Here is a 113,543-nt window from a genome sequence, read left to right as displayed (position 1 = left end):
GGCGTTGCATGATGCCCAGCACCTGATCCGCCTGGCTCGGCAGCTCGCCTTTGATGTTCTGCAGCAATTGCAGCCCGGTGCGCAAAGGTGCGAGCGGATTGCGCAACTCGTGCGCGAGCGTGGCCAGGAAGTCGTCCTTCTGACGATCGGCAAGCTTGAGCGCCTCGCGCGTGCGTACATAGTCGGTAATGTCGACACAAGCGCCGGTCATTGTCTTCGCGCGGCCCGTCGGGTCCAGGAAGGTCCGGCCACGATCATACAGCCAGTGCACCGAACCATCCGGGTACACCACCCGGAACTCCATCTCGAAATCGTCACCGTCATCGCGGCAGCGTTCGCAGCGGCGGATAACCTCGGCGCGGTCGTCCTGATGAACCAGCGCGATGAATTGGTCGAGGCTACGCACCGCCTCCCCGGGGCGCAGTCCGAACAGGCGGTCAAGCGCGCCATCCCAGGTGAGCCGGTTGTCCTGGATGTCCCAGTGGAAGGTGCCGGTGCGGCTGGCTTCCAGGGCCATCTCCATCGCCAGTTCGGTGGTCTTGCGGCTGGTGATGTCCATAGCCGTGCCGTTAGCGCGCACACAGCGGCCGGCGTCGTCGAATAGTCCGCGTCCCTTGGCCGCAATCCAGCGAACCCGGCCGTCGTCGCGTCCCACCGTACGGTACTCGACGTTGTAAAGCTCGCGCCGCTGCGGATCGCACGCCGCCGCGAATGCGCGGGCCACTGTCGCCCGATCGTCCGGATGCAGGCCCGCGAAGAAGTCGTCCAGCGAAAGCGCTTCATCGGTCGTGATGCCGAACATGGTTCGCAGCCCTGGTTGCCAGATCAGGCTGCCCTCGGGCACGTTCACGTCCCAGAACGCGATCTCGGAAGCGTCCGTGGCCAGGCGCAGGCGTTCTTCGCTCTCGGCCAGGGCCTGCTGCGCCGCGCTCGCGGCACGTGCGTTGTCCGCGAGCATTACTGTCGAGGTGGTTTCGATCGCTGCGCAGAAGATGCCCGCGACCTGCCCGTCGTCATCCAGCAAGGGCGTGTAGGTGAAGCTGAAATAGTGTGGTCCGGGCGTCTTGCGGCTGGCCAAGCGGAACAGCTTGTTCTCGAATGACAGCGACTCGCCGCGCATGACGGCCTCGTTCAACGGCCCTAGTTCGTCCCAGATCTCGCCCCAGACGTCGGCCATCGAATGGCCGAGCGCATCGGGATGTTTGTCGCCAAGGATCGGGATGTAGTCGTCGTTATAGAGCGAGATGCAGCGTGGCCCCCAGCCGATGTACATAGGCTGCTGCGCGCGCAGGATCAGGCTCACGGCCGTCTTCAGGGACAGAGGCCAAGATCCCGGTGCGCCAAGCGGCGTCGTCGACCAGTCGTGGCAACGGATCAGTGCGCCCATAGCGCCACCACCGCGCAAGTGCGGCTGGTCTGGGGGGTCGATCATTGGTATGGCTCAATATATCAGCGGCGCAGAAGCGATTCGCACAGCTTGCTTGGGTTAAGTCTACATTTTTAGAGGCGAAGGATAAGACTCTACCCGGTCGCTCGCTGCCTGCGGGACAGTGTCTTCCCGAATAGTTGCTCAGTTCCAGTGGCTAGCCAACTAAAGAATTGTAAGTTAGGCAGCCCATGCATCTCAAGACTGCACCGGCTACAGGGATATTGTACTTATTGACAAAAAAGTGTGGAAGAAATCACGCCGGCCGCTCCCATGGAAACTCGGCTGGCAAACCTGCTTGCCTTGCCCAGCCGTTGCACGCAAGACCATACTTTTTCAGTCTACTGACAAAGTGCGATGATGTCTATCGGGTAATATGCTTGAACCACTTAAGAGGTGTGAAGCTGCTGCCAATGTAGCCATTTTAGAAAGCTTGCTCATCTATCCGGTACGGCTCATCAAGTGGGAATAGAGCACCGTCACCAAGGGTGCTCCAAGTGCCAGCACAAACACCCCGAGCACCTTATCCCCCCGCTCCAGCCCGAACGCGGCAACCAGCATCCCCAGCCCGCTCGCCACGAAAATCCAGCGCCCGGCCTTGCGCGATTTGTCGAGCGCCCCAATCGCGATATAGAGCATGCCCAGCGCAAGGGCAATATAGTTGCTGGTATCGACCTCACGTCCCAGCGCATGAATCGCAATGACCGCCTGGATCGCAAGCTGGACGAAAAGCAGGCGCGAAAACACGGTACGCCGGACCCGCGCCGGCGGAACGGAATCTCCCGACGATGAAAAGCCCTGCGGCGAGACGGACATCAAGAACCACACCACACAGGCGACGATCGGAATAATCAAGAGGCCGGCCCACTCCCCGACCCAGGCATCCGGCCTGCCATCCGAACCCCAATGAATCACGACCTGCCCGCCGGCAGGCAATTCGTGAATCGCCCAGAGTGCAATGCCGAACATGGCGGCAATGAGAATCGCATTCAGGGCAGCGGCGAAAAGCTTGTTCAATTTTTCCCTTGCAATCAGTTAGCGCCTCCAGAATACCAGTTCCTACCCCGCACGCATTAAAAGCTGAGACTGGATTTCAAACCGATCACGAAGGCATTGCTGTTGCGCGTCGTGCCGCCCGGATGCACGATGTACTGAAGATTGGGACGCACAATCACCGAGGGCAGCGGCACCCAGGAGTAATACAGCTCGCCCACGTATTCGTAGCCACCGCCCGCGACGGTGTCCTGGCCGGTGCGGGCATTGTTCTGGCGCGTGAAATCGGCGAAGCGCCCATTGTTGTGGGTGGCACCCACGGCGAAGCCGATCGAGTCCTGGGCGCGGCTCTCGAACGGGCCCTTGTACTGCACGCCCAGCGTGAGCTGGTGGTCCAGTTGGGCCGTGTCGTGGTCGGCCTGCGTGAAATTCAGGAACAGCGTCGCGCCGCTACCCTTGGCCGTTCCGGTCACCTTCTGCTGCAGGCTCAGGTAGGCACCGTACTGGCCGTTGCGCTCGAGGGGTTCCAGTCCCGTCAGGCCGCGCGGGTTGTGGTTGCGGTCGAAGAACAGGTCCTTGCCGTCCGAAGTGTTGTACCAGGCGCCCAGCTTGTAGGAACCGGGCAGGCCCTGCCAGTTCGGCTGCCAGCCGAGCTCCAGCGGGATCAGGGCGCCGGTGGTGCCGCTCGGGTTGTTCGGCTTCCAGCCGTTGTGGCGCGCGTATTCGTCGTCCACGTACTTCGGATTGACCTGGTAGACGCCCAGCTGCGCGTAGCTGTCCGCGGACGGGTGGTATTTGATGCGCGCGGCCCATTGGCTGGTCGGCCAGTTGACCCAGTAGTTGCCGACCAGGTTGCCCGGCTGGGCGCTGCAGAAAGTCAGGTTCTGGAAGTCGCAGGAAAAGCTGAAGAAATCCTCGCTGAGGGTCATGCGCCCGAACTTGAGTTCCAGGCGGTCGTCGAGCAGCTTCTGGTTCAGCCACAACTGCGTCAGGTGCCAGGTCTGGCCGCGTCCATAGACTTCCTGGATCAGCAAGTTGTTGCCGATGTGTGCGTCCGCGCCGAGATTGCGGCCATTACGGTCGGTCATGGTGAACTGGAAGCTGCCGCCGCGCCAGCCCCAGCGCTTGTCGAGGTCGACGGTGGTGCCGAATTCCCACTGGTCGGTGTCGCGCGTCAGGTGTTCGGTGCCGCCGCTGAAGTTGTGGGCCAGCTGGTTGCCGTAGCCGAGATTGAACACCACGCCGCGGTCGGCCAGCTGCTTGCGCAGGCCGCCCCAGTCGCCGGTCAGGGTGGGGCTGGTCGTGAGGTCGCCGGCATGGGCCATGGCCTGGCCCAGCAAGGCCGCCGCGGCAAGGACGCCGGGCCGGACCAGAGAGCGCCGGGAACGGAAAAGCCTGTCGAGCGTCGCCATGTGATTCCCCCTGCATTGACACCTTGGAGTCGTATCGAGGCGATGGAGTTCGCCTAGGGCAGCGCATAGGCGATCACATAATCGCCCAGTCTGGTGCCGAAGGATCCGTGGCCACCCGCGGCGATCACGACGTACTGTTTGCCGTTGGCGGAATAAGTCATCGGCGTGGCCTGGGCGCCTGCCGGCAGGCGGGCCTGCCAGAGCTGCCTGCCGGTGTTCACGTCGAAGGCGCGCAGATAGTTGTCCGCGGTCGCGCCGATGAAGGCGAGGCCGCCGGCCGTCACGATCGGGCCGCCCAGCATCGGCATGCCCATCTTGAAGGGCAGCGGCACCGGCGAGCTGTCGCGCACCGTACCGATGCGCTTCTTCCACACGATCCTGTTGGTCTTCAGGTCGATCGCGGAGATATACCCCCAGGCCGGCTGCTTGCACGGCAGGCCGATCGGCGAGAGGAAAGGATTCAGGGTCACGCCGTAGGGCACGCCGTATTGCGTCTGCAGGCCCTGTTCCGAGCCGCCGCCCTTTACGCCGGGTACCGGTTCCACCGGATTGTTCGGGCCGCGCGGCACCAGGCGCGAGACGAAAGGCAGCGCCATCGGATTGGCGATGGCGATCTGGCGATCGGTGTCGACGGCGATGCCGCCCCATTCGAACATGCCGAGGTTGCCGGGGAAGACGAGCGTGCCCTGCAACGAGGGCGGCGTGAAGGTGCCTTCGTAGCGCAGCCGGTGGAAGATCACGCGGCACACGAGCTGGTCGTACATGGTCGCGCCCCACATGTCGGCATCGGTGAGCAGCTTCGACGGGCGGAAAGTGAGTTCGGAGAAGGGCTGGGTCGGCGAGACACGGTCGCCGGGCGCCGCGCCCTGCGGCACCGGCCTTTCGGGCGCGGGCACGACCAGCGCGCCGCTGCGGCGGTCGAGCACGAACAGGTTGCCCGTCTTCGTTGGCGCGTACACGACCGGAATGGTCTTGCCGTCCTTGCCGGTGATGTCGGCCAGCGTCGGCTGCGACGGCAGGTCCATGTCCCACAAGTCGTGGTGCACGGTCTGGTAGAACCAGGCCAGCTTGCCCGTCGACGCGTGCAGCGCCAGCAGGCCGGACGCATGGCGCTCCTGGTCGGGCGTGCGCTTGCCGCCCCAGATATCCGGTGTCGATACGCCCATCGGCAGGTAGACGATGTCGAGTTGCGGGTCGTAGGCGGCCGGCGCCCACGAGTTCGGCGAATTCCATACGTAGTGCTCGCCGGGGCCCGGAATCCTGTTCGGATCGGGCGCACCGGGATCGAAGGCCCACAGCAGCTCGCCGGTCCTGACGTCGAAGCCGCGGATCACGCCGGACGGTTCGCGCGTGGAGTAGTTGTCCTCGACCGCTCCCGCCACCACGATCACCTTGCCCGTGACGACCGGCGGCGAAGTCGGCTCGTACATGTTCCTGGCCTGGTTCGTCACCGGCATGCCGTGCTGGAGGTCGAGGTCGCCCTTGTCGGCGAAGTCGGCGCAGCGCTCGCCGGTGAGCGCGTCGAGGGCGTAGAGGTGGCCGTCATTCACCGGCAGGAAGATGCGGCGCGTGCAGGCCGGGGCCGGGCCGCTAGCTGTGCTGGCAGCCAAAGCGGCGCCCTGCGCCAGGTCGACATGGGACACGCCGCGGCAGGTCACGTGCTGGAAGCTCGGGTCGGTCCGCAGACCCGGATCGAACTTCCACTTCAGCGCGCCGGTCTTCGCATCGAGGGCGAACAGTTTCTGGTGCGGCGAGCACAGATACAGCAGGTCGCCGATCTTTACCGGCGTGACTTCGTCGGTGATCTCGACGGGATCGTTCGGCCCCTTCATGTCGCCGGTGCGGAAGGTCCAGGCCACCTGCAGCTTCCTGACGTTGTCCGGCGTGATCTGCCGCAGCGGCGAGTAGCGCGTGCCCGCCTGCGTGCGGCCATAGGCGGGCCAGTCGGCCGGATCGCCGGCGCCGGCGCCGGCATTCACGTTGGCGTTCGCCGCTTGCGGTCCGGCGGCAGCGGCGAAGCGGCCGTCGACGGTCTGCGGATCGTTGAAGGCTGCGTAGACCAGCACGCCCGCCCAGATCACCAGCGCCGCAAGCAGCGAGGCGCTGTCGAACCTGGGCGGCGCCACCGGACGCAGGCTCACCAGCAGCAGCCAGACGCCGAAGACGACCAGCACGCCCGAGCGCGGCGCGAGCGCCCAGAAATCGGGCCCCGATTCCCACAGCGACCAGGCCGCCGTGCAGACCAGCACCAGGGCATAGAGCGCGAGCGCGCCGGGGCGGCGGCGGAACAGCAGCCATGCCACGCCGAGCAGCACGATGCCGGTGATGAGGTAATACGCCGATCCGCCCAGCGACAGCAGCCAGGCGCCGCCGATCAGCAGATACAGCCCTGTCAGCACGGTGAACAGGAGGCTGACGAAGCCGGTGAATCCCAGCGGCCTTGCTTGTTCTATGGACATGATGATCTACCGCTTGCACCGATGTAGACAGGGTCAGATTACACGTCACCGGAGAATCGGAGCGCACCAAACCATTCCGGCAAAACGAAAGCCAAAAATCCATCTCAGCCATAAACGAAACATATATTTGGTTTTTTATCTGATTATCGGCATGAAAATTATGTTTTTGTTGACGATACTTTCTTTTATTCGTAAATTACCTAGGCAATCGTAATAAAAAAGAAAGAATATTAATTAATATCTTTCGTTTTATGACAATCACATAAGGAGATGCAATGGAACGCAGGATCAAGTATTTGAATGCTGCCGCCTTCGCCGCCGCCGTGGCCCTGGCGCCTCTGCCGGCGGCGGCCACCGACGCCGTGGTCGCCCTCGCCGGCAACGCCTTCGTCACCAGCGCGGCGCCGAACGCCGCCGAAGTCATTACCAGCAATGGACTCGGCAACTGGACCAGCGCCGGCACCGTCACCAGCACGTACTTCCGCGTGGCCGCATCCCCCAACTGTTCGCGCAACTGTCCGGCGGCGGTGACGGTGTCGCTCAATGCGCGCCTGGCCGGCAGCACGCGCAGCACCGTCCGCGTCAGCATCAACGGCACGCCCTTCGACGTCACCTTGACGGGCAACGTCACCAAAAATTACCCGGTCGGCACCGTGATCGTCCCCGCCGGTTACGTGAAGGTGGACCTGCAGGGCGTGAGCAAGGATGGCGGCTATTTCGGCGACGTGTCCTCGATCGGCGTGTCGACCGAGGCGACGCTGAACTACGCGAACGATCCGGCCAACTACTACTGGTCGCGGCGCGGTCCTTCGGTGCACCTCGGCTTCACGGTCCCGGCGCAGACCGAGTACTTCTACAACGAGGTCACGGTCCCGCAGGGGCAGGACAAGATCGGCTCCTACTTCATGGCCAACGGCTTCACCGGCGGCTACTTCGGCATGCAGGTGAAGTCGCCGAGCGAGCGCTGGATGCTGTTCTCGGTCTGGGATGCCGACAACGGCGCCAGGACCACTCTTGTCGGCAAGGGCGCCGGCGTGGTCGACAACGGCTTCGGCGGCGAAGGCACCGGCGGCCAGTCCTACCTGCGCTTCAACTGGATCGCCGGGAATACCTATCGCTTCATCACCCGCGCCCGGCCCGACGGCGCCGGCGGCACCGATTACTCGGCCTGGTTCTTCGCTCCGGAAACCGGCGCCTGGAAGTACATCGCCACCTGGAAGCGGCCGGGAACCTCCAGCTACCTGACCGGCGTCTACTCCTTCCTCGAGAACTTCATCGACACCAACGGCTATATGGAGCGCTCGGCCGACTACGGCAACCAGTGGGCGCGCTCGAACACCGGCAGCTGGACCGAAATCACCACCGCCCGCTTCACCGGCGACGCCACCGCGGCCAACGCCCAGCGCATGGACTATGCCGGCGGCCGGCGCGGCAGCAGCTTCTACCTGCGCAACGGCGGCTTCTTCAGCAACTATGTGCCGATCAACCAGAACTTCACCCGCCCGGCCACCGGCACCCCGCCCGCCGTCGACCTCAACGCCCTGCCGCTGCAGTGAGCGCAAACCATCAGGAGTCCATCATGTTCAAACGATCGCCGCGTACAGTTCTCCTTGCCGCCCTTCTCGCCTCCCTTGGTTTTGCCGGCACCGCCCAGGCCAACATCATCGAAGGCTTCGACGACATCGCCAGCCTGGCCGCCAGGGGCTTCATCCTGCGCAATGCCAGCGCACCAGTCGGCAGCAACGGCTTCTTCCAAGGGAACAGCCGCGTCTTCGGCGCCCAGGACGGCGCACCGGGCGCCTACCTCGGCGCCAACTACCAGAGCGCGGCCGCCAGCGGCGGCATCGACGACTGGCTGATCAGCCCGGAGTTCTCGACCAGCGCCGGCGGCACCATCTCCTTCTATGTGCGGGCGGCGGCGGACCAGGGCTACACCGACCTGTTCCAGTACGGCCTGAGCACGGGCGGCACCGGCGCCGCCGATTTCGTCCTCGGCAGCCTGGACGCCGCGCCGACCGGCGACTGGACCCGCGTCAGCCTGGACTTCGCCGGCACCGGCACGCCGGGCAGCGTCGGCCGCTTCGCGATCCGCTACACCGGTCCGGCGGACACGGCCAACTACATCGGCATCGACACGCTCTCGCTGCTGCTGCCGGAACCGGCCAGCCTGGCGCTGCTGGGACTCGGACTGGCCGGCCTCGGCGCCAGCCGCCGCGGGATCAGGCGCGCGGCCCGCTGACGGCAGCGTCGTCGATGAAACGGCTGGGCGCGATGCCCAGCGCCCGCCGGAACATCGCCGAGAACGCGCTCTGGCTTTCATAGCCCATGCGCGCGGCGACTTCGCCCAGCGGCAGGCCGCGGACCATCAGTTCGATCGAGCGTTCCAGCCGCAGTTGCTGGCGCCAGGCGCCGAAGCCGAGGTTCATCTCGTCGCGGAACAGGCGCGCCAGCGTGCGGGCGCTGGCGCCCACCTGTCCGGCCCAGTCTTCCAGGGTCCGGTGCGAGGCCGGATCGGCGGCCAGCGCCTGGCATAAGGCCTGCAGGCGACGGTCGCGCGGCATGCGCAGGCCGAGCGACAATGCCGGCGCCCTTCCCACTTCCACCAGCAGCAGCTCTGTCAGCAGGTGCCGCCGCCCGTCATTGACAGGATCCGCCGCCAGCAAGGCTTCGAACAACGCCCGCGTGAGCGCCGAAATCTCGATCACCGCGCAGGCGTCGATGGCGCGCGGCGCCGCCTCCGGCGCCACGTAGATGGTGCGCAGCTCGACCTCGCCCAGCATGGTCACCTCGTGCTCGACGTCCGGTGGAATCCACACCGCGCGCAACGGCGGCACGATCCACATCATCTCCTGCGCTTCCACCTGGATGCTGCCCCGGAAGGGATAGGCGATCTGCGCCCAGGCGTGGCGGTGCTTCGGCACCCGCAGGCCGGGCGCGGGGCGGCGCAGGTTGACCGTCACCGGCTCCGCAATGGAGGGGACGCGGCGCGGGTCGGGGTCGAAATCGAGGGTTGTCAGCATTGCGACAATTCTTGTCCGCCTGTCGAAATCCTGTCAAGGCGCCGCTGCCTAGAATGGCGGCTGCTTGTTCCAACAGGAGACCATTCGATGAGCACTCACACTACCCTCCGCCGCATCACCGTGCCGCAGATCCGCGCCATGAAGGGACCTGGACGCATCGTCTCCCTGACTGCCTACACGAGTTTGATGGCGAAGCTGATGGATGATTATGTCGACCTGATCGTGGTCGGCGACTCGACCGGCATGGTGGCCTACGGGATGGAGTCGACCCTGCAGGTCGGCCTCGACATGATGATAGCCCACGGCAAGGCGGTGGTACGCGGTGCCGCGCGCGCCTGCGTGGTGGTCGACATGCCCTTCGCCACCTATCAGGAATCGCCGCGGCAGGCCTACCGGAACGCAGCCCGGGTGCTGGCCGACACCGGCGCCCAGGCGGTCAAGATGGAGGGCGGCGAAGAGCTTCTCGAGACCGTGGATTTCCTGGTACGGCGCGGGATTCCGGTGATGCCGCACATCGGCCTGCTGCCCCAGCACGTGCAGGCGATGGGCGGCTTTCGCTACCAGGCCCGCACGCCGGAAGAGATCGACGCGCTGGTGCGGCTGGCGCGCGGCCTGGAGCGGCAAGGCGCCTTCTGCCTGCTGATCGAAGGCACCAGCGAGGCGGCGGCGCGCACCGTCACCGGGGCGGTGGCGATCCCGACCCTCGGCATCGGCGCCTCACCCAGCTGCGACGGCCAGGTACTGGTCACCGAAGACATGCTCGGCCTGTTCTCCGACTACCGGCCGCGCTTCGTCAAGCAGTATGCCGCGCTGGCCGACAATATGCGGGAGGCCTTCGGAAAGTACCGCGACGAAGTCCGCGACGGTACTTTCCCCAGCCTCGATCACTGCTTCGCGGCGGCCGGCGCCCCGGCTCAGAAGAACTTGTAAGCGGCCGACACCGAGAACTGGCGGCCGAACAGGTTCTGGCTGTGGTTATAGCCTTCCCAGCCGTTCGGATCGTAGTATGGGCGCTTGTCCAGCAGGTTCTTGACGTTCAGCCCCACCTCCAGGTTCTTCACCGGCTTCCAGTTGAAGCCCAGGTTGACCGTGGTGTACGAGGGCGCGCCGTCGCAGGAGCTCTCCGGCAGCGCAATCCCACCCGAGGTGCACTTCTCCGGCGCGTTGTCGGTGTCGTAGGGACCGTAGGCCCACTTGGTGCGGCCGGTGAAGTTGACGAACAGGCTGGTCACGAAGTTGCGGTAGCTCCAGTCGGCGTTGACGGTCGCACGCAGGCGCGGCGAATCGTAGTAGCCGACGTAGTTGCCCGAGAAGCCGCTGCCGTCGTCGTAGTTATAGGTCTCGCGGCGGCGGATGGTCGCCGCCACGCCCGTGTTCAGCTTGCCCCAGGCGCCCAGCGAGAAGCGGGTGCGCGCATCGATGTCGAAGCCGTCCACCAGCGTGCGGCCGCGGTTCAGGTAGGAGTTGATCAGGCCGCCCAGGTTGCCCACCGAGTAGCCCGGCACGCCGCCGGCGCAGGCCGCCGCATTCGCCGCGTTGGCGCACATGCCGCGTACCGCCGCCATGTTGGCGCGGTCGGCGTCGGTGAGATCGTTGCGGATCGCCTGGCTGGTGCCTTGCAGCGCCGGGCCGTACTGGTCGACCAGGTCGGTGAACAGCTGGTTGAAGTCCTGGCGCACGATCTCGTTGCGGCGGTTGACGATCCAGTAGTCGATCGAGATGCTGACGTCGCGGGCCGGCTGCAGCACCACGCCCAAGGTACCGATCTTGGCCTTCTCCGGCTGCAGGTTCGGATTCGGCGGCGTCAGGCCGCCCACCGTGGTCGAGCAGTTCGAGTTCAGCAGAGTCTTGCCGAGATCGACGTCGGTCGGCGTCACCGATTTCATCAGCAGGCGCGCCATCGCATTGGTCTCGTCGCAGCGCACGGTGTCGCGGATGCCGCCGACCTGGGCGAACACGCCGCCCTCGCCCGATTCCGCCAGGTTGGGCGCGCGGAAGCCTTCCGAATAGGTGCCGCGCACCAGCAGCTCGGGACGGGCGCGCCACTGCACGCCGATCTTCGGCGCCAGGTTGGCGGCAAAGTGCGGGTACTTGTCCAGGCGCGCCGCCGCGTTCAGTTCCAGCTTGTCGGTCAGCGGCACCACCACTTCGCCGAACACGGCGCCGATGGTGCGCTTGCCGTCGAACCAGGAACCGCCCTGCTGGGTGATCAGGCCGTTGACGGCATCCGGATTGCCCGGGGTCTCGAAGCTCTCGCGCATCAGGCTGGTGCCGACGGCGGCGCGCACCTCGCGCTCGCCGATCTTCGCGATCGTACCCTCGATCTTGGCGTCCCAGGTAATCAAACGGGTCCAGGACTGGATGTCGAAGGTCGGGAAGGCTTCGCGCAGCAGGGCCGCATTGGCTTCGCTGATCTCGCCGAACTTGTAGGCCGGATTGTCGGCGATGTAGGGACGCTTGGTGACCGGATCGATGGTGGTCGGGCCGAAGGCCTTCTCGAAGCCCTTGGTGTTGATGTTGGTGGTCTGGTACAGGGTCGAGTGGCTGCCGGCGACCGCCAGCGCGGTCTCGAAGTCCCAGTCGCCGAACACGGTGCCGCGCAGGCCGGCCAGCGCGCGGTAGCTGTCGTCGATATTCGTCTGGCCGAAGTGGCCGGGCGCATCCTGCAGGATGTAGTTCAGGCCGGCGGCGCCGCCCATCTTGGCGGCCATGTCCGGATCCAGCCTGCCCTTCAGGTAGACGTTGTTCGGTCCCAGGTAGGGATTGACGAAGGTGTTCAGCGTGGTGCCGGTATTGCGCGCGAACCAGTTGCTGGTGCTGCCGCTGTTGAAGGTGCGCGGGCCGTTCTCGCCGCGCATGCGGATATGGGTGTAGGCGCCTTCGGCGAAGCCTTCCAGGCTGTCGCTGATGCGCAGGCGGCCGGCCAGGTAGCCTGTGGCGCGCTTGGACAACGGGCCGGTGTCCAGCGCATATGGCAGGTTGTTCCAGATGCAGCGGGTGCCCGATGCTTCGACGATCGAGGACGGGCAGCCGTTCACCGCGCGTTGGGTGCGGGCATTGTTCTTCAAAGGGTCGAACACGAAGAAGGTACCGGGGTTCATCGTGCCCGGCTCGCTGCCGGTACCGATGCGGAAGTTCGGGATGAAGTTCGGGTTGTTGACGTAGAAGTACTCGGGGCGCTTGTCGTAGGTGTCGGCCAGGGCGATGCGGTCGCGCTGGTAGAGGTTCAGCGAGCCGTAGACGTTGTAGCCGTCGTTGCCCAGGTCGCCCTTGCCGAACAGGATGCTGCCCTGGCGCTCGCCATAGGACGAAACCCGCGACGAGGAATCGTTGCTGCCGCGGACTTCGAGGCCCTGGTAGTTCTTCTTGGTGATCACGTTGATCACGCCGGCCACCGCATCCGAACCGTACACCGCCGAAGCACCGTCGGTCAGCACTTCCATGCGTTCGATCGCCGCGGCGGGAATCGCGTCGATGTTCACGAACATGGTCTGGAAGCCGGCCGGCGCACCGTAGAAGGACAGGCGGCGGCCGTTCAGCAGCACCAGCGTGCCCTGGGCGCCGAGGCCGCGCAGGTTGGCCTGCGAGCCGCCGTCGGAGCCGGTGAACATCGAGCGGAAGTCTTGCTGGGCCGGACGCGCGGCCGGCAGGTTGTCGAGCACCTGCAGCAGCGTGCGGGCGCCCATGTTCTCGATCTCCTTGGCGTCGATCACCTGCACCGGCGAGGCGGTTTCGGCGTTGATGCGCTTCAGGCTCGAACCGGTCACTTCGACCCGCGCCATCTTCCCTTCCTGGCGCGTGTCGTCGGACTTCGCCGGCTTGTCCGCCTTGACCGCCTGGTCTTCCGCCTGGCCGGCAGCGACGGCGCTCGACGCCAGTCCAGCGGCCGCCAGGGCGGCCAATAATGTTTTCAGCTTCATTTTTCTCCTCCTGTGTTTATTGATCTTGTGTGTCAGCTTGTGTGCAGCAGCAGCGCCGATCCGGCCGGCAGCGCGAGTTGGAGCCCGCCGTCCCGCGCCACCGGCGGCATGTTCCGGTAGCGCAGGGTCCAGCCGGCGCCCGGCGCCAGGGCGCCCTCGCCTTCGCCGAAGGCCAGCGCGTAGCGCGCCTCCAGGCCTGGCGCCCGCAGCGGCGCGGCGCGTACGCGGGCGCCCTTCGGCAATCCCGTGAGGCTGAGCAGCCGCGATTCGGTGGCACTCGTATTGATGGCGACGATGCGCACGCCATCCCCGTGCGCGGTCGCGTACACGCGCAGGCCCGGCAGCGGGTCGGCGCGTTCGAGTTCGTAGAAGCGGCCGCCGGCCAGCAGCTGGGCACAAAGCAGGCCGTAGTACAGCGGGCGCGGCGCGAAGCCGGTCTCGAGGTCGCCGCCGATCGGCGAGTAGTTCGATGCCGCCGCCTCGATGCGCGCCAGGACGTCTTCGCCGCGCTTGTCGATCCCGCGGCCGCGGGTGTCGTGGCCTTCCAGCGAGCTCTCGATGCTGCGCCGCGGCCCGCCCTGGAAGCAGATCCCGGTGGCGCCGTTGAACGCCGCCGACAGCGTGAAGTCCAGTCCCCACAGCGCCGAGGCGAAGGCGTTGCTGACGCCGTCGCGCCCGCCGCGGTAATAGGAATTGGTCTCGGTCAGCCAGAAACCCTGCGGGTGGTTGCGCGCCGCCCGGGCCAGCGCGGCGATCTCGCGGTCGACATCGCTGTCGTGCAGCAGGATGTCGGCCAGCGATCCGCGCTCGGCCGCCTCGCGGTAGTAATGGCGGCTGAGCAGTACGGACTCCGGCACCTCGTTCCCGAAGCGCTGCACCCAGTCGGTGTTGGCGCCGCTGTCCGGTCCCGCGATGCCTTCACGGCCGAGCGGCGCGGCCAGGCGGTCCCAGGCCGCCTTGTACTCCTCGTAGCGCTTGAAGTAGTTGTTCGCCTCGTTGCCGACCTGGAGCGCCAGCAGGCGCGGGCCCAGCCGGCTGCGCACCATGCGGGCATGGCGCTCGACCAGGTCCACGCTGCCGGCCCGCATGTTCAGGCCGAACACGACTTTCCAGCCGGTAGCGTCGAGGAAGCCGGCCAGCGCATCGATCGCGTCAAGATTCACGTCGTAATAGGGCTGCACCCGTTCGCGGTCGCGGTACAGCGGGTGCAGCACCGGCAGCGGGCCGTCGAAGCCCGCCGGTTTCGCCAGGTCGCTGGTGTTCCCGCCCAGGCGCAGCACGCCGTGCGGATTCAGGCGCCGGAAGGCGTCGACCAGACCGGTGTTGGCGGCCGCGAAGAAGCGCGGGTCGCGCAGGTTGTCGGTCTCGTAGCTGAGGCCGACGATGGTCTGCGCAACCGTGTTGCCGGTGGCGCGCGCCGGGATGGCGATGCGCGCACCGGCCGCCGTGCCGGCGGCAGAAGCGGCGCTGGAAGCCAGCGGCAGCGCCATGGCGGCCATGCCCTGGATGAAGCTGCGTCGGTCGAGCATGGGATCAGTAGCGGTCGTCGAATGCGAAGATCGGCTTGCGGTCGCGCCAGGCGCCGCGCGTGAAGTCGGGGAAGTCCAGTGTCTGGAAGCCCTGCGCCACCGACTGCTCGGACAGCGGCGTGATCGCGCTCCAGGTGACGGCGTCGTAGATATCGATCGGCATCGGCGCATCCGCCTTCAGCGCTTCGACGAAGGCGTGGATCACGAAGAAGTCCATGCCGCCATGGCCGGCGCCGGCCGCGCGTTCGCCATAGCGGCGCCACAGCGGATGGTCGTACTTGTCCTGCCAGGCCTGGAAGGCATCCCAGCTGTGCGGCTTGCTCACGCCTTCCACGTGCACGCCCTGGTTCAGGTCCATCCACAGGCCTTTGCTGCCCTGCACGCGGAAGCCCAGCGAATACGGGCGCGGCAGCGAGGTGTCGTGCTGCAGCAGGATGGTTTCGCCGTTCTCGGTGGACAGCGTGGTGGTCACCACGTCGCCCAGGCTGAACTTGAGCTTGGTGTTCGGATGGCCGGGCGACTGGCGCTCGATGTAGTCGTGCAGGCCGCGCGCCTTGGTGGCGAAGCTGTTGATGCGGGTGAAGCGGTTGCCGCGGTTGATGTTGGTGTACATCGCGCAGGGGCCGATTCCGTGGCTCGGATACAGGTCGCCGTTGCGGCGCACCGAGTGCAGGGTGCGCCAGCGCGCCTCGGACCAGCCCTTGTCGCCGAACTCGACCCCGCCGCCGACCACGTGGGCCGCATCGCCGCCGTTCAGTTTCACGGCGCGCAGGTCGTGCTGGTAGCCGCCCTGCAGGTGTTCGAGTTCGCCGAACACGCCGGCGCGCACCATCTGCAGCACCGCCATCACGTCGCGCCGGAAGCACACGTTCTCCAGCAGCATGTACGGCGTGCCGGTCTTGAGCTGGGTGTCCAGCACGTCCCAGTGGTCGCGCAGGGTGACGCCGGCCACCACTTCGCAGCCCACCGGCACCTTGGCGCGCATGGCGTCGATCGCCATCGGCGCATGCCATTCCCAGGGCGTGGCGATGATCACGCCGTCGACCTGCTTCGAATCCAGCAGGCGGCGGTAGGCGAACAGGTCGCCGTCTTCGCCGTAGGTGCGCGGACGCGGCTTGCCGGCCTTTTCCACCTGGGCCAGGGCCTGGCCCAGCATCACCGGCTCGATGTCGCACAGGGCGGCGACCTCGACGTCGTCGCGGCGCAGCAGTTCGCGCAGCAGTACCTGGCCGCGCATGCCGGTGCCGATCATGCCGAGGCGCAGGCGTTCTCGGGTGGCGCCGAAGACCGGGCCGGCCAGGCCGGCGGCCAGGGCGGCACCGCCGGCCTGGGCGGTCTTCAGCAGGAAATCGCGTCGATTCATCATTTTGTCTGTCTCCATTCTCAAAAGTTGTATTCGGCACTCACGCGGACCGAGCGCGGCGCGGTGCGGCTGGCCACCTGCAGGTAGCTGCGCGAGATGTCGCCGCTGCCGTCCTCGCGGGTCTCGTTGTAGCGGGTGACGGTCTGGCGGTTGAGGACGTTGAACACGTCCAGCTTCAGGCTCAGGCCCCTGGCGAAGACCGGGTTCCAGGCCGCGTTCAGGTCGAGCTGCATCTGCCACGGCGTGCGTCCGCGGCTGCCGCGCGGCGACGGCTTGCCTTCGCAGAAGAAATAAGCGGCGCCGTAGTCGTCGTCGAAGTGCAGGTTGGCCGGCAGTTCGCCGATGCAGTTGCGCGGCGAGCCCGAGATCAGGGCCAGGTTGCCGCCCAGGGTCAGCTGCGGGGTCGCCTGCACGAAGCCGTAGGCCTTGATCTGGTGGCGGTGGTCGCCCGGCAGGTAGCCGTAGGCGTTGTACATCAGCTCCTTGTGGTCGTCGCTGACGGTCAGCGCCACGTCGCCGCCGCCGATGGTGTCGGTCTGGCCTTCCATATTGCCCTTCAGGCTTGAGAGCGTGTAGGTCAGCTTGCCGTACCAGCCGTCGGCGAACGGGTGCTCGACGAACATGGTCAGCGCCTTGTAGGTGCGCTTCGGCAGCGGATTGCCCCACTCCGCCGCGCTGATGTCGACCCGGCGCAGGCCCTTGCCGTCGGCGAAGTCGATGTACAGGTCGTTGTCGCGGCCCGGATTCATGATCGCGCACTGGAAGCCGCCCCAGTTGCTGGTATCGACACCGTTGCGCGAGGCCCAGGCATCGATCGGACGCTGGTCGCAGGTGTCGTCGTTGGTGTCGTTCAGGCGGCGGTACAGGACGCTGGCGCCGGCCACCAGGCGGCGGCCGAAGGCGCGCTCGAAGCCCAGCGAGACCTCGTCCTGGGACAGCGGCTTGAGGCCGATCGCCGTCACCTCGCGCGCATCGCGGCCCTTGCCGTAGGCATTGTTGGCCGAATACGGATCGCTGATCGCATGCAGGCCAGTCGGCGCGCCGGTGACCGGGTCGACGCCGGTATAGGTGTAGTACTGGCTGGTGCGCAGCAGCGGCGCCGCCATGTTGCTGGACAGGTTGGACGGCACCGGCAGRTGGTAGCGGCCGGCGTTGGCGAACACGCGCAGCGAGCTGTCGCCCATCACGTCCCAGGTGGCGCCGAAGCGCGGCGCGATCATGTTGCGCTGGGAGATGAAGGCTTCGCCGCTGGTCGTGTAGTTGGTGAACTGCTCGCGGCGCAGGCCGAGGTCGAGCAGCACGCGCTCCGTCACCTGCCAGTGGTCCTGCAGGTACTGGGCCGATTGCACGCTGGTCGGACGCGCCAGGTTGGTGTCGAGGTCCTTGCTGACGTAATAGCCCTGCGGGCCGTAGCCGCCGCCCTGGTCGGTGGTCTCGAAGGCGCCGTTCAGCAGGCGGGTCGGGTTGGTGGTCTTGCGGTAGGTCCAGCGGTAGCCGCCGGCCAGCACCGTGCCGACCAGCGAATCGACCTTGATGCGGTCGATACCGCCGCGCAGCGCGTGGGCGCCGAGCTTGTACTCGAGGTCCAGGCGCAGGCCTTTCTGGCTGTCTTCCGAGGCCGGATCGGGCAGGCTGCCGGTCACCTTCTGCGGGTTGTTGTAGACCAGGCCCGGCACCTGGGTCGTGATGCTCGACGAGGTCTGGGCCAGGGTCGGATCGTAGCCGACCGGGATCCGCTGGTGGATCGAGCGGGTGTCGCCGTACAGCGCGGTCGCGGTCAGGTTGTCGCTCAGGTAGCCGGTGTACTTGAGGATGGCGGCATCGGCGCCCGGGGCGGAACCGCCGCCACAGCAGTTGATGGTCTCCGGGTTGACCACGGTGACGGTGGTGCCGCGCTTGAAGCTGTTGTAGTCGAAGCCGGAGTATTGGCTGTTGCCGGTGGTGCGGTCGAACAGGCGGGTGAATTCGATGCGGTGGTCGTCGCTGATGTTCCAATCCAGCTTGGCCAGGTAGCGGTCGGTGACGGTGTGCGCGCTGCTCCAGCCGTTGGTCGCCTTGGCGGCGGCGCTGGAATCGGTGGAGGCGGCCACCGCCTCGCTGTTGCTGACGGTGCGCTCCAGGGCGACGAAGGCGAACAGCTTGTTGCGCAGGATCGGACCGCTGCCGTACAGGCCGGCCACGCGGCTGCTGGTCGTGTTGTCGCGGTTCCAGTACAGCAGCTTGCCGTCGGTGTCCGGATGGGCCCCGGTGTTCGGCCAGTAGATGTTTTCCGGCGCGCCGCGCAGGCGGCCCGGCAGGAATTGCAGCTTGCCGCCGAACTCGAACTTGTTGCCGCCGCTGCGGGTCGTCACGTTGATCACGCCGCCGGTCGAGCGCCCGAACTCGGCGCCGTAGCCGCCCGACAGCACCTGCATGTTGGCGATCGCGCCGAAGGGCAGCTCGGAGGCGCCCACCTGGGTCAGGATGTTCGTCACCGGGAAGCCGTTGACGTAGAAGGCGTTCTCGGACTGGCCGGAGCCCGAGATCGAGGGCGCGTTGCCGTACTGGCTGTTGGTGCCGCGATTCGCGCCCGGGGTCAGCTGCACCACCGAGGCAATGTCGTTCGCCACCGGCAGCGAGCGCAGTTCGCGCGCCGTGAACACCACGCCGTTATTGGTATTCGAGACGTCGATCACCTGGCGCGCCGCGCTCACCACCACGGTCTGGGTGCCGCCGCCGCCGGCGCCGAAGCTCGCTTCCACGCCGGAGCCGACCAGCGCCTCGACTTCGCGGGTCGCCTCCACCGCGCCGCCGCGCAGCACCTTGACCGCATAGCGGCCCGGCGGCATCGAGGTCGCCACGTAGCGTCCCGCCGCGTCCGGGGTCAGGCTGCGCTGGGCGCCGGTGGCGAGGTTCTCGATGACCACCGTGGCGCCGGCGGGCGTGCGCACTTCGCCGAAGATGGTGGTGGTGGCGTTCGACTGGGCCCAGGCCTGGCCGCCGCCGCCGGCGGCGGCGAGCGCGATCAGGATGGCGGCAGCGTGCCGGATGGCGTCGTTGCGCAGGGTAAGACGCTTGGTTTTCATGCACATCTCCTTGGTGAAGGATGCAGGCTCCCCTCCCTGTTCGGGACAGGGGCCTGCGTTTCGTGTTGTGGAGTGAATCAGCGTGGGGTGACGGTGGCGCCTTCGCTGCCCGTCAGCTGGGCGTTGGCCCAGTTGGCGCACACCTGGCCCGGACTCTGGCCCTGCGCGCCGAGGGTCCGCAGGCTCAGCTCACGCAGGCCGCGGATGTCGATTTCGGGCTTGACCACGCCCGGGGCCTTGACCAGGCCGCTGTCGTAGAGCAGCTTGCTGCCGCTCCAGACCTGGAACTGCAGCCCGCCGGCGCTGCGGCAGCTGTCGTCGATGCCGAGGTCGGCGCGCAGCAGGTTCCAGTCGCCGCCCAGGGCGAGGTCGATGCGGCTGCTCGGGCCGACGCCCAGGCCCTTGCGGAAGCGCAGGCCGTTCATGCGCATCTCAGGCGCCTTGCTTGCCGGCCGGTCGCGCGCCACCGTTTTCGGCAGCGGCAGCTCGGACAGGTAGCGCTGGATTTCCGGACGCTCGGCCACGCGGTGTTCGAGCACGTGGAACTCGGACAGCGTGATCGGCGGCACGTCGGCCGGCAGCGCGGCGTCGTAGGCGCGGGCCGGAACCGCACCGCTGGCGGCAGTCACCATCGGATCCAGCGCGCTGGCGCCGTCGCCGTCCGGGTTCTGCACGCTCAGCACGCGGAAGCGCAGCAGGCGGCCGGCGCTGGCCGGGAAGGAAATCGTCTGCATGCCTTCGGCCAGCTTGAGGCGGCCGCGCGCCACCGGGCTGCCCCAGTCGCCGTTGGTGTCGCCGACATAGACCTCGTAGTCGCGCACCTGGCCGCTCTTCCAGTGCTTGTCGTTGCGCGGGGCGAGCTCGATGCCGTCGATCAGGCGGCGCTCGCCGAAGCCCAGCACCCATTCGTGCGGACCGCTGCGCACCGCCTGGCTGCGCACCGTGCGGAACCAGGTATCGGGCTTGCCGTCGAAGGCGCRCTCGATGTTCTGGCCCGGTTCCTCGGCCGGACGGTTGATCACCGTGATCGCATCGGCCGGAATCGCGCGGCCGGTGTCCGGTGCGGCCGGGAAGGCATCGTCGGTGCGGGCGGCCAGCACGCCGCGCACGTCCAGCACCAGCGGCTGGCGGATGTCCTGGGCCGCGGTTTTCACGTGCAGGGTACCGTGCCGGTCGGCGGCGTCGAAATACCAGCCTTCGGCGCTGCTCTCCAGCACAGCGGCGCTCTGCAGGGCCGGCAGCGCGCGGCCGCCCGCCAGCACCGCGGCAGGGGCGTGCGCGGCCAGCATCCGCAGGCCGTAGCCGCGGCGCGCTTCCTGGCCGGCATAGCTGCCGTCGACCGCGCCGGCTTCGAGCTGCAGGTCGGCGCCATTGGCATGCATGCGGATGCGCTGGCGGCTGGATTCGCCGTCGCGGTAGCGGCGGGTATTGCCGTCGTCCTCGTACAGGTCGAACGCGGACTCGCCGTCGGCCGCCGGGTAGACGTCGAAGGTGACGCGGTCCTTCGGCTTCTGGCCGTCGTATAGCGTTTCCGGATACATCGGCAGGATGGCGCCGGCGCGCACGAACACCGGCAGCTTGTCGAGGGTAACCTGCATGTCGAGGTCGCGCCCGGCGGCGCCGGCGGTGGCCTGGCGGCCGTCCCAGTAGTCGTACCACGTGCCCTGCGGCAGGTGGATGCCCTTGCGCCAGCCGCCGCTGGCGGCCTGGCTGCGGTAGACCGGCGCCACCAGCATGTCGCGGCCCAGCAGGAACTGGTATTTATAGCGTTCGCTCAGGGCGGCCGGGTCCTGCGGATAGTCCCACATCAGGCCGCGCACCAGCGGCGCGCCGCTGTCCTCGGCCTCGCGCGCCAGGGTGTACATGTAAGGAGTCAGGCGCAGCTTGAGCTTCAGGTAGCGGCGGTTGATGTCGCGATAGGGTTGGTCGAACCACCATGGATGCTTGCGCTCCGCGGCCGACCAGCCCGACATCCCCATCAGCACCGGCGTGAAGCTCTTCCACTGCAGGTCGCGGGTATAGGTTTCCGGGCTGCCGCCGAAGATCGCGTCGACGTCGCCGCTGGCATAGGCCTGGCCGGACAGGCCGGAGCCGATCAGGGTCGGCACGTGCCAGCGGATGTAGTCCCAGCTCGCGCTCTGGTCGCCGGTCCAGGCGACGGCATAGCGCTGGGTGCCGGCCCAGCCCATCACGGTCCAGATGAAGGGGCGGCTGTCGGAATTGTTCATGATGCCGTCGTAGGCGGCCTTGTTGGCGTCCAGCGAGAACTGGTAGCCCTTGCCGGTCCAGGCGACATCCAGCTTCTGCACGCGGGTGCCGGCCTGGCCGACTTCCCAGGCGATCTTGTCGACGCCGTTCTCGGTCCACAGGCCGGTGCGGAAACCGTAGCCGGCCAGGCCGCGCACGGTCTCGGGCAGCGAGGTATAGCCGCAGCCGTAGCCGTCGTTCGGCAGGATCCAGCCGCCCGGCATGTCGTGCTCGCGGTAGCGCTTGGCCACGCTGCCGATCACGTCCGGGGTCTTGCCGGTCGGGCCGTCGCTCCAGCCCTGCGGCACCGTGCCCGGCTTCTTGACGTTGTCGCCGTCGTTGTAGCAGTCGGCGTCGCCGTATTCCAGCGCCCAGCGCGGCAGCAGGCGCGCGCGGCCGGTCCATTCCGTGTACAGGCCGAGCGCGCCGCGCAGGTCCTTGCCGACGAAGTAATAGGCGTCGAAGCGGCCCTCGGCGTGCTGGAGCACCGCCTGCTCCGGGTTGCGCAGGTCGTAGCTGCCGTCGCTCCAGGTATTGCGCAGCACGCCCCAGCCCTTCGAGCTGAGCAGGAAGGGCGCGGGATTCGGGCGGTCGCCCTCTTCCCAACCGCCCGAGTAGGACACCGCCAGTTCGCGGCCCTTGAATTCATAGCGTCCGTTCTGCTGGCCGCCGCCGAAGAAGTGTTCGCCGGCGTCGCTGGACAGCACCTGCACCGCCTGCTTGGCGCCGATGTCCAGCGGCTGCAGCTCGCGCCACAGCGGCGTCTCTTCGCCGGCGCGGTAGAGCGTGAAGCGCAGCGGCTTGCGGTCGATGCGCAGCGCCAGCGCGGCGGTGCGGATCGTCATGGAAGAAGGCGTTTCCTCGACCGTGTGCGCGACCTCGGCGGCCGGGGTGCCGACCACGATGGTCGCGGCCTTGTCGCCGGGGCCGGCCAGGGCATCGCCCGGACCCGCCCAGATGCGCACGACGTCGGCGCGCGCCAGGCTCACCTGTATATGGGCGCCGGTATCGGTACGCAGGTCCCAGGAGCGGCCGTCGGCGCCGGCCTTGACGCTGCGCAGCTGGCCCAGGGGGGCCGCCTGCGCCGGCATGGCAAGGGTGGCGCAGGCGGCGAGGACGCAGCCGGCGAGGAAACGAAAACGGAAGGGGGTCTTGTTCATATGTGTCTCGAAATTACGTTTTGTTTCGCATAATGTAGAAACAAAAATAAACAAGGTCAACAAAAACCGCGAAAAACACGGAAAAACGCCGCAAAAGTGCATGAAAATGGCGCTCAAACCTTTCGTTTAACCCAAATTTCGTAATTTTGTTTTCGTTTAGTTGGTAATTTGCCACATCATTCGCTTCCGATTGTGGCTGCATTGCGACTATCCGTGCCGATACCGAAGCTAAAGCCTTAAATATCTTTCGAAATATCTTTCGTGTTTGACTTTTCGAAAATAACTATTTATGATTTTTCCACCGAATACTTTCGCAAATATCCAATGACCACTCTTCTCGAACGCGACGCGACCACCTGGCAGGACATCGGCGGCTTATATACTGCCGAAGAAATCGCCCAGCAGCCGGCGGTCTGGCGCGCCCTGTCGGCCAGCCTGCGCGCCCACCAGGATCGCGTCGCCGCCTTCCTCGGTCAGCGCCTGGGCGATCCGCGCCAGCGCGTCATCCTGACCGGGGCCGGCAGCTCGGCCTATGCGGGCCAGATCGTCGCCGACGAGTTGAATGCGCGCTGCGCCGCCCAGGTGCGCGCGATCGCCACCACCAGCCTGCTCACCCATCCGGAGCTCTACCTCGACCCAGGCGCCCCGACCCTGCTGGTGTCCTTCGCCCGCAGCGGCGACAGCCCGGAAAGCCTGGCGGCGGTCGAGCTGGTGCGCGCCACCGTGGCCGATGCCCGCTTCCTGCATATCACCTGCAACCCATCCGGCGCGCTGGCGGTGCGCGGCGCCAACGACGCCGCCGCCTGCGTGCTGCTGATGCCGGCCGCCAGCTGCGACCGCGGCTTCGCGATGACCAGCAGCTTCACCTCCATGCTGCTGGCGGCGCTGTGCGTGCTGAGCGGCGATGCCGATTGCGCGGCACGTCCCGAACGGCTGGCGGATGCGGCGGAACGCGCGCTGGCGCACTGGGCGCCGGCCGCCGCCGCGCTGGCCGCGCATCCGGTCGAGCGCGTGGCCTACCTCGGCAGCGGCCCGCTGGAAGCGCTGGCGCGCGAAGCCGCCCTCAAGCTGCTGGAGCTGACCGGCGGCCGCGTGCTGGGCATGGCCGATACCCCGCTGGGCTTCCGCCACGGCCCGAAGTCGGCGCTGAACGCGGCCTCGCTGGTGGTGCTGTTCTATAGCGGCAAGCCGCTGGCGCGCCGCTACGAAACCGACCTGCTGGACGAACTGCGCCGCGACGGCGTGGCGGCCCGGGTGCTGACGGTGGGCGTGGGCGGCGATTTCGACGCCGATGCGCCCGACTGGACCGACGCCTGGCTGGCCCCGCTGTGGCTGCTGATGGCGCAGCAGTATGCCCTGCACCAGTCGGCCGCCCTCGGCCTGCGCCCCGACAATCCTTTCGCCAGCGGCACCGTCAACCGCGTCGTCCAGGGCGTCACCATCTATGCACATGCGCAGGAAAACGAGCATGACTGATCCCGCTGGCTTCCACGGCATCGACATCGGCGRCACCAAGATCGAGCTGGCGAGCTACGACGCCGGCCTGCGCGAAGTGCACCGCGAACGCATTGCCACCCCGGGCGAAGACATCACCGCCTTTACCGAGGCCGTGTGCGCCCTGGTGCGGCGCGCCGATGCGGCGCTGGGCGCCGAGGCGCCGGTCGGCATCGGCCTGCCCGGCGTCACCGACGGCATCAGCGGCCGCCAGCTCAGCTCCAACGTGCCGGCCCTGAACGGCCGCGAAGTGCGCACCATGCTGCAGGACGCGCTGGCGCGGCCCGTCGTCACCGGCAACGACTGCCAGTGCTTCGCCCTGTCCGAAGCCGACGGCGGCGCCGCCGACGGCCTGCCGAGCATGTTCGGCGTCATCCTCGGCACCGGCGCCGGCGCCGGCTATTGCGTGGGCGGGAGCTTGCTRCGCGGCCGCAACGGCATCGCCGGCGAATGGGGCCACTGGCCGCTGCCGGCCACCCTGGCCGCGCGCTACGGCCTCGACCTCATCCCCTGCCCCTGCGGCCGCACCGCCTGCCTGGAACGCTATGTGTCCGGCCCCGGCATGCAAGGCCTGCACCGCCACCTGGGCGGCGACGGCGCCGAGCCCCTCGCCATCGCCGCGCGCGCCAATGCCGGCGACGAGATCGCCCGGCGCACGCTCGAGGTCCACCTCGACCTGCTGGCCCACGGCCTGGCCTGCGTCGTGCTCGGCCTCGACCCGCATGCGATCGTGCTGGGCGGCGGCCTGTCGAACCTGCCGCACCTCTACCGCGACCTGCCGGAAGCGCTGCGCCGCCACCTGTTCGCCGGCGCCCACCCGCCGCCGGTCCTGCCGCCGCGCTTCGGCGACGCCGGCGGCGTGCGCGGCGCCGCGCTCCTGATCCGTCAACAATTGAAGGACTTCGCGACACCATGAACCAGACCTCCCCCGTCCAGGACATCGTCAAGGCGCACCGGCGCGGCGACGCCGTCGGCCTGTACAGCGTCTGCTGCAGCCACCCGACGGTGCTGGGCGCCGCCATGCGCGTGGCCGCCGACTACGACACCCCGCTGCTGGTCGAAGCGACCTCGAACCAGGTCGACCAGTTCGGCGGCTACACCGGCATGACGCCGGCGATGTTCCGCGAGCACGTGCTGGCGCTGGCGCGCGAGCGCGGCTTCCCGGCCGAGCGGCTGGTGCTGGGCGGCGACCACCTCGGCCCGAACGCCTGGCAGGAACTCGATGCCGCCACCGCGATGGCGCATGCCGAGACCCTGGTGGCCGACTACGCCGCCGCCGGCTTCCACAAGATCCACCTCGACTGCAGCATGCGCTGCGCCGACGATCCCGAACGCCTGCCCGACGAGATCGTGGCGGAGCGCTCGGCGCGCCTGGCCCGCATCGCCGATGCCGCCGCGGCCGCCGCCGGCCATCCGCCGCCGGTGTACGTGATCGGCACCGAAGTACCGATCCCCGGCGGCGAGGCCAGCCTGGTCGACGCCGGCGCCCCGACCACCCCCGAGGCCGCGCGCCGCACCCTGTCCGTGCATTGCCACGCCTTCCTCGACGCCGGCCTGCACGGCGCCTGGCGCCGCGTGATCGCGATGGTGGTGCAGCCGGGCGTCGACTTCGACCACAGCCAGGTGCAGCATTACGCGCCGGCGCCGGCGGCGGCGCTGTCAAGCTTCATCGCCGACCAGCCGGGCCTGGTGTTCGAAGCCCACTCGACCGACTACCAGCGCGAGATCGCGCTGCACCAGATGGTGCGCGACCACTTCGCGATCCTGAAGGTCGGCCCGGCCGCCACCTTCGCCATGCGCGAAGGCCTGCTGGCCCTGTGCGGCATCGAGGACGAACTGGTGCCGGCCGCCGAAGCTTCGCGCCTGATGCAGGTGCTGGACGAAGTCATGCTGGCCAAGCCCGCCCACTGGCGCAAGCACTATCACGGCAGCAGCGAGGAACAGCGCCTGCTGCGCCGCTATGCGCTCAGCGACCGCTGCCGCTACTACTGGGGCGAGCCGCCGGTTGCCGCCGCCGTCGAGCGCCTGTTCGCCAACCTGCGCCGGCGCGCGATTCCGCTGCCCCTGCTCAGCCAGTACCTGCCGGACCAGTACCTTGATGTGCTGCAGGACCGCCTGTCCACCGATCCGCTGGCGCTGGTGGAGCACCGGATCGGCCTCGTGCTGGCCCAGTATGCGCGTGCCTGCAGCCGCAACATGGCGGCAGTCGGCAAGCCCGTCGCTATCTGTTAAGCTCGGCATTTTTCCAACGCCGACGAGCCGAGACCGACACCATGCGAAATACCAGCCAGCGCCGCGAAACGATCCTGCAAATGCTCTCCCGCCAGGGCTCGGTCCAGGTGACCGAACTGGTGGAGCAGCTCGGGGTCTCGGCCGTGACCATCCGCCACGACCTGTCCGCCCTGGGCAGCCAGGGCCTGGTCACGCGCAGCCACGGCGGCGCGGTGCTGACGCGGGTGCCGCCGCCGGAGCAGACCATGCGCCAGAAGGACGCCCTGTACCACGAGCAGAAGGAGCGCATCGGCGCCTTCGCGGCCTCGCTGGTGGAGGCCGGCGACAACATCGTGATCGACTCCGGTTCCACCACCATCTTTTTGGCGCGCAACCTGCTCGACGCCAGCGGCGTCACGGTCGCGACGAACGGCCTGAACATCGCCTGGGAGCTGGCCGACGCGCCCGGCATCGACCTGATCCTGACCGGCGGCCTGCTGCGCAAGCAGTCGCTGTCCTTCCAGGGCAGCCAGGCCGAGGCCTGCCTGCAGGTCTACAACTTCGACAAGCTGTTCCTGGGCGTGGACGGCCTCGACCTGCAGTTCGGCGTCACCACCCATCATGAGGCCGAGGCGAGCCTGAACCGCATGATGGTCGAGCGCGCCAAACGCATCATCGTCCTGACCGACAGTTCCAAGTTCGGCCGGGTCAGCCTGCACCGCATCGCGCAGCTGGACCGGATCCATACCATCATCACCGATGCCGGCATCAGCCCCGAGTACCGCGAAGGGCTGCTCAAGCTGGGCATCGAATTACATATCGCGGAATAGAGAGTGCTCGACGGCAGAATCCTCACCCCCGACGGCTGGATCGCAGGCAGTATCCGATTCGGTCAACGTATCGACAGCATCAGCGAGGATTCGGCCGCCGCCGGCGGACCGTGGATCCTGCCCGGCTTCATCGACCTGCACGTGCACGGCGCCGGCGGCGTCGACATCATGCAGGGCGGCGACGCCGGCGCCACGGTGGCGCGCCACCATGCGCGCCACGGCACCACCTCCCTGCTCGGCACCACCATGACGGCGCGCGAAGCCGCGATCCGCAAGGCCCTGAGCGGCCTGGCCGGCCCGATCGGCGAACGTCCGGTCGGCACCGCGCGCATGCTGGGCGTGCACCTGGAAGGTCCCTTCATCAACCCGGCCCGCCTGGGCGCCCAGCCGCCCGACGTCATGACCGCCAGCCTGGACCTGGTGCGCGCGTTGCACGCGATCGCACCGATCCGCGTGCTGACCCTGGCGCCCGAAATCGACGGCCACCTGGCACTGATCCCGCAGCTGGCGGCGATGGGCATCCGGGTCCAGCTCGGCCACAGCGCCGGCAGCTACGAGGACGGCCTGGCCGCTCTGCAGGCCGGCGCCGCCGGCTTCACCCACCTGTTCAACGGCATGAGCGCCCTGCACCACCGCGAGCCGGGCATGGTGGGCGCCGCCCTCGCCCATGCCGAGTACGCGGAAGTGATCCCCGACCTGCAGCACGTCGGCCCCGGCGCCCTGCACGCGGCGCTGCGCGCGATCCCGCGCCTGTACGGCGTGACCGACGCCACCTCCGCCACCGGCATGCCGGACGGCGAGTATGCGCTCGGCAGCCAGCGCGTGTTCAAGTGCCAGGGCTGCGTGCGGCTCGGCAGCGGGTCGCTGGCCGGCAGCGCCCTGACCATGGACCAGGCCCTGCGCAATTTCGTCGATATCGGCTTGACGATGCACGACGCCAGCAACCGCCTGTCGCGCTTCCCGGCCGACTACCTGGGCGAACACCAACGTGGCCGCCTGGTGCCCGGCGCCTGGGCCGACATCGTCGTCCTCGACGCCGACCTGCAGCCGATGGCCGTCTTCGTCGAAGGCGAAGCCATCGATCTTTCTTAACGGAGCCATGATGTCCGCCATGCTTTCCGCCTCCCCCGCCCGCTCCACCGCCTACCTCCTGTGCATCGCCGGCATGGGCGGCCTGCTGTACGGGATCGACGTCGGCATCATCGCCGGCGCCCTGCCCTACCTGGAATCGACCGCCTCGCTGACCTGGAAGCTCGGCGCCCAGGAACTGAGCTTCATCGTGGCCGCGGTGCTGCTCGGCTCCGTGCTGTCCTCGCTGTTCGCCGGCTTTCTCGCCGACCTGATCGGACGGCGCGCGGCGATGGCGCTGTCCGGCTTCCTGTTCGTCCTCAGCATCCCCGTGATCGCGCTGGCGGACGGCTACGTGCCGCTGCTGCTGGGCCGCCTGCTGCAGGGCGTGAGCGGCGGCCTGATCGGCGTGATCGTGCCGCTCTACCTGGCCGAATGCCTGCACGCGCGCCAGCGCGGACGCGGCGCCGCCCTGTTCCAGCTGCTGCTGACGGTGGGCCTGGTGGCCGCCGCCGTGATCGGGCTGGTGCAGGCGCGCAGCGTGGAGACCGCCTCGCAGGCCGCGGCGGCCCTGCCCGAGCAGCTGCGCGCGGCGGCCGTATTGGCGGCCAAGGACCACGCCTGGCGCGCCATTTTCTGGATGTGCCTGGCGCCCGGCCTCGTCTTCACCGGCGGCTGCCTGCTGCTGGCCGAATCGCCGCGCTGGCTGGCGCGCCGCGGCCGCGACCGCGAAGCCCGCGCCGCCCTGCTGCGCACCCGCACGCCGGCCGAGGCCGAACTCGAACTGGCCGAGATGCGGCGCATTCCGGCCGCCCGCAACGCCGCCGATCCGCTGCTGTCGCGCCGCTACGTCTTCCCCTTCCTGCTGGCCTGCCTGATCCTGGCCTGCACCCAGGCCACCGGCATCAACTCGGTACTGGCCTATGTGGTCAACATCCTCGGCCACGCCGGCCTGCCGGGCGCCACCGCGAACGCCGCCGACGTCATGCTCAAGGTGATCAACGCCCTGATGACGATGCTGGCCGTGTTCCTGGTCGACCGCCTCGGCAGGAAGTCGCTGCTGATGCTGGGCAGCGCCGGCATCGTGATCGCCTCGCTGGCGGCCGGCCTGCTGTTCCACGATACCGAGGCGCAGCAGCGCGACGTAAGCACGGCGGTGGCGGCCATGATCGAAAACGACAGCCTGGCGCTGCGCATGGATGCGCCCACCCTGCAGCGCCTCGGCGCCGCTGCCGGCGCCGGCGCCGGGCCGCAGGTCCTCACGGTCGCCTATGCCTACGGCCCCTTCACCAATGTGCAGACCCTGCGCAGCGACGATCCCGCCCTGCCGCTGCTGCAGGCGCGCCGCGCCGATGCGGTGCAGCCGGACAGCGTGCTGGGCAAGGCCTTCCGCCGCCTCCACCTGAACCCCTTCCCCGATCCGGCCGCGGCGGCCGCCGCGCCGCTGACGATCGAAAGCGCGCGCCTGGGCGCCCTGCCGCCGCCGGAACGCGGCTGGCAGGTGGCGCTGGCGATCGCCGTGTTCGTCGCCAGCTTCGCGGTCGGCCCCGGCGTGTGCGTGTGGCTGGCGCTGTCGGAACTGATGCCGACCCGGATCCGCTCGAACGGCATGAGCATCGCCCTGCTGATCAACCAGTTCGTCTCGACCGCCTTCGCGGCCCTGTTCCTGCCCATCGTCGGCCGCCACGGCTACTCCGCGGTGTTCTTYTTCGGCGCGGCCTGCTCGGTGGTGTATTTCCTGGCCGCCGCCTTCCTCCTGCCCGAGACGCGCGGCAAGACCCTGGAAGAGATCGAGGCTCACTTCGCGGGGGCCAAGGCCGGCTGAACTTGCGCCGGCGGTGTGGAAGGCTGCCCAAAGCCGGCAAAACCCCATAGAATAGGTTGATTCACGGAATCAACCTATTTACTGCCTTCCCAGCCATGCATCCGGACACCCTCTTATTCGCCGCGCCCGCCAGCCTGATCCCGGCCATCGCGGCCGCCATCTTCGGCCTGCTGATCGGCAGCTTCCTGAACGTGGTCGTGCACCGCCTGCCGATCATGCGCCAGCGCGAGATCGACAACTACATCGCGGACAAGGAGGGCAAACCGCTGCCCTTCCCGGAGCGCTACAACCTGATGGTGCCGAGGTCGGCCTGCCCGCATTGCGGCCACCAGATCACGGCGCTGGAAAACATCCCGATCCTCAGCTGGCTGGTCCTGCGCGGCAAGTGCAGCAATTGCAAGGCGCCGATCTCGGCCCGCTACCCGGTCGTCGAGGCGGTCAGCGGCATCCTGTCCGGGCTGCTGGTCTGGCATTTCGGCAGCGGCTGGGTGGGCCTGGCGGCATTGGTCTTCACTTACCTGCTGATCTCGATGACCCTGATCGACGTCGACCACAAGGAACTGCCGGACGACCTCACCTATCCGCTGCTGTGGCTGGGCCTGCTGGTCAACCTGGACGGCAGCTTCGTGCCGCTGCGCGATGCGGTGCTCGGCGCCGTTGCCGGCTACCTATTCCTGTGGGCCGTGGCGCGCGCCTATGAACTGGTGCGCGGACATATCGGCATGGGCGAAGGCGACTTCAAGCTGCTGGCCGGCTTCGGCGCCTGGTTCGGCTGGAAGATGCTGCCGACGATCATCGTGCTGTCCTCCTTCGTCGGCGCCGCCGTCGGCCTGACGATGATCCTGATCGGCCGGAAGAAAAAGGGCGAGTACATCCCGTTCGGCCCCTATCTGGCGGGGGCTGGTATGATCGCGCTCTTCTACGGACCGGAACTGACGCGCCTGGCCATGGGGCTGGCGCAGCCTTGAATGGATAAACAGGATTCCACGCCAGCCGCCCTGCGATTCGCCGTCGGCCTGACCGGCGGCATCGGCTGCGGCAAGACCACGGTCGCCGACCTGTTCGCGGCGCGCGGCGCCTCGGTCATCGACACCGACCAGATCGCCCATTCCCTCACCGCCCCGCACGGCGCGGCCATGCCGGCCCTGGTCGCCGAATTCGGCCCGGAGTTCGCCACGCCCGAGGGCGCGCTGGACCGCGCGAAGATGCGCGCGCTGGTGTTTTCCGATCCCGGCGCGCGGGCCCGCCTGGAAGCCATCCTGCACCCGAGGATACGCGAAGCGACCGCCGCCGCCGCCCTGCTGGCCACCGGCCCCTACGTGATCTTCGTGGTGCCGCTGCTGATCGAATCCGGCACCTGGCGCGAGCGGGTGGCGCGGATCCTGGCCATCGACTGCCCGGAAGAAGTGCAAGTGGCGCGCGTGATGGCGCGTAACGGCCTGGCGGAAGCCCAGGTGCGCGCCATCATGGCTGCCCAGGTCACGCGCGCCCAGCGCCGGCTTGCCGCCGACGACATCATCCTCAACGACGACGGCCTCGGCGCCTTGGAGCCCCAGGTGGAACGCCTGCACGCTTTTTATCTTGACAAAGCGGCAAGATTGGCGGCCGCACCGAACGAGCGTTTGTAATTTTGCCCACGATGGTTCAGAATCACGTGGTCGCGCCAGCCTACGCCGAGAGGAATGCCACTTTGATCGTCTACGAATACCCATTCAACGAGCGGATTCGCACGTTGTTGCGGCTCGAGGACCTGTACGAGAAGTTCAAGTTCTTTGTGAACCAGGAACATCCTCTGCAGCACCATGTCGCTCTCGCGACGATCTTCGACATGCTGGAAGTGGCCGGGCGCGCCGACCTCAAGTCCGACCTGCTGCAGGAACTGGAACGCCAGAAGCAAAGCCTGCTGAGCTACCGCAGCAATCCCGCCGTCGCCACCGAGATGCTCGATGCCGTGCTGGCCGAGCTGGACACGGTCAGCAATGCCCTCGTCACCGCCCAGGGCAAGACCGGCCAGAACATCCGCGACAACGAGTGGCTGATGAGCATCCGCGGCCGCACCGTGATGCCGGGCGGCGCCTGCGAATTCGACCTGCCCTCCTACTACGCCTGGCAGCAGCGCCCCGCCGCGCAGCGCCACGCCGACATCATGGGCTGGTTCGCGCCCCAGGCCCCGCTGTTCGACGCCCTGGCCCTGGTGCTGCGCCTGCTGCGCGACTCCGGCGGCCCGGTCAAGATGATCGCCGTGGCCGGCAGCTACCAGCAGATGCTGCAGGGGAAGGTCTACCAGATGCTGCGCCTCTCGATCGACGACAGCCTGGGCGCGATTCCGGAAATCTCGGCCAATAAATACATGCTGTGGGTGCGCTTCACGAGCCAGGGCGAGAACCTGAAACCCAAGGCGCTCGAAGACGATGTACCATTCGAGCTCACCCTCTGTAACTTCTGAAAACTGTCATGACCGTCGTATCCTGTCCAACCTGCGGCAAGAAGGTCGAATGGAAGCCTGAAAACCAGTTCCGTCCATTCTGCTCCGACCGCTGCAAGCAAATCGACCTCGGCGCCTGGGCCGAGGAAAAGTACACGATCCCTGGCGCCACGCCAGGCGATGCCCAGGACGATCCGCTGGCCGAGTAATGCCGCTCGCAAGCCGGGCTCCCGGCGCCAAAGTGAATCGGCTGCTATAGTCGTTCTTCACTTTTTGTCAGGAGCTCCCGATGCAAAAACGTAAACTGGGAAATCTCGAAGTCYCGGCCCTCGGCCTGGGCTGCATGGGCATGACCCATGCCTACGGGCAGGCGCCGGACCGCCAGGCCATGATCGACCTGCTGCGCACGGCGGTCGAGCGCGGCGTCAGCTTTTTCGATACGGCCGAAGTCTACGGCCCCTTCAACAACGAGGAATTGGTCGGCGAAGCGCTGGCGCCGCTGCGCGGGCAGGTCGTCATCGCCACCAAGTTCGGCTTCGCGCCCGATCCGAACGGCGGTACGCGCTGGTCCGGCCTGGACAGCCGCCCCGAACACATCCGGGAAGTGACCGAGGCTTCGCTCAAGCGTTTGAAGACCGACACCATCGACCTGCTCTACCAGCACCGCGTCGATCCGAACGTGCCGATCGAGGACGTGGCCGGCACCGTCGGCCAGCTGATCAAGGAAGGTAAAGTGAAGCACTTCGGCCTGTCCGAAGCCGGCCCCGACACCATCCGCCGCGCGCATGCGGTGCAGAAGGTGACGGCGCTGCAGAGCGAATACTCGCTGTGGACGCGCGAGCCCGAGCAGGAGATCCTGCCGCTGCTCGAAGAACTCGGCATCGGCTTCGTGCCTTTCAGCCCGCTCGGACGCGGCTTCCTGACCGGGAAGATGGACGAGACCACCCGGTTCGACAGCAACGATTTTCGTAACAGCCTTCCGCGCTTCACGGCCGAGGCGCGCAAGGCCAACCAGGCCCTGGTCGAGCTGCTGGGCCAGGTCGCGCAGCAGAAAGGCGCGACGCCGGCCCAGGTGGCGCTGGCCTGGCTGCTGGCGCAGAAGCCGTGGATCGTGCCGATTCCGGGTACGACCAAACTGCACCGGCTGGACGAGAACCTCGGCGCGATGGCACTCGAACTGACGCCGGAGGAACTCACCGGCATCACGCAGGCGGCCGCCAGCATCCCGATCGAAGGCGCGCGCTATCCGGAGAATCTGGCGCGCCAGGCAAAGGGCTGAGCCGGGCCGAACTGCGTTCAGCCGCGCGCCAGCTCGCGCATGACGCGGTCGTGGACGAAGCCGGGCTCGCTGCGCTCGCGTGGGCCCTCGGCGATCCAGGCCCAGGGCAGCACGTGGATCCCTCCGCGCAGGGCGCCCATCAGGAGCCTGGCTTCCCTGACCGCCCCGCACAGGTAGCAGGCCACGGCGAAGTGGTTCAACGCCAGGTCGGCCACACCGCCGCCCAGATCCAGCAGTTTCTCTTCCAGCGTGGCGGGACCGGCGTCCAGCCAGGCGTACAGCGCCGCCTTGAGCTCGGCCGCGCATTGCGGCGTGCGGATGGTCGCGCGGCCCTTCGCTCCCGTCGCCAGCGCATACTCGCAATACGCCACCGCGACCAGGCAGTGCAGCACCCGGCCCTTCGGACTGCGCCTGGAGACCGCGCGCACGAAGCCGAACATCTCCTTGTGGCTGCCGCACCATTTTTCTGCGGTCGCCATGAAATAGCTGTAGTGCGCGCCCCAGTGCAGGGACGAGCGGGCGATGGCGGCACGGAACAGGGTTTTCAGTTTCTCGTCCTCGCCGTCGCCGGCCACTTCGGCCACGATCAGCCAGGCAAAAGGATCGGCCAGCTTGGCGTCGAGCGCGGCCGCGGCCTGCAGCGGCACCTCGGCTTCCTTCAAGGTCCGGAAGAAGGGTTCCCAGGCGCCGGCATCGACGTCCTCCGCATACTCGCTGCCGCGGATCTTCCATGCGTCGGCTACCAGGTTGGCGCCAAGCAGCAGCTGGGCCATGGCGCAGCGTGGCTGGGCCTGCACCCAGCGCGATGCCGCCGGCACCGCGTTCTCTTCTTCGGCGATGGCGCGCACGAGCAGGTCGCGGCCCTCCTCGCTGGATTTGGCGAGCGCCTGTTCGACTTCATACCAGGCGCCCTGTTCCAGCCTGGCCAGCAGTCGCTGGGCTTGCTGCTTTCCGCGGGATTCGTTGACGACCGCGCGCGGCTTGAGGCCGAGGGTGGCGAGGAGGCTCATGCTTGACTCCGAAGCAATATATTGCTTGGAAGATAAATAAAATGTTTCAAGAAGTCAACATTCACGTCCCTGAGAGGGACAGATCCAGGATGGCTTCCCGGATCAACGCTGCCATCCGTTCGCAGCCTGGCGTCTGGGTTCCGGTTCCCATGAGAAGCGCCAACCGGATATCCGGAAGTTCGGGCACGCCGTCTTCGGCGGTGAGCAAGCGCAATTCCTGCGGCAATCCGAGGCGGGTGCGTACAGTAACGCCAAGCCCGGCGGCGACCGCCGCCCATACGCCGGCCAAACTGGGACTCGTGTACACGATACGCCAGGGAATGCCCGCGCGGTCGAGCGCGTCGATCGCGGCCTTGCGCATCACGCAGGGGGAATCCAGGACGGCCAGGCGCACGGGTTCGCGCCGGACTTCTTCCCCGCCGAGGCCGGGTGCGGCGGGTCCTATCCAGCGCATCGGATAGTCGCCCAGTATCTCCACCTGGGGTAACTGGCTTGCGATATGCCAGGCAAGTGCGAGATCGATCTTGCCGGCCTGGAGCCGGGCGATCAGTTCGGCGTTGCGGGCAATCAGCGTCTCGACCTGCAAGTCCGGATGGCTGCGCATGAAACGGCCGAGGACATTCGACAGCAGGCTTTCGCCAAAGTCTTCCTGAAGGCCGAGCCTGACGACACCCTGGATCTGCATCCCGGACACGGCGGAGCTCGCTTCATCGTTGAGCTCGATGATCCGGCGTGCATAACTCAGCAGCACTTCACCCGCCGGGGTCAGCACCAGGCCGCGCCCGGACCTGCGCAAGAGATCGGCATTCGCCTGCTCTTCCAGCTTCTTCAGCTGCATGCTGATGGCCGAGGTCGAGCGTCCGAGCTTGTCCGCCGCCCGCGAAAAACTGCCGAGATCGATACCTTCGCAAAAGCTGCGCAATGCATCCATATCGAAATTCGTTCGCCGCATTATCGTCCCTATTTATTGAAATATCGCTTCAGATATATTCGATTTTCAAAACCATCTCCTGAAAATATCATGTTCTCCTCAACCATGGAGAAAGCAATGACGTCGACTTTGAAAGGAATGGGAGCCAGCGCATTGGGTGCCGTACCCGCGCTGGCCGAGCTGTCGGACCGTGTCCTGTTCGGCGAAGTCTGGGAACGCGCTGCGCTGGGAAAACGCGACCGCAGCCTGGTAACGGTCGCCTGCCTGATCGCGCTGTGTCGCGACGAGCAACTGCCCTTCCACCTGCAGACTGCGCTCGGCAATGGCGTCACCCGGCAGGAACTGGAAGAAGTGGTCACCCACCTGGCTTTCTATGCGGGATGGCCCGCTGCCGCTACCGCAACGCGCCTGCTGGACGCGCTACCGCCCATGGCTGACTGAGGAAGCTGGCCGATGCCGCCGACTGGTCCTTCGGCAACGGCCTTGTCGCCACTACCTTGATTGGAGCTTCAACATGATCGCAATGCATTACCGCTTGCCACTGCCTGCCGACTACGACATGGCCATCATCGACCGCCGCATCGCGGACAAGGGCCGTTTCACCGATGGGTTTCCGGGGCTGCTGTTCAAGGCCTACCTCAGCGCGCGCAAGGACGGCGCCGGCCGGGACAACGCCTATGCGCCCTTCTATGTCTGGAACACGGTCGAAGGCATGCACGCCTTCCTGAACGGGGCCGGCTTCGCCGCCCTGTCGGCGTCGTTCGGCAGGCCGGCGGTCGAGACCTGGCTGGTCTGGCAGGCACAACTCAGGCCCGGCTTTGCCCAGGCGCGCTTCGCCTCCGTCGCGCGGCAGGCGATCCCGCCCGGCACCGATCTCGAAGCGCTGCGCAAACGCGAAACCAGGCTGGCCATCGACGACGTCGAGGATGGCGGCGCGCTGGCGGCAGTGACCGGCTATGAGCCGGCCACCTGGACTCTGGTGCGCTTCCGGCTCTGGCAGGGCGAGCCGCCAGCCGGCGCCGATTCGTCCCTGCTCGTGTACACGGTCGGCCACGTATCGGAAGGGCATGCCCAGGCCGCCGACATCGAAGCGCCAAATCAGCAATGACACCTTGCGCGACCACGCCGAAAAAGAAGCAGTCCGTTCGAAGCGCATCTTGAGGCACGCGATCCGGAACGACCGGGTGCCGATCCCTGCGCTGGGTCTTGTAACCCGCTTTGCCTACGCCGGGCTGGCCGGGCAAGTGCTTCAGTATTGCAGATCGATGTCCGGACTGCTCTTCATTTTTCGAAGAGYAGTCCGGGACTCATCAGTTGAGTAGGCCCCGCCGCCGGCGTCAACTCTGAGTCTTTCCTTCCAATGTTTCCGCTTTAGGGGTATGCAGCTCCAGTAATTGCTGTTTTTTGTGCGTTTTTTGCCTGGCCGCATTATTTAGCCATTTGTGCATTTTTTCTCCGTATCGAGCTCTTTTTCGACTTTCCGAGCGCATTGCTTGCAAAACGGTCTCATCGACTGTCATCACGATAATTTGATCCGGATTGGAAGCTTGCTTCAACCTGAATTGCACCTGATCGTCCGTGGCGGAGATGAACTCGAAAGCATCGAAGTGGCGTATCACCCAGTTTTTAAGCGAAAACGGGGTAACATTTCTTTCCATTCCGCGTGTAATCAGCCCTGCACCGATCGCTCCACAATATGAGGGAACGAGGTTCTTTACTACACTAAGTATCTGCGCATTATCGAAGAAGGCGACACGCGGCTGGTAATCCATGACTGCAGGCAGAATCCATATTGCGGTGACAGCGGCAACAAGAATCAAGAATCCCCCTGTCAGAAATACAAGAAAAGCGACATCCAGGTTCGGCCTGTTATCGCGCGACTTGTTCATGACGACTGTCGCAATTGACGGGGAAATAGCTGCGAACAGAATCGAAATTCCTATCCCTGGATGAAAGGGCGGCAGGCATAACATCCCGAGCACGGTGACGATCGGTATTGCTCCCGACAGTGCGCCCAAAAATCCCAGTTGGAAAGACTCTTCATCAAAATCCTGGCCTAGAATGGCATCGCAGCAATAGGTTCCGCCGATCACCGCCCCCAGTACCAAAGGTATTACTTCAGCGATATGCCCCCATTGTCTTTGTTCTCCGACCTCCGCAGAGAAAAATGCCGAAGAAACGCAACCCAGAATAATGAGCACTGTTCCAGAAAGAAAATAGACGGCAGGCAAGCTTCCTGGCTTGACCCATCGCTCACGAAAGTAATGAGGGATATACCATACGGCAGCAAACGCGAATAAGAGCGCCACGGCCCAGAAGAGCACATGCTTCTTCCCCGGAGGCGTCATGAAAAATATTAGAGCAGAAATAACCGCCAATATCACCAAGAGAGCAAGCCAGCTCCGGATAATTTTATTCTTCAAGATCATTATTTAAGCGACGGAACAATTAATATGCGTCGGCAGCGATAATGCCTGGACTATAGCCGCGTACGTCCGCTATCGCCCCACCGTCATGCTTTTCTCATTTCACGAAATAACCAGAAACCTTCCAGCTTCCATCCCGCTCCCGCATCGGCACGACGGTCTCGATGGCGTTAGGCCGCTGCTCGAACTGCGTCTCGTACTGGATCAGCACATACTCGCCAGGCGGCGCACCGGGCAGCGAGTTCTTGAATTCCGATGACAAAAGCTTGCGCGACTTGGCCGCGCCGAACGGCTGCCTTGCCTGCTTGAGGGTGTCCGACCAGGCGGGTTTGGAGACGGCGGCCTGGAACGACGATGCGGCCTGGTCCCAGGTAGCGGCGCCATCGCCCGCATCGGCGAGCGCAAGCCAGCGGTCGGCAGCGTCGACCGCGCTTTTCACGGCGTCCGCTTGCTGGGCATGGACCATGGGAACTGCCAGTGCGGCAGCGAGAACGAAAAGCAGAGTACGCCGTTGCATATCAACTCCGGATAGTCGAGAAGATAACAGCGTGCTCTACCTGCGTTGCGATGTCAACCAGACAATAAATGGCCAGGCCGGCTCAAGCCGGATAGCGTACCTGGTCCAGCCACTCCAGCAAGGGAATGGTGGCCGGCAGCAGCGGACTGACGGAGTAGCCGCCCTGCCATGCGAAGGCCTGCCCTTCCAGGCTTTGCGGCTCGCCCGTCCACTCGCGGCTGATGTAGAAATACAAGCGCACGTGGGCGTGCTCGTAGACGTGTTCGACGCAGCACCAGGGTTCGGCGCTGACGACGTGTACGCCCAGCTCCTCGACGAATTCGCGCTGCAGGGCGTGGAAGATGTCCTCGCCCTGCTCGACTTTCCCGCCCGGGAATTCCCAGTAGCCGGCATAGGGCTTGCCTTCCGGACGCTGGCCGAGCAGCACGTCGCCGTTCTCGCGCATCAGGATGCCGACGGCGACGTCGATCGGTTTCTTGCCTGCTTCAGCCATCGGCCTGCCCCAGCTTGCCCGCGTAATCCTTGGCGAACTGCCAGGCCACCCGTCCCGAACGCGAGCCGCGACCCAGCGCCCAGCGCAGGGCATCGGCGCGTGCGGCCTCGATCTGCCCGGGGGTGCAGCCGAAGCTTTGCAGCCAGTGGCCGACGATGTCCAGGTAGTCGTCCTGCTTGAAGGGATAGAAGGACAGCCACAATCCGAAGCGTTCGGACAGCGAGATCTTTTCCTCGACCGTCTCGCCGGGATGCAGGTCGCCGTCGTCGCCATGGCTGTAGCCGGCGTTGTCCGACATTTTTTCCGGCATCAGGTGACGGCGGTTCGAGGTCGCGTAGATCAGCACATTGTCCGACTGCGCCGTGATGCTGCCGTCCAGCGCCACCTTCAGCGCCTTGTAACCGGCTTCGCCCTCCTCGAAACTGAGGTCGTCGCAGAAGATCACGAAACGCTCCGGACGGCCGGCCACGAGGTCGACGATGTCCGGCAGGTCGGCCAGGTCCGCCTTGTCGACTTCGATCAGGCGCAGGCCCTGGCCGGCAAAGCCGTTCAGGCAGGCCTTGATCAGCGACGATTTACCGGTGCCGCGTGCGCCGGTCAGCAGCACGTTGTTGGCCGGGCGCCGCGCGACGAACTGGCGGGTATTCTGTTCGATCTGCTCCTTCTGGCGGCCGACGTGCTGCAGGTCGTCCAGCCGGATGTTCGACGCGTGCAGCACCGGCTGCAGGTACTTCTGGCCGTTGGGGCCGGCGCCGGGCCGCTTGCGCCAGCGGAAGGCGAAGCTGCGCCCCCACTCCGGCTCGCGCGGCACGGCCGGGGGCAGCATCGCTTCCAACCTGGCCAGCAGGTTCTCGGCGCGATGCAGAAACTGGTCGAGCTGGTTCATGAAGAGCGAAACTCAGGAGCGATAGTCGGCGTTGATCGAGACGTAGTCGTGCGACAGGTCGCAGGTCCAGACCGTGGCATTGGCATCGCCGCGACCCAGTTCGACGCGCACCAGGATCTCGGCCTTCTTCATCACGCGCTGGCCGTCTTCTTCCTTGTACTCCGGGTTGCGGCCGCCGGCCTTCGCCACCAGCACGTCGTCCAGGTAGAGATCGAGCTTGGTGGTGTCCAGGTCGTCGACGCCGGCATAGCCGATCGCGGCCAGGATGCGCCCCAGGTTCGGGTCCGAGGCGAAGAAGGCGGTCTTCACCAGCGGCGAGTGGGCGATGGAATAAGCGATCTTGCGGCACTCTTCCATGTCGCGGCCCTGCTCCACCGAAATGGTCATGAACTTGGTCGCGCCTTCGCCGTCGCGGATGATCTGCTGGGCCAGGTGGGTCGAGATGCCGGTGACGGCGTCGCGCAGGGCGATGTAGTCGGGGCTGTCGGTCGAATCGATCACCAGCGAGCCGGTACCCGTCGCCATCAGGATGAAGGAGTCGTTGGTCGAGGTGTCGCCGTCGATGGTGATGCAGTTGAAGGAGCGATCGGCGGCGTAGCGCACCAGTTCGTCCAGCACGGGCTGGGCGACCTTGGCGTCGAAGGCCAGATAGCCCAGCATGGTCGCCATGTTCGGCTTGATCATGCCGGCGCCCTTGCTGATGCCGGTGAGCGTGACGGTGTGGCCGCCGATGGCCGTGGTGACCGAGGCCGCCTTCGGCTGGGTGTCGGTGGTCATGATGGCTTCGGCCGCGTTGAACCAGTTGTCCTGCTTCAGGTTCGCACAAGCGGCCGGCAGCGCGGCGACGATCTTCTGCACCGGCAGCTGTTCCAGGATCACGCCGGTCGAGAACGGCAGCACCTGCTGGGCGTCGATGCCGAGCAGGCGCGCCACTTCGTCGCAGGTGGCGCGGGCAGCAGCCAGGCCGGTCTCGCCGGTGCCGGCGTTGGCGTTGCCGGTGTTGACCACCAGCGCGCGGATCGGCTTGCCGCCATCGGCGACGGCCGCCAGGTTGGCCTTGCTCACCTGGACCGGGGCGGCGCAGAAGCGGTTCTTGGTGAACACGCCGGAGACGGTGGCGCCTTCGGCGAGTTTCATCAGCAGCACGTGTCGTTAATAATTGGAAACATAACAACGATCCGGCCCTCCCGTGAAAACTGTCCTCTCGTCCTCCCTGCTGGCGGCAGCGCTGCTGGCCGTCCCCGCGCTCGCCGCAGACCACCCGACCGTCGCCAAGGCCGCCGCCAGGCCCGCCCCGGGCCCGGTCGCGGACGCCCTGCAGTCCGCCCTGGGCGAGCTGCAGCTGGCCCAGGATCCGCGCCTGCCCCTGCCCGCCCAGCTGGACGGCATCGCGAGCGTGCGCTACACCCCGGAGACCGCTGCCAAGCTGCGCACGGTGTTCGGCAACGAGCAGCCCTTCACGGTCGAACGGCAGACGGCCAGGGCGGGCCGCCTGGCTTACCGGCTCGCGCTGCAGCCGCTGCACTACACGGGCCAGGACAATTCGCGCGTCGACTGGGACGCGGCCCTGCTCGATCTCGACATGGACAAGGCCGGCAAGACCGTCGGCTTCAAGGGCCATTGGACTACCCTGGCCGCCGAGGACCCGAACCTGCGCCTGAGCGCGGAAGGCATCACCGTGTCCGGGCAGCAGTCGCGCAGCCGCGACAAGCTCTGGTTCGGCAACGGCCAGGTGCGCATCGCCAGCGTGCGCGGCGTGGCCAAGCCCGGTGCCTCGATCATGACCATGGACGACGTGCGCGTGGGCTGGCGCAGCGTGGAGCGTCCGAAGTCGGTCGACATGCTGTTCCAGCAGCGGATCGGCGCCATCTCCGCCGCCGGCGAGAAGGTCGAGGACGTGCGCTTCGACATGCGCTTCGTGAACATCGACCGGGCCTCGATGGTGGCGCTGCAGGAGGCCGGCGAGCGCCGCCGCGAGCAGCTGAAGACGATGACGCCCGAGCAGCAGCTGGCGGCCATGAAGCCCTTGTTCCTCGACTTCGGCAAGGCCGCCATCGCGCGCGGCTCGGCCCTCGAGATCGACGAGATCAGCGCGCGCTTCCATGGCAACAAGGCCAGCATCCGCGGCCGCGTCGGCCTGCTCGGGGCGGTCGAGGCCGACCTGCAGGACATGAACACGCTGCTGAAGAAGATCGTGGCGCGCTTCGAGGTGCGGGTGCCGGTCGCGATGGTGCGCGACATCGCCGGCATCGTCGCCGCGCGCCAGGCGGCGCAGCAGGGCACGCCGCCGAATGGCATGAATGCCGCCGGCATGGGCCAGACCATCAGCGACGTCATCGTCGGCAAGCTGGTCGGCGGCGGTTTTGCGCGCGTCGAAAACGATGTGCTGGTCTCCACCATCGAATTCCGCGACGAGAAACTCACCGCCAACGGCAAGCCGGTCGAACTGGCGCCGCGCGTCAAGCCGATGGGTACGCCCCCGGTCGCGACGCAGCGCACCAACCTGCCGCCGAACGCGCTGCAGGCGCGCCGCATCGAGGACAGCTGCCGCCTGCCCGACTTCCCGGACGAGGTGATGGCCCAGGACAAGCAGATCCGCGCCGGCTTCGCCTGGCGCGTCGACGAACAGGGCAAGGTGGAGAACGTGCGCGTGACGGCGCCCAGCGGCTATCCGGGCTGGGACCGGTCGATGACCGAGGTGCTGGGCCAGTGCCGCTACATCCCTGCCCTGCAGGACGGCAAGCCGATCGGGCTGCAGATCGACTGGAACGTGGCGCGCACCGCGGGCGGACCGCGCTCCCCTTCTCCCTCGCCTTGAGTAAGATCCCTCCCACCATGCGGAGACTTCCATGACCGAAACCCAACGCAGCACCTTGAGCGCCTGTTTTTCGCTGGCGATCATCCTGTGCGCCCTGTTCGTGACCCAGCGCTTCGTGCTGCCGCTGCTGTGGGCCGCGATCCTGTGCATCGCCACCTGGCCGCTCTACCGGCGCGCGCTGCGCCTCACCGGCAATCGCGAGATCCTGTCCGCGGCCCTGGTCACGCTGCTCGCCGCGCTGGTCTTCATCACGCCGCTGGCGCTGGGCGTGATCCAGGCCGCGCACCAGGCGCCGGCGCTGGCCCAGCTGGTCGCCAAAACCAATACCGACGGCCTGGCGGCGCCCGAATGGCTGCTGCGGATCCCGATGGCCGGCGACGCCATCTATAACTGGTGGCAGGCCACCCTGGGCCAGCCGCACGGCCTGGCGCACCTGCTGCAGGACGGCTCGGTCGGCCGCATGCAGTCGGCCAGCGAAGTACTCAAGCGGGTCGGCAGCGGCGTCCTGCACCGGCTGATCGACGTCGCCTTCGCCTTCCTCTGCCTGTTCTTCTTCTACAAGGACGGCCATGCGCTGCAGAGCCAGACCCATGCCATCGGCGCCCACCTGATCGGCGCCCAGCGCTGGGCCCTGTATTCGCTGAAGGTGCCGACCGCGGTGCGCGCCACCGTCAACGGCCTGGTGCTGGTCGGCCTGGCCGAGGGCGTCCTGCTGGGCATCGGCTACCAGTTCGCCGGCGTGCCGTCGGCGGTGCTGTGGGCGGCCGCCACCTGCGTGCTGGCGATCATCCCCTTCGGCGCGCCGCTGGCCTTCGGCGCCGTCGCCGCCCTGCTGCTCTACCAGGGCAACGCGAGCGCCGCCGCCGCCATCGTCGCCCTCGGCGTGGTGGTGCTGTTCGTGGCCGACCACTTCGTGCGCCCGACCGTCATCGGCAACGCCACCAAGCTGCCCTTCCTCGCGGTCCTGCTGGGCATCCTCGGCGGGGTCGAGACCCTGGGCCTGATCGGCCTGTTCGTCGGCCCGGTGGTGATGACCCTGTTCGTCACCCTATGGCATGAAGAGAAGCGCTTCCGGCATGCGGGGACGCGGGATGCGGCCGGCTAGGCGGGATCCCGGGACCGCTCAGCCCTCGCTGCCCTTCACCGCGCGCAGTTCGCCGAACGGCGCCGGCGGCATGTGCATCATGAAGAAGCGGTCCACGTCCAGGCGCTCGCGCGCGGCCGCCTGCAGCAGCTCGCTCACCGCCTGCGGGCTGTTATAACCGGACGAGTCCTTCTGGAAGGGATCGCTGCCGTACAGCAGGCGGTGGCCGGGCAGCCAGGCCATCATCTGGCGCTCGGCGACGGCGCCGCGGATCGGATACAGCTCGATGCGGTTGGGTCCCGAGCCGATCACCGTCCTGCCGGCCACCAGGCGCAGGTCGGCCTTGCGCGGGGCCTGCTGCAGCGCGTCCGGATGGCCGGCATGGGAAGCCTCCAGGGTGCGCTTCACGATGGGGCTGGACAGGTCGAGGGCATACACCGGAATGCCGCGCGCGGCATATTCGCGGATGCCTGCCAGGTGCGGCCAGGAATCCGAGGTCGTCACCACGGCCTTGACCGGCTTGCCCGGATAGCGCGCCGCGGCCTCGGCCAGCACCTTGGACGAATAGGCGGACGAGAACGGCGCCTCGATCACGACCAGGCCGTCGCCCTGGTCGACGATGGCGACGTTCCAGACCGATTCGATCAGCAGCACGCCGGGCGCGATCTCGGTCTTCTTCGCGCCCAGCGGCGTCATGGCCGGGTCGCGCGGCGGCTGCTTCGGATCGAAACGCGCCGCCACCGCCTCGGGCACCGTCGTCAGCGCCGGATCGTAGGGCGCGTCCACCTTCAGCGAACGCAGCATCAGGGTGCGGTCGGGCATGCCGTTGACCTGGATGTCCCACTGCATCGGGTAGCGCAGCCCGCTCTTGTCCAGGCGCCAGAAGCCCCAGCTCGTGCGCTGCACCACGTCGCCGAGGTAGGCCGTGTAGCCGCCGCGCGCGGCCGGGCCGGCGTAGTCGAGCGCCGACGGCAGGTGGGTGTACTGGCTGAGATAGAGACGCGCGGGCGCACCGTCGAGCGTGAAGGCCACGACCTGGTGCGGCGCGCCGTGCACGACCTGGTCGGCCTCGCGGTGCGCGTCCTTCGCATCGAGGGCGGTGAGCAGTGCGCGTTCCGGGCTCAGGGCCAGCGCCTCGGCGGCCAGCTGCGGTTCCTGGCTGCCGCCCGGCATCTGGCGCTCGCCCCAGGCCTGCATCGCCACCCCGTTGGCCACCAGCGTCGTCTGCGTGTAGCTGCCGGCTGGCGGCACGCGTACCTGCAGCTGGCGGCGCAGCGCCTGACGCGCGTGGTCGTGCAGTTCGGAGAGCTCGTGGAATTCGACCAGGTAAGGGCCTTCGGGGCGCTCCGACTGCTCCAGCATGTTGCGGTAGCCCGCCGATTCGAAGGCGACTGTCTTCACGCCGCGCAGCAGCGCCTCGCCGCCCTGCGCCGCGAAGGCCTGCTTCAGGATGGCGCTGGCGGCCGGATCGGCGGCGAAGGCGGGAACGGCGGCGGCGATGGCGCAGGCGGCGGCCAGCGCGGTGACGGAGCGGTGTCTCATGGGCTTCCTGTTTTGTTCAGTATGTCGTGCAGCTTAACCCGGCGCCGGTCCGTCCACAACTGAACAAATTTCCATATGTATTTGATTCTTATGGCATTCCGGCGCGGTATCATTCACCGCTTGACCCTCACGCCACGTCAGGCTCCAGGATGGCGCCACGCTGAAGAAAGGAGATGTCCGCATGCTGAAAGTGGGAGAACTCGCCGCGCTTGCCAGGCTGACGGTACGCACGCTGCACCATTACGACAGCATCGGACTGCTCCAGCCTTCCGCGCGTTCCGATGCCGGCTACCGGCTCTACGACCGCAACGACGTGGCGCGCCTGCACCAGATCCAGGCCCTGCGTTCCTTCGGCATGAGCCTGGCCGACATCGGCCTTTACCTGGACAGTCCGGCGGGATCGCCGCTGGCGGTGATCGACCGCCAGCTGGCCACGCTCGACCGGCAGATGCTGGAAGCCGCGCGCATGCGCGAGCAGTTGCAGCGCCTGCGCGCCGAACTCGCAAGCGGCGGCCAGCCGGACCTGTCCACCTGGCTGGACTCACTGGAGCAGATGAGCATGTACGAAAAATACTTCACGCAGGACGAACTGGCCCGCCTTCCGATGTACCACGACGAGGCCATCAAGGCGCAATTCAAGCGCTTGACCGAAGAAGCGGAGGAGCTGATCCGCACGCAGGTAGCGCCGGATTCCGACACCGCCCGGGACTTCGGGCGGCGCTGGCTGGACGCCTTCGGGCGCGGCACCGGCGGCGACGCCGAACTGGCGGCGCGCGTCAACCTGATGGCCGAGCGCGAAAAAGGCTCGGTCAGCATGCCGGAGCACCTCATGCGCTACGTGATGGCGGTGATCGGCGAGCTGAAATACGCGATCTGGTCGCGCTACCTGGAGCCAAGCGTGATCGCGCGCATGCGCGGCCACTGGGCCCGCCGCGGCCACGAATGGGCGCCCCTGATCGGCCAGGTGCGCGAACAGATGCGCCGCGATCCGGATGCCGCGCAGCCGGCTTCCCGGGCGCTGGGGCGCCAGTGGATGGCGCTGTTCCACGATATGGTCGGTACCGACCCGGAGGCGGTGGCGGGTTTCCGCCGTGCGACCGAGGAAGAGCCGATGCTGCGCAAGGGGTCGGGGATCAGCGATGAGGCGGTGATCTGGTTGCGGAAGGGCTTGGCGGCTGGATGATAAAAAAGGCGCCCCGCTGGGCGCCTTTCTTTTTTCCGCAATCCTTCGATTACGCCAGCTTGCCGTGGCAAGCCTTGAACTTCTTGCCGCTGCCGCAAGGGCAAGGATCGTTGCGGCCGACCTTCATGCCCATGTAGGTGGTGGCCGGATCGTCGCTCACCGCGGTGGTGCCGGCGGTGACCGCCTGCGGCGCCATCAGTTCTTCCGGCGCGGCGGTCGGGTCGAAGTCGGCGTGCTGGTAGTTCACGTTCTCCAGGTGCGCCGCGGCCGCCTGCATCGCCGCCTCGGCCGCCTCGACTTCCTCGCGGGTCTGGATGCGGACCGTCATGATGGTGCGGATCACTTCGTTCTTGATCTGGTCCAGCATGGCGCCGAACAGCTCGAAGGCTTCGCGCTTGTATTCCTGCTTCGGGTTCTTCTGGGCGTAGCCGCGCAGGTGGATACCCTGGCGCAGGTGGTCCAGCGCCGCCAGGTGCTCGCGCCAGTGGGTGTCGATATTCTGCAGCATGACGTTGCGCTCGAAGCCGCCGAAGGCTTCCTTGCCGACGATCGCGACCTTGCTATTGTAGGATTCGTCGGCGGCGGCCAGCACGCGCTCGAGGATGTCGTCGTCGTTCAGGTTCGGCTCGTCTTCCAGCATCTGCGCCAGCGGCACCGGCAGCGCCCACTCGTCGTTCAGGACGCGGGTCAGCGACGGGATGTCCCACTGCTCTTCGACCGACTCGGCCGGCACGTAGGTGCGCACCACGTCGGTGAACACGCCCACGCGCAGGCTGGTGATCAGTTCCGACATGTCGGCCGACTCCAGCAGTTCGTTACGCTGGGTGTAGATCACCTTGCGCTGGTCGTTGGCGACGTCGTCGTACTCGAGCAGCTGCTTGCGGATGTCGAAGTTGCGGGCCTCGACCTTGCGCTGGGCCGACTCGATCGAGCGGGTCACGATGCCGGCCTCGATCGGTTCGCCTTCCGGCATCTTGAGGCGGTCCATGATCGCGCGCACGCGGTCGCCGGCGAAGATGCGCAGGAGCGGATCGTCGAGCGACAGGTAGAAGCGCGAGGAGCCCGGATCGCCCTGGCGGCCCGAACGGCCGCGCAGCTGGTTGTCGACGCGGCGGGATTCGTGGCGCTCGGTACCGATGATGTGCAGGCCGCCCTGCGCCACCACGTGGTCGTGCAGCGACTGCCATTCGTCGCGCATCTTTTGCGACTGTTCGGCCTTCTGTTCCGGCGACAGCGACTCGTCGGCCTCGATGAACTGGATCTGCTTCTCGACGTTACCACCGAGGACGATGTCGGTACCGCGGCCCGCCATGTTGGTGGCGATGGTGATCATCTGCGGACGGCCGGCCTGGGCGATGATTTCCGCTTCGCGGGCGTGCTGCTTCGCGTTCAGCACGTTGTGCGGCAGCTTGGCCTGGGTCAGGATCCCGGACAGCAGTTCCGAGTTCTCGATCGAGGTGGTGCCGACCAGCACCGGCTGGCCGCGCTCGTGGCAGTCGCGGATGTCGACCACCATCGCGTTGTACTTTTCCTCGGCCGATTTATACACCTGGTCCTGGCGGTCCTTGCGCTGCGACGGCTTGTTCGGCGGGATCACCACGGTCTCGAGACCGTAGATTTCCTGGAATTCGTAGGCTTCCGTGTCGGCGGTACCGGTCATGCCGGACAGCTTGGTGTACATGCGGAAGTAGTTCTGGAAGGTGATCGAGGCCAGGGTCTGGTTCTCGTTCTGGATGCGCACGCCTTCCTTGGCTTCGACGGCCTGGTGCAGGCCGTCGGACCAGCGGCGGCCCGTCATCAGGCGGCCGGTGAATTCGTCGACGATCACCACTTCGTTGTTCTGCACCACGTAGTGCTGGTCCTTGTGGTACAGGACGTGCGCGCGCAGGGCGGCGTACAGGTGGTGGATCAGGGTGATGTTGGYGGCGTCGTACAGCGAGGCGCCTTCCGGCAGCAGGCCCATCTTGGTCAGGATGGCTTCGGCCTTCTCGTGGCCGGCCTCGGTCAGCAGCACGGTGTGCGCCTTCTCGTCCTTGGTGTAGTCGCCCGGGACTTCGACCGTGCCCTTGCCGTCGGGGGTCTCTTCGCCGATCTGCAGGGTCAGCATCGGCGGGACTTCATTGATCTTGTGGTACAGGTCGGTGTGGTTCTCGGCCTGGCCGGAAATGATCAGCGGCGTACGGGCCTCGTCGATCAGGATCGAGTCCACCTCGTCGACCACGGCGAAGTTCAGGCCGCGCTGCACGCGTTCGCGCGCATCGTAGACCATGTTGTCGCGCAGGTAGTCGAAGCCGTATTCGTTGTTGGTGCCGTAGGTGATGTCGGAACCGTAGGCCTTCTGCTTGCTGTCGTGATCCATCTGCGACAGGTTGATGCCGGTGGTCAGGCCGAGCCAGCCGTACAGGCGGCCCATCTGCTCGGCGTCGCGCTGCGCCAGGTAATCGTTGACGGTCACCACGTGCACGCCCTTGCCGGACAGCGCATTCAGGTAGACCGGCAGGGTTGCCATCAGGGTTTTACCTTCGCCGGTGCCCATCTCGGCGATCTTGCCATAGTGCAGGACCATGCCGCCGATCAGCTGCACGTCGAAGTGGCGCATCTTCATCACACGCTTGGCGGCTTCGCGGCAGACGGCAAACGCTTCCGGCAGGATGTCGTCGAGCGAAGCGCCGCCGGCGATCCGCTCCTTGAATTCGGGGGTCTTGGCCTGGAGTTCGRCATCCGACAGCTTTTCCATCTGCGGCTCGAGCGCATTGATGTCGCGCACGGTTTTTTGGTATTGCTTGAGCAGTCGCTGGTTACGGCTGCCGAAAATCTTGGTCAGGAATGACATGCTGTGTTCTTAAAAAGTACGCCGCGAAAAAGCCATGGATGATATCAAAATAATATCCGCCGACGACCGCCTATGGCAAAAAGCCACCGATTTTATCATGCGATCCGGCCACACTTGGGGATGAACGGGCGCATCACAAGTGCAGGCGGACAAAGAATGTTATCAAATTGCACTCGAAAGCACGTTTACCGTACGTTTCTTTATGAGCACGGCCTGGCTGTGGTATGTTCCGCCCATGCAGTCACCCAAGCCTCCCTATCATATCTACGGCACCAAGGTTCGCCGCACGTCGATCGAGGCGACCGACTTCCTGCGCCGCAACGACCGCATGGCCGCCCTGCTGCCGGCTGCCACCCGCATGGCCAGCCYGCAAAAAGAGGTGCGCCTGATCCTGCCGCCGATGTACGCCAACTGCGAAGCGCTGGCGATCCAGGATGGCGTGCTGACCCTGGCCGTGCCCTCCTCGGCCGTGGCCGCCAAGCTCAAGCAGCAGGCGCCCAAGCTGCAGGCGGCACTGCAGAAGAAGGGCTGGCAGGTGGACTCGGTGCGGATCAAGATCCAGGTGGGACGCGCGCTGCCGGCTGAACCGGAGGGTTTGAAGCCGTCCTCGCTGGAACTGCCGCCGACGGCGGTGCAGGCCTTCGAGGAGCTGGGGGATGCCTTGCCGGAATCGCCGCAGAACGCGCAGTTGATTGCGGCGATCAGGCGGCTGGCGGAGAGGCGCAAGAATAAATAGCGGTCACGAAGACCGTCGTTCCCGCGGAGGCGGGAACCCGAGTTTGCTAGCGTACTGGTGGCTTATAACGGTAGTGGAACGCACCGAACTTGGGTCCCCGCCTGCGCGGGGACGACGTTGTTCGGGGCTTCAGGTTAAAGCCCACTCCCGCTCCATCTGCGCTCCATACGACACCGGCGCCCGCTCCTGCTGGTCGAAGGTGACGATCTCGTAGGCTTCCGGATGCGCCAGCAGTTCGCGCAGCAGCAGGTTGTTCAGGCCGTGGCCGGATTTGTGGGCTTCGTAGCTGGCCAGCAGCGGGTGGCCGACCAGGTAGAGGTCGCCGATCGCGTCGAGGATCTTGTGGCGCACGAACTCGTCTTCGTAGCGCAGGCCGTCGGCGTTCAGGATCCGGTACTCGTCCATCACGATCGCGTTTTCCAGCGAACCGCCGCGGGCCAGACCCATGCCGCGCAGGCTTTCGACGTCCTGCATGAAGCCGAAGGTGCGGGCGCGCGCCACGTCGTGCACGTAGGAGACCTTGCCGAAATCGACCTCGGCGCGCTGCATGGTGCCGTCGACGGCCGGGTGGTTGAATTCGATGAAGAAGTCGAGCCTGAATCCGTCGAAAGGCGTGAGGCGGGCCCACTTCTCGTTGTTGCCGCTGCCCTGGCGCACTTCGACCGGCTCCAGCACGCGGATGAATTTCTTGGCCGAGGCCTGCTCCTGCACGCCGGCCTGCTGCAGCAGGAAGACGAAGGACGAGGCCGAGCCGTCCATGATCGGGATCTCTTCGGCGGTGACGTCGACGTACAGGTTGTCGATGCCGAGGCCGGCGCAGGCCGACATCAGGTGCTCGACGGTCGAGACGCGCGCATTGTCCTTGCTGAGGACCGAGGCCATGCGGGTGTCGCCGACGATTTCCGCGTTCGACGGAAACTCGACCACGGGGTCGAGATCCACGCGGCGGAACACGATGCCGGTGTCGACGGCAGCCGGGCGCAGGGTCAGCTCGACCTTGGTGCCCGAGTGCAGGCCGACGCCTGTCGTGCGCACCAGCTGTTTGATTGTTCTTTGTTTGAGCATCGTTCGATTATATAGGAGGCCCTGTTTCTTCGCCCTGGCCTCCCTCGGCCGGTGGCAGGAACACCACGTTTTCAGGGATGTTCCCCCTCCGCATGGGTGGATTCGTGGCGGATCAGGTACAGGYCGCTGCCGATGATGATTGCCGCACCGATGAGGGTGTATTGATCGGGCAAGGTTTGCCACAACACCCAGTCGATCCCGATGCCGCAAGCCAGGGCCGTGTACTCGAAGGGCGCGACCACCGAGGCTTCGCCATGGCTGAAGGCTTCGGTGATCGCCAGCTGGGCCAGGAAACCGCTGAGCGCCAGGCCGCCCAGCAGCGGCAGGTGGCGCACCTCGACCGGGGTCCAGGAAGGCGCGGCCAGCGCAGTGGCGCCGAGGGCCATCAGCAGCATCAGCCAGAACACCATCTGCTCGCTGCTGTCGCTGCGCGCCAGCACCCGGCCGGTCACCGCCGACACCGCGTAGAACACGGCCGCCAGCAGGATCGCCAGTCCGCCCAGCGTGAGGAAGCCCTCGCCGCTGGGCCGCAGTACCACCAGCACGCCGGCCATGCCGACCGCGATCGCCAGCCAGCGCGCAGCGTTCACRCGCTCCTTCAGCACGAACACGGACAGCGCCGTGATCAGGATCGGGCCGATGAAGAAGATCGTATAGGCCTCCGCCAGCGACAGTCCCCTCACCCCGTAGGCGAACAGGGCCAGCATGAAGATGCCGATCAGCGCGCGCAGCAGGTGCAGCGGCCAGCGGACTTGCAGCATCGTGCGAAAGCCGCCGCGCCATGCCACCCAGGCGCACACCAGCGGCAGCGACGACAGGGAACGCAGGGACGCCACCTGCATCGCCGGGAATTCGGCGGACAGCAGCTTCATGATCGTGTCCATGACCGAGAACATCAGCACCGCCGCCAGCATCGCGCGGATGCTGCGCAGGTTGCCGCTCAATCTGCTGCCTTGCGCCGTGGTGCTCGGATTCACAGGTGCTTCTCCATGAAGACCGACAGCGGGTCGGGCTGATAATCGCCGAAGGGGCCGCAGGGCGCGAAGCCGAAGCGTTCGTACAGGGCGATGGCGTCTGGCTGGTGGATGCCGGTCTCCAGCTTCAGCACGCGCAGGCCGGACATGGCGGCGAACATCGCGATGTGTTCCATCAGCTTGCGGCCGGTGCCGAGGCCGCGCCTGGCTTCGTCGACGAACATGCGCTTGATCTCGCCATAGCCTTCGTCTTCGCCCTCGGCATCGCGCCGGACCAGGGCGGCGCAGCCGCTAGCTGCGCCGTCGACGCCGCGCGCGACCAGGAACAGGACGTCGCCGCGCATCAGCGAGGCGATGTCCATCAGGTGGTTGCTCTCGGATGGATAGAGGGAGGCGCAGTAGGCGTCGAGGCGCGCCAGCATGTCGCGCACTTCCGGCTGGTCGGGGGATTCGGTATTGATGATCATGGTGATAAAAAACGGCGCCGCAGCGCCGTTCGTCAGCGTAGCGGGATGATTAGCCGATCTGTTCCAGCAGCTTCTCGGCCGACGAGACTGCGAAGCCGCCGCCGTTCTCGAGGTTCAGCTGCTTGACCACGCCGTCCTCGACCAGCATCGAGTAGCGCTGGCTGCGCACGCCCAGGCCCTTGGCGCTYAGGTCGAACTCCAGGCCCAGCGCCTTGGTGAAGGTGCCGCTGCCGTCGGCCATCATGCGGACGATGCCGGTGGCTTTCTGGTCGCGGCCCCAGGCGCCCATCACGAAGGCGTCGTTGACCGACACGCACCAGATCTCGTCCACGCCCTTGGCTTTCAGCTGGTCGGCCAGCTGGATGTAGCCCGGCAGGTGCTGGGCCGAGCAGGTCGGGGTATAGGCGCCCGGCAGGCCGAAGATGGCGATGGTCTTGCCCTTCACGAGGTCCGCGACGTTGAAGGTATTCGGGCCGAGCGAGCAGCCTTCGGTTTCGGTTTCGATGAATTCCGACAGGGTCGCTTCCGGCAGGCGGTCGCCGATCTGGATGGTCATATCAGGTACTCCATGTTGTGATTATCAGAACCCGCAAGTATGCCTGATCTGGCGAAATTCGGGGTCAGAGCACTTTATTCCAACCATTCGGGGTCAGAGCACTTTTCTGAACAATGTCCCGCAGATCAGTTTTTATCGGACGCCCTGATGGCTTTTGCTTGGCGGCGGAACGATCGGCCATCGGAAACCGGCCAAGTTATGCGCGACAAAGCAATTGCCCATAAAAGTGCTCTGACCCCGAATTTGTTGGGAAATGTGCTCTGACCCCGAATTTTGGGCAAAACAAAAGGCCAGTACCGCTTGGTCGGTACTGGCCCTTGCATCATGGAGTTTTGGCTTGCTTAGTCGGCTTGCTTGCGCAGGAAGGCCGGGATGTCGTAGGTTTCGACACCGTTGTTCTGCATCGCGCGGACCTGCTCGGAGGCCTGTTCGCGGCGCCACACGGCAGGCTGCTTCATGCCTTCCATGTGGCCGGCGCCGGCGATCGAGCCCATGCCCATGCCGCCAGTGGCCATGGTCGGTGCGCCGGACATGACCGGGGCGCCGTAGGTGCCGGTACGCAGGACCTGCTGCGGCTGCACCAGCGAGATGCTGGCCTTGTTCTTGCCCAGGCCGGTCGCGACCACGGTCACGCGCAGTTCGTCGCCCATGGCGTCGTCGTAGGCGATACCCTGGGCGATGGCGGCGTCCGGAGCGGCGAAGGCGCGCACCGCGGCCATCACTTCCTTGATTTCCTTACCCTTCAGGTTGCGCGACGCGGTGACGTTCACCAGCACGCCCTTGGCGCCCGACAGGTCGATACCGTCCAGCAGCGGCGAAGCCACGGCCTGTTCGGCGGCGATGCGCGCGCGGTCCACGCCCGATGCGGTCGCGGTACCCATCATGGCCTTGCCCTGCTCGCTCATGATGGTCTTGACGTCGTTGAAGTCGACGTTGATGTGGCCCGGCACGTTGATGATCTCGGCGATACCGGCGACGGCGTTGTTCAGCACGTCGTCGGCATGCTTCATCCAGTCCAGCATGCAGTCGTCTTCGTAGATGTCTTCCAGCTTCTCGTTCAGGATCACGATCAGCGAGTCGACGTGCTTGGTCAGTTCTTCCAGGCCGGCTTCGGCCACGTCCATGCACTTCTGGCCTTCGTAGGAGAAGGGCTTGGAAACCACGGCGACGGTCAGGGCGCCCAGGTTCTTGGCCACCTCAGCCACGATCGGGGCGGCGCCGGTGCCGGTGCCGCCGCCCATGCCGGCAGCGATGAAGACCATGTGCGCGCCGCGCAGCGAGTCTTCGATGCGCGCGCGCGACTGCTCGGCCAGCTGGCGGCCGACTTCCGGACGCATGCCTGCGCCCAGGCCGGAATCGCCGATCTGGATGATGTTGTGCGCGCCCGAAGCGGCCAGCGCCTGCGCGTCGGTGTTTGCGGCGATGAACTCCACACCGGAAACACCCTTGTTGATCATGTGCTGCACCGCATTACCACCCGCGCCGCCAACACCGACAACCTTGATGACGGTGCCCAGTGATGCGTTATCGACCATATCAAACTCCATGATGAACTCCTAATCTCTCAAAGTGCCGTTTCCAAGCTCGAACCCTCACAGAAAGGCTGTCAAAACTCGAGATTGGAAACACGCGTCTATTTTAAAAATAATTTACGAACGTTACCAAGCAAAACCGTTACCACTTGTTACGAAAACCGTTAGAAGTTCCCTAAAAACCACTCTTTCATCCGCTGCCATACCGCTTTCACCGATCCATCCTGACGCGTGACGATGTGCCCGCGCAGATACTGCTTCTTCGCCTCCAGCAAAAGACCGAGGACCGTGGCGTAACGCGGGCTGCGCACCACGTCGGCCAACTGGCCGCGATACTCCGGCGTGCCGAGGCGCGCCGGCTTCAGGAAGATGTCTTCGGCCATCTCGATCATGCCCGGCATGATCGAGGAGCCGCCGGTCAGCACGATGCCCGACGACAGCACGCCTTCGTAGCCGGACTCGCGCACCACCTGGTGCACCATCGCGAACAGCTCCTCGACGCGCGGCTCGATCACGGCGGCCAGCGCCTGGCGCGACAGCGAACGCGGACCGCGGTCGCCCAGGCCCGGCACTTCCAGGGTCTCGCCCGGATCGGCCAGCACCTGCTTGGCCACGCCGTAGCGGATCTTGATCTCTTCCGCTTCGCCGGTCGGGGTACGCAGGGCCATCGCGATGTCGCTGGTGATCTGGTCGCCGGCGATCGGGATCACGGCCGTGTGGCGGATCGCGCCGTCGCTGAACACGGCGATGTCGGTGGTGCCGCCGCCGATGTCGATCAGGACCACGCCGAGTTCCTTCTCGTCGTTGGTCAGCACGGAATCGGCGGACGCCATCGGCTGCAGGATCAGGTCGGAGACCTCGAGTCCGCAACGGCGCACGCACTTTACAATATTCTGTACCGCGGACACCGCACCTGTAACAATGTGCACGCGCACTTCCAGGCGGATGCCGCTCATGCCGATCGGCTCGCGCACGTCTTCCTGGTTGTCGACGATGAATTCCTGCGGCACCGTATGCAGCAACTGCTGGTCGGTCGGAATGTTGACCGCCTTCGCCGTCTCGATCACGCGCGCCACGTCGGTCGCGGTGACTTCCTTGTCCTTGATCGCCACCATGCCGCTCGAGTTGAACGAACGGATATGGCTGCCGGCGATGCCCGCATACACGTTGCGGATCTTGCAGTCGGCCATCAGCTCGGCTTCTTCGAGGGCGCGCTGGATCGATTCGACGGTCGCTTCGATGTTGACGACAACGCCCTTCTTCAAACCTTTCGACTCGTGCTGGCCGAGTCCAATTACTTCATGGCGCCCATCGGCCATCACCTCGGCCACCACCGCCACCACCTTCGAGGTGCCGATGTCGAGGCCGACGATCAGGTTCTTTGCGTCTTTTGTCATGTTTGCTGTCGCCTGCTTGATTAAGTTTGCTTTGTTGTTTTGTTGCTTGCTTTTTTCTTTGCCGCCTTGACCGGCTTGGTCGCATCAAGCGGCACGCTCAATGCCGCCGACGACAGCGCCAGCCCGTTCGGATAGCGCATGTCGATCGTGTCGATGCGTCCCTCCTGCAGGCGCGCGGTGAGCTGCGGGTAGATGCTCACCAGGCGCTGCACGCGGGCCTTCATGCCATCCTTGCCCAGCTCGCGGCCGAGCTCCACGCTCATGCCGTTGTCCAGTCGGACGGTCCAGGCGTAGCGCTTCGACAGGCTGAGCGAAGCCGGCACCAGGCGGATCGGCGCGAACAGGCCGCGCAGTTCGGCAAAGCGGGCCAGCACTTCCTTCTCGCTGCCGGGAGGACCATCGAAAGCAGGCAGCTCGTGGTCCTCGTCGGCTTCGGCCAGGTTGGCGGTGAAGACGTCGCCTTTGACGGAGAGCAGGCGTCCGTCCTCGCCCCAGGTACCGAGCGCTTCGTGCTCCTCGACCTGGACGATCAGCTGGTTCGGCCACTCGCGGCGCACGCTGGCCTTGCGGACCCAGGGCACGGCCTCGAAGGTGGCGCGCACCTGTTCCAGGTCGGAAGTGAAGAAATTCCCCTTGATCTTGCCCAGCACGCCATTGCGCACCGTGAGTTCGTTCACGTGCTGCAGGTCCAGGCCGTACATGCTTTCGACACGCACCGCACGCAGGGTGAACATCGGGCGCTGCGACAGCCACCAGACGCCCGACGCGATACAGGCGAGCGCCACCAGCGCGGTAATCGCGCCGGAGGTTGCGTTCAGGGCTCGCGCGTCATGCCACATCTTGTTACGCCTTTTCCTTCTTCTGGCCAATCTTCAGCGACGCCGAGCGCAGGATCTCGACGCACAGGTCTTCATAGCTGGTGCCCTCCGCGCGCGCCGCCATCGGCACCAGCGAGTGCGAGGTCATGCCCGGCGAGGTGTTCACTTCCAGCAGGAAGAACTGCTGGTCGGACTCGCGCAGCAGCACGTCGATGCGGCTCCAGCCTTCGCAGCCGAGGGCGCGGTAGGCCTTCTCGACCTCGCGCTTGATCGCGGCGGTCAGGTCCGCGTCCAGCGGCGCCGGGCAGTAGTACCTGGTGTCGTCCGTGAAGTACTTGTTCTGGTAGTCGTAATTGCCTTCCGGGGCGACGATCTCGATGATCGGCAGCGCGCGGGCGGCGGGACCGCTGCCCAGCAGCGGCACCGAGAATTCGCGGCCTTCGATGAACTGCTCGGCCAGCACCCGCGTGTCGTACTTGCGGGACAGCTCGACGGCGGCCTGCAGCTCTTCCCGACGGGTCACCTTGGTGATGCCGATGCTCGAACCTTCCAGCGGCGCCTTGACGATCAGCGGCAGGCCGAGGTCGGCCACCACCTTGTCCAGATCCGTGTCGTCGTCGATGACGGCGTACTTCGGCGTCGAGACGCCGTTCGCCAGCCAGACGATCTTGGTGGTGATCTTGTCCATGCCGACGCTCGAAGCCATCACGCCGCTGCCGGTATAGGGGATGCCGAGCTGCTCGAGGGCGCCCTGCAGGCTGCCGTCCTCGCCGTAGCGGCCGTGCAGCGCGATGAAGACGCGGTCGAATTTTTCGGCGGCCAGTTCGGCCAGCGAGCGTTCGGCCGGATCGAAGGCATGGGCGTCCACACCCTTCGATTGCAGGGCCTGCAGCACGCCGGTGCCGGACAGGATCGAGATCTCGCGCTCGGCCGAGCGGCCGCCGAACAGGACGGCGACTTTACCGAGTTCCTTGATTTCAGTTTGAGTAAGCGTACTCATAATCAGCTCTTAATTCGCTACCTTTTGAAGCAGTGTTAATTGGTGCGGAACGCCGCCGATCGAGCCGGCGCCCATGGTCAGCACGACGTCGCCGTCGCGCGCCACCTTCAGGATCGTCGCCGGCATGTCGGCGATCGATTCCACGAAAATCGGTTCGATCTGGCTGCCGGCGCGCAGCGCGCGCGCCAGCGCACGGCCGTCGGCCGCCACGATCGGGGTTTCGCCGGCCGCGTACACCTCGGCCAGCAGCAGCACGTCCGGCGCCGCCAGGACCTTGACGAAGTCCTCGAACAGGTCGCGGGTGCGGGTATAGCGGTGCGGCTGGAAGGCCAGCAGCAGGCGGCGCCCCGGATAGGCCGCGCGCGCGGCCGCCAGGGTCACCTGGGCTTCGACCGGATGATGGCCGTAGTCGTCCACCAGGGTGAAGCTGCCGCCGGACTCCAGCGGGATCTCGCCGTAGCGGGTGAAGCGGCGGCCGACGCCGCGGAACTCCGCCAGGCCCTTGGCCGTGGCTTCGTCCGGGACGCCGATCTCGCGCGCGATCGCGATCGCCGAGCAGGCGTTCAGCACATTGTGCATGCCGGGCTGGTTCAGCACGAAGGTGGTGTCCGGATAGCCTTCCTGGCGCACCGTGAAGCGCATGCGGGTGCCGTCGGCGTGGGCGTCCAGCGCGCGTACCTCCGCATCTTCCGAAAAGCCGTAGGTCGTCACCGGCTTGGTCACCTGCGGCAGGATGGCGCGCACGTTGACGTCGTCGATGCACATCATCGCGCGGCCGTAGAACGGCAGGCGGTGGGTGAAGTTCACGAACGCCGCCTTCAGCTTCTCGAAGTCGTGCTCGTAGGTGTCCATGTGGTCGGCGTCGATGTTGGTGATCACCTCGATCATCGGCGACAGGTTCAGGAAGGAGGCGTCGGACTCGTCGGCCTCGGCCACGATATAGTCGCCGGTGCCCAGCTTGGCGTTGGCGCCGGCGCTGTTCAGGCGGCCGCCGATCACGAAGGTCGGATCCATGCCGCCTTCGGCCAGCACCGAAGCCACCAGGCTGGTGGTGGTGGTCTTGCCGTGGGTGCCGGCGATCGCGATGCCTCGCTTCAGGCGCATCAGTTCGCCCAGCATGATGGCGCGCGGCACCACCGGGACCTTGGCGGCGCGTGCGGCCACCACTTCCGGGTTCGCTTCGTTGACGGCAGTCGAGGTGACCACGGCATCGGCGCCGCGCACGTGTTCTTCCGCGTGGCCGATGTGGACCGTCGCGCCCAGTTCAAGCAGGCGCTGGCTGGCGGCGTTCGAGGCCAGGTCCGAACCGGACACCTTGTAGCCGAGGTTCAGCAGCACCTCGGCGATGCCGCTCATGCCGCTGCCGCCGATGCCGACGAAGTGAATGTGTTTGATCTTGTGTTTCATTTGCTGCCTTTGCTCAGTTCTTCCAGCACCTGCGCGATCGCCGCATTGGCGTCGCGCCGGCCGACTGCCTGCGCCGCTTCCGCCATGCGGAGGCAGTCGTCGCGGGAGGTCGTTTGCAGCAGCTTCGCCAGCTGCTGCGGGTTCAGTTCGCCCTGCGGCAAATGGATGGCCGCCTTCTGCCCCGCCATCCAGACCGCGTTGTCGCGCTGGTGGCTGGTGGTGCTGGCGATGAAAGGCACCAGCACGCTGGCGACGCCGGCGGCGGTCAGTTCCGACACCGTGATCGCGCCGGCGCGGCAGATCACCAGGTCGGCATTCGCGTACTCCGCCGCCATGTCGTCGATGAAGTCGACCACATTGGCCTGCACGCCGGCGCTTGCATAGGCCGCGCGCAGGGCGTCGATGTTCTTCTTGCCCGACTGGTGGGTGACGACGGGGCGCAGGCCTTCCGGAATCAGGGCCAGGGCCGCCGGCACGCTGTCGTTCAGGACCTTCGCGCCGAGGCTTCCGCCCACCACCAGGATGTTCAGCGGGCCGCTGCGATTCGCGAAGCGGTGGCCCGGCGACGGCATCTCCAGGATCTCCTTGCGCACCGGGTTGCCGGTGACGACCGCCTTGCCGGCCGCTTTGCCGAAGTCGGCCGGGAAGCCGAACAGCACGCGCTGGGCCATCGGTGTCAGGGTCTTGTTCGACAGCAGCAGCGCGGCGTCGGCATTCACCAGCGCCAGCGGCACGCCGCGCGAACGCGCCAYCATCCCGCCCGGCACGGTCACGTAACCGCCCATGCCCAGCACCACGTCCGGCTTGCGGGCGGCAATGAACCGGCGGCAGGCGGCAAACGCGCCCAGCATCTTGAAGGCGCCGGCGATGGTGTGGCCCAGGCCCTTGCCGCGCAGGCCGGCGAAGTCGATGCTGTCCATCGGGATGCCGTGCTTCGGCACGATGTCCTTCTCCATGCCGTGGGCGGTGCCCAGCCAGCTCACTTCCCAGCCGCGCTCGCGCATCGACTGGGCGATCGCGATGCCGGGGAAGATGTGGCCGCCGGTACCGGCCGCCATGATCATCAGACGCTTGCTYATTTGATCGCTCCCTGGCGGCCGCCGCGCATGCGGACGCGGTTTTCGTAATCGATGCGCAGCAGGATCGCCAGGCCGACGCAGTTGAACATCAGGCCGGAACCGCCGTAGCTCATCAGCGGCAGGGTCAGGCCCTTGGTCGGCAGCAGGCCGAGGTTCACGCCCATATTGATGAAGACCTGCACGCCCAGCCAGATGCCGATGCCCTTCGCGGCCAGGCCGGCGAAGTGCTGCTCCAGCGCGATCGCCTGGCGGCCGATGTCGAACGCGCGTTTCACTAACCAGTAGAACAGGCCGACCACGACCAGCACGCCGGCCAGGCCGAGCTCTTCGCCGATCACGGCCATGATGAAGTCGGTATGCGCTTCCGGCAGGTAGTGCAGCTTCTCGACGCTGCCGCCCAGGCCGACGCCGAACAGCTCGCCGCGGCCGAAGGCGATCAGCGAATGGGTCAGCTGGTAGGCCTTGTCGAGCGCATTGCCCTCTTCCCACGGATTCATGTAGGCGAACATGCGGGCGCGGCGGAAGGGCGAGAGCGCGATGATGGTCGAGAACACCATTACCAGCACGGCGCCGATGCCGCCGAACCAGATCATGTTGAAGCCGCCCAGGAACAGGATGCCCATCGAGATGCAGACGATCACGCCGAAGGCGCCGAGGTCGGGCTCGAGCAGGAGCAGCACACCGACCAGCGCCATCGCGGCGGCCATCGGCATGAAGCCCTTGGTCAGCTTGTGCATGTATTGCTGCTTGCGCACCGTGAAGTCGGCGGCGTACAGCACCGCCACCACCTTCATGATCTCGGACGGCTGGCCGATTCGCAAAGGCAGCCAGCGGCGCGCGCCGTTCACCGAGACGCCGACGCCCGGCACCAGCACGATGGCCAGCATGATCAGGGTGACGACGAACATCAGCGGCGCGAAGCGCTGCCATACCGCCACCGGGATGCGGAAGGCGAACAGGCCGAACAGCAGCGAGACCGCGATGAACATCGCCTGGCGCAGCAGGAAGTAGTTGTTCTTGCCGCCCAGGTAGGCGAACTTGGGCGAATCCGGCAGCGCGATCGAGGCCGAATACACCATCACCATCCCGAACAGCATCAAGAGGACCACGACCCATACCAGCGGCTGGTCGTATTCCATCATGCGCGACGGCCGCGCACGCGCGGCGATCGCCGCATCGTCCGAGGATCCGCCAAACTTGAAGGGAAGCTGGAAGGCCATCAGATGTCCTGCCCCTTCTCGAGCGCGATCTCGCGCACGGTGTCGACGAAGACCTGGGCGCGGTGCGCGTAATTGGTGAACATGTCCAGGCTGGCGCAGGCCGGCGACAGCAGCACCACGTCACCCGGCTTGGCCAGGCCGCCGGCGCGGCGGGTCGCTTCCGGCAGGCCCGGCAGGTCGAAGCACGGCACGCCGCTCGCTTCGATGGCGGCCTTGATCGCCGGCCCATCGCGGCCGATCAGCAGCACTGCCTTCACGTAGCGCGAGCACGGACCGGCCAGCGGTGCGAAGTCCTGGCCCTTGCCGTCGCCGCCGGCGATCAGCAGGATCTGGCGGCCGGTCTCGCCGAAGGTCTGGCCCAGGCCTTCCAGCGCGGCGACGGTGGCGCCGACATTGGTGCCCTTGCTGTCGTCGTAGTACTCGACCTCGTCGATGCTGGCGACCAGTTCGACGCGGTGCGGCTCGCCCCGGTATTCGCGCAGGCCGTGCAGCAACGGCGCCAGCGGCAGTCCGCAGGCGCGGCACAGGGCCAGCGCGGCCAGCGCGTTGGAGGCGTTGTGGATGCCGCGGATGCGCAGGGCGTCGGCCGGCATCAGGCGGTTGATCACCACTTCCTGCGGCTCTTCCGGCTCATTTTTCTTGCGCTTCTTCTCCGGCTCCTCGGCCGGATTCGCATTCGCCAGCCACAGCACGCCGCGCTCGTTCACCAGGCCGAAGCTGCCCGGCGCGTCCGGTTCGCCCGTGCCGAAGGTGGTGACTTGCACATCCGGATTCGTCATGCGCATCACGGTGGCGTCGTCGCGGTTCAGCACGCGGACCGTGTCCTTGCCGAAGATGCGCGCCTTGTCGAAGGCGTAGGCGGTCATGCTGCCGTGCCAGTCCAGGTGGTCCTGGGTCAGGTTCAGGACGGTGGCGGCATCCGGGTTCAGGCTGAAGGTGGTGTGCAGCTGGAAGCTGGACAGTTCCAGGACCCAGGTCTGCGGCAATTCTTCCTTGTCGAGGACTTCGCGCAGCACGTCCAGCGCGGCCGGGCTGATGTTGCCGGCCACGCGGGTGGTGAAGCCGGCGCGGCGGCACAGCAGGCCGGTCAGGCTCGTCACCGTGGTCTTGCCGTTGGTGCCGGTGATGGCGATGACTTTCGGCGCATAGCCGCGGGTGGTCTTCAGGTCGGACAGCGCCTGGGCGAACAGTTCGATCTCGCCCCACACGGGGATATTGCGGGCGGCCGCGCCCGGTGCGATCTCGGCCAGTTCGCGTTCCGGCGCCAGGCCCGGGCTGACGGCGACGAAGTCGACGCCGTCCAGCAGCGCGACGCTAAAGGCGCCGCCGATGAAGTCCGCAGTCGGCACGGCCTGGCGCAGCGCGACCAGGCGCTGCGGCTCGGTACGCGTATCGGCCACGCGCACCTGGGCGCCGCAACGCGCCAGCCATTGCGCCATCGCGAGGCCCGATTCGCCAAGTCCGAGTACCAGTGCGGTTTTGCCTTCGTAGTTCATCGTTCGGTCAACAATTCCCGGTTTAACGCAGTTTGAGGGTCGAGATGCCGATCAGGACCAGGATGATGGTCACGATCCAGAAACGCGCCACGACCTTGGTTTCCTTCCAGCCCTTCTGTTCGAAATGGTGGTGCAGCGGCGCCATCAGGAACACGCGGCGGCCGGCCCCGTAACGCTTCTTGGTGTACTTGAACCAGCTCACCTGGATGATCACCGACAGGGTCTCGGCCACGAACACGCCGCCCATGATGAACAGCACGATTTCCTGGCGCACGATGACGGCGATGGTGCCGAGCGCGCCGCCCAGCGCCAGCGCGCCGACGTCGCCCATGAACATCTGCGCCGGGTGCGCGTTATACCAGAGGAAGGCCAGGCCCGCGCCCGCCATCGCGCCGCAGAAGATCAGCAGTTCGCCGGCGCCCGGGATGTGCGGGATGAACAGGTATTTCGAATAGGTGGCGTTACCGGTCAGGTAGGCGAACAGGCCCAGGGCGCCGCCCACCATCACGGTCGGCATGATGGCCAGGCCATCCAGGCCGTCGGTGAAGTTGACCGCGTTCGAGGCGCCCACGATCACGCAATAGGTCAGCGCGATGAAGCCCCACACGCCCAGCGGATAGCTGATGCTCTTGAAGAAGGGGACGATCAGGTCGGCCTTGGGCGGCAGGTCCATCGAGAAGCCCGACTGCACCCAGGCGAAGAACAGCTGCCACACTTCCCACGGGGTCGCGGCCGAGACCGAGAATGCCAGGTACAGCGAGGACGTGATGCCGATCAGCGACATCCAGAAGTATTTTTCGCCCGAACGCATGCCTTCCGGGTCCTTGTAGACCACCTTGCGGTAGTCGTCGACCCACCCGATCGCGCCGAAGCCGAGCGTAACCACCAGCACCGGCCAGATCAGGCGGTTCGACAGGTCGCACCACAGCAGGGTCGAGACGCCGATGGCGATCAGGATCAGCACGCCGCCCATGGTCGGGGTGCCGTGCTTGGCCAGGTGGGTCTGCGGACCGTAGGTGCGCACCGCCTGGCCGACCTTCATCTCGGTCAGCTTGCGGATCACCGCCGGGCCGCACAGCAGGCCGATGGCGATCGCGGTGATGGTCGCGAACACGGCGCGGAAGGTGATGTAGTTAAAAATCCGCATCGGACCGATATAGTCCTGGAAATATTGTGCGAGCCAGAGAAGCATTTAGTGAGAATCCTTGCCAGTGTTTTGTGATTGAACGAGATGTTGGACCACGCGTTCCATCTTCATGAAGCGCGAGCCCTTCACCAACACAGTTGCGTCGGATTTGCTGCCCAGTTGCTTGTCCAGTGCTGCCAATAAATCGTCGAACTGCTCAAAGTGTTGCGCGCCCGCGCCCGTCATGTGGCGCGCCAATGCGCCGGTGACGAGGACGGACTCGATGCCGCGGCTTGCCGCGTAGGCACCGATCTCTTCATGGAACTGCGGTCCCTGCGTGCCGACTTCGCCCATATCGCCCAGCACCAGGATGCGCGGGGCGGCAGCCCCTGCGAGCACGTCGATGGCGGCGCGCACCGAATCCGGGTTGGCGTTATAGGTGTCGTCGATCACGGTGGCGCCGACCGCGGCCTGCTTGCGCTGCAGGCGGCCGCTGACGGGCGCGAATGCTTCCAGGCCGCGCACGATGGCGTCGACCGGAATGCCGGCGGCCAGTGCGCAGGCGCAGGCGGCCAGGGCGTTGCGGACGTTGTGTTCGCCGGCGGCGGAGAGTTTGATCGTGAACGTTTGCGCGTCACTTCCGGCCACTTGCTCTTGAACGTCATTCCCGCGAAGGCGGGAATCCAGGTTTGCTTGCTCGTCAGCGGCGCCAGACTTGGGTCCCCGCCTGCGCGGGGACGACGTAACTGTGAGGTCAGCACCAAAGCTGTTCGGCGTATACGTGGCGCGAACGTCGCAGCCTTCGGACAGGCCGAAGGTCAGCACCTCATGATCGCCAGCCAGCCCACGCCACAAGCCCGTGTACTCATCATCCCCCGGAAACACGGCCACGCCGGTGTCCGGCAAGGCCGCCAGCACCGAGCCGTTCTCGCGCGCCACCGCTTCCACGGTGTGCATGAATTCCTGGTGCTCGCGCTGGGCGTTGTTGACCAGGGCGACGGTGGGCGCCGCGATGGCGGCCAGGCGGGCGATTTCGCCCGGGTGGTTCATGCCCAGTTCGACCACGGCGGCCTTGTGCGCGCCGGTCAGGCGCATCACGGTCAGCGGCACGCCGATCTCGTTGTTCAGGTTGCCCTGGGTGGCCAGGCGCGCTTCCTCGCCGAAGGCGGCGGCCAGGATGGAGGCGATCATTTCCTTGACCGTGGTCTTGCCGTTGCTGCCGGTGACGCCGATGACCGGGATATCGAACTGGCTGCGCCACGCATTGCCGATGCGGCCCAGGGCCGCCAGCGTGTCCGGCACCACCAGGGCCGGCAGCGGGAAGTTTTCCGGGAGCTTCTCGACCACCACCGCCGCCACATTCCTGGCAGCGACCTGGTCGAGGAAGTCGTGGGCGTCGAAGGTTTCGCCGCGCAGCGCGACGAACAGCGCGCCGGCTTGTACCGTGCGGCTGTCGGTCGACACGCCTTCGAAGGCGGCGTCGCGCGTCATGCGCACTTCAGCCATCGAGGCGGTGAGCGCTTTCTTCAATTCTTCGAGCGTGCCGCGCATTTAACTTACTCTCATCATCGTCAACCGCGCGCTCAGGGCCAGCGCGGCGTGGTCGGCATCGGAAAAAGGAATCTTCCGGCCTTTGATTTCCTGGTAGGGCTCGTGCCCCTTCCCGGCCAGCAGGATCACGTCCGGCTTGCCGGCATGCTTCACCGCCGACAGGATGGCGGCGGCGCGATCCTCGATCGCCTGGTGGGTCGAGCCCGGATGGTGCGGGTCCATGCCGGCGACGATCTGCTCGATGATCGCGCGCGGCTCTTCGCTGCGCGGGTTATCGCTGGTCACCAGCACGTGGTCGGCCATCTGGGCGATCGCGCCCATCTGCGGGCGCTTGCCCGGATCGCGGTCGCCGCCGCAGCCGAACACGCACCACAATTGGCCGCCGCGGTCATGCGCCACCTGGCGCAGCGCAGCCAGCGCCTTTTCCAGCGCGTCCGGAGTGTGCGCGTAGTCGATCACGACCAGCGGTGCATCCGCCCCCCCGATCTGCTGCATGCGGCCCGGGGCCGGGGCCAAGCCTTCGATCACGTCCAGCGCGGCGCGCAGCGGCGCGCCCTTGGCCAGCAGCACGCCCAGCACCGCCAGCGCATTGCTGACGTTGAAGTGGCCCACCAGGCGGGTGCGGGCCAGGGCGCTGCCCGCCGGCGTGTCGACGTGGAACTCGGTGCCGGCCGGACGCGAACGCAGCTGCGAGGCGCGCAGCATGCTCACGCCGTCGATTGCCGGCTGCTCGTCTTCGCCGCGCACGGTGTAGCCGGTGACGGCCACCTGCGGGTGGTTGGCGCGCAGGTGGGCCGCGATGCGGCCGCCCGCCGGGTCGTCCAGGTTCAGCACGGCGTGCTTCAGGCCCGGCCATTCGAACAGCTTCAGCTTGGCCGCTTCGTAGCTGGCCATGTCGCCGTGATAGTCGAGGTGGTCGCGGGTCAGGTTGGTGAACACGGCGACGTCGAAATGCATGCCGGCGGTGCGTTCCTCGACCAGGCCGATCGACGACACCTCGATCGCCAGCGCGCGCGCGCCGGCATCGCGCAGGCCGGCCAGGCGGGTCGCCAGCAGCACCGCGTCGGGCGTAGTGTAGCCGGTGGCGTCGAATTCGGCTTCCAAGCGTGCGCGCACCAGGCCGATGCCCAGGGTGCCGATCACGCCCACGCCTTCGTCGACGCCGCCCAGGCGGGCCAGCGCCTGCGCCGTCCACAGTGCGATCGAGGTCTTGCCGTTGGTGCCGGTCACGCCCACGGTGAACATGCCGGCGTCCGGCTGGCCATAGCAAGCATGGGCGATGGCGCCGGCATTCTTCTTCAGTCCGGGCACCGCCAGATGGGGAATGGCGTCCGACTCGGTCCAGGCGAAATCGCGCGCTTCAAAAACCACCGCGGCCGCGCCCTTCTCGAGCGCCGAGCGGATGTAGTTGCGGCCATCGGCGGCGCCCTCGCCCGGATAGGCGAAGAAGACGTCGCCGCGGCCCACGCGGCGGGAGTCGGAAACGAGACGGCCGCCTGGTGCGGCGGCGCGGATCCATCGGCAGATGTCGTTCAGGTTCGCCATCAATTACTCTCCTCGAGTGGATGTTCGGGGATGATGATGTCCGTGACCGTCGAGTCGGGCGACACGTTCGCCGCCCTCAGCGCATTCGCCGCGAGCGTCGCGAAGGTCGGCGCCGCCACCGCGCCGCCGGTGTGGAAAGGCCCGCTCGGGTCGTCGATCATCACCGCGATCACGAAGCGCGGGTTCGACATCGGCACGATGCCGGCGAAATTGCCGACGTAGTGGGTCTGCGAATAGCGGCCATCGACCACCTTCTGCGCGGTGCCGGTCTTGCCGCCCACGCGGTAGCCCGCCACCTGGGCCTGCGACGCCGTGCCTTCCGGGCTCACCACGGATTCCACCATGACGCGCATCTGGCTCGCGGTCTTGGCCGAGACGATCTGCTGGCCGACCGGCTTCTCGGTCACCTTCTGGAAGGACAGCGGAATGATGTCGCCGTCGCGGGCGAAGACCAGCCAGGCGTGGGCCAGCTGCAGCAGCGACATCGAGATGCCCTGGCCGAAGGACATGTTGRCCTTCGCCACCGTGCGCCAGGATTTGTACGGGCGCACGCGGCCGGCGGCGGCGCCCGGGAAGCCGTAGCGCGGCGCCTGGCCGAAGCCGACCTTGGTGAACATCTCCCACATTTCCTCGGCCGACAGCATCTCCGAGATCTTGGTGGTGCCGATGTTCGACGACTTCTGGATGATGGTGCCGACGTCGATCACGCCGTGCGCATGGGTGTCGCGGATGACGTGGCCGCCGGTGAGATAACGACCGTTGCCGGTATCGAAGGTGCTGCGCGGCGTGATCAGGCCCTTGTCCAGCGCCAGCGCGACCGTGAAGGGTTTCAGGGTCGAACCCGGCTCGAAGGTGTCGGTGATGACGCGGTTGCGCAGCTGCTCGCCGGTCAGGTGGGCGCGGTTGTTCGGATCGTAGGTCGGCCAGTTGGCCAGCGCCAGCACCTCGCCGGTGTGCACGTCCAGCACCACGGCGGCGCCGGCCTTGGCGTGGAATTTCTCGACCGCGTTCTTGATGCTGTTGAAGGCGATGTACTGCAGCTTGCTGTCGACCGACAGGGTCAGGTCCTTGCCGTCGTGCGGCTCGCGCGACATGCCGACGTCTTCGACGATGCGGCCGAGGCGGTCCTTGATCACGCGGCGGCTGCCCGGCTGGCCGGCCAGGGACTTCTGCTGCGCCAGCTCCATCGCTTCCTGGCCCACGTCCTCGACGTTGGTGAAGCCGACCATGTGGGCCATCACCTCGCCCTGCGGGTAGTAGCGCTTGTATTCCTTGCGGGTGTCGAGGCCGTCGATGCCGAGCGCCTCGATCTTGGCGACGACGTCCATCTCGACCTGGCGTTTCAGGTAGACGTAGCTGCGCTCGGAATTCAGCTTCTTCTGCAGCTCCGCTTCCGGCATCTCGAGCAGGCGCGCCAGTTCGCGCACCGTTTGCGGCGAGGCCGGATTGGCCTTGTAATCTTCGGTGAACACCGAGACCGACTTCACCGGCAGCGAAGACGCCAGCACCATGCCGTTGCGGTCGAAGATCTTGCCGCGCGTGGCCGGCAGTTCCTGGGTGCGCATGTAGCGGTTGGCGCCCTGCTCCTGCAGGAATTTATTGTCGGCGATCTGGACCCACAGCGCGCGGCCGGCCAGGGCCGCGAAGGCGGAGAACAGCACGAACAGCACGACGCGCGAGCGCCAGTCGGGCAGGCGCACGGCGAGCACCGGGCTCTTCGAGAATGCCACGCCCTTGGAGGCGGCGACGCGGGAATTGGAGCGGGAATTGCCGGCGCTCGACTTCATTTGCCGCCTTCCGTCAGGTACTGCGTGCGCGCCGGGCTCAGGGGCGCCATGTTCAGGTTGACGCGCGCGATCTGCTCGATGCGCTCGTTCTTGCCGAGGGTGGACTGGTCGAGCTGGAGCTGCGACCAGTCGATGTCGAGCTGGCGCTGCTGGGTCGCCAGTTTTTCGATGTCGTTGACGAGGTGGTTGCGCTGGTAGCGGGCGTTCACGACCGACAGCGCGCAGCCGACCAGCACCGTGGTCAGCACGACGTTGATCTTGCCGATCATGCCGGACCTCCCAGCCGCTCGGCCACGCGCAGCACCGCCGAGCGGGCGCGCGGGTTGGCCTCGACCTCGGGGCCGGACGGCTTGGTCTTCTTGACCAGCTTCATCAAGGGCTGAGGCAGATCGACGGCGCGGATCGGCAGCCGGCGGTCCGGCTGCTCGACCTTGGCCTTCGATGCCAGGAACTGCTTCACCATGCGGTCTTCCAGCGAATGGAAGCTGATGACCGACATGCGCGCCGCGGGCGCGAGCAGCTCGTAGGCAGCGTTCAGACCTGCTTCAAGGTCCTCAAGCTCTTGATTGATGAAAATCCGGACAGCCTGAAAGGTGCGGGTTGCCGGATCCTTGCCTTTCTCCCGGGTTTTGACCGCGTTTGCCACGATTGCGGCAAGCTGTCGTGTGCTTGAAATTGGCTCGACTGCCCGGCGAGCAACAATCGCCTTTGCAATCTGAAAAGCAAACCGTTCTTCCCCATAATCCCGAATCACCTTTTCCAGTTGTCTTTCGTCCACCACGGCCAGCCATTCGGCGGCCGAGATGCCCCGTGTCGTATCCATCCGCATGTCCAGGGGACCGTCGTTGCGGAAGCTGAAACCGCGGCTGGCGTCGTCCACCTGGGGCGACGAGATGCCGAGGTCCAGCAGAATGCCGTCGACCCGGGCGATTCCGCGTGCCGCCAGTGCGTCAACCATCGTCGCAAAGCTGTCGTGCACGATCGTGAAACGCGGGTCAATAATCTGTTCGGCGGTGGCGATCGCCTGCAGGTCCTTGTCGAAGGCGATCAGGCGCCCTTGCGGGGCCAGCTTCGACAGGATCAGCCGGCTGTGACCGCCGCGGCCGAACGTGCCATCTATATAAGTACCGGATGCGCGCTCGCCTTCGAGGTTCAGCGCATCGACTGCTTCGTCAAGCAGCACCGTACGATGCTGCAATTCAGGCACCGGAATAGCGTTCATGGCGGTGCCTTAAAAGGAGAAATTGGAAAGGACATCGGGCATGCCGCCGGCGACGGCTACGGCCTCGTCTGCGGCCAGTTTTACGGCGTCCCAGATCTCGAAATGGGTACCCATCCCGAGCATCATGACTTCCTTCTCCAAGCCAACCGCGCTGCGAAGTTCGGGCGAAATGAGCACCCGGCCCGACGCGTCCAACTCGACATCGCAGGCGTTACCCAGGAAAATGCGTTGCCACGCCCTGGCGGACATCGGCCAGGAGGCGATCTGTTCGCGATGTTCTTCCCAAACCGGGCGCGGGAAGAACAACAGGCAACCATGTGGGTGTTTCGTGAGCGTCATACGGCCTTCACACTGCTGCAACAAGGCGTCACGGTGCTTGGACGGTATTGACATCCGCCCCTTCGCATCGAGATTGATCGCTGACGCGCCCTGAAACACGTATTTACCTAGTTTTGAAGAGTTATCAGTTTGTTAGTTTTAGGCGCCGGGAGATTCTGATTTCTCCCACAAAACTGCACTTTTTGCCACCGTTTCCCACTTTAGAGGAAGCGTTGACTGTGGTCAAGCGAATTCACGTTTGGAAAACATCGAAATTGCCAATGAAACCAAGGACTTAGCGAACTTCGCTGAAGCGACCTCAAGTAAAAATATCGAACAAAATTAGGTACTTAGCTAAGTATCTGCATGTGGCGGCTCACGTATACACATGGGTTTTACGTTTGATCAGTCGCAACTTTTTACTGACGGTAGGTCGCACAAGCGTGCTCGCTCCCTATGCGACATGCATGACACAGTACGGTGGGAAATTGCAGATTGATGCAGAGCGGGTTAGGATAAAGACAAGCGGTCACCCAGCCGTTAGCGGGTGATAGTGAGCAAGTACTGACTCGCAGGTTCAGCCTGCGCCGGAGGATGCCGTGAGTATCACATTAGCCCGGACCCGCACCGTCTACGACCTCCACGAGGTCCAGGGTGCGCTCGACCGCAGCCGCGGACGTTCGCCCGAGCTCGAAGCGTTCTACGAACGCATGCTGGAGACGGGCGCCRAACGTTTCGTCACCACCCCCTCTTCCATCGACGCCCTCGACCCGCTGTTCGAGGAATGCCCCAATTTCGACGAAGTGCTGGACGACCTGGCGCGCTACCTGCGCCTGGCCCATGCAGGCGATAAAGGGTTTAACGTCATGCCGATCCTGCTGCTGGGCGGACCGGGCGTCGGCAAGACCCACTTCGCCAAGCGGCTGGCGAAGGTCATGCAGACCGACTGCGAGCTGATCAGCATGAACGCGCTCTCGGCCGGCTTCGTCATCACCGGCAGTTCGGCCAGCTGGCGTGGCGCCAAGTGCGGCAAGGTGGCCGAGCGCCTGGTGCGCGGACAGTTTGCCAATCCCGTGATCGTGCTGGACGAGGTCGAAAAAGCCTCGGGTTCTTCCCAGTCGGATCCGCTGGCCGCTCTCTATCAGTTGCTGGAGCCGGAAACGGCCTGTGCCTTCCGCGACGAATTCATCGACGTCGACATCGACGCTTCCCAGATCTTCTGGGTGCTGACCGCCAATTCCACCGAAGGCATCCCGCATCCGCTGCTGAACCGCATGGCGGTGTATGAGGTGCCGGCGCCGACGCCGGAACAGGCGGCCGGCATTGCCCAGCGCATGTATGCGGGCCTGCTTCGTGAATTGAATCTCGGCGCCTTCGATCCTCGTCTGGGAGATGTGGTGCTGGACAAGCTGGCGGGGGTGTCGCCGCGCGACCTGCGCAAGACCCTGCTGGATGGACTTGGGTATGCGGTGGCGGATGGGCGGGAGCATGTAGTGGCAAGCGATATCCGGCTCAAGCCTACGCCGGGCAAGGGACGGATCGGGTTCTGATGGTGCAAAAGTTATAATTACACTCTTGCAATAACAAAGACGGCCTCCACTTGCCGGACACCCCATCAAGTGGAGTCACCATGTTCGGCACCGGCCATCCCCAGCCTCCTCACCGCAAGGAGGTCGCCATGCAGATCGTCCGGCAGCAACAGAAAAGCTTCGCCGCTACCGAACTGACCGTCGATCCGCCTTCCGGCAAGGTCGCGCCGCCGCCGGACGCGCCGCCGATCCGCTTCAGCGTCTCCTATACCCTGGCCGAATACATGAGCATCCTGCGCGGGCACGTCGGCTTCATCCTTCGCCACATGCCGGCGCAACAAAGGCGGCGCCAGACCTGGATGCCGCTCGCGATCGGGGTAGTGGCCGGCCTGCTTGCCTGGGCCGCCGGACCCGGCTGGATCGGATACGCGTTGGCGGCGGGCAGCGCGCTGGCTTTGCTGTCGCTGCCCTTCACGCTGGACCTCTGGATCGGGCTCATCGCGCCGCCGGTCTTCCTGCTGAAAAAGCGCCGCATGCCGGTCTGCGAATTCCGCATCGACGGCCACGGCATCGAGCGCAGCTCGCGGCTCGGGACGCTGTCGAAGACCTGGAGTGAGGTGAAGATGGTGCGCCGCTACGAGCGCGGCTACCTGCTGATGTTTGCCAAAGGTGGGATGCCGATTCCCTTCCGCTGTCTGGACCAGCAGCAGCAGGAGCAGCTGCGCGCCTATGCCACCGGGCGCGGCATCGCATGAAGGCTTATTTGTCCTGCGCCTGAACCAGCATGCCCTGCCCCGGCTGCTTCGGCACATGAACCCAGCGCCCGTTTACCTGGCGGAAGTCGAGGGTATCGAAGTAATGGGCGATGCCGCCGCGCTCGATCGTGACCTGGGCCGTGTCGGCGTTCATGCGGGCGCTGGCGAAGCGGCTGTGCGGTTCTCCGTTGCTGCTGACGCAGCCGGCGGCGAAGGGACCGCCGCGGTCGGAGACGTCGGGACCGATCACCAGCCGGATGTCGGAAGGAAGATCGGCCAGCGAGGCGATATCGCCCGGCTGCGGCGCAGCCGCCTGCTGGGCGGAGGCCGCCGGGAGGCCGGCGGCAGCGACAATGGCGAAGATGAGCGGCATGATCGTGGTCCGGTAGCGCATTGCATTTCCTTCGGAAGTCATAGCGAACATTCTACCCCTTGTCTTCCAGTTTTTTGTCTTCGCTTTTCGCCTCTTTCATCGCCTCCGGCTCCAGCAGCTCGGCTTCCTTGTTGAAGCGGATGAACAGCCCCCAGCCCGACAGCAGGATGCCGGCCGCGACCAGCACCGAGGCCGCGTGCGGCAGCAGTTCCGGCTCCTCGTGCAGGGCCTTGAAGGTGCCGACCAGACCCTCGATCGACAGCGCCACCACCACCACGACCATGAAGCGCGACAGGTAGCGGCGCACGCGCGTCGGCGCGCTGATGTGGGCGTCGCGGATGACCTCCTCTTCGGCGATGGTCTGCGAGATCTGCAGCGACACCACCGCGATCGCCAGCAGGCCGATCGCCTCGATCGCACTCTCGGCGCCTTCGGCCAGCTCGGCGCCGACGGCTCTCCAGCCCGTCAGCACGGCCAGCACCATCAGCAGCAGGGAGATGGCGACGAACAGCACGGCCATGACCGCGTGGACGGTGGAAAAGAAGGCTTTCAATGCACAGCTCCCATGGGATTGATCTGTTTCGATTGTGCCCGATCCAACGGCGGCGGCTCGCACTGCAGCTCGGCCATGTAGGCGCGATGCTATGATGAAATTATTTCAACTCATCGCTCCCTGTCATGAACCAGCTGCATACCGGCCGTTTCCTGCTCCGTCCTTTCGCCGCAGCGGACGCATCAAGCTTCGCCGAAGCCGTGCGCGAGTCGATGGCCAGCGTCGGCCAGTGGATGAGCTGGGCCCACGCCGGCTACACGAAAGACGAGGCATTGTCCTGGTTCGACTTCTGCGATGCGTCCCGGGCCGCCGGCAGCGCCCACGAATTCGGCATCTTCCTGGAAGACGGCGTGACCCTCGTCGGCGGCGCCGGCCTGAACCAGTTCAACACCCTGCACGGATTCTGCAACCTGGGCTACTGGGTGCGCGCCTCGCAGCAGCGCCAGGGCGCGGCGCTGGCCGCCGTCCAGGTACTGGCGCGCCATGCCTTCGAAGCCTTGAAACTCTCGCGCGTCGAGATCGTCATCGCGGAGGGCAACCTGCCCAGCCTCGCGGTGGCGCGTAAAGCAGGTGCTGTCCACGAATGCCTGGCGCGCAACCGCCTGCAGCTGCATGGCGGGCCGGTCGCAGCGCACGTTTTTTCGCTGGTGCCCGAACAGGATTAATGCTGCGCGGGCTCGGCCCAGCTCTTCGCATGCGCCACCGCCCGCCCCCAGCGCCCCATCAGCTCCTCGCGGCGCGCGGCCGGCATCTGCGGCTCGAAACGGCGTTCGGCCTGCCACTGCGCCGCGATCTCCTCGCGTGAAGACCAGAAGCCGACCGCCAGCCCGGCCAGGCAGGCCGCGCCCAGCGCCGTGGTCTCGGTGACGCGCGGACGGATCACCGGCACGCCCAGCAGGTCGGCCTGGAACTGCATCAGCATGTCGTTGCGGGCCGCGCCGCCGTCGGCGCGCACTTCGTGCACTGCCAGGGCAGCATCCTTCTGCATCGCCGCCAGCAGCTCGGCGCTCTGGTAGGCGATGGCTTCCACCGCGGCGCGCGCGATGTGGGCGGCCGTGGTCCCGCGCGTCATGCCGACGATGGTGCCGCGCGCGTAGGCGTCCCAGTGCGGGGCGCCGAGGCCGACGAAGGCCGGCACCAGCACCACGCCGCCGCTGTCGGGCACGGACAGTGCCAGGGCTTCGACGTCGGCGGACTGCTTGATGATGCCGAGGCCGTCGCGCAGCCACTGCACGGTGGCACCGCCCATGAAGACGCTGCCCTCCAACAGATAATCCGTGCGGCCGCCGACGGTCCAGCCGACCGTCGACAGCAGGCGGTTGTGCGACACCGGCGGTACATCGCCCGCGTGCATCAGCATGAAGCAGCCGGTGCCATAGGTATTCTTGACCATGCCGCGGCGATGGCAGGCCTGGCCGAAGGTCGCGGCCTGCTGATCGCCGGCGATGCCGGCCAGCAGGATCGCGCGGCCGAACCAGGCTTCGTTCGTCAGCCCGACCTGCTCCGAACTGGACACCACTTCCGGCAGCATCGAGGCCGGCACGCCGAACAGGTCAAGCAGTTCCGGATCCCAGCGCAGGCTGTTGATATTGAAGAGCATGGTGCGCGAGGCGTTGCTCACGTCCGTCACGTGGCGTCCGGTCAGCCTGAAGGCGAGCCAGCTGTCGACGGTGCCGAAGGCCAGTTCGCCGCGCTCGGCGCGGGCACGCGCGCCCGGCACGTGGGTCAATAGCCATTGCAGCTTGGTGGCGGAAAAGTAGGCGTCCAGTTCGAGCCCGGTCTTGCGCTGGATGAGGGGGGCGTGACCGGCCGCGCGCAGGGCGTCGCAGAGTTCGGCCGTGCGCCGGTCCTGCCAGACGATGGCGTGGCACAGCGGCTCGCCGGACCGGCGATCCCACACCACCGTGGTTTCCCGCTGGTTGGCGATGCCGATCGCGGCCACCCGGGAGGCGTCGATGCCGCTCTCCTGCAGCACCTCGCGCGCGCAGGCGAGCTGGCTGTGCCAGATGTCGAGCGGGTCATGCTCGACCCAGCCGGGGCGGGGGAAATGCTGGGGATATTCGTGCTGGGCGGTGGCGGCCACCTGTCCCTGGCGGTCGAACAGGATGGCGCGCGAACTGGTGGTGCCCTGGTCGAGGGCGAGGATGTATTCCATCGTCATGACCGAATTATGTGTAAAGCAGGCCGATAGGCCGGATTCTGTGTAGTGGTCTCCCTTGCGGGACGCCCCTATGACAGCCATTCCTCTAGGCGCCGAATTACTCCGGCGCTCAAGCTTCCTACCCGCACGCTCCGCGAGCAACATCAACGCGTGCCTATTTGGAATTGCTCCAGGTGGAGGTTACCGCGTTTCACCGTAACTTAATACGCTCGTCTCTGTGGCCCTATTCCTCGCCTTATACCGGCTTGCGCCGGCTTTCGACGGACGGCCGTTAACCGTCACCCTGCTCTATGGAGTCCGGACCTTCCTCCCGCCAGCACCTTGCGGTGCCGGCCAGCGGCTGTCTGGCCTGCTTCACGGCTAGCATTGTAACCGCTTGGACTCGACAAGGGAAACCCAGATAGCCGCTGCAAGGCCTTAGTTCATTGCCACCTGGTCGATCTTCAATGTGAACAACTCATCGATCAGCTTAGTGATATTCACGCGAATCGCACCTTCGTTGGCAATGCGGAGGCGCTCTGCCCCGGAAAATGCCGCGCCCATCGATGCCGTGTAAGGAAGTGATACACGGCGATTGAGCACTTCCTTACCGGTTGCCCGCTCGACGAGGGAATATGCAACGGTGGCGGTCACGGTCATGCTAAAGCCGGCCATCGGCTGGTCGACGTTTTCCAGATGCGCGATCAACGTGTATTTGCCCGCTTGCTTGCCTGCGGCGAGCAGACCCGCATCGCGCAGCGAAGCCTCGAGGGCCTGTTCGAATTCGCTGTTACCGACATTCGACACCCACATTGGATTGGTTTCCTTGCCACCTGTGACATCACGCACAGCGATATTCGTGCGCAGGGGCGTCGGCGCAATGCGTTGCTGGGCCGATACGTTGGCGGTCATCTGGTCGATGCGCGCAGGCGCGGCACAGCCGCTCAGGAGACCGGCGAGGACGATGGAAACGAGTACCGGAAGCATTTTTTTCATCATTATTTTCCTGTTTTTAAGCGGATTTAGCGGATGACCCAACGATACCTGGACACCTCTTCAAAATGGCGGCTTGCTGGACAGCGTCATATTCACCGCGCAAGCGCGAATAGTCGGCCTCCTGCTGTTTCGTACCGCCAAGCGCGAACAGGGCCGGCCAGAACAGAATCAGGCCAACGCCTGCAATTGCCTTATCGTTGGACGCTGCCGTATCCAGGCGACCGCCGAGCTGTACGACACGTGCCTGGATACGCTGTGTTTCGCTCGCAAGTTGCTCGCAGTCATAGGACTGAAATTGCATGGGCGAGACGTAGGCGGCGGTAATGTCTTTCGATGCGGTCGCGCAGCCGCCCAAAGCAATGCAAACGGACAGCGTATAGACCCCGAGTTTCTTCATTCCGTTCTCCCCTTCTCTAGTTTTGGTTATTTTCTTTTATTAAAAGTTGCTGCCAAAACACTATAGGTAGCAGGTGTTTTTATGTCAACAAATAAAGATTATTTTTGTTAACCCGACTGGCGAATTTGAAAGTTGACGTCGCCATTTCAAAAGCCATTTTTTGCACAGCTGCATAGAATGCTCCGATACCAAACCAACAAGGATGACGCACCATGACCCACCCCTCCCGCAGCGGCGGCCAGATCCTGGTCGATGCACTCCAGATCCACGGCGTGGACACCGCCTTCGGCGTCCCCGGTGAAAGCTACCTCGACGTGCTCGACGCCCTGCACGATTCGAACATCCGCTTCGTGATCAACCGCCAGGAGGGCGGCGCGGCGTTCATGGCCGAGGCCTACGGCAAGCTGACCGGCAAGCCCGGCATCTGCTTCGTCACCCGCGGCCCCGGCGCGACCAATGCCTCGATCGGCGTGCACACGGCCTTCCAGGATTCGACGCCGCTGATCCTCTTCATCGGCCAGGTCGGCACCGACTTCATGGACCGCGAAGCCTTCCAGGAAATCGACTACCGCCGCATGTACGGCCAGATGGCCAAGTGGGTGGCGCAGATCGACCGCGCCGACCGCATCCCCGAATACATCGCGCGCGCCTTCCAGGTCGCGACCAGCGGCCGTCCGGGCCCAGTGGTGCTGGCGCTGCCGGAAGACATGCTGATCGCGCAGGCGGAAGTGGCGGACACCCGCCGCTACCAGCCGGTGCAGGCCTCGCCTGCAGCAAGCCAGATCGACACCCTGCGCGGCATGCTGAAGGAAGCGAAGAAGCCGCTGCTGCTGCTGGGCGGCGGCACCTGGAACGAACAGGCCTGCGCCGACGTGACCAAGTTTGCCGAGGCGAACGGCCTGCCGGTGGCCTGTGCCTTCCGCTTCCAGGACCTGCTCGACAACGAGCACCCGCACTACGTCGGCGACGTCGGCATCGGCATCAATCCGAAGCTGGCCGCGCGCGTGAAGGAGGCCGACGTCCTGATCGCCTTCGGCCCGCGCCTGGGCGAGATGACGACCAGCGGCTATTCGCTGCTGACGTCGCCGGTGCCGAAGCAGCGCCTGGTGCACATCCACCCGGATCCTCAGGAACTGGGCAGCGTCTACCAGGCCGAGCTGATGATCGCGGGCGGCGCGCCGGAAACCGCGCGCATGCTCGCGGCGATGGAGCCGGTGGATTCGTCCGCCTGGCGCCACACGATCGAGGAGGCCAGGGCCGAGCTGCGCGCCTGGCAGCAGCAGCCGGCTATCTTCCAGGATGGCACGCATTCATCCCGCCCTCCGCTCGATCTCTGGCAGCTGGTACAGGACCTGCAGGTGGCCCTGCCCCACGACACCATCATCACCAACGGCGCCGGCAACTACGCGACCTGGGCACACCGTTTCTGGCGCTACGGCGCGATGCGCACCCAGCTGGCCCCGACCAGCGGCGCGATGGGCTATGGCGTGCCGGCCGGCGTCGCGGCGAAGATCGTCGACCCGCAGCGCACCGTGGTCACCTTTGCCGGCGACGGCGAATTCATGATGACCGGCCAGGAACTGGCGACCGCCGTGCAGTACCGCGCCGGCCTGATCCTGATCGTCTTCAACAACAACATGTTCGGCACCATCCGCATGCACCAGGAGCGCGAGTACCCGGGCCGCGTGTCTGGCACTTATCTGGAGAATCCGGACTTCGCGGCGCTGGCCGAGGCCTACGGCGGCCAGGGGGAAGTCGTCTTGAAAACCGCCGACTTCGCGCCGGCTTTACAGCGCGCGGTGGCGTTCACGAACGAGAAGAAGCTGCCGGCGGTGATCGAGCTGCGTTATGACGGCAATCTGATTACGCCGGGGGCGACGCTGGAGACGATTCGGAAGAATGCCGAGGCGGCCAAGAAATAAGGGCCGTTGGCGTTTTAGGGCGCCGAAACGACGTGCTTAGGCTGGCTAAATCCCAGGGTTGTCCAACCCCAACTCCGCCGGCCAGGGCACCGGCGTATCCAGCGCGCTGCGCGGACCCGAAGGATGGGTCAGGAAAGCAGCCACCAGCGCAATGAATACCCAGACGACGATATTGCGCAGCGAGGCTGCGTTACCGCCGGTAACTTCGTCTCCGGAAATAAGCCGCTTGAGGTACCTGGACAGGATCTTCACGATGAGCCCTTGGGGAAGGATTCTTTTATAGACATTCGCAATCTATATGATTCGCCGCCGTTTTTCCAGCAAACGTATTGATATACGAACTGATGAGCGGCATTCTAGCGACAATATAGATGAGGCGTCGCACATCTGGCGTCCGTATTTCGGGTTAGGCGGGCGGCCGGTATGGAAGAGGCTTTGCCGCAACGCTCTGGTAGAATACCGTGATCGTTGACATGCCCGGAATTATCGGGCATATGCATGCAGTTCCCCTCCCCGACTACATCCATGTTTAGTTTCTTCAAAAAGAAAAAGCCTGAAGCCGAGACGCCTGTCCAGGCCGAGTCCACTGCTGCCGAACCGTCCACGGCCGCCGAAGCGCCTGCGGAAGCGCCCGCCCAGCCGGGCTTCCTGCGCCGCCTGTTCGGCGCCAGCGACGACACCTTCGTTCCCGCACCCGAGACCGCGGCCGAGTCCGAGCCGGAAGAGCCTGCCGCGCGCGAGGCCGAGGTTCCCGATCCCGTCGCCACCCAGATTGCCGAGCAGGCCGCCGTCATGTCGAACGGCTACGAAGGCCAGCTCTTCCCCGAGACCGCCGAGCGTCCGGGCAACGAAGCCGAGAAAAAGAAATCCTGGATGGCGCGCCTGAAGGCCGGCCTGTCCAAGACGTCGAGCAACCTGTCCCTGCTGTTCGTCGGCGCGCGCATCGACGAAGACCTGTACGAAGAGCTGGAATCGGCCCTGCTGATGTCGGACGCCGGCATGGACGCCACCCAGTATCTGCTGGACAACCTGCGCCGCAAGGTCAAGGAAGACAAGCTGCTCGACGCCGCCGCCGTCAAGGCCGCGCTGAAGGAGCTGATGGTCGACCTGCTGCGTCCGCTGGAAAAGCCGCTCGAACTCGGCCGCCACGAGCCGCTGGTGATGATGATCGCCGGCGTCAACGGCGCCGGCAAGACCACCACCATCGGCAAGCTGGCCAAGCACATGCAGCGCTTCGAACAGTCGGTGCTGCTGGCCGCCGGCGACACCTTCCGCGCCGCCGCCCGCGAGCAACTGATGGTCTGGGGCCAGCGCAACAACGTCACCGTGATCTCGCAAGCTTCGGGCGACCCGGCCGCGGTCGCCTTCGACGCGGTGCAGTCGGGCCGCGCGCGCGGCGTCGACGTGGTCATGGTCGACACCGCCGGCCGCCTGCCGACCCAGCTGCACCTGATGGAAGAGCTCAAGAAGATCAAGCGCGTGATCGGCAAGGGCATGGAAGACGCTCCGCACGAAGTCCTGCTGGTCATCGACGGCAACACTGGCCAGAACGCGCTGGCCCAGGTGAAGGCCTTCGACGACGCCCTGAACCTGACCGGCCTGGTAATCACCAAGCTGGACGGCACGGCCAAGGGCGGCATCCTGGCCGCCATCGCGCGCACCCGCCCGGTGCCGGTGTACTTCATCGGCGTGGGCGAAAAGCTGGAGGACCTGCAACCCTTCAGCGCCGACGAGTTCGCCGAGGCGCTGCTGGGGTAAGGCCAGATGATCGAATTCCAGTCCGTCTCCAAAAAATATTCCGCCGACGCACTTGCCCTGAACGATGTTTCGTTCAGCATCGGCAAGGGCGAACTGGTCTACCTCGCCGGCCCGTCCGGCGCCGGCAAGTCGACCCTGCTCAAGATGATCGCCGCCGTCGAGCGTCCGACCAGCGGCAGCGTGGTCGTCAACGGCCAGGACATCGGCAAGCTCAAAAAGGCCGGCGTGCCCTTCCTGCGGCGTAACCTGGGCGTGATCTTCCAGCAGCAGCGCCTGCTGAACGACCGCAGCATCCTCGCCAACACGATGCTGCCGCTGATCGTCACCGGCGCATCGACCGCCCAGGCCGAGCAGCGCGCCCGCGCCGCGCTCGACAAGGTCGGCCTGCTCGACCGCGCCAAGGCGATGCCGCTGGAACTGTCCGGCGGCGAGCAGCAGCGCGTGGCGATCGCCCGCGCCATCGTCAACCGTCCGCAGATCATCCTGGCCGACGAGCCAACCGCGAACCTCGACCGCGCCGCGGCCGACCGCGTGATCGACGCCTTGCGCGCCTTCAATGCCGTCGGCGTGACCTGCATGATCTCGACCCACGACGAACAGATCCTGGACACCGCCGCGCGCGTGATCCGCCTCGAACATGGCCAGCTGGTGGGAGGTACGGCATGAACATCTGGTTCCGCCAACACCGCTTCGCCCTCGGCGCCGCTTTTGCCCAGGTGCGCAAGTCGCCGGGCAGCTTCCTGTTCAACGTGCTGGTGGTGTCGCTGGCGCTGACCCTGCCCTTCGCCGGCCTGACCCTGCTCGACAACGTGCGCCCGATGTCGGAACAGCTCTCGGTCGATCCCGAGATCAGCCTGTTCATGAAGACGGACGCCACCCGCGAACAGGCGCAGGCGCTGGCGCCGCAGCTGCAGCGCATCCTGGCCGGCAGCCACGCGAAGATCAGCTTCACGCCGCGCGAGCAGGCGCTGGACAACCTGAAGGCCAAGAGCGGCCTCGCCGACGTCATCGAGACCTTGGGCGACAATCCCCTGCCCGACAGCTACGTGATGAAGCTGCAAGGTTTTACCAGCAGCGCCGACGCTGCCCGCATCGACGGCATCGCCGATCAGCTGCAGGCGCTGCCGGGCGTGGACTCGGTGCAGGTCGACTCGGCCTGGGTGAAGCGCCTGGCCGCCCTGCTGGGCGTGCTGCGCCTGGTGCTGCTGCTGCTGGCGATCACCCTCGGCGTGGTCGTGATCGCGGTGGTGTTCAACACCATCCGCCTGCAGGTACTGACCCAGCGGGACGAGATCGCCGTCTCCAAGCTGCTGGGCGCGACCGACAACTTCATCCACCGCCCCTTCTACTACACGGGCGCCCTGCTCGGCCTGTGCGCCGGCACGGTGGCGCTGGGTGCGGTGGCGCTGGCCCTGCGTCCGCTGAACGCCTCCATCGCCGAGTTCGCCCGCCTGTACGCATCCGAATTCCAGCTCGTGCCCTTGTCGCCGCTGGGTTTGGCAGGCTTGCTTGCCATCAGCGCCGGACTCGGGCTGGTGGGCGCGATGCTGTCGGTGCAGCGGCATCTGGCGCGCCTGAATTAATTATTCTTTCGCTAACTCGGCCGCTGTTCGCCAGAAAAAACCGCGGCCGAGGCGGGGAATACGCCTACAAACGTAAGTGCGCCACTTCACAGACCCCATATCATGTGGGGCCTAACCTGTCTTCTACCAAGTTCAAATCGTAAGAGCGTCACGTTTGACCTCCGTCAACCGTAGCGCTCTCACCTGCTCGACAGTTGAACCAAAGCCACAAAATCAATTCTTTAGAGCAATACTTTAGCAGGACTTAAGGACGTCGTCGGGGATATGGTGGCGGCTAGCACTCACCTCAAGAGAGTGCTAATATTACGTCAGTACTCAACGGAAGTGGCTCAAGAGCACACCGTTCGCATCCCGTAACAAACCGTAAAATTTGCGCCTTCGGGGCGATTTTGCGGTCAAATTGACGATGCAGCACAGATTATTCTACGAGGGAAAATGACTATGTCCGCACAATCCGCATTGGTTCCCGCTGGCACCCGTGCTCTGGGACTGGGTTTCACTGGCAATCTCGGCAACATCGACGCCTATATCTCGGCCGTCAACCGTCTGCCGATGCTGTCCCACGAGGAAGAGGTCTCGCTGGCAAAGAGCTTGCGGGACAAGAATGACCTGGACGCCGCGCAGAAGCTGGTGATGTCGCACCTGCGCCTGGTGGTCTCGATCGCACGCGGCTACCTCGGCTATGGTCTCCCGCACGCCGACCTGATCCAGGAAGGCAATATCGGCCTGATGAAGGCAGTGAAGCGCTTCGACCCGAACCAGGGCGTGCGCCTGGTGTCGTACGCCATGCACTGGATCAAGGCCGAGATGCACGAATACATCCTGAAGAACTGGCGCCTGGTGAAGGTCGCGACGACCAAGGCCCAGCGCAAGCTGTTCTTCAACCTGCGCAGCAACAAAGTGGGCCTGGATGCCATGTCGCCGCAACAGGTGGCCGACATGGCCCAGATGCTGGGTGTCAAGCGCGAAGAAGTGGTCGAGATGGAAACCCGCCTGTCGGGCCGCGACATCGCGCTGGAAGCGCCGACCGACGACGAAGACGACAAGTTCTCGCCGATCGCCTACCTGTCCTCGGACCAGCAGGAGCCGACCAAGGTGCTGGAAGCCAACGACACGGTGCGCCTGCAGTCGGAAGGCCTGGAAACCGCCCTGGGCAAGCTGGACCCGCGTTCGCGCCGCATCGTGGAAGCGCGCTGGCTGGCCAACGACGACGGCTCGGGCGCCACCCTGCACACGCTGGCCGAAGAGTTCGGCGTGTCGGCCGAACGCATCCGCCAGATCGAAACGGCGGCGCTGAAGAAAATGAAAACGGCGCTGGCGGCTTACGTGTAAGCCATCACCGCGGCAAAGAAAAAGGCACCTTCGGGTGCCTTTTCGTTTTGGGCGCCGCGTTAGCGCACACGCCTGCGCATCGCGGCCAGCATTCCCGCACCCAGGCACAACAAACCCAGCGAGGCCGGCTCGGGCACCTGCGCCGGCGGCGGGTCGAACTGGTGGCTGGACACCGTCGCGTGGAGGAAATTCTGGCCGTAGGCTTCGTTGGGATTCGAGAAGCCCATACCGAGGCCGCTGCGGACATAGCCGGGGACCACGCCCACGCCATTCCCGACGATGCCGTTCAGGTAGTCGGTGGCATCGGTCTTCATGGTGCCGGCCACACGATAAGTACCTTTGGTGAGCACCAGGTCGTTCAGTTCAGTCAGGTACCAGATCGCCGTTCCCTGCGCGCTCGGCACGCGGGTGCTGGCATTGTCGACGGTGACGCTGGCCAGCAGCGTGCCCTGCTCGTTCCACAATCCCACCGTGTGGCTGCCGGTGAGGCCGTCGCCTTCGGCATCCATCCAGCCCAGACCGTCGATGATGATGGCGTCGGTGACCGTGAACGCGGTGCCGGACGTGTAATTGGAAGCGCCGTGGCTGGTGGAGTAGGTGGAAGACTTGCTGGCGTCGATCAGCAGGCTTGCCTGGCTGGCGCCGGACAGCAGGGATGCGGCGCAGAACAGGCCGATACTCAGGGTGCGAAGTGTCATGAAACGTCCAATCAAAAGTGATATTTGAAAGACATCATTGAAACAAATCGCACCCCAAAAAGCTTCCCCCCTGGCAAGGGGGATTTCTGCCGTTTCAGCCCAGCTTTTCCTTGAAGAAGGCGACCGTCCTGCCCCATGCCAGCTTGGCCGCCGCCTCGTCGTAGCGCGGCGTGGTGTCGTTGTTGAAGCCGTGCTCGGCGCCGGCGTAGACGAAGTGCTGGTAGTGCACCTTGTTGGCCTGCAGCGCAGCCTCGTAGGCGGGCCAGCCGGCCAGGATGCGCTCGTCCTTGCCGGCGTCGTGGATCATCAGCGGCGCGCGGATGCGGGCGACGTCGGCGGCTTGCGGCTGCGAGCCGTAGAAGGGCACGGCGGCCGCCAGGTCGGGGATCTGGGTGGCCAGGTAATTCGCAATGCCGCCGCCCCAGCAGAAGCCGACCACGCCGACCTTGCCCGTCCCCTGCGGCAGCGTGGCCAGCGCATGCGCGGCGGCGACGAAATCGGCGCGGGTCCTGGCCTGGTCCAGCTTGGGGAACAGGGCCCGGGCCTTGTCCTCGTCGCCGGGATAGCCGCCCAGCGGGGTCAGCGCGTCCGGGGCGTAGGCGATGAAGCCCTCGAGCGCCAGGCGGCGCGCGATGTCTTCGATGTGCGGGTTCAGGCCGCGGTTTTCGTGCACCACCAGGATCGTCGGCAGCTTGCCCTTGACGTTCGCCGGCATCGCCAGGTAGCCGCGCACCGTGCCGTAGCCCTGCGGCGACGGAAACTCCTGGTAGCTGGTCTTGAGGCGGGCGTCGCCGGCGGCCACCAGCGGCGCCGCGAACGAAGGAGACAGCTGCGCCAGCAGGGTGGTGGCGGTCGCGCCGCCCACCGCATAGCGTCCGGCCCGCGCAAGGAAATCGCGGCGCGACAGGCGGCCGTGCACATAGCCGTCGAAAAGCTTCAGTACTTCGGGGTCGAAATCCGCCGCGGTCAAACGCTTCATGTCCTGTCTCCCTTGTTAAAAAAGCCAGTCTAACGCATTGCATTCTCGTATGCCGCCTGCAGCTCGCCGAACACCGAGCGTTGCGGACGCGGTGCGCCGAGGTGCAGGTGCCGCAGTTCTTCCATGAAGGCTTCCCACAGCGCCGGCCCGCCCTGCTCCAGCAACTCCGCGCGTACCGACAGCTCATGGCTGGCAGCCGTGTGCCGCCGGCCCCAGGCCGCCATCTGCGCCAGCAGGGGGAGCAGCTGGATGGCCGGCTCCGTCAGGCTATAGATGCCTTTCTGCCTGTGCTGGGGGTCCGGCCGCCGCGTCAGCAGGCCGGCGGCCACCAGGCGCTTGAGGCGGTCGGCCAGGATGTTCGACGCGATGCCCTCCTCGCTCTGCGCCAGCAGGTCGCCATACGTACGCCGGTTCCCGAACATGAGGTCGCGGATGACGATCAGGCTCCAGCGGTCGCCCAGCTGTTCGAGCGTCAGGTTGATCGGACAGCCCGACCGGCTTGCCTGTGACATCGCCTTCTCCCACACAATCTGCTTGCAATGTGCAAGATGATAAAGTATCTTTTATCCACTTGCATTTCGCAAGTGGTCTCCCACCCTCACTGATGAAAGCGGTCCAACCATGTCGCTCGCCCTCTACGGTCATCCCTTTTCTTCATACACCCAGAAAGTGCTGATCGCACTGTACGAAAATGCCCTGCCCTTCGAGTTCCGCTGCATCGGGCCGGACACGCCGCAGCATGTGGGCGAATGGCTGCGCCGCTGGCCGCTGCGCAAGTTCCCGCTGCTGGTGGACGGCGAGCGCGACGTGGCCGAGACCAGCATCATCATCGAATACCTGCAGCTGGCCCATCCGGGACCGGTGCGCCTGCTGCCGGCCGATGCGATGGCCGCGCTGGACGTCCGCTTCCTCGACCGCTTCTTCGACCTGCACGTGATGTCGCCGGTCCAGCACGCGGTGGGCGGCGCCCTGAGCGGCGATCCGGACAAGCGCCGCGAAGGCCTGGCGCATGCCGCCGAAAAGCTGGAGTGGGCCTATGCCTGGCTCGACCAGCGGCTCGCCGGCCGGACCTGGGCCGCGGGCGACGGGTTCAGCCTGGCCGACTGCGCCGCCGCGCCCTCGCTGTTCTACGCCGACTGGGTTCACCTCATCTCCGCCGACTACCCGGTGCTGCGCGCCTACCGTTCGCGCCTGCTCGGCCGGCCCTCCTTCGCCCGCGCGGTGGAAGAGGCGCGCCCCTACCGTCCCCTGTTCCCGCTGGGCGCGCCGGACCGCGACTGATCGGTGCGCGCGGTGAGAAAGCGCGCATCTTTCCCATATGGCAATACGGTATCGTGTCGGTTTCCCAGCAAGGAGACGCCGTGGCCATATCCGCAAACCTCAGCGGTTCGATCCGCATCGACGGCACGCCCGCCAACGACACCCTGAAGGGCACGCTGTCCGACGAGGACATCCACGGCGGCGCCGGCGACGATGACCTCATCGGCAACGGCGGCAACGACCTGCTCGACGGCGGCGCCGGCGACGACACGCTGGGCGGCGCCGGCGGCGGCGACCGCCTCGACGGCGGCGCGGGCCTCGACACGGCGGTGTATGCGAGCGCGCGGGACGGCTACACGATCGCGCGCAACGAGGCCGGCATGACCGTCACCGACAAGAGCGGCGCCGAAGGCAGCGACACCCTTGCCGGCATCGAGCGCCTGCTGTTCGCCGACGGCGCGCTGGCCTTCGACACCGACGGCGTCGCCGGCCAGGCCTACCAGTTGTACGCGGCCGCCTTCGACCGCATGCCCGACCTGGCGGGCCTGGGCTACTGGCTCGGCGTGATGGACCGCGGCGCTTCGCTGGTGGACGTGGCGACGGCGTTCACGAAGGACACCGAATTCACGAAGATGTACGGCGCCACCCGCAGTGCCGAGGACTTCCTGACCAAGGTCTACGAGCACATGCTGCACCGGGCGCCGGATCCGGCCGGCTACGCTTACTGGCTGCAGGTGCTGAAGAACGGCGCGACCGAAGGCCAGGTGCTGGCCGGCGTCAGCGAGGGCACGGAACTGCACGCCCTGCTGGTCGGCCGGATGCAGGACGGGATCGCCTACCTGCCCTACGGTGCCTGAGCGGCGCCGCCTACTCCTTGTCCTTGCGCCGCAGCAGGGACAGGATCACGAAGGCGAACACCGCGCTGACCACCGCCGTGGTCTCGCGGCCCATCCCGGCCGCCACCCCGATGGCGGCGGTCAGCCACACGCTGGCGGCCGTGGTCAGGCCCTTGATATCGTTCCGTTCGCGCAGCTTGAGGATGGCGCCGGCGCCGAGGAAGCCGATCCCCGCCGTCACGCCCTGCAGCACCCGCGACAGGTCCTCGGTCCGCATGCCGGCCTGCAGCGGAATCAGGATGAACAGCGCCGAGCCGAGCGCCACCAGCATGTGGGTGCGCTGCCCGGCCGAGGCGCCGACCGACTCGCGCTCGTAGCCGAGCAGGCCGCCGAGTCCCACCGCGACGATCAGGCGCACGACCACGCGGGTGATGTCTTCGGCATTGCCGAGGTCCGAGAATTCCTCCTGTATCGTGCGCCAGCTCTGCTCCCACCACATGCGGTCCTCCCCGAGAAATTCCGCACATGATGCCAGCCGGGCCGTTTCGGCGACGCACGCGGATCAGATCTGGGCCTGGCCACCGTCGACGAAGAGTTCGGCGCCATTGACGAAGGAGGCGTCGTCGGATGCAAGGAACACCGCGGCTTTCGCGATCTCGTCCGGCTCGCCGACGCGGCCCAGCGGGATCTGCGAGGCCATGTAGTCGAGCAGGCCTTGCTGCTGCCGGGCGTCGTCGCCGGCCAGTTCGACCAGGCCGGGGGTGCGGGTGGCGCCCGGGCTGATGGTGTTGATGCGGATGGCGCGGTCCTTCAGGTCGAGGATCCAGTTGCGGGCGAAGGCGCGCACCGCGGCCTTGCTGGCGGCGTAGACGCTGAAGGCCGGAGTCCCGGAGCTGCCGGCGGTGGAGCCGGTCATGATCACCGAGGCGCCTTTCGACAGCAGCGGCAGGGCCTTCTGCACGGTGAACAGGGTGCCCTTCACGTTGCGGCCGAAGGTGTCGTCGAACTGCTCTTCGGTGATCTCGCCGATCGGCAGCATCGAGCCGCCGCCGGCATTCGCGAACAGGACGTCGATGCGGCCGTAGCGTTCGCGGATCTCGTCGTACAGCTTGTCGAGATCGCCCAGCCTGCTGGAATCGACGCGCAGGCCCAAGGCGTCGTGGCCGATGGCGTCCACCGCGGCATCCAGTTCGGCCTGGCGGCGGCCGGTGACGATCACTTGCGCGCCTTCGAGGGCGAAGCGCTTGGCGGTGGCCAGGCCGATGCCGCTGGTGGCGCCAGTGATCAGGGCGATTTTGTTGTCGAGTTTGCGGATCATGATGTTCTCCTTTGCTTGATGGGTCGGTTGGGTCAGTCGATGTGAAGCATGGTACCGATGACCGGGACCATTTAAAATAGCAATAATCACAAACCATCTTTGCATATTTGGAGGTATGTAGATGTCGACCCTGCCCGATTTCGAAGGCCTGGCGATGTTCGCCAAGGTGGCCGAGGAGCGTTCCTTCGCCGGCGCCGCACGCGCCCTGAACGTGTCGGTGGCGACCGTGTCGCGCGCCGTCGCCCGGCTGGAAGAGCGGCTCGGCGCGCGCCTGCTGAACCGCACCTCGCGCCAGCTGGCACTGACCGAGTTCGGCAACATGATCGCGGAGAGCGCCCTCAAGGTGGTACGCGAAGCCGAAGCGGCGGAAGCGGCCGCGCGCGAGACGTCGGCGAGGCCGCGTGGGCTGGTGCGGCTGTCGGTGCCGATGTCCTTCGGCCTGCGCTGGGTGGCGCCGCTGATGCCGGCCTTCTTCAGGGAATATCCGGAAGTCTCGGTCGACCTGCACCTGAGCGACGCCCAGGTCGACCTGGTCGGGCAAGGCTTCGACGCCGCCCTGCGCATCGCCGTGCTGGCCGATTCCTCCCTGGTGGCGCGGCGCCTGAGCCCGGTCGCGCCGCTGGTGGTCGCCTCCCCCGCCTACCTGCGGGAGCACGGCACGCCCGAGCATCCCTCGGACCTGGCCCGGCACGCCTGCCTGGGCTATGCCTACCGCGCGCGCAACGACGTCTGGCGCTTCACCAACGCCGCCGGCGAGGAGGTCAGCATCAGGCCCAACGGCCCGCTCAGGGTGACGAATGCCGACGCCCTGATGCCGACCGTGCTGGACGGCCTGGCGATCGCGGAATTCCCGGAATTCATCTGCGCCGACCAGGTGCGCGACGGCCGCCTGGTGCCGATCCTGAAAGACTGGACCCTGCCGCGCGGTGGACTCTATTTCGTCACACCCTCGGCGCGCACGCGGCCGGCCAAGGTCGAGGCGCTGTCCGAGTTTTTCGTGCGCCACCTGGGCAGGCCGGACTGGCGGATCGTGGACTGGTAGCCTGCGTTTTCAGTGCAGCCTGACCGCGGCCACCGTCACCTCGTCTTTCACTTCGATGGCCGCGTCGTCGAAGCCCGGCGGCCCGAACTTGCCGCGGGCATCCCGGCTGAAACCGTAGTTCTCCTTCGGGATGCCGATCAGGTTGCGGTCCAGTTCAGCATTCTCGTTCTCGTCCTGGTAGGCCAGCACGGCCCAGGTCCCCTTCGGCACGCCGGACACCGCGATCACGTTCTCGCCCTCGCGGGCCGGCATCGATGCGGAATAGGCGCACTGCTTGAGGAAGCGTTCCCTGTCGCAGACGGCAACGTTGATCCTGCCCTTGCCGGCAACGACGGCCGAGACGTGGACTTCGACCGTGGCGGCCGATGCGCAGGCGGCGGCGCCCAGCAGCAGGCAGCCGGACAGCAACTGGATGAATCGGGTCATGCGTTTCCTTTCTTGTATGGTAGGCTGGTTCACATGCTGCTCGATGCCTTCATTCTCATCCTTACCGTGGTCCTGATGGAAGTGTTTTCCATCGTGGCGCACAAGTACGTGATGCACGGCTTCGGCTGGGCATGGCACCGCTCGCACCACGAGCCGCGCAGCGGCTGGTTCGAGAAGAACGACCTGTACGCCGTCGTGTTCGCGGGCGTGGCGATCGCCCTCATTTACGCCGGCGCCACCCTGGGCCACCATCCGCTGGAGTGGATCGGTGCCGGCATGACGGCCTATGGCCTGCTCTACTTCGTGGCCCACGACGGCCTGGTGCACCAGCGCTGGCCTTTCCGCTACGTGCCGCGCAGCGGCTACCTGAAGCGCCTCTACCAGGCCCACCGCATGCATCACGCGGTGTCCGGCAAGGACGGCGCGGTGTCCTTCGGCTTCCTGTATGCGCCGCCGGTCGAGGCCCTCAAACGGCGCTTGCATGCGCTGCACCAGGGGCCGCTTCGGCGGCGCCACCCTGACGCTGCCACAGGCCGGCCGGACGCGTCTGCAGCGCATTCGCGCCCGCCAGACGCGAACTGAGGGCCTGCCCGCCGCCCTCCGCCAGCAGGCGCAATTTGGTCGCCTTCGAGGTGCCCGCGCGCTCATCCCAGGCATGCGCGCCGCGGCGCTTCACCACGATGCCGATCTGCCGGTACACCTTGCGCGCGGTGGCGATCGCCCAGGCCGAACGTAGCGGCAGCGCGGCGATGCCGCCGAGGGCCGAGGCGTAATACGGCTCGGCGTGATCGACCAGGCGCGCGGCCAGCTTCGCCAGCGCCGGACGGTGCCGCGGCAGCGCGAGTTCGTCGCGGGGGATGCCGGCTTCGCGCAGCCACTGGGCCGGCAGGTAACAGCGCCCTATCTCCGCATCCTCGACGATGTCGCGGGCGATGTTCGTCAGCTGGAACGCCAGGCCGAGGTCGCAGGCGCGATCCAGTACGCGCGGCTCGCTCACGCCCATGATCGAGGCCATCATCAGGCCGACCACGCCGGCCACGTGGTAGCAGTAGCGCAGGGTGTCGTCGATGCTCTCGTAGCGCGCGCCCTCGACGTCCATCGCGAAGCCGGCCAGGTGGTCGAAGGCGAAGCGCTGTGGAATATGGTGGCGCAATGCCACTTCCTGGAAGGCGGCGAAGGCCGGGTCGCGCATCGTCTCGCCGGCATAGGCGCGGCGGGTCTGTTCGCGCAGGCCTTCCAGCTTGGCGGCTGCATCCGGCTGTTCGCTCGGCGCCGCATTGAAGCCCAGCTCCTGGCCGTCGACCACGTCGTCGCAATGGCGGCACCAGGCGTACAGCATCAGCACGCTGCGCCGGGTGGCCGGGTCGAACAGCCTGGCGGCGGCGGCAAAGCTCTTCGAGCCGACTTCGATGGTCTGCGTGGCATGGTTGAGCAGCCTGTCGTTCACGCGCGCACTCCTTCCTGCATCTCCTTCAGCATCAGGCCGGCCGTGGCCTTGGCCGAACCGATCACCCCCGGCACCCCGGCGCCGGGATGGGTGCCGGCGCCGACCAGGTAAAGGTTCGCCAGCGCGGCATCGCGGTTGTGCGGACGGAACCAGGCGCTCTGGGTCAGCAGGGGCTCGAGCGAGAACGCCGATCCATGATGGGCGTTGAGCTGGTCGCGGAAATCCAGCGGCGTGAAGATGCGGCTGGTGACGAGCTGGCTGCGCAGGCCCGGCATGTAGCGCCGCTCCAGGTAGTCGAAGATGCGCTCGCGGTACTTCGGCCCCTCCACTTCCCAGTCGATCGGCGCATTGCCGAGGTGGGGCACCGGCGCCAGCACGTAGTGGCTGCCGCAGCCCGGCGGCGCCAGCGAGGGATCGGTCACGCAGGGGGCATGCAGGTAGAGCGAGAAATCCTCGGCCAGGGTATCGCCATGGAAGATGTCCTTGATCAGCTCGCGGTAGCGCGGGCCGAAGCACACCGTGTGGTGGCGCAGCTGGCTGTGGTGATGGTCGAGGCCGAAGTACAGCACGAACAGCGAATTGCTGAAGCGCTTCTTGCGCAAGGCCTCACCCTGGGCCTCCCCGCGCGGATGCCCGCCCAGCAGCTTGGCATAGGTGTGGACCACGTCGGCATTCGAGGCCACCGCATCGGCATCGAACCGGCGGCCATCCTCCAGCCGCACGCCGCGCACGCGTCCGGCGCCGGTCTCGATTTGGGCCACCGCCGCGTTCAGTTCGATGCGCCCGCCGATGTCCTCGAACAGGCGCACCAGGCCGCGCACCAGGGCGCCGGTGCCGCCGCGCGGGAACCACACGCCCCACTCGCGTTCCAGCGCGTGGATCAAGGTGTAGATCGAGGACGTGGCGAAGGGATTGCCGCCCACCAGCAGCGAGTGGAAGGAGAAGGCCTGGCGCAGCTGCTCGTCCTGGATGAAGCGCGACACGATGCCGTACACGCTGCGCCAGGCCTGCAGGCGCGCCAGCTGGGGGCCGGCGGCCACCATGTCGCGGAAGGACAGGAAAGGCACGGCGCCCAGCTTCAGGTAGCCTTCCGCGAACACCGCCTTCGAATAGGCCAGGAAGCGCCGGTAGCCCGCCACGTCTTGCGGGTTGCGCGCGTGGATCTGGCGGTCCAGGGCTTCCTGGTCGTTGGCGTAGTCGAAGTGGCTGCCGTCTTCCCAGCACAGGCGGTAGAACGGCGACACCGGCAGCATCTCGACATAGTGTTCCATGCGCTTGCCGGCCAGCGCGAACAGCTCCTCGATGCAGGAGGGGTCGGTGATGACGGTGGGGCCGGCGTCGAAGGTAAACCCCTGGTCTTCGTACACGTAGGCGCGGCCGCCCGGCTTGTCGCGCTTTTCCAGTAGCGTGGTCTGGATGCCGCGCGCCTGCAGGCGGATGGCCAGGGCCAGGCCGCCGAAGCCGGCGCCGATGACCACCGCGCGGCGCGGTTCGATATTCCGTGCGTTCATTCTGCTCTTCCGATCTGGTGAGGGTAGATCTTGCAGGCCGCAACGAAAGCCTGCTTCAGCGGCACCGGCGGCTTGCCGGACAGGAGACGCGCCTTGTCCTGCAAACTCAGGCGGCCGGCATAGAAATGCTCGATCAGGGAGGCCGGCAGGCGGTAGAAGCGCTGCATCACGCGCCAGCGGTGGTCCGGGCTGCCGGCCAAAAACAGCATGCGGTTGAGCAGCCGGAAGAAGCGCTGGCGCCGCCATTCCGTCTGCGCTTCGTCGCGGATCGCGGCGAACAGGGCCGCCGCGCACAGGTCGCCCAGGCCGGCGATGCGCTCGCTGAGCCGCACCGCATGCGGCAGCGAGTAGCCGGTGGTCGAGTGGAACAGTCCGGCGCGCAGGCCCACGCTGGGCTGGCCGGCCAGGTCGTCCCAATAGGCGTCGAAGTCGCCCGCCAGCACGATCGGCAGCCTGCCCTCTTCCTCGCGCAGCAGTTGCGCGATCCGCCAGCCGCGCGCCCGCGCATAGGCGCCGATGTTGGCGCGCAAGCGTTCGGGTTCCCAGGCGGCGCTGTCGACGTAATGCGTGTCCTCGATCAGCAGGCGCTGCGCATCGAAGGGCAGCACGTAGACGAAGCGGTAGCCACCCTGTTGTCCCACGCTCGCATCCATGATGATGGGCGCGGTCAATCCATGCGGTTCTTCCAGGCGCACTTCCTGGCCGAGGAAGGTCTGCCAGCCCAGCGCGAGGCGCGGGCTGCCGCGCATGCCGCGGCCGTCGATGACAGCGCGCGCTTCCAGCACCTCGCCGTCCTCCAGCCTGACCCGGCTCGGGCCGACACTGGCAATGCGCACGCCCAGGCGCAGGCCTGGGCCGAGGGCCGGCTCGATCGTGCGGGCGAAATCCTCGGAGGCGATACTGGCGTAGCCGCCTTCGAGCGTGCGGCTGAATTCCGGGAACACGACCTCGTGGCGCGGCCAGCGGCGCGAGACCAGCGGCGCGATCCAGGCCTGTTGCGCGGCGTCGAGGTCGCCGTCATGGAAAGACCAGGTGTGGTTGCCGCCCAGGCGTTCGCCCTGCTCCAGCAGCAGGATGCGCAGTTCCGGCCTGTGCCGGGCCAGGCGCCAGGCGATCAGGCCGTTGGCCAGGCCGCCGCCGGCCAGGATCAGGTCCCAAGGCGCGGCGTTCATGCCGGGGCGCCCGCCCGCGCCATCCTGTCCTCGCTGCGGCGCAGGCGCACGGCCGCCTCGACGATGTCGGCGGCGCGCGACGTACCGCCGGCGCGGGCCAGGCTGACCCTTTGCTCGTCGAGGCGGACGCCGAACTGCGGCTCCTCGAACAGGCGCCGCAGCTGGCGGGCGATGGTGGCGGCGCCGGCCAGGCGCGCCGATGCGTGCAGGCCGATCCCGGCGTGTAGGATGCGGGCGGCGGTGCCCGGCTGGTCGAAGGTCACCGGCATTGCCAGCAGTGGGGTGCGCGCCTCGACCGCATCCATCACGGTATTGATGCCGGCATGCGAGACCACCGCGTCGGCGCGCGCCAGCGCTTCCCGCTGCGGCGCGAAGGCACAGACCGCGGTGGCGCCGGCGCGCAGCAGCGCTGCTTCCCTGGCCGCATCGAGGCCGCCGCAATGCGCGACCAGCAGCTGGGCGTCGAGCCGGCGGCACGCCCTGGCGACGCGTTTGAAGATGCCGAATCGATGGCCCTGCAGGGTACCGAGGGAAGCGAACACGAAGGGCCGGCCGCTGTCCAGTTCCGGCAAGGGCGTCGGCGCCGCGGCGCCGGCGTCGCCGGGCGCGCGCAGCGGCCCCACATGGTGGAAATGCGGCGGCAGCGCGCGGCGCGGGAAATCGAAGGCTTCGGTGGTCTGGCTGATCTGCGCCAGCGGCGACAGGCACTCATGCAGGCCATCGCGCGCGGCGATGCCCAGCCGGCGCGACTCGGCCTTGATGACTTTCCGGTGCGGCCCCATCATCCAGTCGTAGACGCGGGTGCTGCCTTCCACCACCTGATGCCCGCGTTCGCTGTAGTCATACGCGAACGGCATCACCGCCAGCGGAATGCCGGGTTCGCGGTTGACCGGCATGGCGCAGGCCACCGAGACGAAAGGCAGGCCGAGCGCTTCGGCCACCATGCCGCCGGCCGCCTCCATCTGGTCGGCGATCACGACGTCGATCTGCAGCGCGTCCAGCGCGGCGGGCAATTCGCGACACAGCATTTGCGTACCGCGCCCCATGTCGAGGATCACCTGGCGCAAGCCCAGCGGACCGCCTGGACTGGCGGCGCGCCGCAAGGAGGCCGCCAGCGAACCGGGTGGATGGGTGACGTGGCCGAGCGAGTGGAAGCCGAGGCGGCGGTTCTTCAGGTAGATGGCCGCGTCCGGCCGCTGCAGGAAAGTCACGCGGTGGCCGCGCCCGACCAGTTCGAGGCCGAGCGCCGCCAGCGCGCTGAAGTGGCTGTAGAACGCCGGTGCGACCACGCCGAAGTGGGCCATGCGCCTTCCCGTCCGCGCTCAGTGGCGCGCCAGGCTCGTCCTGGCGCCGGCCGCATGCGGGTGCGTGCCGGTACCGGGGAAGCGGACGCCTTCGTGGGTCTGCGCGAACAGGCCGGCGACGAAGCGGCGGGTATGGCCCTGCTCGCCCAGCGCCGCGCTCAGGTGGCGCTCGGCGTCGAACAGGTGGCCGTTCAGGCGGCGCCGCGCTTCCTCCTTGCCCAGGGTGTTGATGAGGGTGGCCTTGCCGATGTCCTGGCCGACGTCCTTGCCGGTGACGGCGCTGTCGTTGCCGGGGCCGTCCTGGAAATCGTCGCGGATCTGGAAGGCATGGCCGGCCGCCAGCGCGAAGGCGCGCAGCGAGGCCGCCACGCAGTCGTCGGTCTCGGCGATGATGGCGGCCATGTCGACCGCCACGCCCAGCAGCACGCCGGTCTTGAGCTCATAGGTAGCGGCGATGTCGGCCGCGGTGTGCCGGCGGCCGCGCAGGTCGAGGAACTGGCCCTTCACCAGGCCCTGGTCGCCGATCGTCTCCGACAGCCTGGCGACCAGGCGGGCGCGGATCGCGGCCGGGATCTCGCGCGCCGAGGCGACGATGCCGAAGGCGCGGCTGAGCAGGCCGATGGCGGCCAGGATGGCGACGTCTTCGCCGAACTGCACGTGGATGGTGGGCCTGCCGCGGCGGAGCATGGCATTGTCCATGCACGGCATGTCGTCGAGGATCAGCGAGGCCGCGTGCACCATCTCGACCGCGCAGGCGACGTCGACCAGGGCCTTCGACTCGCAGCCGAGGTCGTGCGCGACCAGCAGCAGCAGCAGCGGCCGCATGCGCTTGCCGGCGCCGAGCGCGCCGGCGCGCATCGCCTGCGTGAGCAGGTCGGCCTGGTCCGGGCTCTGCGCCAGGTGGTGGCCGATGCGTTCTTCCAGCTGCCGGCGCAGCAGCGCGAGTTCGTCAGGCGAGACCCCGTCCAGTTCTTTCATGCCGAGCCCGCCGAACCGCCGTGCCTGTGTCTTCATTCGCACCCCTGCCAGATTTGATGAAATTGAGTTTCATGATACCGGAAACATATTAAAAAATAGCCAACTGAATCCAAGCGTGCGCGACCTCCGCGCAACACGACAGTGCCCTGCCCAGGCTGGCAACTTTGCTATGATTGGCTTTCCGCAAATAACCGGAAGGTCCCGATGAAGTGGCTGAAGTGGCCGACGTATCTCGCTCCGCTCGTTCTCCTTGGCCTGGCAGGCTGCGCCGGCGCGCCGCTCAAGGACGGCACCTATCCGCTACAGCCACACCAGCGCGTGGCCCTGTCCGGCGACACCACCCTCACCTATGACAGCTTCAGCGACAGCCGCTGCCCGGCCAACGCGCGCTGCATCTGGGCCGGCCGGCTGAGCTTCCAGTTCGTGCTGGAAGGCCCGGACGGCCGCGAAGAATTCTCCCTCGGTCCGGACCAGCCGAGCACCACGCCGAAATCGCTTCACGGCGCACGCGTGGCGCTCGATCCGGCCAGCATCCCGCCCGCGCGCAACGCCGCCGCGACGCGCCCGGGCTACGTCATCCCCGTCACGCTCAAGGTAAGCACGCCATGACCACTTCCGCGAAAGCGCTCGCTAGCGCACTGATCCTGTCCATCATCCTCGCGCCGCCGCTGGCGCTGGCCAAGACGCCGGTCGCCACCGGCACCGGGGGCGCGGTCGCCACCATCAGCGAAAAGGCCTCGGCATCGGCGCTCGCCATCCTGAACAAGGGCGGCAACGCGATCGACGCCGCCGTCGCCGCCGCCGCCACGCTGGGCGTGACCGACCCGTTCAGCTGCGGCATCGGCGGCGGCGGCTTCATGGTCATCTACCTGGCCAAGGACAAGCGCGTGATCACCCTCGACCACCGCGAGACCGCGCCCGCCTCCTTCGGCCCGGGCGTGTTCCAGGAAAACGGCAAGCCTGTCGATTTCGAGACGGCGGTCGCCAGCGGCGCCGCGGTCGGCGTGCCGGGCACCGTGCGCGGCTGGCACGAAGCCCTGCAGCGCTACGGCACCATGTCCTTCAAACAGGTGCTGGCGCCGGCCATCGACGTGGCCACCAGGGGCTTTCCCGTCAATGAAACTTTTCATAAATTGACGGCCGAAAATGAAAGAAAATTTCAGCTATTCACGACCACCAGCCGGCTCTACCTGAGGGACGGCAAGGCGGTGCCCACCGGCACCATCCTGAAGAATCCGGACATGGCCAAGGCCTACCGCGAGATCGCCGCGCGCGGCTACAAGGCCTTCTACGAGGGGCCGATGGCGAAGGCGATCGTCGACGCCGTGAACCGCCCGCCGCTGGCCAAGGGCGCCTCCGTACGTCCCGGCACGATGTCGCTGGCCGACCTGGCCAACTACGAGGCGCGCATCCGCCAGCCGATACGCTCGACCTATCGCGGCTACGACGTCTACGGCATGCCGCCGCCCAGCAGCGGCGGGGTCGCGGTGGCCGAGGCCCTCAACATCCTCGAAGGCTACGACCTGAAGGGCATGCCGCGTCCGAACGTCGAGCACCTGTACCTGGAAGCCAGCCGCCTGGTCTTCGCCGACCGCAACGCCTACCTGGCCGACCCGGAATACGTCGACGCCCCGATCGAGGGCATGCTGGCCAAGCAGTTCGCGGCCCAGCGCCGCTCGCTGATCCGTCCCGACAAGGCGGCCGGCGTGGTCCCGGCCGGCGACGCCTTCCTGTACGAGAACGACCAGAGCTTCCCGCTGCGCCCGCAGCAGAAGCTGATCCAGGAAGGCACGCACACGACCCACCTGACGGTGTCGGACAAGGAGGGCAATGTGGTCGCCTACACCTTCACCATCGAATCCTGGGGCGGCAGCGGCATCGTGGTGCCGGGCTACGGCTTCCTGCTGAATAACGAGATGACGGACTTCGATTTCACCGGTCCGGCGCCGAACATCCCGGAAGCCGGCAAGCGCCCGCGCAGCAGCATGGCGCCGACCATCGTCATGAAGGACGGCAAACCGGCCTTCACCATCGGCAGCCCGGGCGGCGCGACCATCATCACCACCGTGCTGCAGACCATGGTCAACCACATCGACCTCGGCATGCCGATGGACCAGGCGATCGACGCGCCGCGCCTGTCGCAGCGCAACGCCAGGGAGACCTCGGTGGAGCCGGGCTTCATCGGCACGCCGCAGGCGAAGGCGCTGGAAAGCTTCGGCCACAAATGGGAAACCAGCCCGCCACCGGAAGAGATCGGCGCGGCGAATGCGATCGTGTTCAATCCGGATGGGACCGTGACGGCGGTGAGCGAAGGCCACCGGCATGGGGTCGGTACGGCGCTGGTGCAGAAGCGCGGGCACTGAAAGGAAAATACATGACAAGCAAACAGGGATGGACGATCGCGCTCGCGCTGTGCGCCGCGTCCGCATCGGCTACCGAAGCCCCCATCCAGAACGTGACCCTGTATCCCGGCAGCGCGACGGTCGAACGCGCCGTCGAGGTGGCGCCGGGCATGACCCAGGTCGAGATCACCGGCCTGCTGGCCAACTTCGATACCGGCACCATGCGCCTGCAGGCCAGTCCCGGCATCCAGGTCGGCCAGGTGCTCACCCGCGACCGCTCCAGCGCCGACAGCCCCAGCCCGCGCCAGGCCGACCTCGAGGCGAAGATCCTGGCCCTGCAGGACCAGATCGCCGCCATTGACGTCGATACCAAGGCATCGCAGACGGCCCAGAACTATCTCGAGCACCTGGGCGGCGGCGGCGAAGGGACGGCCCGCGCGCCGGCCGATCCGAAGACCCTGATGGCCACCGTCGACGCCATCCGCAGGGGCAGCGGCGACGCGCTCGAGCGCGTGCGCAGCGGCGAGATCAAAAAACGCACCCTGGCCAGGCAGCTCGACGCCCTCAAGCGCGAACTCGGCACGGTCCAGGCCGGCACGCGCGCCGGCCGCACCATCACGGTCCACCTGGCGGCCCGGCAGGCGGGCAAGCTGCTGCTGTCCTACCAGGTGAACCGCGCGGGCTGGAAGCCGGCCTACCGCGCCTCGCTGGATTCGAACGCGTCCACGGTCGAGCTGGAGCGGATGGCGACGATCTCGCAGAAGACCGGCGAAGACTGGAGCAAGGTCAAGTTGCGCCTGTCGACCGGGCAGCCGAACCTGTCGGTGCAGGCGCCGAACCCCTCTTCCTGGCTGCTGACTTACCAGCCGCCGGCGCAGCAGGCAGCCGTGTTCTACAGGGCGCCGCCGCCGCCCGCACCGGCGCCGATGGCGCTGGCGCGGGCAAGCGCCGCGGAAGCCGACGATTACGTTGCGCCGGTACTGGAAACCCAGGGCAGCTTCAGCACCGAGTACGAAGTGCCGGCACGGGTCGACCTGGCCGCCGACGGCCGCGAGATCTCGGTGGGCCTGACGAAACAGTCCCTGCAGGTCAGGCAGCGCGTGATGGTGGCGCCGCGCGGCAGCACGACCGCGGTGGTGAGCGCCGAGGCGGCAAGGCCGGACGGTGTGTGGCTGGCCGGCCAGGTACAGCTGCAGCGCGACGGTTCCTACGTCGGCGTGACGCGCTGGGATCCGCAGTCCGGCGAGCGCTTCCAGTTCGGCTTCGGCCCCGATCCGCTGGTGCGGGTCGCGGTCGAGAACCGCAACGAGAAGTCGGGCCAGGCCGGCTTCTTCAAGCGCGACAACCAGCGGCGCATCGACGACAGCTTCACGGTGACGAGCTTCCACCGCCAGCCCATCGACATCCTGGTGCTCGAAGCGACGCCGGTCAGCGAGTCGGACAAGGTGACCGTGAAGGTCGCGCTGAATCCCGAGCCGAGCATCAGGGAGTGGGAGCACCGGCGCGGCCTGGTCGGCTGGGAAAAGACCCTGAAGCCGAACGAGACCGCGCGCTTCGACGTCGACTACGTCATCGACTATCCGCAGGAAGGCTACGTGCAGGGCTTGCGCTAGCCCCGCCGCTTCAGCCGATCCGGCCCGCCGGGAAGGCCGGCGGCGCGGACAACATCATGCGCCAGCCGCGGCGCAGCTGCCAGGCGCCGGCGGTCTTGCGGAGCTGCTGGCTGAACGCGGCCTGGCCCGCGCCCATCGCACCCCGTTTCAGTTCACATGATTAACGCGCACACAGCCAAAAAAGACGGCTCCACGAAGGAGCCGTAAAAGAACCCGGACGCCAAGCCGTCCGGGCCGGGATCGCGCAGACGGAGACAAAATCCGCGCGGGGAACTACTGGAAACGTGTTGCGATTACAGGTGCGGCGTCATCAGCGGCATCAGGTCGTCGAAGGTGCGGCCGCTACCGTTCTCGCCGATCGCGTGCATCTTCCACTCGCCGTTGTGGCGATACAGCTTGGCCATGATCTGGGCCGTGTGCGAGCCCTGCACCGACAGGTCGTAACGCGCGATTTCCTTGCCGCTGTTGGTGTCGAAGATGCGGCAGAACGCGTTCTCGACGGTCGAGAAGTTCTGGCCGGTGAAGCTGTTCACCGTGAACATCAGCGACTTCACCTGCGGCGGTACGCTGCGCAGGTCGACGATGATCTGCTCGTCGTCGCCGTCGCCGGCGCCGGTGCGGTTGTCGCCGGTGTGGACGATGCTGCCGTCACGGCTCTTGAGCTGGCGGAACCAGACCACGTCGACCGGGTGGTTGTTCTCGTCGAACATCACGACCGAGGCGTCGAGGTCGATCGCCTCGCCCTTGCCGCCGCCGAAGCCGAAGAAGCCCTTGCTCTTGGCGACGTCCCAGCCCAGGCCCATCGTCACGCGCGACAGCGCGCCGCCGGCTTCCTTCTCCAGCGAGATCTTCTGCCCTTTTTGCAGGTTGACTGCCATGTCGATACTCCTTTTGTTGAGTGAGTGAGTCCGCTCAGCGCGCCGGTGCCTGCATCCAGGCCTTGAAGGCGGCGCGGTTGCGCGAACAGACGTAAATCTTGCCGCGACCGGAGAAGCGCAGGACGATGCCTTCGCCGCTGGTCTGGCTGTTGATCAGGTTGCCCAGGAAGCCGCCACTGGTACCGGTCGTGATCGAGACTTCGTAGCGCAGGGTGGAATCCCAGGCGACGACGTGCGAGTTGTCGATGATCGCGTCCTTGCCCGGTTCGACCTCCAGCATGCTCATCGAACCGAAGCCCGACACCACCACCTGGCCGCTGCCCTGCGTCTCGGTGACGAAGAAGCCGCCGCTGCCCGCGAACAGGGCGTTGCCCAGGCTCTGGGTGCGCACCTTCAGGTCCACGCCCGAGCTGGCGGCGACGAAGGCGCCGTCGCTGATGATGTACTGGCCGCCCGGGCCGCAGTCGACGATCTGCATCGCGCCCGGCAGGGTCGGCGACAGCAGGCAATCGCCGTCGCCGCGCGCCGCTTCGATGTGCTGCTGGAAGAAGGACTCGCCGTTGGCGAAGGTGCGCATCAGCGCGCTGCCCAGGCCACCGCGCATCTTGCCCTTGAGGTCGAGCGTCGATTCCATCATCACCATCGCGTCGGATTCGCAGTAGATGGTTTCGCCCTGGCGCATGGACACGTGCAGGAAGGGATCGACGTCACCGGTAACAGTAAATTTTGGCATGCTTGGCTTCCTTTTATTGTGGGTGATGACCGCCCCGCCCGCGGACTCGGGAGGGCGGCGGTACTGCGTGCTTAGACAGCCACGCCGTAGTTCTTGGCGAGGGGGCCGAGGCCGCCGTTGAAGCCCTGGCCGACCGCGCGGAACTTCCAGTCCGCGCCGTTACGATACACCTCGCCGAAAATCATGGCCGTCTCGGTCGAGCTGTCCTCGGACAGGTCGTAGCGGGCGATCTCGCTGTTGTTGCCTGCATTGACGCAGCGGACGAAGGCCTTGCCGACCATGCCGAAGTTCTGGCGGCGCGCTTCGCCGTCGTGGATGGTCACGGCCACCACAACCCGATCGACGTCGGCCGGCACCCTGGACAGGTCGATGGTGACGGATTCGTCGTCGCCTTCGCCTTCGCCGGTGCGGTTGTCGCCGGAGTGCACGACCGAGCCGTCGGCCGACTTCAGGTTGTTGTAGAAGATGAAGTCGGCATCCGAGCGCACCTTGCCCGACTGGTTCAGCAGGAACACGACGCCATCCAGGTCGAACGCGGCGCCATCGGTGGCGCGCGTGTCCCAGCCCAGGCCGACCTTCATGCTGACCAGGCCCGGCGCTTCTTTCGACAGGTTGACGTTACCGCCTTTTTGCAGACTGATTGCCATGTTGACTCTCCTTGTAGGGTGGGCTCCCGGAGCCCACCATCGTTGTTGAACACCCTTGGTACTTCATGCCGCGAACTGGTGTTCTGCCGTTCGCCGCACGTTCTTTGCGGGCTGTGTTACTTCACTTCAGCCAATTCCTTGYGGCCCACGCCCATCGCTTCCATACGCTTGCGGTAGCGGATCGAGCTCCACACCGAGGCGCCGATGAAGGCCACGCCAGCCAGGCCGGTCACCAGTTCGGGCACATGGAACTTCATGCTTGCCAGCATGATCAGCGCCAGGATGCCGATCGCGTAGTGGGCGCCGTGCTCCAGGAAGACGAACTGGTCGAGCGTGCCCTTGTCCACCAGGTAGACGGTCAGCGAACGCACGAACATCGCACCGATCGCCAGGCCCAGCATGATGATCACGACGTCGTTGGTGATCGCGAAGGCGCCGATCACGCCGTCGAAGCTGAACGATGCATCCAGCACTTCCAGGTACAGGAAGCCCCCGATACCGCCGCGCTTGACCATGTCGCCGACCTCGCCGCCGCCCTCTTCCGACTTCTCCAGCAGGTTGCTGAGCACGTCGACGCCGACGTAGATCAGGATGCCCCACAGGCCCGACTCCAGCACCACCAGCTTCTGGCCTTCCGCCACGAAGGACAGGCTGGCCATCAGGGCGCCGATCGCCACCATCACCGAGATCGAGGACACCTTGCCGAGCGCGCCGAGTTTCTCTTCGAAGTGGCCCAGCCAGTGGTGTTCCTTCTCGTCGTCGAACAGGAAGTTCAGGAAGACCAGCAGCAGGAACATGCCGCCGAAGGCCGCCACTTCCGCGTGGTGGTTGGTCAGGTGCATCGAGTACTCTTTCGGGTTCTCCAGCGCCATCGTCCACACATCGGCCATGCCGAGGTCGGCCGCCACCGCCACGATCACCAGCGGGAACAGCAGGCGCATGCCGAACACGGCGATGATGATGCCGACGCCCAGGAACAGCTTCTTCCAGAACTCGTCCCAGGTCTTCAGGACGGACGCATTCACCACTGCGTTGTCGAAGGACAGCGAGACTTCCATCACGGCCAGGATCGCGGCGATACCCACCGCGGTCAGCGCCGTCGGCCAGCCGCCATGCGTGTAGCCCCACCATCCGGACGCCGCCAGACAAAGCGCGGTGACAATGAATGACACCCTGAAATGCTTCATGTTGTTCTACCCCTTGGCTTGTATTGTTGTTGACAAGGCGCAGTGTAGAGGGGTGCAACAAAAGGAAAAAGCGAAGATAATGGGAGAATTACTTCGATAAAACCTGAGCACAGGGGCCCATCCATGAAAAACGACCTGAATTTCCGCCACCTGTACTACTTCTGGGTGGTCGCCAAGGAAGGCGGCATCACGCGCGCCGCCGAGCGCCTCGGCCTGGCGGTGCAGACCGTCAGTTCGCAGCTGACCCTGCTGGAGCAATCGATGGGCAAGGCCTTGTTCTCGCAGCAGGGCCGGCGCCTGGTGCTGACCGAGGCCGGCCGCGTGGCGATGAATTATGCGGACCAGATCTTCCTGCTCGGCACCCAGATGCAGGAAGCCGTGAACGAAGCCGACAGTGGCCGCATCCGCCTGTCGGTCGGCATCTCGGATTCGCTGCCCAAGCTGTCCGCCTACCGCATGCTGGAAAGCGCGATGCGCATCGACAAGAAGGTGCGCGTGGTCTGCTACGAAGACCAGTTCGAGGCCCTGCTGGCCAAACTCGCCCTGCACAAGCTGGACGTGGTGCTGACCGACCGCGAAGTGCAGCCGGGCAGCGCATTGAAGGTGTTCAGCCACCAGCTGTTCGAGAGCGAGATGCTGGTGGTGGGCACGCCGGAGCTGGCCGCCAGGTATGGCAAGGATTTCCCGGGGAATCTGAATGGCGCGCCCTTCCTGCTGCCGACGCGTAATAATGCCCTGCGCAGCAAGATCGACGAATGGCTGCTGCAGGTCAATGTGAAACCGGATGTGGTCGGCGAGTTCGAGGACAACGCCCTGCTCAACACCTTCGGACGGCGCGGCCTGGGCCTGTTCTTCGCGCCGGCGGCGCTGGCGGCCGAGATCGAAGAACAGTTCGGCGCGGTGCATGTGGGCGCCGTGCCCGGCGTGCGCGAGCAGTTCTATGTGATTTCGAACGAACGCAAGATCAAGCATCCGGCGGTCGAGGCCATTCTGGCCGCCGCGCAAAAAGCCTTGCCGGCCGCCGCCTGAATCCGGAACTGGGCTGTACAATGCATCGGCTTGCTTCTTGATCAACTTACATTTGTATGGAAAATATTTTATTGGTCGTTCTGGCGTTGCTGCTGGTGGCGCTGAACGGCTTCTTCGTGGCGGCCGAGTTCGGCATCGTCACTCTCCGCAAGACCCGCGTGCGGGCGATCGCGAAAAACGGCGGCCTGCAAGGCCGCATCCTCTACAAGGTCCATAGCCAGCTCGACGCCTACCTGTCGGCCTGCCAGCTCGGCATCACCCTCGCTTCGCTGGGCCTGGGCTGGGTCGGCGAACCCGCTTTTGCCCGCCTGCTGGAACCGGCCTTCGCCATCCTCGGCGTCACCAGCCCGCAAGTGATCCACGGCGTCTCCTTCGTGATCGCCTTCGGCGTGATCTCCTTCCTGCACATCGTGGTCGGCGAGCTGGCGCCGAAGTCGCTGGCGATCCGCCTTCCGGAAGCGGTCGGCCTGTGGAGCGCGATCCCGCTGTACGGCTTCTACTGGGCGATGTACCCGGCGATCTGGGTGCTCAACGCCAGCGCCAACATGGTGCTGCGCGTCGCCGGCCTGTCCGGCGCCGGCAGCCACGAGACGCATTATTCGAACGACGAATTGAAGATGATCCTGCGTACCAACACCAGTACGACGGGAGAAAAGGAAAAGTTCACCCACGACGAACGCCACATCCTGGCGCAGTCGCTGGAATTCGGCGAGCACTCGGTGTCCGACCTGATGCGCCCGATTAACGAGGTCAGCGCCCTCTACGCCAGCCGCTCGCTCGAACAGAACCTCGACACGATGCGCCGCAACCGCTTCTCGCGCTACCCCTGGTTCGACAAGGACGGCGAGGAAGTGCTGGGCGTGATCCACCTGAAGGACCTGTTCTTCGCCGAGCAGGCCGGCAAGGACGTCACCGACCTGACGGAGTACCTGCGCCCCGTCGAGACCTTCTCGGCGCGCACTCCCGCCATCGAACTGTTCCGCCGTTTCCGCACCGGCGCGCCCCACTTCGCCCTGATCGGCGAAAAAGGCAAGCGCCCGGTCGGCTTCATCACGCTGGACAACCTGCTGGGCGCCATCGTCGGCGAGATCCGCGACGAATTCCGCCTCAACGAGAACGACTGGATCCGCCAGGCCGACGGTACCTTCATCGGCAAGGCCAGCCTGCCGATCGTCTCGCTCGAGCGCGTGCTCGGCATCGACATCGACAACGAAGCCATGGGCCTGGACGAGGTGGAATCGGTGGGCGGCCTGCTGATGGCCAAGCTGGGCGACATTCCCAAGCAGGGCCAGCGCATCGAGTTCCCGCGCTTCGACGTGGTGGTCAAGAAGACCAGCGGCCCGCGCATCCTGCTGGTCAAGGTTATCCCGCGCCTGGAGCGGGGTGCGGACGAGGACGAGCTGGACTGAAGCCATGGATGACATACGGCGGTAACACTTGCCCTATAGCATCATCCGACACCGGCTTCGAAAGTTCACCATGTCCCCTGTCATCTATGCAAAGACAGCGAAAGGCAGGAGCGAGGTCGCGCAGCGCTGCCTGGGCCTGAACAGCAGGCAGCGGACCGTGCTGATCATGCTCGACGGCCGCAAGCCCTGCGCTTCCCTCACCGGCCTGATTCCCGCCCGGCAGCTCGACACCATCGTCGGCGAGCTGCTGGCGATGGAGCTGATCGGTCCCTGCACCTCCACATCGGCCGCCGTACCGGCGCCGCAGCCGCCTGTCATGTCCCCCGAGCTGGCGCAGTTGAAGACCGAGATGGTGAAGACGGCCGAAGCCTGTCTCGGCCTGATGGCGGCCGAAGTCGTGCGGCGCATCGAACGGGCCGGCGACCGGCACGAACTGCTGGGCGTGGTCGGACACTGGCATATGGCGCTGCAGGCATCCAGGCAGGGCCGGGACAGCGCCCTGGAACATGTCGAGCGCGTCAGGGCCAGCCTGGCCGGCATGTAGAGGACGCAGTTGCAGGGCTCCCTCGCCGTTCATACCATCGAATATGCGGCCCGTCGCATGACGGACGCCCGGACGTCCGCGCCGGCCTACAGTGGCGTCTCTGATCAAGGGAGACATCGTATGCTGCGACGAATGACCGGCCTGCTGGCCGCCACCCTGCTGTGCGCCGCCGGCGCCTACGCCCAGGAACCGGCGAGGATCTTCGACCCGGGCGCACTCAAGGGCCCGGCCAGGGGCCGGCCGAACGAGGTGATGGTGCTGGGCACGGCCCACCTGTCGGGCCTGAAGGACCCGTTCAGGCCCGCCAGCCTGAAGCTGCTGAACGACAGGCTGGCCGGCTGGAAGCCGCAGATCGTCGCGATCGAGGCGCTGTCCGGCATGCAGTGCGATTACGCGCGCCGCTTCCCGCACCGCTACAAGGACACCGTGGCCGATTACTGCTGGGACCCTGCCCCGGCGCGCGCCTCGACCGGCCTCGACGTCCCGGCAGCGTCCGCCGAAGCCGAGCGGCTGCTGGCACATTGGCCCGCCGCGCCGACGCCGGCGCAGCGCCGCCATCTCGCCGCCGTATTCCTGGCCGGCGGCGAACGCGCCTCGGCGCTGGTACAGTGGCTGCGCCTGCCGGAAGCCGAGCGCCGCGCCGGCGACGGCCTCGATGCGCAACTCGTCGCCCTGCTCGATGAGCTGCGCGCAAAGCGCAACGAGAACACCCTGATCGCGGCGCCGGTGGCGGCCGCGCTGGGCCTGGAGCGCATCGTCGCGATGGACGACCATACCTCGGACGTGATGATCGAGGACGAGAAAGGCTTCGCCGCCGCCATCCGCAAGGCCTGGGACAATCCCGCCTCCGCCCGGCGCAGGAAGATGGACGAGGCTTACCAGCCCAGGCTCGGCGATCCCGAGGGCGTGCTGGCGATGTACCGCTCCCTCAACGATCCCTCCCAGGCCAGGCTGGCCTTCGACGGCGACTTCGGCGCCGCGCTCGAAGAAGCTTCGCCGCAGCAGTTCGGCCGCCACTACGTCGGCTACTGGGAGACCCGCAACCTGCGCATGGCCTCGAACATCCGCGATGCCATCGCGGCGCGGCCGGGCAGCCGCACCCTGGTCATCGTCGGCGCCTCGCACAAGGGCTATCTGGAGGCTTACCTGAACCAGATGCACGACGTGCGGATCGTCGACGCGCTGCAGGTGCTGCGCTAGCGCCCACCGTTCACCGCAAGCCATGCACGGGTCGGCGCATTGCGCTGGACCGCCGGCCCGGCAATGTCCAGCATGGGAGCTTTCCAACTCAGGAGTTCCCATGCGCGCCTTCCTCTTCCCCCTCCTCATCGTCCTGTCCTGCCTGGCCGCGCCGGCACGGGCCGCCGACACCGCCGGCAAGGGCGACCACCAGGCCGACGTCGCGGCGATCCAGAAGATCGTCGAGCAGTTCAAGGCCGCCATCATCGCCCATGACGGCCAGAGCCTCGGCAGCCTGTTCCTGCAGGACCACGACAGCTGGCTGTCGGTCGCCGACGAGCAGACCTGGGCCGCGGTCAAGGCGCGCCACCCGGACGCGCGCAAGGTCGTTCCCGACAGCTGGAAGAAGTTCGCCGAGTTCGTGCAGACTGCGCCCAAGCCGGTCGAGGAACGCTTCTACAACGTGCGCATCGACACCAACGGCGCGGTCGCGTCGGTCTGGTTCGATTTCGACTTCCTGATCGACGGCAAAGTGACCAACCGCGGCAGCGAGAGCTGGCAAATGGTGCGTGCCGAAAACGGCTGGAAGATCAGCTCGATGCTGTTCTCGATGGGCCGTTAAGACGATAGAATTGCACGATTGTCATTAGTCCAGCCGCCGCCCGTGAAAGTCGAAACTCCTTTGCTCGTCCCCGTGCTCGCCGCCCTGCCGGTGTGCGCCTGCATGGCCATCCTCGGGCTGCCGTCCTTCGGCCACGGCTATTCCGCCGCCTTCCGCACGCTGTTCTTCGTCGCCTGCCTGGGATGGCTGGTGCCGCTGGCGCTGCTGCAGCGCGCCTTGTGGCGCCGCGAATGGCGCTGGCTGCCGACGGCGCTGGTACTGCTGGGCGCCAGCTATGCGATGTCGGTCGTGAACGCCCTGCTCGGCCAGCGCCTCGCCATCGGCCTGGGACTGGAGAGCGCCTACCAGTGGCGCCAGCTGTTCTACGGCCTGGACAGCTGCTGGCTGGCCCTGATTGCCTTCTGCGCGGTGCACGCGGTGGCGGTGTACTACCTGTCGCTGCAGCGCGCCGAGCTGCACCTGGCGCAGGCCCGGGCGGCCGCGCGCGACGCCGATCTGCGCGCGCTGCGCCTGCAGGTCAATCCCCACTTCCTGTTCAATTCCCTGAACGCGATCTCCGCGCTGGTCTCGAACCAGTCCAACCGCGAAGCCAACCGCATGCTCGCCTGCGTCTCCGACTTCCTGCGCGCCACGCTGGCCCACGACGGCCGCCACGAGCATTCGCTGGCCGAGGAGCTGGCGCTGCTCGACGCCTATCTGGAAATCGAAAAGGCCCGCCTCGGCGAGCGCCTGTGCCTGACGATGAAGGCCGGGCCGGACCTGCTGGACAGCGCCGTGCCCTACCTGATGCTGCAGCCGCTGGTGGAGAACGCGATCCGCCACGGCATCGCGCCTCTCAGCACGCCCGGCCGCCTCGACGTCCGCGTCGAGCGCGAAGGCGCGCGCCTGCTGGTCGAGGTGCATAACGACGGATGCAAGCCGGCGCAGGCGGGCAGCGGCGGCATCGGCCTGGCGAACGTGGCGCAGCGCCTGCGCCACCTGTACGGCGACGCCCAGCGGGTCGATGCCGGCTGGGGCGAGGACGGCCGTTTCGGCGTGCGCATCGCCCTGCCCCTGCGTGCGGTGGCGGTGGCATGAGCGCGCCGATGCGGGTCGTGATCGTCGACGACGAGCCGCTCGCGCGGCTGGCGGTCAAGGTGCGGCTGGCACGCCGCGGGGAGTTCGAACTGGCCGCGGAATACGGCGACGGCGACAGCGCCGCCGCCGGCATCGCGGCGCTGCGGCCGGACCTGGTGTTCATCGACGTCCAGATGCCCGGCAGGAGCGGCATCGAGGTGCTGGCCTCGCTGCCGCCGCAGCAGCGTCCGATGGCGATCCTGCTGACCGCCTGGGACAGCTTCGCCGTGCAGGCCTTCGACCTGGCGGCCATCGACTACCTGCTGAAACCGGTCGACGACGATCGCCTGGACGAAGCCCTGGACCGCGCCCTGCGCGCCTGGCCCTACCGCCGCCACGAAGCCGCTGCGGCGCCGGCGCAGTGGCTGCGCAGCTTCACGGTCCGCAGCGGCACGCGCACCGTGCTGGTCCCGGCCGGCGACGTCGAACGCATCGAAGCCGACGGCGACTACGCCACCCTGCATGCGGAAGGCAAGAGCTGGCTGGTGCGCGAGCGCCTGCACACCCTGGCCATGCAGCTCGATCCGCGCGTCTTCCAGCGCGTCCACCGCTCGACCATCGTGCGGCTCGACATGATTGCCGAGCTGCGCGCCCTTACCAACCGCGACGCCCTGCTGCGCCTGCGCGACGGCAGCCTGCTGCGCGCCAGCCGCACCTATATGCCGGCGCTCGCGGATGCACTCGATCACTTCAACAAGAAAATCGCCTGATGCACACACCTGCCGGAACACCCCGCCTCGCGGGCCTGGACACCTTGCGCGCGCTCGCCATCGCCATGGTATTGATGTCCCACTACAACGGCTTCGTCGCCCGCGGCTCCATCTTCGGCTTCATCGGTGAAGTCGGCTGGGCCGGCGTCGACCTCTTCTTCGTCCTGAGCGGCTACCTGATCGGCAACCAGCTGCTGGCGCCGGCCGCGCGCGGCGAAAGCGTACAGCTGAAGACCTTCGTCGCGCGCCGCCTGCTGCGCACCCTGCCGAACTACTACGTGGTGCTGGCCGTCTACCTGCTGCTGCCGCACAGCCCGATCTGGGGCAAGACCATGGCGCCGGTCTGGCGCTTCCTCAGCTTCACGCAGAACTTCGGCCTGCGCTACGGCGAGACCTTCACCCACTCATGGTCGCTGTGCATCGAGGAGCAGTTCTACCTGGTGTTGCCGCTGGTGGTGATGGCGCTGGTAGGCACGCGGCGCTCGCCGCGCCTGCTGTGGTGCGCGCTGGTCGCCGCCATCGGTGCCGGCATCGGCACGCGCGGAATCAACTTCCTGAACGGCCAGGAGGCGTTCTCGGCGCCGGCCTACTACTCGAGCTTCGCCCGCTTCGACGAACTGCTGCCCGGCGTGGCCATCGCCATGCTGAAGAATTTCCACCCCGGGCTGTTCGAGCGCCTCCTGAAGCATGGGAACGCCCTGCTGGCGGCCGGCATCGGCATGGCGGCGGCGGTGCTGTACGGCGTGCGCTACGACGCGCCGAACCCGGGCCTGACATCGACCTTCGGCTTTTCGCTGGTGGCCTTCAGCTTCGCCCTGCTGACCTGCGCGGCGCTCAGCCCGCGCTGCATCCTGAACCGCCTGCGCATTCCCGGCGCCGGCAGCCTGGCGCTGTGGTCCTACGCGGTCTACCTGGTGCACAAGCCGGTGTTCATGGCGCTGCGGCCGGTGCTGGAAAGCCGGGGCATCGACCCTGCCGCGCCGCCGACCGTCGCGGCGGTGATGGCGGCCGGGGTGTTCGGCGGCTGGCTCCTGTACCGGCTGGTCGAGACGCCCTTCATGCGGCTGCGGGCGCGCTGGTATCCGGCCCAGGCCTTCAGCGCACCCTTGAACGGCACAAGCCGCACCGCGGACGCGGCCCATCCAGGTGCCGTCACGCGGTAGGCGGGACTGCCTTCAATGCAGGGCTTGTCCGGCCACGCCCTGCCCCTGCCTGGCCGCCAGGACCACGGTATGGCCATGCTCCAGGGCCGGCTGTTCGCGCGCGACGCGCTGGGCCAGGAAGTCGCGCAGCTGCGTATTCTGCAGCAGCTTGCCGATGAGGCGATAGCGCAGGCTGCTGTCGATCAGGCGGGTGGAGGCCATGCCGCGCCGGACAAAATAATGGTAGGCCAGGGTGTGGCTCTGCCAGTCGCGGTGGAAGGCGGCGACCGGCTCGTGCCAGAGCGCCGCCACTTCCAGCCCTTCCCGCTTCGCCAGGCTGACCAGGGCGCGGTCGGTCCAGCGCAGCACGTGGTGGGGCGGCATGTTCAGCGGCGCGTTCGCCGCCAGCGCAAGAAAACTGTCTTCGGCCGGGACGGCCAGGATCAGCATGCCGCCCGGCGCCAGGGACTCGACGCAGGCATGCACGAAGGTGTCCGGACTCGGCACGTGTTCCAGCACCTGGAAGCTGCACACGACGTCGTAGGCGCGCGGATGCTCGGCCGCGTGCTGTTCGACCGATTGCTTGCGGACGTCGAGGCCGGCCTCCCTGGCCTTGCGCACCGCCTCGTCATTGAATTCCAGGCCAACATAGCGCGTCGATGCCGGCAAGAAGGAACGGAAAGCGCCCTTCCCGCAGCCCACTTCGAGCACGCGCTGCTTGTCGCCCACGAATTGGCGGGCATAGTCGTATTCGGGTTTCTCGTCCTGGTAATACCAGTCGAATTTCTGTAATTGCTCGTAGAAGCTGTCGTCGCCGGCGCAGGAGGGAGAAAAGAAAACCAGGTCGCAGGCGTCGCATTTCAATCGCGAAATTTCCGGCGTGGTCTCGACATAGGCGCCGACCTCGATGCCGCGACTGCGGTACAAGCGCGCCAGTTCGGCGGTCGCTATGCTGTCAATAACGCGAACGTCTGGTGCGCCACAACCAGGGCAGTGCTGGTTTTCGATTGCCATCGCAGCCTCCCACAGGAGAATTTCGATGGATATTACATGATCTGAATTTGGCTTCAGTTCTGATTGGATTAGGCGTCGCTTTCCCGCACTTTATGCGATACGCATAGAAAACCTATTGGCGCTGTTTGCATTAAGTGTTGAATCTGCCCAGCGCCGCTCTCAAAAAGGCGTCTGGACTGGTAATGCGCTGGCCATCCAGCGCCCAGCGCCAGCCGAAGTAGTGGTCCAGGTAACGGCTGGCGATGCCGCGGAACGGCAGCAGCCAGGTTCGCATCCGGCTGTGATAGGCGTTGACGTTCTGGATGTGCAGCGCACCGCGCTTTC

General features: G+C 66.4%; 103 protein-coding genes, 1 other RNA gene and 2 pseudogenes (1 of these 106 running past the window's edge). 43 read left to right on the top strand and 63 right to left on the bottom strand.

What is annotated here, in order from left to right:
• The 4 genes from AC1DIX_RS13020 to AC1DIX_RS13005 all read right to left on the bottom strand — a co-directional run.
• Window positions 1–1,303: the 5' portion of a hybrid sensor histidine kinase/response regulator gene (locus AC1DIX_RS13020; RefSeq protein WP_477324770.1), read on the bottom strand. The gene continues 983 nt to the left of window position 1, outside the view; 1,303 of the gene's 2,286 nt are visible here — the first part of the coding sequence; the start codon lies at window positions 1,301–1,303; its stop codon lies off the left edge, out of view.
• 564 nt (window positions 1,304–1,867) lie between these two features.
• Complete coding sequence (locus AC1DIX_RS13015; RefSeq protein ID WP_442122260.1) at window positions 1,868–2,443, bottom strand: DUF1648 domain-containing protein; 576 nt, start codon at window positions 2,441–2,443, stop codon at window positions 1,868–1,870.
• A 56-nt stretch (window positions 2,444–2,499) separates the two neighbouring features.
• A complete protein-coding gene (locus AC1DIX_RS13010) occupies window positions 2,500–3,831 on the bottom strand; it encodes a carbohydrate porin (RefSeq protein ID WP_477324768.1) in 1,332 nt (443 codons plus the stop codon).
• Between the two features lie 53 nt (window positions 3,832–3,884).
• Entirely contained in the window at window positions 3,885–6,290 is a 2,406-nt protein-coding gene (locus AC1DIX_RS13005) for a glucose/quinate/shikimate family membrane-bound PQQ-dependent dehydrogenase (protein WP_477324766.1), read from the bottom strand.
• A gap of 275 nt (window positions 6,291–6,565) precedes the next feature.
• Here AC1DIX_RS13005 and AC1DIX_RS13000 point away from each other — a divergent pair, with 275 nt between their 5' ends.
• Both AC1DIX_RS13000 and AC1DIX_RS12995 read left to right on the top strand, forming a co-directional pair.
• Entirely contained in the window at window positions 6,566–7,846 is a 1,281-nt protein-coding gene (locus AC1DIX_RS13000; protein WP_477324764.1) for a DUF3472 domain-containing protein, read from the top strand.
• A 23-nt stretch (window positions 7,847–7,869) separates the two neighbouring features.
• On the top strand, window positions 7,870–8,529 hold the full coding sequence (locus AC1DIX_RS12995; protein WP_477324762.1) for a choice-of-anchor J domain-containing protein: 660 nt from the start codon (window positions 7,870–7,872) through the stop codon (window positions 8,527–8,529).
• Here the strand turns inward: AC1DIX_RS12995 and AC1DIX_RS12990 are convergent.
• Window positions 8,510–9,310 (bottom strand): AraC family transcriptional regulator, encoded by an 801-nt coding sequence (locus tag AC1DIX_RS12990; RefSeq protein ID WP_477324760.1) that lies wholly within the window; start codon window positions 9,308–9,310, stop codon window positions 8,510–8,512. The two genes, AC1DIX_RS12995 and AC1DIX_RS12990, sit on opposite strands and share 20 nt — an antisense overlap.
• Before the next feature lie 87 nt (window positions 9,311–9,397).
• On the opposite strand from AC1DIX_RS12990, the gene panB reads away from it, so the two are divergent.
• Window positions 9,398–10,240, top strand: a complete 843-nt coding sequence (gene panB, locus AC1DIX_RS12985; protein ID WP_477324758.1) for a 3-methyl-2-oxobutanoate hydroxymethyltransferase — start codon at window positions 9,398–9,400, stop codon at window positions 10,238–10,240.
• Here panB and AC1DIX_RS12980 read toward each other — a convergent pair.
• The 5 genes from AC1DIX_RS12980 to AC1DIX_RS12960 all read right to left on the bottom strand — a co-directional run bounded on the left by AC1DIX_RS12980 (window position 10,225) and on the right by AC1DIX_RS12960 (window position 22,594).
• A complete protein-coding gene (locus tag AC1DIX_RS12980) occupies window positions 10,225–13,230 on the bottom strand; it encodes a TonB-dependent receptor plug domain-containing protein (RefSeq protein ID WP_477324756.1) in 3,006 nt (1,001 codons plus the stop codon). The genes panB and AC1DIX_RS12980 overlap by 16 nt on opposite strands.
• A gap of 32 nt (window positions 13,231–13,262) precedes the next feature.
• Window positions 13,263–14,759 carry a hypothetical protein gene (locus AC1DIX_RS12975; protein ID WP_477324754.1) on the bottom strand — a complete coding sequence of 499 codons (1,497 nt, stop codon included), beginning with the start codon at window positions 14,757–14,759 and terminating at the stop codon, window positions 13,263–13,265.
• A gap of 4 nt (window positions 14,760–14,763) precedes the next feature.
• On the bottom strand, window positions 14,764–16,125 hold the full coding sequence (locus AC1DIX_RS12970) for a Gfo/Idh/MocA family protein (protein WP_477324752.1): 1,362 nt from the start codon (window positions 16,123–16,125) through the stop codon (window positions 14,764–14,766).
• Between the two features lie 17 nt (window positions 16,126–16,142).
• Window positions 16,143–19,187: a TonB-dependent receptor gene (locus AC1DIX_RS12965; protein WP_477324750.1), complete on the bottom strand. Its 3,045-nt coding sequence runs from the start codon at window positions 19,185–19,187 to the stop codon at window positions 16,143–16,145.
• Window positions 19,188–19,264: 77 nt separating this feature from the next.
• Window positions 19,265–22,594, bottom strand: a complete 3,330-nt coding sequence (locus tag AC1DIX_RS12960; RefSeq protein ID WP_477324748.1) for a TIM-barrel domain-containing protein — start codon at window positions 22,592–22,594, stop codon at window positions 19,265–19,267.
• A gap of 324 nt (window positions 22,595–22,918) precedes the next feature.
• Here AC1DIX_RS12960 and AC1DIX_RS12955 point away from each other — a divergent pair, with 324 nt between their 5' ends.
• The 11 genes from AC1DIX_RS12955 to AC1DIX_RS12905 all read left to right on the top strand — a co-directional run bounded on the left by AC1DIX_RS12955 (window position 22,919) and on the right by AC1DIX_RS12905 (window position 33,726).
• Window positions 22,919–24,070: an SIS domain-containing protein gene (locus AC1DIX_RS12955; RefSeq protein ID WP_477324746.1), complete on the top strand. Its 1,152-nt coding sequence runs from the start codon at window positions 22,919–22,921 to the stop codon at window positions 24,068–24,070.
• The gene (locus AC1DIX_RS12950) at window positions 24,063–25,004 is read left to right on the top strand and encodes an ROK family protein (protein ID WP_477324744.1); all 942 of its coding nucleotides are present in this window, start codon (window positions 24,063–24,065) and stop codon (window positions 25,002–25,004) included. The genes AC1DIX_RS12955 and AC1DIX_RS12950 overlap by 8 nt, the downstream gene beginning before the upstream one ends.
• Entirely contained in the window at window positions 25,001–26,320 is a 1,320-nt protein-coding gene (locus AC1DIX_RS12945; protein ID WP_477324742.1) for a D-tagatose-bisphosphate aldolase, class II, non-catalytic subunit, read from the top strand. The genes AC1DIX_RS12950 and AC1DIX_RS12945 overlap by 4 nt, the downstream gene beginning before the upstream one ends.
• Before the next feature lie 41 nt (window positions 26,321–26,361).
• Window positions 26,362–27,129: a transcriptional repressor AgaR gene (agaR, locus tag AC1DIX_RS12940; RefSeq protein ID WP_442122245.1), complete on the top strand. Its 768-nt coding sequence runs from the start codon at window positions 26,362–26,364 to the stop codon at window positions 27,127–27,129.
• Window positions 27,130–27,132: 3 nt separating this feature from the next.
• Complete coding sequence (locus AC1DIX_RS12935; RefSeq protein WP_477324740.1) at window positions 27,133–28,221, top strand: N-acetylglucosamine-6-phosphate deacetylase; 1,089 nt, start codon at window positions 27,133–27,135, stop codon at window positions 28,219–28,221.
• 19 nt (window positions 28,222–28,240) lie between these two features.
• Window positions 28,241–30,022, top strand: a complete 1,782-nt coding sequence (locus tag AC1DIX_RS12930) for an MFS transporter (RefSeq protein ID WP_477324738.1) — start codon at window positions 28,241–28,243, stop codon at window positions 30,020–30,022.
• Between the two features lie 95 nt (window positions 30,023–30,117).
• Window positions 30,118–30,990, top strand: a complete 873-nt coding sequence (locus AC1DIX_RS12925; RefSeq protein WP_442122241.1) for a prepilin peptidase — start codon at window positions 30,118–30,120, stop codon at window positions 30,988–30,990.
• Entirely contained in the window at window positions 30,991–31,650 is a 660-nt protein-coding gene (gene coaE, locus AC1DIX_RS12920; protein ID WP_477324736.1) for a dephospho-CoA kinase, read from the top strand. It abuts the gene before it with no gap.
• Window positions 31,651–31,712: 62 nt separating this feature from the next.
• Entirely contained in the window at window positions 31,713–32,468 is a 756-nt protein-coding gene (zapD, locus tag AC1DIX_RS12915; protein ID WP_442122330.1) for a cell division protein ZapD, read from the top strand.
• 8 nt (window positions 32,469–32,476) lie between these two features.
• Complete coding sequence (gene yacG, locus AC1DIX_RS12910; protein WP_442122239.1) at window positions 32,477–32,656, top strand: DNA gyrase inhibitor YacG; 180 nt, start codon at window positions 32,477–32,479, stop codon at window positions 32,654–32,656.
• Window positions 32,657–32,736: 80 nt separating this feature from the next.
• Complete coding sequence (locus AC1DIX_RS12905) at window positions 32,737–33,726, top strand: aldo/keto reductase (protein ID WP_477324734.1); 990 nt, start codon at window positions 32,737–32,739, stop codon at window positions 33,724–33,726.
• 17 nt (window positions 33,727–33,743) lie between these two features.
• Here AC1DIX_RS12905 and AC1DIX_RS12900 read toward each other — a convergent pair whose 3' ends face one another.
• Together AC1DIX_RS12900 and AC1DIX_RS12895 are read right to left on the bottom strand one after the other, a co-directional pair.
• Entirely contained in the window at window positions 33,744–34,736 is a 993-nt protein-coding gene (locus tag AC1DIX_RS12900) for a hypothetical protein (RefSeq protein ID WP_477324732.1), read from the bottom strand.
• A gap of 61 nt (window positions 34,737–34,797) precedes the next feature.
• Window positions 34,798–35,667, bottom strand: a complete 870-nt coding sequence (locus AC1DIX_RS12895) for a LysR substrate-binding domain-containing protein (RefSeq protein WP_477324730.1) — start codon at window positions 35,665–35,667, stop codon at window positions 34,798–34,800.
• 117 nt (window positions 35,668–35,784) lie between these two features.
• Between AC1DIX_RS12895 and AC1DIX_RS12890 the strand changes: the two genes are divergently transcribed.
• Both AC1DIX_RS12890 and AC1DIX_RS12885 read left to right on the top strand, forming a co-directional pair.
• Window positions 35,785–36,108 carry a carboxymuconolactone decarboxylase family protein gene (locus AC1DIX_RS12890; RefSeq protein WP_442122235.1) on the top strand — a complete coding sequence of 108 codons (324 nt, stop codon included), beginning with the start codon at window positions 35,785–35,787 and terminating at the stop codon, window positions 36,106–36,108.
• Between the two features lie 73 nt (window positions 36,109–36,181).
• The gene (locus AC1DIX_RS12885) at window positions 36,182–36,775 is read left to right on the top strand and encodes a DUF4865 family protein (protein ID WP_477324728.1); all 594 of its coding nucleotides are present in this window, start codon (window positions 36,182–36,184) and stop codon (window positions 36,773–36,775) included.
• A gap of 229 nt (window positions 36,776–37,004) precedes the next feature.
• Here the strand turns inward: AC1DIX_RS12885 and AC1DIX_RS12880 are convergent, their stop codons facing one another.
• The 5 genes and pseudogenes from AC1DIX_RS12880 to argJ all read right to left on the bottom strand — a co-directional run.
• Window positions 37,005–38,090, bottom strand: coding sequence for a hypothetical protein (locus tag AC1DIX_RS12880; RefSeq protein ID WP_477324726.1), 1,086 nt, complete (start codon window positions 38,088–38,090; stop codon window positions 37,005–37,007).
• Between the two features lie 100 nt (window positions 38,091–38,190).
• Window positions 38,191–38,559: a DUF4019 domain-containing protein gene (locus AC1DIX_RS12875; protein WP_477324724.1), complete on the bottom strand. Its 369-nt coding sequence runs from the start codon at window positions 38,557–38,559 to the stop codon at window positions 38,191–38,193.
• Between the two features lie 133 nt (window positions 38,560–38,692).
• Window positions 38,693–39,103 (bottom strand): NUDIX domain-containing protein, encoded by a 411-nt coding sequence (locus AC1DIX_RS12870; protein WP_442122232.1) that lies wholly within the window; start codon window positions 39,101–39,103, stop codon window positions 38,693–38,695.
• A complete protein-coding gene (locus AC1DIX_RS12865; protein ID WP_477324722.1) occupies window positions 39,096–39,989 on the bottom strand; it encodes an ATP-binding protein in 894 nt (297 codons plus the stop codon). The genes AC1DIX_RS12870 and AC1DIX_RS12865 overlap by 8 nt, the downstream gene beginning before the upstream one ends.
• A 12-nt stretch (window positions 39,990–40,001) precedes the next feature.
• Window positions 40,002–41,141 (bottom strand): annotated as a pseudogene (gene argJ, locus AC1DIX_RS12860) (bifunctional glutamate N-acetyltransferase/amino-acid acetyltransferase ArgJ); the annotation flags it as partial.
• A 37-nt stretch (window positions 41,142–41,178) separates the two neighbouring features.
• On the opposite strand from argJ, the gene AC1DIX_RS12855 reads away from it, so the two are divergent.
• Both AC1DIX_RS12855 and AC1DIX_RS12850 read left to right on the top strand, forming a co-directional pair.
• Window positions 41,179–42,807 (top strand): DUF945 family protein, encoded by a 1,629-nt coding sequence (locus tag AC1DIX_RS12855; protein WP_477324720.1) that lies wholly within the window; start codon window positions 41,179–41,181, stop codon window positions 42,805–42,807.
• A gap of 31 nt (window positions 42,808–42,838) precedes the next feature.
• Entirely contained in the window at window positions 42,839–43,912 is a 1,074-nt protein-coding gene (locus tag AC1DIX_RS12850) for an AI-2E family transporter (RefSeq protein WP_477324718.1), read from the top strand.
• A gap of 18 nt (window positions 43,913–43,930) precedes the next feature.
• Here AC1DIX_RS12850 and AC1DIX_RS12845 read toward each other — a convergent pair whose 3' ends face one another.
• Window positions 43,931–45,433 (bottom strand): MBL fold metallo-hydrolase, encoded by a 1,503-nt coding sequence (locus AC1DIX_RS12845; protein ID WP_477324716.1) that lies wholly within the window; start codon window positions 45,431–45,433, stop codon window positions 43,931–43,933.
• A 181-nt stretch (window positions 45,434–45,614) separates the two neighbouring features.
• Between AC1DIX_RS12845 and AC1DIX_RS12840 the strand changes: the two genes are divergently transcribed.
• On the top strand, window positions 45,615–46,616 hold the full coding sequence (locus AC1DIX_RS12840) for a MerR family transcriptional regulator (RefSeq protein ID WP_477324714.1): 1,002 nt from the start codon (window positions 45,615–45,617) through the stop codon (window positions 46,614–46,616).
• Between the two features lie 49 nt (window positions 46,617–46,665).
• Here AC1DIX_RS12840 and secA read toward each other — a convergent pair whose 3' ends face one another.
• Complete coding sequence (secA, locus tag AC1DIX_RS12835) at window positions 46,666–49,449, bottom strand: preprotein translocase subunit SecA (RefSeq protein WP_477324712.1); 2,784 nt, start codon at window positions 49,447–49,449, stop codon at window positions 46,666–46,668.
• A 235-nt stretch (window positions 49,450–49,684) separates the two neighbouring features.
• Here secA and AC1DIX_RS12830 point away from each other — a divergent pair, with 235 nt between their 5' ends.
• Complete coding sequence (locus AC1DIX_RS12830; RefSeq protein ID WP_477324710.1) at window positions 49,685–50,185, top strand: DciA family protein; 501 nt, start codon at window positions 49,685–49,687, stop codon at window positions 50,183–50,185.
• Window positions 50,186–50,314: 129 nt separating this feature from the next.
• Here AC1DIX_RS12830 and lpxC read toward each other — a convergent pair whose 3' ends face one another.
• From lpxC to mraZ, 19 genes are all read right to left on the bottom strand, one after another.
• The gene (gene lpxC / locus AC1DIX_RS12825; RefSeq protein ID WP_442122223.1) at window positions 50,315–51,250 is read right to left on the bottom strand and encodes a UDP-3-O-acyl-N-acetylglucosamine deacetylase; all 936 of its coding nucleotides are present in this window, start codon (window positions 51,248–51,250) and stop codon (window positions 50,315–50,317) included.
• Between the two features lie 71 nt (window positions 51,251–51,321).
• On the bottom strand, window positions 51,322–52,164 hold the full coding sequence (locus AC1DIX_RS12820; protein ID WP_477324927.1) for a DMT family transporter: 843 nt from the start codon (window positions 52,162–52,164) through the stop codon (window positions 51,322–51,324).
• Between the two features lie 59 nt (window positions 52,165–52,223).
• Window positions 52,224–52,691: a GNAT family N-acetyltransferase gene (locus AC1DIX_RS12815; protein ID WP_477324708.1), complete on the bottom strand. Its 468-nt coding sequence runs from the start codon at window positions 52,689–52,691 to the stop codon at window positions 52,224–52,226.
• Window positions 52,692–52,740: 49 nt separating this feature from the next.
• On the bottom strand, window positions 52,741–53,247 hold the full coding sequence (locus AC1DIX_RS12810) for a peroxiredoxin (protein ID WP_442122221.1): 507 nt from the start codon (window positions 53,245–53,247) through the stop codon (window positions 52,741–52,743).
• Window positions 53,248–53,588: 341 nt separating this feature from the next.
• A complete protein-coding gene (ftsZ, locus tag AC1DIX_RS12805; RefSeq protein ID WP_442122220.1) occupies window positions 53,589–54,794 on the bottom strand; it encodes a cell division protein FtsZ in 1,206 nt (401 codons plus the stop codon).
• A gap of 149 nt (window positions 54,795–54,943) precedes the next feature.
• Window positions 54,944–56,176 carry a cell division protein FtsA gene (ftsA, locus tag AC1DIX_RS12800; protein ID WP_052233471.1) on the bottom strand — a complete coding sequence of 411 codons (1,233 nt, stop codon included), beginning with the start codon at window positions 56,174–56,176 and terminating at the stop codon, window positions 54,944–54,946.
• 20 nt (window positions 56,177–56,196) lie between these two features.
• Window positions 56,197–57,015, bottom strand: coding sequence for a cell division protein FtsQ/DivIB (locus AC1DIX_RS12795; RefSeq protein WP_442122219.1), 819 nt, complete (start codon window positions 57,013–57,015; stop codon window positions 56,197–56,199).
• 4 nt (window positions 57,016–57,019) lie between these two features.
• Window positions 57,020–57,994 carry a D-alanine--D-alanine ligase gene (locus tag AC1DIX_RS12790; RefSeq protein WP_477250041.1) on the bottom strand — a complete coding sequence of 325 codons (975 nt, stop codon included), beginning with the start codon at window positions 57,992–57,994 and terminating at the stop codon, window positions 57,020–57,022.
• 9 nt (window positions 57,995–58,003) lie between these two features.
• Window positions 58,004–59,401: a UDP-N-acetylmuramate--L-alanine ligase gene (gene murC, locus AC1DIX_RS12785; protein WP_477324706.1), complete on the bottom strand. Its 1,398-nt coding sequence runs from the start codon at window positions 59,399–59,401 to the stop codon at window positions 58,004–58,006.
• On the bottom strand, window positions 59,398–60,480 hold the full coding sequence (murG, locus tag AC1DIX_RS12780) for an undecaprenyldiphospho-muramoylpentapeptide beta-N-acetylglucosaminyltransferase (RefSeq protein ID WP_477324925.1): 1,083 nt from the start codon (window positions 60,478–60,480) through the stop codon (window positions 59,398–59,400). Before murG ends, murC begins: the two co-directional genes overlap by 4 nt.
• Window positions 60,477–61,700: a putative lipid II flippase FtsW gene (gene ftsW, locus AC1DIX_RS12775; RefSeq protein ID WP_442122215.1), complete on the bottom strand. Its 1,224-nt coding sequence runs from the start codon at window positions 61,698–61,700 to the stop codon at window positions 60,477–60,479. The genes murG and ftsW overlap by 4 nt, the downstream gene beginning before the upstream one ends.
• Window positions 61,700–63,196: a UDP-N-acetylmuramoyl-L-alanine--D-glutamate ligase gene (gene murD / locus AC1DIX_RS12770; RefSeq protein WP_477324704.1), complete on the bottom strand. Its 1,497-nt coding sequence runs from the start codon at window positions 63,194–63,196 to the stop codon at window positions 61,700–61,702. The genes ftsW and murD overlap by 1 nt, the downstream gene beginning before the upstream one ends.
• 22 nt (window positions 63,197–63,218) lie before the next feature.
• Window positions 63,219–64,388, bottom strand: coding sequence for a phospho-N-acetylmuramoyl-pentapeptide-transferase (gene mraY, locus AC1DIX_RS12765; RefSeq protein ID WP_477324702.1), 1,170 nt, complete (start codon window positions 64,386–64,388; stop codon window positions 63,219–63,221).
• A complete protein-coding gene (locus AC1DIX_RS12760; protein WP_477324700.1) occupies window positions 64,389–65,873 on the bottom strand; it encodes a UDP-N-acetylmuramoyl-tripeptide--D-alanyl-D-alanine ligase in 1,485 nt (494 codons plus the stop codon).
• Window positions 65,874–67,418, bottom strand: coding sequence for a UDP-N-acetylmuramoyl-L-alanyl-D-glutamate--2,6-diaminopimelate ligase (locus AC1DIX_RS12755; protein WP_442122211.1), 1,545 nt, complete (start codon window positions 67,416–67,418; stop codon window positions 65,874–65,876).
• Window positions 67,418–69,205, bottom strand: a complete 1,788-nt coding sequence (locus AC1DIX_RS12750) for a peptidoglycan D,D-transpeptidase FtsI family protein (RefSeq protein ID WP_477324698.1) — start codon at window positions 69,203–69,205, stop codon at window positions 67,418–67,420. The genes AC1DIX_RS12755 and AC1DIX_RS12750 overlap by 1 nt, the downstream gene beginning before the upstream one ends.
• Window positions 69,202–69,474 (bottom strand): cell division protein FtsL, encoded by a 273-nt coding sequence (gene ftsL, locus AC1DIX_RS12745; protein WP_442122209.1) that lies wholly within the window; start codon window positions 69,472–69,474, stop codon window positions 69,202–69,204. The genes AC1DIX_RS12750 and ftsL overlap by 4 nt, the downstream gene beginning before the upstream one ends.
• Window positions 69,471–70,427 (bottom strand): 16S rRNA (cytosine(1402)-N(4))-methyltransferase RsmH, encoded by a 957-nt coding sequence (rsmH, locus tag AC1DIX_RS12740; RefSeq protein ID WP_442122208.1) that lies wholly within the window; start codon window positions 70,425–70,427, stop codon window positions 69,471–69,473. Before rsmH ends, ftsL begins: the two co-directional genes overlap by 4 nt.
• Before the next feature lie 9 nt (window positions 70,428–70,436).
• Window positions 70,437–70,865: a division/cell wall cluster transcriptional repressor MraZ gene (gene mraZ / locus AC1DIX_RS12735; RefSeq protein WP_442122207.1), complete on the bottom strand. Its 429-nt coding sequence runs from the start codon at window positions 70,863–70,865 to the stop codon at window positions 70,437–70,439.
• A 479-nt stretch (window positions 70,866–71,344) separates the two neighbouring features.
• Here mraZ and AC1DIX_RS12730 point away from each other — a divergent pair, with 479 nt between their 5' ends.
• Together AC1DIX_RS12730 and AC1DIX_RS12725 are read left to right on the top strand one after the other, a co-directional pair.
• Window positions 71,345–72,295 carry an AAA family ATPase gene (locus AC1DIX_RS12730; protein ID WP_477324696.1) on the top strand — a complete coding sequence of 317 codons (951 nt, stop codon included), beginning with the start codon at window positions 71,345–71,347 and terminating at the stop codon, window positions 72,293–72,295.
• An 80-nt stretch (window positions 72,296–72,375) separates the two neighbouring features.
• A complete protein-coding gene (locus AC1DIX_RS12725) occupies window positions 72,376–73,029 on the top strand; it encodes a YcxB family protein (RefSeq protein WP_477324694.1) in 654 nt (217 codons plus the stop codon).
• 4 nt (window positions 73,030–73,033) lie between these two features.
• On the opposite strand, the gene AC1DIX_RS12720 is transcribed toward AC1DIX_RS12725, so the two are convergent.
• Both AC1DIX_RS12720 and AC1DIX_RS12715 read right to left on the bottom strand, forming a co-directional pair.
• Entirely contained in the window at window positions 73,034–73,423 is a 390-nt protein-coding gene (locus tag AC1DIX_RS12720) for a hypothetical protein (RefSeq protein WP_477324692.1), read from the bottom strand.
• 31 nt (window positions 73,424–73,454) lie between these two features.
• Window positions 73,455–73,922 carry a hypothetical protein gene (locus tag AC1DIX_RS12715; RefSeq protein ID WP_442122328.1) on the bottom strand — a complete coding sequence of 156 codons (468 nt, stop codon included), beginning with the start codon at window positions 73,920–73,922 and terminating at the stop codon, window positions 73,455–73,457.
• Window positions 73,923–74,080: 158 nt separating this feature from the next.
• Between AC1DIX_RS12715 and AC1DIX_RS12710 the strand changes: the two genes are divergently transcribed.
• On the top strand, window positions 74,081–74,620 hold the full coding sequence (locus AC1DIX_RS12710; protein ID WP_477324690.1) for a GNAT family N-acetyltransferase: 540 nt from the start codon (window positions 74,081–74,083) through the stop codon (window positions 74,618–74,620).
• Here AC1DIX_RS12710 and glpK read toward each other — a convergent pair.
• The 4 genes from glpK to AC1DIX_RS12690 all read right to left on the bottom strand — a co-directional run bounded on the left by glpK (window position 74,617) and on the right by AC1DIX_RS12690 (window position 77,488).
• A complete protein-coding gene (gene glpK, locus AC1DIX_RS12705; RefSeq protein ID WP_477324923.1) occupies window positions 74,617–76,110 on the bottom strand; it encodes a glycerol kinase GlpK in 1,494 nt (497 codons plus the stop codon). The genes AC1DIX_RS12710 and glpK overlap by 4 nt on opposite strands.
• A 17-nt stretch (window positions 76,111–76,127) precedes the next feature.
• An RNA gene (rnpB, locus tag AC1DIX_RS12700) (RNase P RNA component class A) lies at window positions 76,128–76,472 on the bottom strand.
• A 61-nt stretch (window positions 76,473–76,533) separates the two neighbouring features.
• Window positions 76,534–77,094: a hypothetical protein gene (locus AC1DIX_RS12695; protein ID WP_477324688.1), complete on the bottom strand. Its 561-nt coding sequence runs from the start codon at window positions 77,092–77,094 to the stop codon at window positions 76,534–76,536.
• A 13-nt stretch (window positions 77,095–77,107) separates the two neighbouring features.
• Entirely contained in the window at window positions 77,108–77,488 is a 381-nt protein-coding gene (locus tag AC1DIX_RS12690; protein WP_477324686.1) for a hypothetical protein, read from the bottom strand.
• A 212-nt stretch (window positions 77,489–77,700) separates the two neighbouring features.
• Between AC1DIX_RS12690 and AC1DIX_RS12685 the strand changes: the two genes are divergently transcribed.
• Window positions 77,701–79,410 carry a thiamine pyrophosphate-binding protein gene (locus AC1DIX_RS12685; protein ID WP_477324684.1) on the top strand — a complete coding sequence of 570 codons (1,710 nt, stop codon included), beginning with the start codon at window positions 77,701–77,703 and terminating at the stop codon, window positions 79,408–79,410.
• 45 nt (window positions 79,411–79,455) lie between these two features.
• Here AC1DIX_RS12685 and AC1DIX_RS12680 read toward each other — a convergent pair whose 3' ends face one another.
• The gene (locus AC1DIX_RS12680; RefSeq protein ID WP_442122198.1) at window positions 79,456–79,662 is read right to left on the bottom strand and encodes a hypothetical protein; all 207 of its coding nucleotides are present in this window, start codon (window positions 79,660–79,662) and stop codon (window positions 79,456–79,458) included.
• A 273-nt stretch (window positions 79,663–79,935) separates the two neighbouring features.
• Here AC1DIX_RS12680 and ftsY point away from each other — a divergent pair, with 273 nt between their 5' ends.
• From ftsY to rpoH, 4 genes are all read left to right on the top strand, one after another.
• Window positions 79,936–81,168, top strand: coding sequence for a signal recognition particle-docking protein FtsY (ftsY, locus tag AC1DIX_RS12675; RefSeq protein WP_477324682.1), 1,233 nt, complete (start codon window positions 79,936–79,938; stop codon window positions 81,166–81,168).
• A gap of 6 nt (window positions 81,169–81,174) precedes the next feature.
• Entirely contained in the window at window positions 81,175–81,834 is a 660-nt protein-coding gene (locus AC1DIX_RS12670; protein WP_477324680.1) for a cell division ATP-binding protein FtsE, read from the top strand.
• A complete protein-coding gene (gene ftsX / locus AC1DIX_RS12665) occupies window positions 81,831–82,751 on the top strand; it encodes a permease-like cell division protein FtsX (protein WP_477324678.1) in 921 nt (306 codons plus the stop codon). Before AC1DIX_RS12670 ends, ftsX begins: the two co-directional genes overlap by 4 nt.
• A 441-nt stretch (window positions 82,752–83,192) precedes the next feature.
• Window positions 83,193–84,083, top strand: a complete 891-nt coding sequence (rpoH, locus tag AC1DIX_RS12660; RefSeq protein WP_442122194.1) for an RNA polymerase sigma factor RpoH — start codon at window positions 83,193–83,195, stop codon at window positions 84,081–84,083.
• A 59-nt stretch (window positions 84,084–84,142) separates the two neighbouring features.
• Here rpoH and AC1DIX_RS12655 read toward each other — a convergent pair whose 3' ends face one another.
• The 3 genes from AC1DIX_RS12655 to AC1DIX_RS12645 all read right to left on the bottom strand — a co-directional run bounded on the left by AC1DIX_RS12655 (window position 84,143) and on the right by AC1DIX_RS12645 (window position 86,272).
• Window positions 84,143–84,781: a DUF4082 domain-containing protein gene (locus AC1DIX_RS12655; protein WP_477324676.1), complete on the bottom strand. Its 639-nt coding sequence runs from the start codon at window positions 84,779–84,781 to the stop codon at window positions 84,143–84,145.
• A 94-nt stretch (window positions 84,782–84,875) separates the two neighbouring features.
• Window positions 84,876–85,760, bottom strand: coding sequence for a dienelactone hydrolase family protein (locus AC1DIX_RS12650; RefSeq protein ID WP_477324674.1), 885 nt, complete (start codon window positions 85,758–85,760; stop codon window positions 84,876–84,878).
• Between the two features lie 29 nt (window positions 85,761–85,789).
• The gene (locus AC1DIX_RS12645; RefSeq protein WP_477250066.1) at window positions 85,790–86,272 is read right to left on the bottom strand and encodes a winged helix-turn-helix transcriptional regulator; all 483 of its coding nucleotides are present in this window, start codon (window positions 86,270–86,272) and stop codon (window positions 85,790–85,792) included.
• A 109-nt stretch (window positions 86,273–86,381) separates the two neighbouring features.
• Between AC1DIX_RS12645 and AC1DIX_RS12640 the strand changes: the two genes are divergently transcribed.
• A complete protein-coding gene (locus AC1DIX_RS12640) occupies window positions 86,382–87,041 on the top strand; it encodes a glutathione S-transferase family protein (RefSeq protein ID WP_477324672.1) in 660 nt (219 codons plus the stop codon).
• A gap of 80 nt (window positions 87,042–87,121) precedes the next feature.
• Window positions 87,122–87,877 (top strand): DUF4214 domain-containing protein, encoded by a 756-nt coding sequence (locus AC1DIX_RS12635; RefSeq protein ID WP_477324670.1) that lies wholly within the window; start codon window positions 87,122–87,124, stop codon window positions 87,875–87,877.
• Between the two features lie 10 nt (window positions 87,878–87,887).
• Here the strand turns inward: AC1DIX_RS12635 and AC1DIX_RS12630 are convergent, their stop codons facing one another.
• Together AC1DIX_RS12630 and AC1DIX_RS12625 are read right to left on the bottom strand one after the other, a co-directional pair.
• Window positions 87,888–88,355: an MgtC/SapB family protein gene (locus AC1DIX_RS12630; RefSeq protein ID WP_442122186.1), complete on the bottom strand. Its 468-nt coding sequence runs from the start codon at window positions 88,353–88,355 to the stop codon at window positions 87,888–87,890.
• A gap of 63 nt (window positions 88,356–88,418) precedes the next feature.
• The gene (locus tag AC1DIX_RS12625) at window positions 88,419–89,174 is read right to left on the bottom strand and encodes an SDR family NAD(P)-dependent oxidoreductase (protein WP_442122185.1); all 756 of its coding nucleotides are present in this window, start codon (window positions 89,172–89,174) and stop codon (window positions 88,419–88,421) included.
• Between the two features lie 121 nt (window positions 89,175–89,295).
• Here AC1DIX_RS12625 and AC1DIX_RS12620 point away from each other — a divergent pair, with 121 nt between their 5' ends.
• Window positions 89,296–90,216, top strand: coding sequence for a LysR family transcriptional regulator (locus AC1DIX_RS12620; protein WP_442122184.1), 921 nt, complete (start codon window positions 89,296–89,298; stop codon window positions 90,214–90,216).
• A 9-nt stretch (window positions 90,217–90,225) separates the two neighbouring features.
• Here the strand turns inward: AC1DIX_RS12620 and AC1DIX_RS12615 are convergent, their stop codons facing one another.
• Window positions 90,226–90,642, bottom strand: coding sequence for a DUF2141 domain-containing protein (locus AC1DIX_RS12615; protein WP_477324668.1), 417 nt, complete (start codon window positions 90,640–90,642; stop codon window positions 90,226–90,228).
• 33 nt (window positions 90,643–90,675) lie between these two features.
• On the opposite strand from AC1DIX_RS12615, the gene AC1DIX_RS12610 reads away from it, so the two are divergent.
• On the top strand, window positions 90,676–91,224 hold the full coding sequence (locus AC1DIX_RS12610) for a sterol desaturase family protein (protein WP_442122182.1): 549 nt from the start codon (window positions 90,676–90,678) through the stop codon (window positions 91,222–91,224).
• Here AC1DIX_RS12610 and crtB read toward each other — a convergent pair.
• Genes crtB through AC1DIX_RS12585 form a run of 5 tightly spaced genes read right to left on the bottom strand, consistent with a single transcriptional unit; the run spans window position 91,109 to window position 97,090 of the window.
• Window positions 91,109–92,089, bottom strand: coding sequence for a 15-cis-phytoene synthase CrtB (gene crtB / locus AC1DIX_RS12605; protein ID WP_477324666.1), 981 nt, complete (start codon window positions 92,087–92,089; stop codon window positions 91,109–91,111). The genes AC1DIX_RS12610 and crtB overlap by 116 nt on opposite strands.
• The gene (locus tag AC1DIX_RS12600) at window positions 92,086–93,600 is read right to left on the bottom strand and encodes a phytoene desaturase (protein ID WP_477324664.1); all 1,515 of its coding nucleotides are present in this window, start codon (window positions 93,598–93,600) and stop codon (window positions 92,086–92,088) included. The genes crtB and AC1DIX_RS12600 overlap by 4 nt, the downstream gene beginning before the upstream one ends.
• The gene (gene crtY, locus AC1DIX_RS12595) at window positions 93,597–94,772 is read right to left on the bottom strand and encodes a lycopene beta-cyclase CrtY (protein ID WP_477324662.1); all 1,176 of its coding nucleotides are present in this window, start codon (window positions 94,770–94,772) and stop codon (window positions 93,597–93,599) included. Before crtY ends, AC1DIX_RS12600 begins: the two co-directional genes overlap by 4 nt.
• Window positions 94,769–96,076, bottom strand: coding sequence for a glycosyltransferase (locus AC1DIX_RS12590; RefSeq protein ID WP_442122178.1), 1,308 nt, complete (start codon window positions 96,074–96,076; stop codon window positions 94,769–94,771). Before AC1DIX_RS12590 ends, crtY begins: the two co-directional genes overlap by 4 nt.
• 18 nt (window positions 96,077–96,094) lie before the next feature.
• A complete protein-coding gene (locus AC1DIX_RS12585; protein WP_442122177.1) occupies window positions 96,095–97,090 on the bottom strand; it encodes a polyprenyl synthetase family protein in 996 nt (331 codons plus the stop codon).
• Between the two features lie 168 nt (window positions 97,091–97,258).
• Here AC1DIX_RS12585 and AC1DIX_RS12580 point away from each other — a divergent pair, with 168 nt between their 5' ends.
• Genes AC1DIX_RS12580 through AC1DIX_RS12570 form a run of 3 tightly spaced genes read left to right on the top strand, consistent with a single transcriptional unit; the run spans window position 97,259 to window position 101,009 of the window.
• Complete coding sequence (locus tag AC1DIX_RS12580) at window positions 97,259–97,663, top strand: hypothetical protein (protein ID WP_477324660.1); 405 nt, start codon at window positions 97,259–97,261, stop codon at window positions 97,661–97,663.
• Window positions 97,660–99,417 carry a gamma-glutamyltransferase gene (gene ggt / locus AC1DIX_RS12575; protein WP_477324658.1) on the top strand — a complete coding sequence of 586 codons (1,758 nt, stop codon included), beginning with the start codon at window positions 97,660–97,662 and terminating at the stop codon, window positions 99,415–99,417. Before AC1DIX_RS12580 ends, ggt begins: the two co-directional genes overlap by 4 nt.
• Before the next feature lie 11 nt (window positions 99,418–99,428).
• Window positions 99,429–101,009, top strand: a complete 1,581-nt coding sequence (locus tag AC1DIX_RS12570; protein ID WP_477324656.1) for a DUF4139 domain-containing protein — start codon at window positions 99,429–99,431, stop codon at window positions 101,007–101,009.
• Window positions 101,010–101,019: 10 nt separating this feature from the next.
• Here the strand turns inward: AC1DIX_RS12570 and AC1DIX_RS12565 are convergent, their stop codons facing one another.
• The 5 genes from AC1DIX_RS12565 to AC1DIX_RS12545 form a co-directional block, all read right to left on the bottom strand.
• The gene (locus AC1DIX_RS12565; RefSeq protein WP_477324654.1) at window positions 101,020–101,145 is read right to left on the bottom strand and encodes a hypothetical protein; all 126 of its coding nucleotides are present in this window, start codon (window positions 101,143–101,145) and stop codon (window positions 101,020–101,022) included.
• 157 nt (window positions 101,146–101,302) lie between these two features.
• Window positions 101,303–101,887, bottom strand: coding sequence for a TerD family protein (locus AC1DIX_RS12560; protein ID WP_442122169.1), 585 nt, complete (start codon window positions 101,885–101,887; stop codon window positions 101,303–101,305).
• Between the two features lie 34 nt (window positions 101,888–101,921).
• Window positions 101,922–102,620: a TIGR00266 family protein gene (locus AC1DIX_RS12555; protein WP_442122168.1), complete on the bottom strand. Its 699-nt coding sequence runs from the start codon at window positions 102,618–102,620 to the stop codon at window positions 101,922–101,924.
• A 71-nt stretch (window positions 102,621–102,691) separates the two neighbouring features.
• Window positions 102,692–103,267, bottom strand: a complete 576-nt coding sequence (locus AC1DIX_RS12550) for a TerD family protein (protein WP_442122167.1) — start codon at window positions 103,265–103,267, stop codon at window positions 102,692–102,694.
• A gap of 116 nt (window positions 103,268–103,383) precedes the next feature.
• Window positions 103,384–104,454: a DUF475 domain-containing protein gene (locus AC1DIX_RS12545; RefSeq protein WP_477324652.1), complete on the bottom strand. Its 1,071-nt coding sequence runs from the start codon at window positions 104,452–104,454 to the stop codon at window positions 103,384–103,386.
• 123 nt (window positions 104,455–104,577) lie between these two features.
• Between AC1DIX_RS12545 and nhaR the strand changes: the two genes are divergently transcribed.
• The 8 genes from nhaR (at window position 104,578) to AC1DIX_RS12505 (ending at window position 112,226) form a co-directional block, all read left to right on the top strand.
• Complete coding sequence (gene nhaR, locus AC1DIX_RS12540) at window positions 104,578–105,483, top strand: transcriptional activator NhaR (protein WP_477324650.1); 906 nt, start codon at window positions 104,578–104,580, stop codon at window positions 105,481–105,483.
• Between the two features lie 56 nt (window positions 105,484–105,539).
• Window positions 105,540–106,892, top strand: coding sequence for a hemolysin family protein (locus tag AC1DIX_RS12535; protein ID WP_442122164.1), 1,353 nt, complete (start codon window positions 105,540–105,542; stop codon window positions 106,890–106,892).
• 70 nt (window positions 106,893–106,962) lie between these two features.
• A complete protein-coding gene (locus tag AC1DIX_RS12530; protein ID WP_477324648.1) occupies window positions 106,963–107,436 on the top strand; it encodes a hypothetical protein in 474 nt (157 codons plus the stop codon).
• 120 nt (window positions 107,437–107,556) lie between these two features.
• Entirely contained in the window at window positions 107,557–108,636 is a 1,080-nt protein-coding gene (locus tag AC1DIX_RS12525; RefSeq protein ID WP_477324646.1) for a DUF5694 domain-containing protein, read from the top strand.
• Between the two features lie 100 nt (window positions 108,637–108,736).
• Complete coding sequence (locus AC1DIX_RS12520) at window positions 108,737–109,237, top strand: nuclear transport factor 2 family protein (protein WP_477324644.1); 501 nt, start codon at window positions 108,737–108,739, stop codon at window positions 109,235–109,237.
• A 42-nt stretch (window positions 109,238–109,279) separates the two neighbouring features.
• Window positions 109,280–110,314 carry a sensor histidine kinase gene (locus AC1DIX_RS12515; protein WP_477324642.1) on the top strand — a complete coding sequence of 345 codons (1,035 nt, stop codon included), beginning with the start codon at window positions 109,280–109,282 and terminating at the stop codon, window positions 110,312–110,314.
• Window positions 110,311–111,063: a LytR/AlgR family response regulator transcription factor gene (locus tag AC1DIX_RS12510; protein ID WP_477324640.1), complete on the top strand. Its 753-nt coding sequence runs from the start codon at window positions 110,311–110,313 to the stop codon at window positions 111,061–111,063. The genes AC1DIX_RS12515 and AC1DIX_RS12510 overlap by 4 nt, the downstream gene beginning before the upstream one ends.
• Complete coding sequence (locus tag AC1DIX_RS12505) at window positions 111,063–112,226, top strand: acyltransferase family protein (protein WP_477324638.1); 1,164 nt, start codon at window positions 111,063–111,065, stop codon at window positions 112,224–112,226. The genes AC1DIX_RS12510 and AC1DIX_RS12505 overlap by 1 nt, the downstream gene beginning before the upstream one ends.
• Before the next feature lie 12 nt (window positions 112,227–112,238).
• On the opposite strand, the gene AC1DIX_RS12500 is transcribed toward AC1DIX_RS12505, so the two are convergent.
• Together AC1DIX_RS12500 and AC1DIX_RS12495 are read right to left on the bottom strand one after the other, a co-directional pair.
• Complete coding sequence (locus AC1DIX_RS12500) at window positions 112,239–113,132, bottom strand: class I SAM-dependent methyltransferase (protein WP_477324636.1); 894 nt, start codon at window positions 113,130–113,132, stop codon at window positions 112,239–112,241.
• Window positions 113,133–113,349: 217 nt separating this feature from the next.
• Window positions 113,350–113,543: pseudogene (locus AC1DIX_RS12495) on the bottom strand (hypothetical protein); the annotation flags it as partial.

It is taken from the genome of Massilia sp. 05N420, assembly GCF_056397205.1.
Note: the sequence above shows the minus strand (reverse complement) of the source record. Positions and strands in the feature narration are given on the sequence as shown.

Coding starts and splice junctions, on each gene's coding strand:
- AC1DIX_RS12565 (WP_477324654.1), bottom strand. CDS start 101,145: ATGGGCGCGGGCCAGGCCGCGTTCAGCCAGCAGCTCCGCAAGACCGCC.
- AC1DIX_RS12645 (WP_477250066.1), bottom strand. CDS start 86,272: ATGTCACAGGCAAGCCGGTCGGGCTGTCCGATCAACCTGACGCTCGAA.
- AC1DIX_RS12600 (WP_477324664.1), bottom strand. CDS start 93,600: ATGAACGCACGGAATATCGAACCGCGCCGCGCGGTGGTCATCGGCGCC.
- AC1DIX_RS12875 (WP_477324724.1), bottom strand. CDS start 38,559: ATGGTCCATGCCCAGCAAGCGGACGCCGTGAAAAGCGCGGTCGACGCT.
- AC1DIX_RS12710 (WP_477324690.1), top strand. CDS start 74,081: ATGAACCAGCTGCATACCGGCCGTTTCCTGCTCCGTCCTTTCGCCGCA.
- AC1DIX_RS12560 (WP_442122169.1), bottom strand. CDS start 101,887: ATGGCAGTCAACCTGCAAAAAGGGCAGAAGATCTCGCTGGAGAAGGAA.
- AC1DIX_RS12615 (WP_477324668.1), bottom strand. CDS start 90,642: ATGACCCGATTCATCCAGTTGCTGTCCGGCTGCCTGCTGCTGGGCGCC.
- AC1DIX_RS12550 (WP_442122167.1), bottom strand. CDS start 103,267: ATGGCAATCAGTCTGCAAAAAGGCGGTAACGTCAACCTGTCGAAAGAA.
- AC1DIX_RS12530 (WP_477324648.1), top strand. CDS start 106,963: ATGTCCCCTGTCATCTATGCAAAGACAGCGAAAGGCAGGAGCGAGGTC.
- ggt (WP_477324658.1), top strand. CDS start 97,660: ATGACCACTTCCGCGAAAGCGCTCGCTAGCGCACTGATCCTGTCCATC.
- AC1DIX_RS12620 (WP_442122184.1), top strand. CDS start 89,296: ATGTCGACCCTGCCCGATTTCGAAGGCCTGGCGATGTTCGCCAAGGTG.
- AC1DIX_RS12715 (WP_442122328.1), bottom strand. CDS start 73,922: ATGGCCGTGCTGTTCGTCGCCATCTCCCTGCTGCTGATGGTGCTGGCC.
- AC1DIX_RS12890 (WP_442122235.1), top strand. CDS start 35,785: ATGACGTCGACTTTGAAAGGAATGGGAGCCAGCGCATTGGGTGCCGTA.
- AC1DIX_RS12865 (WP_477324722.1), bottom strand. CDS start 39,989: ATGAACCAGCTCGACCAGTTTCTGCATCGCGCCGAGAACCTGCTGGCC.
- mraY (WP_477324702.1), bottom strand. CDS start 64,388: ATGCTTCTCTGGCTCGCACAATATTTCCAGGACTATATCGGTCCGATG.
- AC1DIX_RS12630 (WP_442122186.1), bottom strand. CDS start 88,355: ATGTGGTGGGAGCAGAGCTGGCGCACGATACAGGAGGAATTCTCGGAC.
- AC1DIX_RS12725 (WP_477324694.1), top strand. CDS start 72,376: ATGTTCGGCACCGGCCATCCCCAGCCTCCTCACCGCAAGGAGGTCGCC.
- AC1DIX_RS12815 (WP_477324708.1), bottom strand. CDS start 52,691: ATGATCATCAATACCGAATCCCCCGACCAGCCGGAAGTGCGCGACATG.
- panB (WP_477324758.1), top strand. CDS start 9,398: ATGAGCACTCACACTACCCTCCGCCGCATCACCGTGCCGCAGATCCGC.
- AC1DIX_RS12685 (WP_477324684.1), top strand. CDS start 77,701: ATGACCCACCCCTCCCGCAGCGGCGGCCAGATCCTGGTCGATGCACTC.
- agaR (WP_442122245.1), top strand. CDS start 26,362: ATGCGAAATACCAGCCAGCGCCGCGAAACGATCCTGCAAATGCTCTCC.
- AC1DIX_RS12535 (WP_442122164.1), top strand. CDS start 105,540: ATGGAAAATATTTTATTGGTCGTTCTGGCGTTGCTGCTGGTGGCGCTG.
- AC1DIX_RS12970 (WP_477324752.1), bottom strand. CDS start 16,125: ATGATGAATCGACGCGATTTCCTGCTGAAGACCGCCCAGGCCGGCGGT.
- AC1DIX_RS12755 (WP_442122211.1), bottom strand. CDS start 67,418: ATGGCGAACCTGAACGACATCTGCCGATGGATCCGCGCCGCCGCACCA.
- AC1DIX_RS12870 (WP_442122232.1), bottom strand. CDS start 39,103: ATGGCTGAAGCAGGCAAGAAACCGATCGACGTCGCCGTCGGCATCCTG.
- AC1DIX_RS12625 (WP_442122185.1), bottom strand. CDS start 89,174: ATGATCCGCAAACTCGACAACAAAATCGCCCTGATCACTGGCGCCACC.
- AC1DIX_RS12850 (WP_477324718.1), top strand. CDS start 42,839: ATGACCGAAACCCAACGCAGCACCTTGAGCGCCTGTTTTTCGCTGGCG.
- AC1DIX_RS12995 (WP_477324762.1), top strand. CDS start 7,870: ATGTTCAAACGATCGCCGCGTACAGTTCTCCTTGCCGCCCTTCTCGCC.
- ftsZ (WP_442122220.1), bottom strand. CDS start 54,794: ATGGAGTTTGATATGGTCGATAACGCATCACTGGGCACCGTCATCAAG.
- AC1DIX_RS12840 (WP_477324714.1), top strand. CDS start 45,615: ATGCTGAAAGTGGGAGAACTCGCCGCGCTTGCCAGGCTGACGGTACGC.
- AC1DIX_RS12955 (WP_477324746.1), top strand. CDS start 22,919: ATGACCACTCTTCTCGAACGCGACGCGACCACCTGGCAGGACATCGGC.
- AC1DIX_RS12790 (WP_477250041.1), bottom strand. CDS start 57,994: ATGAGTACGCTTACTCAAACTGAAATCAAGGAACTCGGTAAAGTCGCC.
- AC1DIX_RS12760 (WP_477324700.1), bottom strand. CDS start 65,873: ATGCGCGGCACGCTCGAAGAATTGAAGAAAGCGCTCACCGCCTCGATG.
- ftsX (WP_477324678.1), top strand. CDS start 81,831: ATGAACATCTGGTTCCGCCAACACCGCTTCGCCCTCGGCGCCGCTTTT.
- AC1DIX_RS12655 (WP_477324676.1), bottom strand. CDS start 84,781: ATGACACTTCGCACCCTGAGTATCGGCCTGTTCTGCGCCGCATCCCTG.
- AC1DIX_RS12670 (WP_477324680.1), top strand. CDS start 81,175: ATGATCGAATTCCAGTCCGTCTCCAAAAAATATTCCGCCGACGCACTT.
- rpoH (WP_442122194.1), top strand. CDS start 83,193: ATGTCCGCACAATCCGCATTGGTTCCCGCTGGCACCCGTGCTCTGGGA.
- AC1DIX_RS12690 (WP_477324686.1), bottom strand. CDS start 77,488: ATGAAGAAACTCGGGGTCTATACGCTGTCCGTTTGCATTGCTTTGGGC.
- rsmH (WP_442122208.1), bottom strand. CDS start 70,427: ATGAACGCTATTCCGGTGCCTGAATTGCAGCATCGTACGGTGCTGCTT.
- AC1DIX_RS12580 (WP_477324660.1), top strand. CDS start 97,259: ATGAAGTGGCTGAAGTGGCCGACGTATCTCGCTCCGCTCGTTCTCCTT.
- ftsY (WP_477324682.1), top strand. CDS start 79,936: ATGTTTAGTTTCTTCAAAAAGAAAAAGCCTGAAGCCGAGACGCCTGTC.
- yacG (WP_442122239.1), top strand. CDS start 32,477: ATGACCGTCGTATCCTGTCCAACCTGCGGCAAGAAGGTCGAATGGAAG.
- ftsA (WP_052233471.1), bottom strand. CDS start 56,176: ATGACAAAAGACGCAAAGAACCTGATCGTCGGCCTCGACATCGGCACC.
- AC1DIX_RS12980 (WP_477324756.1), bottom strand. CDS start 13,230: ATGAAGCTGAAAACATTATTGGCCGCCCTGGCGGCCGCTGGACTGGCG.
- AC1DIX_RS12585 (WP_442122177.1), bottom strand. CDS start 97,090: ATGAAGACACAGGCACGGCGGTTCGGCGGGCTCGGCATGAAAGAACTG.
- AC1DIX_RS13005 (WP_477324766.1), bottom strand. CDS start 6,290: ATGTCCATAGAACAAGCAAGGCCGCTGGGATTCACCGGCTTCGTCAGC.
- murC (WP_477324706.1), bottom strand. CDS start 59,401: ATGAAACACAAGATCAAACACATTCACTTCGTCGGCATCGGCGGCAGC.
- AC1DIX_RS12650 (WP_477324674.1), bottom strand. CDS start 85,760: ATGAAGCGTTTGACCGCGGCGGATTTCGACCCCGAAGTACTGAAGCTT.
- AC1DIX_RS12990 (WP_477324760.1), bottom strand. CDS start 9,310: ATGCTGACAACCCTCGATTTCGACCCCGACCCGCGCCGCGTCCCCTCC.
- AC1DIX_RS12510 (WP_477324640.1), top strand. CDS start 110,311: ATGAGCGCGCCGATGCGGGTCGTGATCGTCGACGACGAGCCGCTCGCG.
- glpK (WP_477324923.1), bottom strand. CDS start 76,110: ATGGAATACATCCTCGCCCTCGACCAGGGCACCACCAGTTCGCGCGCC.
- coaE (WP_477324736.1), top strand. CDS start 30,991: ATGGATAAACAGGATTCCACGCCAGCCGCCCTGCGATTCGCCGTCGGC.
- AC1DIX_RS12505 (WP_477324638.1), top strand. CDS start 111,063: ATGCACACACCTGCCGGAACACCCCGCCTCGCGGGCCTGGACACCTTG.
- AC1DIX_RS12885 (WP_477324728.1), top strand. CDS start 36,182: ATGATCGCAATGCATTACCGCTTGCCACTGCCTGCCGACTACGACATG.
- ftsL (WP_442122209.1), bottom strand. CDS start 69,474: ATGATCGGCAAGATCAACGTCGTGCTGACCACGGTGCTGGTCGGCTGC.
- crtY (WP_477324662.1), bottom strand. CDS start 94,772: ATGAACGCCGCGCCTTGGGACCTGATCCTGGCCGGCGGCGGCCTGGCC.
- AC1DIX_RS12845 (WP_477324716.1), bottom strand. CDS start 45,433: ATGAGACACCGCTCCGTCACCGCGCTGGCCGCCGCCTGCGCCATCGCC.
- AC1DIX_RS12555 (WP_442122168.1), bottom strand. CDS start 102,620: ATGCCAAAATTTACTGTTACCGGTGACGTCGATCCCTTCCTGCACGTG.
- AC1DIX_RS12945 (WP_477324742.1), top strand. CDS start 25,001: ATGAACCAGACCTCCCCCGTCCAGGACATCGTCAAGGCGCACCGGCGC.
- AC1DIX_RS13000 (WP_477324764.1), top strand. CDS start 6,566: ATGGAACGCAGGATCAAGTATTTGAATGCTGCCGCCTTCGCCGCCGCC.
- lpxC (WP_442122223.1), bottom strand. CDS start 51,250: ATGCTCAAACAAAGAACAATCAAACAGCTGGTGCGCACGACAGGCGTC.
- AC1DIX_RS12720 (WP_477324692.1), bottom strand. CDS start 73,423: ATGCGCTACCGGACCACGATCATGCCGCTCATCTTCGCCATTGTCGCT.
- AC1DIX_RS12525 (WP_477324646.1), top strand. CDS start 107,557: ATGCTGCGACGAATGACCGGCCTGCTGGCCGCCACCCTGCTGTGCGCC.
- AC1DIX_RS12610 (WP_442122182.1), top strand. CDS start 90,676: ATGCTGCTCGATGCCTTCATTCTCATCCTTACCGTGGTCCTGATGGAA.
- AC1DIX_RS13010 (WP_477324768.1), bottom strand. CDS start 3,831: ATGGCGACGCTCGACAGGCTTTTCCGTTCCCGGCGCTCTCTGGTCCGG.
- AC1DIX_RS12590 (WP_442122178.1), bottom strand. CDS start 96,076: ATGGCCCACTTCGGCGTGGTCGCACCGGCGTTCTACAGCCACTTCAGC.
- AC1DIX_RS12795 (WP_442122219.1), bottom strand. CDS start 57,015: ATGTGGCATGACGCGCGAGCCCTGAACGCAACCTCCGGCGCGATTACC.
- AC1DIX_RS12695 (WP_477324688.1), bottom strand. CDS start 77,094: ATGATGAAAAAAATGCTTCCGGTACTCGTTTCCATCGTCCTCGCCGGT.
- AC1DIX_RS12925 (WP_442122241.1), top strand. CDS start 30,118: ATGCATCCGGACACCCTCTTATTCGCCGCGCCCGCCAGCCTGATCCCG.
- AC1DIX_RS12520 (WP_477324644.1), top strand. CDS start 108,737: ATGCGCGCCTTCCTCTTCCCCCTCCTCATCGTCCTGTCCTGCCTGGCC.
- murD (WP_477324704.1), bottom strand. CDS start 63,196: ATGAACTACGAAGGCAAAACCGCACTGGTACTCGGACTTGGCGAATCG.
- AC1DIX_RS12640 (WP_477324672.1), top strand. CDS start 86,382: ATGTCGCTCGCCCTCTACGGTCATCCCTTTTCTTCATACACCCAGAAA.
- AC1DIX_RS12895 (WP_477324730.1), bottom strand. CDS start 35,667: ATGGATGCATTGCGCAGCTTTTGCGAAGGTATCGATCTCGGCAGTTTT.
- AC1DIX_RS12900 (WP_477324732.1), bottom strand. CDS start 34,736: ATGAGCCTCCTCGCCACCCTCGGCCTCAAGCCGCGCGCGGTCGTCAAC.
- nhaR (WP_477324650.1), top strand. CDS start 104,578: ATGAAAAACGACCTGAATTTCCGCCACCTGTACTACTTCTGGGTGGTC.
- AC1DIX_RS12975 (WP_477324754.1), bottom strand. CDS start 14,759: ATGCTCGACCGACGCAGCTTCATCCAGGGCATGGCCGCCATGGCGCTG.
- AC1DIX_RS12570 (WP_477324656.1), top strand. CDS start 99,429: ATGACAAGCAAACAGGGATGGACGATCGCGCTCGCGCTGTGCGCCGCG.